Source organism: Nonomuraea sp. NPDC051191 (genome assembly GCF_044455665.1).
Taxonomy (GTDB): Bacteria; Actinomycetota; Actinomycetes; order Streptosporangiales; family Streptosporangiaceae; genus Nonomuraea.
Map to the genome: position 1 here is coordinate 1 of NZ_JBITEZ010000001.1, position 113,442 is coordinate 113,442.

The 113,442-nt window shown below is 72.2% G+C and carries 96 protein-coding genes and 3 pseudogenes (1 of these 99 only partly in view); 56 read left to right on the forward strand and 43 right to left on the reverse strand.

What is annotated here, in order from left to right; all coding sequences use genetic code 11:
- Window positions 1–242, reverse strand: a pseudogene (locus tag ACIA8R_RS00005) (hypothetical protein); the annotation flags it as partial.
- A gap of 295 nt (window positions 243–537) precedes the next feature.
- Between ACIA8R_RS00005 and ACIA8R_RS00010 the strand changes: the two are divergent.
- Window positions 538–3,624, forward strand: coding sequence for a BTAD domain-containing putative transcriptional regulator (locus tag ACIA8R_RS00010; protein ID WP_397035552.1), 3,087 nt, complete (start codon window positions 538–540; stop codon window positions 3,622–3,624).
- A gap of 94 nt (window positions 3,625–3,718) precedes the next feature.
- Window positions 3,719–4,876 (forward strand): FAD-dependent monooxygenase, encoded by a 1,158-nt coding sequence (locus ACIA8R_RS00015; protein WP_397035554.1) that lies wholly within the window; start codon window positions 3,719–3,721, stop codon window positions 4,874–4,876.
- Here the strand turns inward: ACIA8R_RS00015 and ACIA8R_RS00020 are convergent.
- The 3 genes from ACIA8R_RS00020 to ACIA8R_RS00030 all read right to left on the reverse strand — a co-directional run bounded on the left by ACIA8R_RS00020 (window position 4,870) and on the right by ACIA8R_RS00030 (window position 7,651).
- Window positions 4,870–5,688: an SAM-dependent methyltransferase gene (locus ACIA8R_RS00020; protein WP_364100040.1), complete on the reverse strand. Its 819-nt coding sequence runs from the start codon at window positions 5,686–5,688 to the stop codon at window positions 4,870–4,872. The genes ACIA8R_RS00015 and ACIA8R_RS00020 overlap by 7 nt on opposite strands.
- Window positions 5,689–5,782: 94 nt before the next feature.
- A complete protein-coding gene (locus ACIA8R_RS00025; RefSeq protein WP_397035557.1) occupies window positions 5,783–6,658 on the reverse strand; it encodes a hypothetical protein in 876 nt (291 codons plus the stop codon).
- A 33-nt stretch (window positions 6,659–6,691) separates the two neighbouring features.
- Window positions 6,692–7,651 (reverse strand): nitronate monooxygenase, encoded by a 960-nt coding sequence (locus ACIA8R_RS00030; RefSeq protein WP_357707016.1) that lies wholly within the window; start codon window positions 7,649–7,651, stop codon window positions 6,692–6,694.
- A 198-nt stretch (window positions 7,652–7,849) separates the two neighbouring features.
- On the opposite strand from ACIA8R_RS00030, the gene ACIA8R_RS00035 reads away from it, so the two are divergent.
- Window positions 7,850–8,035, forward strand: coding sequence for a hypothetical protein (locus ACIA8R_RS00035; protein WP_357707017.1), 186 nt, complete (start codon window positions 7,850–7,852; stop codon window positions 8,033–8,035).
- Between the two features lie 12 nt (window positions 8,036–8,047).
- Here the strand turns inward: ACIA8R_RS00035 and ACIA8R_RS00040 are convergent, their stop codons facing one another.
- On the reverse strand, window positions 8,048–9,148 hold the full coding sequence (locus ACIA8R_RS00040) for a serine hydrolase domain-containing protein (RefSeq protein WP_397035559.1): 1,101 nt from the start codon (window positions 9,146–9,148) through the stop codon (window positions 8,048–8,050).
- 106 nt (window positions 9,149–9,254) lie between these two features.
- Here ACIA8R_RS00040 and ACIA8R_RS00045 point away from each other — a divergent pair, with 106 nt between their 5' ends.
- Window positions 9,255–9,878: a TetR/AcrR family transcriptional regulator gene (locus ACIA8R_RS00045; RefSeq protein WP_357707019.1), complete on the forward strand. Its 624-nt coding sequence runs from the start codon at window positions 9,255–9,257 to the stop codon at window positions 9,876–9,878.
- Here the strand turns inward: ACIA8R_RS00045 and ACIA8R_RS00050 are convergent.
- Both ACIA8R_RS00050 and ACIA8R_RS00055 read right to left on the reverse strand, forming a co-directional pair.
- Window positions 9,875–10,669 (reverse strand): N-acetylmuramoyl-L-alanine amidase, encoded by a 795-nt coding sequence (locus tag ACIA8R_RS00050; protein WP_364100029.1) that lies wholly within the window; start codon window positions 10,667–10,669, stop codon window positions 9,875–9,877. The genes ACIA8R_RS00045 and ACIA8R_RS00050 overlap by 4 nt on opposite strands.
- A gap of 101 nt (window positions 10,670–10,770) precedes the next feature.
- Window positions 10,771–12,390 carry a carbamoyltransferase C-terminal domain-containing protein gene (locus tag ACIA8R_RS00055; RefSeq protein WP_364100026.1) on the reverse strand — a complete coding sequence of 540 codons (1,620 nt, stop codon included), beginning with the start codon at window positions 12,388–12,390 and terminating at the stop codon, window positions 10,771–10,773.
- Between the two features lie 251 nt (window positions 12,391–12,641).
- On the opposite strand from ACIA8R_RS00055, the gene ACIA8R_RS00060 reads away from it, so the two are divergent.
- The 4 genes from ACIA8R_RS00060 (at window position 12,642) to ACIA8R_RS00075 (ending at window position 16,231) form a co-directional block, all read left to right on the forward strand.
- The gene (locus ACIA8R_RS00060) at window positions 12,642–13,112 is read left to right on the forward strand and encodes a hypothetical protein (protein WP_364100023.1); all 471 of its coding nucleotides are present in this window, start codon (window positions 12,642–12,644) and stop codon (window positions 13,110–13,112) included.
- Between the two features lie 305 nt (window positions 13,113–13,417).
- Window positions 13,418–14,050, forward strand: coding sequence for a GPP34 family phosphoprotein (locus tag ACIA8R_RS00065; RefSeq protein WP_357707023.1), 633 nt, complete (start codon window positions 13,418–13,420; stop codon window positions 14,048–14,050).
- A gap of 91 nt (window positions 14,051–14,141) precedes the next feature.
- The gene (locus ACIA8R_RS00070; protein ID WP_364100020.1) at window positions 14,142–15,626 is read left to right on the forward strand and encodes an APC family permease; all 1,485 of its coding nucleotides are present in this window, start codon (window positions 14,142–14,144) and stop codon (window positions 15,624–15,626) included.
- Entirely contained in the window at window positions 15,623–16,231 is a 609-nt protein-coding gene (locus ACIA8R_RS00075) for a GNAT family N-acetyltransferase (RefSeq protein ID WP_364100017.1), read from the forward strand. Before ACIA8R_RS00070 ends, ACIA8R_RS00075 begins: the two co-directional genes overlap by 4 nt.
- Here ACIA8R_RS00075 and ACIA8R_RS00080 read toward each other — a convergent pair.
- Entirely contained in the window at window positions 16,221–18,191 is a 1,971-nt protein-coding gene (locus ACIA8R_RS00080) for a hypothetical protein (protein ID WP_397035564.1), read from the reverse strand. The two genes, ACIA8R_RS00075 and ACIA8R_RS00080, sit on opposite strands and share 11 nt — an antisense overlap.
- A 229-nt stretch (window positions 18,192–18,420) precedes the next feature.
- Between ACIA8R_RS00080 and ACIA8R_RS00085 the strand changes: the two genes are divergently transcribed.
- Together ACIA8R_RS00085 and ACIA8R_RS00090 are read left to right on the forward strand one after the other, a co-directional pair.
- Window positions 18,421–19,551, forward strand: a complete 1,131-nt coding sequence (locus tag ACIA8R_RS00085) for an alkaline phosphatase PhoX (protein ID WP_397035566.1) — start codon at window positions 18,421–18,423, stop codon at window positions 19,549–19,551.
- 147 nt (window positions 19,552–19,698) lie between these two features.
- A complete protein-coding gene (locus ACIA8R_RS00090; RefSeq protein WP_364100010.1) occupies window positions 19,699–20,556 on the forward strand; it encodes an SGNH/GDSL hydrolase family protein in 858 nt (285 codons plus the stop codon).
- A gap of 49 nt (window positions 20,557–20,605) precedes the next feature.
- On the opposite strand, the gene ACIA8R_RS00095 is transcribed toward ACIA8R_RS00090, so the two are convergent.
- A complete protein-coding gene (locus ACIA8R_RS00095; protein WP_397035568.1) occupies window positions 20,606–21,811 on the reverse strand; it encodes a PucR family transcriptional regulator in 1,206 nt (401 codons plus the stop codon).
- 185 nt (window positions 21,812–21,996) lie between these two features.
- Here ACIA8R_RS00095 and ACIA8R_RS00100 point away from each other — a divergent pair, with 185 nt between their 5' ends.
- The 9 genes from ACIA8R_RS00100 (at window position 21,997) to ACIA8R_RS00140 (ending at window position 33,701) form a co-directional block, all read left to right on the forward strand.
- Entirely contained in the window at window positions 21,997–24,537 is a 2,541-nt protein-coding gene (locus ACIA8R_RS00100) for a glycoside hydrolase family 9 protein (protein ID WP_397035570.1), read from the forward strand.
- Window positions 24,538–24,649: 112 nt separating this feature from the next.
- On the forward strand, window positions 24,650–24,973 hold the full coding sequence (locus tag ACIA8R_RS00105) for a PadR family transcriptional regulator (protein WP_189651648.1): 324 nt from the start codon (window positions 24,650–24,652) through the stop codon (window positions 24,971–24,973).
- Entirely contained in the window at window positions 24,970–25,872 is a 903-nt protein-coding gene (locus ACIA8R_RS00110; protein WP_397035573.1) for a hypothetical protein, read from the forward strand. The genes ACIA8R_RS00105 and ACIA8R_RS00110 overlap by 4 nt, the downstream gene beginning before the upstream one ends.
- Before the next feature lie 34 nt (window positions 25,873–25,906).
- Window positions 25,907–26,791 carry a hypothetical protein gene (locus ACIA8R_RS00115; RefSeq protein WP_397035575.1) on the forward strand — a complete coding sequence of 295 codons (885 nt, stop codon included), beginning with the start codon at window positions 25,907–25,909 and terminating at the stop codon, window positions 26,789–26,791.
- Between the two features lie 7 nt (window positions 26,792–26,798).
- Entirely contained in the window at window positions 26,799–28,508 is a 1,710-nt protein-coding gene (locus tag ACIA8R_RS00120; RefSeq protein WP_397035577.1) for a peptidoglycan-binding protein, read from the forward strand.
- Window positions 28,501–29,178 (forward strand): ABC transporter ATP-binding protein, encoded by a 678-nt coding sequence (locus ACIA8R_RS00125; protein ID WP_125641323.1) that lies wholly within the window; start codon window positions 28,501–28,503, stop codon window positions 29,176–29,178. The genes ACIA8R_RS00120 and ACIA8R_RS00125 overlap by 8 nt, the downstream gene beginning before the upstream one ends.
- A complete protein-coding gene (locus tag ACIA8R_RS00130; RefSeq protein WP_397035579.1) occupies window positions 29,178–30,356 on the forward strand; it encodes an ABC transporter permease in 1,179 nt (392 codons plus the stop codon). Before ACIA8R_RS00125 ends, ACIA8R_RS00130 begins: the two co-directional genes overlap by 1 nt.
- A 31-nt stretch (window positions 30,357–30,387) precedes the next feature.
- Window positions 30,388–31,641 (forward strand): sensor histidine kinase, encoded by a 1,254-nt coding sequence (locus ACIA8R_RS00135; RefSeq protein ID WP_397035581.1) that lies wholly within the window; start codon window positions 30,388–30,390, stop codon window positions 31,639–31,641.
- Complete coding sequence (locus ACIA8R_RS00140; protein ID WP_397035583.1) at window positions 31,638–33,701, forward strand: sensor histidine kinase; 2,064 nt, start codon at window positions 31,638–31,640, stop codon at window positions 33,699–33,701. The genes ACIA8R_RS00135 and ACIA8R_RS00140 overlap by 4 nt, the downstream gene beginning before the upstream one ends.
- Here ACIA8R_RS00140 and ACIA8R_RS00145 read toward each other — a convergent pair.
- Window positions 33,698–33,922, reverse strand: coding sequence for a hypothetical protein (locus tag ACIA8R_RS00145; protein ID WP_397035585.1), 225 nt, complete (start codon window positions 33,920–33,922; stop codon window positions 33,698–33,700). The genes ACIA8R_RS00140 and ACIA8R_RS00145 overlap by 4 nt on opposite strands.
- On the opposite strand from ACIA8R_RS00145, the gene ACIA8R_RS00150 reads away from it, so the two are divergent.
- The 6 genes from ACIA8R_RS00150 (at window position 33,921) to ACIA8R_RS00175 (ending at window position 39,554) form a co-directional block, all read left to right on the forward strand.
- Window positions 33,921–34,958, forward strand: coding sequence for a sensor histidine kinase (locus tag ACIA8R_RS00150; RefSeq protein ID WP_397035587.1), 1,038 nt, complete (start codon window positions 33,921–33,923; stop codon window positions 34,956–34,958). The two genes, ACIA8R_RS00145 and ACIA8R_RS00150, sit on opposite strands and share 2 nt — an antisense overlap.
- A 29-nt stretch (window positions 34,959–34,987) precedes the next feature.
- On the forward strand, window positions 34,988–35,644 hold the full coding sequence (locus ACIA8R_RS00155; protein ID WP_357707043.1) for a response regulator transcription factor: 657 nt from the start codon (window positions 34,988–34,990) through the stop codon (window positions 35,642–35,644).
- A 32-nt stretch (window positions 35,645–35,676) separates the two neighbouring features.
- Window positions 35,677–36,096 (forward strand): hypothetical protein, encoded by a 420-nt coding sequence (locus tag ACIA8R_RS00160; protein WP_397035589.1) that lies wholly within the window; start codon window positions 35,677–35,679, stop codon window positions 36,094–36,096.
- Window positions 36,097–36,157: 61 nt separating this feature from the next.
- The gene (locus tag ACIA8R_RS00165) at window positions 36,158–36,787 is read left to right on the forward strand and encodes a TetR/AcrR family transcriptional regulator (RefSeq protein ID WP_357707045.1); all 630 of its coding nucleotides are present in this window, start codon (window positions 36,158–36,160) and stop codon (window positions 36,785–36,787) included.
- Window positions 36,784–38,136, forward strand: a complete 1,353-nt coding sequence (locus tag ACIA8R_RS00170) for an MFS transporter (protein WP_397035592.1) — start codon at window positions 36,784–36,786, stop codon at window positions 38,134–38,136. The genes ACIA8R_RS00165 and ACIA8R_RS00170 overlap by 4 nt, the downstream gene beginning before the upstream one ends.
- Window positions 38,133–39,554 (forward strand): pyridoxal phosphate-dependent decarboxylase family protein, encoded by a 1,422-nt coding sequence (locus ACIA8R_RS00175; RefSeq protein WP_397035594.1) that lies wholly within the window; start codon window positions 38,133–38,135, stop codon window positions 39,552–39,554. The genes ACIA8R_RS00170 and ACIA8R_RS00175 overlap by 4 nt, the downstream gene beginning before the upstream one ends.
- A 5-nt stretch (window positions 39,555–39,559) precedes the next feature.
- On the opposite strand, the gene ACIA8R_RS00180 is transcribed toward ACIA8R_RS00175, so the two are convergent.
- On the reverse strand, window positions 39,560–39,796 hold the full coding sequence (locus ACIA8R_RS00180; protein ID WP_397036515.1) for a DUF397 domain-containing protein: 237 nt from the start codon (window positions 39,794–39,796) through the stop codon (window positions 39,560–39,562).
- A gap of 3 nt (window positions 39,797–39,799) precedes the next feature.
- Between ACIA8R_RS00180 and ACIA8R_RS00185 the strand changes: the two genes are divergently transcribed.
- Together ACIA8R_RS00185 and ACIA8R_RS00190 are read left to right on the forward strand one after the other, a co-directional pair.
- Window positions 39,800–40,405: a TetR/AcrR family transcriptional regulator gene (locus ACIA8R_RS00185; protein WP_357707052.1), complete on the forward strand. Its 606-nt coding sequence runs from the start codon at window positions 39,800–39,802 to the stop codon at window positions 40,403–40,405.
- A 4-nt stretch (window positions 40,406–40,409) separates the two neighbouring features.
- The gene (locus ACIA8R_RS00190) at window positions 40,410–40,898 is read left to right on the forward strand and encodes a cupin domain-containing protein (RefSeq protein ID WP_397035596.1); all 489 of its coding nucleotides are present in this window, start codon (window positions 40,410–40,412) and stop codon (window positions 40,896–40,898) included.
- Between the two features lie 3 nt (window positions 40,899–40,901).
- Here ACIA8R_RS00190 and ACIA8R_RS00195 read toward each other — a convergent pair whose 3' ends face one another.
- Window positions 40,902–42,872, reverse strand: a complete 1,971-nt coding sequence (locus ACIA8R_RS00195; RefSeq protein WP_397035598.1) for a family 10 glycosylhydrolase — start codon at window positions 42,870–42,872, stop codon at window positions 40,902–40,904.
- A gap of 227 nt (window positions 42,873–43,099) precedes the next feature.
- On the opposite strand from ACIA8R_RS00195, the gene ACIA8R_RS00200 reads away from it, so the two are divergent.
- The 7 genes from ACIA8R_RS00200 to ACIA8R_RS00230 all read left to right on the forward strand — a co-directional run bounded on the left by ACIA8R_RS00200 (window position 43,100) and on the right by ACIA8R_RS00230 (window position 50,923).
- Window positions 43,100–44,620: an N-acetylmuramoyl-L-alanine amidase gene (locus ACIA8R_RS00200; RefSeq protein ID WP_364099963.1), complete on the forward strand. Its 1,521-nt coding sequence runs from the start codon at window positions 43,100–43,102 to the stop codon at window positions 44,618–44,620.
- Between the two features lie 118 nt (window positions 44,621–44,738).
- A complete protein-coding gene (locus ACIA8R_RS00205; protein ID WP_397035601.1) occupies window positions 44,739–45,746 on the forward strand; it encodes a LacI family DNA-binding transcriptional regulator in 1,008 nt (335 codons plus the stop codon).
- Window positions 45,743–47,245, forward strand: coding sequence for a sugar ABC transporter ATP-binding protein (locus ACIA8R_RS00210; RefSeq protein WP_397035603.1), 1,503 nt, complete (start codon window positions 45,743–45,745; stop codon window positions 47,243–47,245). Before ACIA8R_RS00205 ends, ACIA8R_RS00210 begins: the two co-directional genes overlap by 4 nt.
- Window positions 47,235–48,212: an ABC transporter permease gene (locus ACIA8R_RS00215; RefSeq protein WP_352358766.1), complete on the forward strand. Its 978-nt coding sequence runs from the start codon at window positions 47,235–47,237 to the stop codon at window positions 48,210–48,212. The genes ACIA8R_RS00210 and ACIA8R_RS00215 overlap by 11 nt, the downstream gene beginning before the upstream one ends.
- Window positions 48,213–48,230: 18 nt before the next feature.
- The gene (locus tag ACIA8R_RS00220; protein WP_364099954.1) at window positions 48,231–49,175 is read left to right on the forward strand and encodes a substrate-binding domain-containing protein; all 945 of its coding nucleotides are present in this window, start codon (window positions 48,231–48,233) and stop codon (window positions 49,173–49,175) included.
- Window positions 49,172–49,561 carry a D-ribose pyranase gene (gene rbsD / locus ACIA8R_RS00225; RefSeq protein ID WP_357707062.1) on the forward strand — a complete coding sequence of 130 codons (390 nt, stop codon included), beginning with the start codon at window positions 49,172–49,174 and terminating at the stop codon, window positions 49,559–49,561. The genes ACIA8R_RS00220 and rbsD overlap by 4 nt, the downstream gene beginning before the upstream one ends.
- A 66-nt stretch (window positions 49,562–49,627) precedes the next feature.
- The gene (locus ACIA8R_RS00230; protein ID WP_397035606.1) at window positions 49,628–50,923 is read left to right on the forward strand and encodes an MFS transporter; all 1,296 of its coding nucleotides are present in this window, start codon (window positions 49,628–49,630) and stop codon (window positions 50,921–50,923) included.
- 1 nt (window position 50,924) lies between these two features.
- Here the strand turns inward: ACIA8R_RS00230 and ACIA8R_RS00235 are convergent, their stop codons facing one another.
- Genes ACIA8R_RS00235 through ACIA8R_RS00250 form a run of 4 tightly spaced genes read right to left on the reverse strand, consistent with a single transcriptional unit; the run spans window position 50,925 to window position 53,809 of the window.
- On the reverse strand, window positions 50,925–51,677 hold the full coding sequence (locus tag ACIA8R_RS00235) for an SDR family oxidoreductase (RefSeq protein ID WP_357707064.1): 753 nt from the start codon (window positions 51,675–51,677) through the stop codon (window positions 50,925–50,927).
- A 24-nt stretch (window positions 51,678–51,701) separates the two neighbouring features.
- A complete protein-coding gene (locus ACIA8R_RS00240; RefSeq protein ID WP_357707065.1) occupies window positions 51,702–52,280 on the reverse strand; it encodes a helix-turn-helix domain-containing protein in 579 nt (192 codons plus the stop codon).
- 49 nt (window positions 52,281–52,329) lie between these two features.
- Window positions 52,330–52,713 carry a hypothetical protein gene (locus tag ACIA8R_RS00245; protein ID WP_357707066.1) on the reverse strand — a complete coding sequence of 128 codons (384 nt, stop codon included), beginning with the start codon at window positions 52,711–52,713 and terminating at the stop codon, window positions 52,330–52,332.
- A gap of 4 nt (window positions 52,714–52,717) precedes the next feature.
- A complete protein-coding gene (locus tag ACIA8R_RS00250; RefSeq protein WP_397035609.1) occupies window positions 52,718–53,809 on the reverse strand; it encodes a glycosyltransferase family 9 protein in 1,092 nt (363 codons plus the stop codon).
- Between the two features lie 171 nt (window positions 53,810–53,980).
- Between ACIA8R_RS00250 and rfaE2 the strand changes: the two genes are divergently transcribed.
- Window positions 53,981–55,462: a D-glycero-beta-D-manno-heptose 1-phosphate adenylyltransferase gene (gene rfaE2, locus ACIA8R_RS00255; protein ID WP_364099941.1), complete on the forward strand. Its 1,482-nt coding sequence runs from the start codon at window positions 53,981–53,983 to the stop codon at window positions 55,460–55,462.
- Here rfaE2 and ACIA8R_RS00260 read toward each other — a convergent pair.
- From ACIA8R_RS00260 to ACIA8R_RS00270, 3 genes are read right to left on the reverse strand one after another with little or no spacing between them, the layout of a single operon-like run.
- Complete coding sequence (locus ACIA8R_RS00260) at window positions 55,434–56,213, reverse strand: hydrogenase maturation protease (RefSeq protein ID WP_357707069.1); 780 nt, start codon at window positions 56,211–56,213, stop codon at window positions 55,434–55,436. The two genes, rfaE2 and ACIA8R_RS00260, sit on opposite strands and share 29 nt — an antisense overlap.
- 1 nt (window position 56,214) lies before the next feature.
- Entirely contained in the window at window positions 56,215–57,105 is an 891-nt protein-coding gene (locus tag ACIA8R_RS00265) for a hypothetical protein (RefSeq protein WP_364099938.1), read from the reverse strand.
- Window positions 57,093–57,527 carry a hypothetical protein gene (locus ACIA8R_RS00270; protein WP_397035612.1) on the reverse strand — a complete coding sequence of 145 codons (435 nt, stop codon included), beginning with the start codon at window positions 57,525–57,527 and terminating at the stop codon, window positions 57,093–57,095. Before ACIA8R_RS00270 ends, ACIA8R_RS00265 begins: the two co-directional genes overlap by 13 nt.
- 167 nt (window positions 57,528–57,694) lie before the next feature.
- On the opposite strand from ACIA8R_RS00270, the gene ACIA8R_RS00275 reads away from it, so the two are divergent.
- The gene (locus tag ACIA8R_RS00275; protein ID WP_397035614.1) at window positions 57,695–58,198 is read left to right on the forward strand and encodes a hypothetical protein; all 504 of its coding nucleotides are present in this window, start codon (window positions 57,695–57,697) and stop codon (window positions 58,196–58,198) included.
- Window positions 58,199–58,211: 13 nt separating this feature from the next.
- On the opposite strand, the gene ACIA8R_RS00280 is transcribed toward ACIA8R_RS00275, so the two are convergent.
- The 3 genes from ACIA8R_RS00280 to ACIA8R_RS00290 are packed head-to-tail and all read right to left on the reverse strand — an operon-like array spanning window position 58,212 to window position 61,866.
- Window positions 58,212–59,321 carry an L-dopachrome tautomerase-related protein gene (locus tag ACIA8R_RS00280; protein ID WP_364099932.1) on the reverse strand — a complete coding sequence of 370 codons (1,110 nt, stop codon included), beginning with the start codon at window positions 59,319–59,321 and terminating at the stop codon, window positions 58,212–58,214.
- Window positions 59,322–59,380: 59 nt separating this feature from the next.
- Window positions 59,381–60,229 carry an alpha/beta fold hydrolase gene (locus ACIA8R_RS00285; RefSeq protein WP_397035616.1) on the reverse strand — a complete coding sequence of 283 codons (849 nt, stop codon included), beginning with the start codon at window positions 60,227–60,229 and terminating at the stop codon, window positions 59,381–59,383.
- A 53-nt stretch (window positions 60,230–60,282) separates the two neighbouring features.
- Window positions 60,283–61,866 (reverse strand): IucA/IucC family protein, encoded by a 1,584-nt coding sequence (locus tag ACIA8R_RS00290; RefSeq protein ID WP_397035618.1) that lies wholly within the window; start codon window positions 61,864–61,866, stop codon window positions 60,283–60,285.
- An 80-nt stretch (window positions 61,867–61,946) separates the two neighbouring features.
- Between ACIA8R_RS00290 and ACIA8R_RS00295 the strand changes: the two genes are divergently transcribed.
- Window positions 61,947–63,548, forward strand: coding sequence for an IucA/IucC family protein (locus ACIA8R_RS00295; protein ID WP_397035620.1), 1,602 nt, complete (start codon window positions 61,947–61,949; stop codon window positions 63,546–63,548).
- 104 nt (window positions 63,549–63,652) lie between these two features.
- Window positions 63,653–64,717 (forward strand): STAS domain-containing protein, encoded by a 1,065-nt coding sequence (locus ACIA8R_RS00300; RefSeq protein ID WP_357707078.1) that lies wholly within the window; start codon window positions 63,653–63,655, stop codon window positions 64,715–64,717.
- Here ACIA8R_RS00300 and ACIA8R_RS00305 read toward each other — a convergent pair.
- The gene (locus tag ACIA8R_RS00305) at window positions 64,703–65,467 is read right to left on the reverse strand and encodes an SDR family oxidoreductase (RefSeq protein WP_364099919.1); all 765 of its coding nucleotides are present in this window, start codon (window positions 65,465–65,467) and stop codon (window positions 64,703–64,705) included. The genes ACIA8R_RS00300 and ACIA8R_RS00305 overlap by 15 nt on opposite strands.
- A gap of 364 nt (window positions 65,468–65,831) precedes the next feature.
- On the opposite strand from ACIA8R_RS00305, the pseudogene ACIA8R_RS00310 reads away from it, so the two are divergent.
- A pseudogene (locus ACIA8R_RS00310) lies at window positions 65,832–66,107 on the forward strand (alcohol dehydrogenase catalytic domain-containing protein); the annotation flags it as partial.
- A 253-nt stretch (window positions 66,108–66,360) separates the two neighbouring features.
- Window positions 66,361–66,531: a hypothetical protein gene (locus ACIA8R_RS00315; protein WP_397036543.1), complete on the forward strand. Its 171-nt coding sequence runs from the start codon at window positions 66,361–66,363 to the stop codon at window positions 66,529–66,531.
- Window positions 66,532–66,558: 27 nt separating this feature from the next.
- Here ACIA8R_RS00315 and ACIA8R_RS00320 read toward each other — a convergent pair whose 3' ends face one another.
- Window positions 66,559–67,491, reverse strand: a complete 933-nt coding sequence (locus tag ACIA8R_RS00320; protein ID WP_397035623.1) for an endo alpha-1,4 polygalactosaminidase — start codon at window positions 67,489–67,491, stop codon at window positions 66,559–66,561.
- A gap of 157 nt (window positions 67,492–67,648) precedes the next feature.
- Between ACIA8R_RS00320 and ACIA8R_RS00325 the strand changes: the two genes are divergently transcribed.
- The 3 genes from ACIA8R_RS00325 to ACIA8R_RS00335 are packed head-to-tail and all read left to right on the forward strand — an operon-like array spanning window position 67,649 to window position 70,664.
- Entirely contained in the window at window positions 67,649–68,935 is a 1,287-nt protein-coding gene (locus tag ACIA8R_RS00325) for an ABC transporter substrate-binding protein (protein WP_397035625.1), read from the forward strand.
- Window positions 68,932–69,852 (forward strand): sugar ABC transporter permease, encoded by a 921-nt coding sequence (locus tag ACIA8R_RS00330; protein ID WP_357707085.1) that lies wholly within the window; start codon window positions 68,932–68,934, stop codon window positions 69,850–69,852. Before ACIA8R_RS00325 ends, ACIA8R_RS00330 begins: the two co-directional genes overlap by 4 nt.
- Window positions 69,849–70,664, forward strand: coding sequence for a carbohydrate ABC transporter permease (locus ACIA8R_RS00335; RefSeq protein ID WP_357707087.1), 816 nt, complete (start codon window positions 69,849–69,851; stop codon window positions 70,662–70,664). Before ACIA8R_RS00330 ends, ACIA8R_RS00335 begins: the two co-directional genes overlap by 4 nt.
- On the opposite strand, the gene ACIA8R_RS00340 is transcribed toward ACIA8R_RS00335, so the two are convergent.
- The 4 genes from ACIA8R_RS00340 to ACIA8R_RS00355 all read right to left on the reverse strand — a co-directional run bounded on the left by ACIA8R_RS00340 (window position 70,654) and on the right by ACIA8R_RS00355 (window position 75,032).
- Window positions 70,654–71,484: an SMP-30/gluconolactonase/LRE family protein gene (locus ACIA8R_RS00340; protein WP_397035627.1), complete on the reverse strand. Its 831-nt coding sequence runs from the start codon at window positions 71,482–71,484 to the stop codon at window positions 70,654–70,656. The genes ACIA8R_RS00335 and ACIA8R_RS00340 overlap by 11 nt on opposite strands.
- Before the next feature lie 134 nt (window positions 71,485–71,618).
- The gene (locus ACIA8R_RS00345; protein ID WP_357707091.1) at window positions 71,619–72,377 is read right to left on the reverse strand and encodes an IclR family transcriptional regulator; all 759 of its coding nucleotides are present in this window, start codon (window positions 72,375–72,377) and stop codon (window positions 71,619–71,621) included.
- Window positions 72,378–72,564: 187 nt separating this feature from the next.
- Window positions 72,565–73,659, reverse strand: a complete 1,095-nt coding sequence (locus tag ACIA8R_RS00350; RefSeq protein WP_397035628.1) for an exo-alpha-sialidase — start codon at window positions 73,657–73,659, stop codon at window positions 72,565–72,567.
- A complete protein-coding gene (locus ACIA8R_RS00355) occupies window positions 73,656–75,032 on the reverse strand; it encodes a hypothetical protein (protein ID WP_397035630.1) in 1,377 nt (458 codons plus the stop codon). Before ACIA8R_RS00355 ends, ACIA8R_RS00350 begins: the two co-directional genes overlap by 4 nt.
- Window positions 75,033–75,201: 169 nt before the next feature.
- Between ACIA8R_RS00355 and ACIA8R_RS00360 the strand changes: the two genes are divergently transcribed.
- Complete coding sequence (locus tag ACIA8R_RS00360; RefSeq protein WP_364099896.1) at window positions 75,202–76,608, forward strand: NAD(P)/FAD-dependent oxidoreductase; 1,407 nt, start codon at window positions 75,202–75,204, stop codon at window positions 76,606–76,608.
- Here ACIA8R_RS00360 and ACIA8R_RS00365 read toward each other — a convergent pair.
- The 4 genes from ACIA8R_RS00365 to ACIA8R_RS00380 all read right to left on the reverse strand — a co-directional run bounded on the left by ACIA8R_RS00365 (window position 76,596) and on the right by ACIA8R_RS00380 (window position 80,681).
- The gene (locus tag ACIA8R_RS00365; RefSeq protein ID WP_364099893.1) at window positions 76,596–77,003 is read right to left on the reverse strand and encodes an STAS domain-containing protein; all 408 of its coding nucleotides are present in this window, start codon (window positions 77,001–77,003) and stop codon (window positions 76,596–76,598) included. The genes ACIA8R_RS00360 and ACIA8R_RS00365 overlap by 13 nt on opposite strands.
- A 111-nt stretch (window positions 77,004–77,114) precedes the next feature.
- Window positions 77,115–78,113, reverse strand: coding sequence for a hypothetical protein (locus ACIA8R_RS00370; protein ID WP_364099890.1), 999 nt, complete (start codon window positions 78,111–78,113; stop codon window positions 77,115–77,117).
- Window positions 78,110–79,279: a hypothetical protein gene (locus ACIA8R_RS00375; RefSeq protein WP_357707102.1), complete on the reverse strand. Its 1,170-nt coding sequence runs from the start codon at window positions 79,277–79,279 to the stop codon at window positions 78,110–78,112. The genes ACIA8R_RS00370 and ACIA8R_RS00375 overlap by 4 nt, the downstream gene beginning before the upstream one ends.
- 106 nt (window positions 79,280–79,385) lie before the next feature.
- Entirely contained in the window at window positions 79,386–80,681 is a 1,296-nt protein-coding gene (locus ACIA8R_RS00380) for a cytochrome P450 (RefSeq protein WP_397035634.1), read from the reverse strand.
- A gap of 192 nt (window positions 80,682–80,873) precedes the next feature.
- Here ACIA8R_RS00380 and ACIA8R_RS00385 point away from each other — a divergent pair, with 192 nt between their 5' ends.
- The 3 genes from ACIA8R_RS00385 to ACIA8R_RS00395 all read left to right on the forward strand — a co-directional run bounded on the left by ACIA8R_RS00385 (window position 80,874) and on the right by ACIA8R_RS00395 (window position 85,567).
- Window positions 80,874–83,072 (forward strand): transglycosylase domain-containing protein, encoded by a 2,199-nt coding sequence (locus ACIA8R_RS00385; RefSeq protein WP_364099883.1) that lies wholly within the window; start codon window positions 80,874–80,876, stop codon window positions 83,070–83,072.
- Between the two features lie 229 nt (window positions 83,073–83,301).
- Entirely contained in the window at window positions 83,302–84,273 is a 972-nt protein-coding gene (locus ACIA8R_RS00390) for a LacI family DNA-binding transcriptional regulator (protein ID WP_357707108.1), read from the forward strand.
- Window positions 84,260–85,567, forward strand: a complete 1,308-nt coding sequence (locus ACIA8R_RS00395) for a serine/threonine-protein kinase (protein WP_397035637.1) — start codon at window positions 84,260–84,262, stop codon at window positions 85,565–85,567. The genes ACIA8R_RS00390 and ACIA8R_RS00395 overlap by 14 nt, the downstream gene beginning before the upstream one ends.
- A gap of 112 nt (window positions 85,568–85,679) precedes the next feature.
- Here ACIA8R_RS00395 and ACIA8R_RS00400 read toward each other — a convergent pair whose 3' ends face one another.
- Window positions 85,680–87,044, reverse strand: a complete 1,365-nt coding sequence (locus tag ACIA8R_RS00400; protein ID WP_397035639.1) for a cellulose binding domain-containing protein — start codon at window positions 87,042–87,044, stop codon at window positions 85,680–85,682.
- A gap of 270 nt (window positions 87,045–87,314) precedes the next feature.
- Here ACIA8R_RS00400 and ACIA8R_RS00405 point away from each other — a divergent pair, with 270 nt between their 5' ends.
- Window positions 87,315–88,385, forward strand: a complete 1,071-nt coding sequence (locus ACIA8R_RS00405; RefSeq protein WP_364099874.1) for a lytic polysaccharide monooxygenase — start codon at window positions 87,315–87,317, stop codon at window positions 88,383–88,385.
- Window positions 88,382–88,903: a hypothetical protein gene (locus ACIA8R_RS00410; protein ID WP_397035641.1), complete on the forward strand. Its 522-nt coding sequence runs from the start codon at window positions 88,382–88,384 to the stop codon at window positions 88,901–88,903. Before ACIA8R_RS00405 ends, ACIA8R_RS00410 begins: the two co-directional genes overlap by 4 nt.
- A 130-nt stretch (window positions 88,904–89,033) precedes the next feature.
- Here the strand turns inward: ACIA8R_RS00410 and ACIA8R_RS00415 are convergent, their stop codons facing one another.
- The 3 genes from ACIA8R_RS00415 to ACIA8R_RS00425 all read right to left on the reverse strand — a co-directional run bounded on the left by ACIA8R_RS00415 (window position 89,034) and on the right by ACIA8R_RS00425 (window position 96,362).
- A complete protein-coding gene (locus ACIA8R_RS00415; protein WP_397035643.1) occupies window positions 89,034–90,626 on the reverse strand; it encodes a cellulase family glycosylhydrolase in 1,593 nt (530 codons plus the stop codon).
- A gap of 67 nt (window positions 90,627–90,693) precedes the next feature.
- A complete protein-coding gene (locus ACIA8R_RS00420) occupies window positions 90,694–93,456 on the reverse strand; it encodes a glycoside hydrolase family 9 protein (RefSeq protein WP_397035645.1) in 2,763 nt (920 codons plus the stop codon).
- Between the two features lie 11 nt (window positions 93,457–93,467).
- Entirely contained in the window at window positions 93,468–96,362 is a 2,895-nt protein-coding gene (locus ACIA8R_RS00425; protein ID WP_397035647.1) for a glycoside hydrolase family 48 protein, read from the reverse strand.
- Window positions 96,363–96,682: 320 nt separating this feature from the next.
- Here ACIA8R_RS00425 and ACIA8R_RS00430 point away from each other — a divergent pair, with 320 nt between their 5' ends.
- Window positions 96,683–99,034 (forward strand): glycoside hydrolase family 6 protein, encoded by a 2,352-nt coding sequence (locus ACIA8R_RS00430; protein WP_397035649.1) that lies wholly within the window; start codon window positions 96,683–96,685, stop codon window positions 99,032–99,034.
- Window positions 99,035–99,161: 127 nt separating this feature from the next.
- On the opposite strand, the gene ACIA8R_RS00435 is transcribed toward ACIA8R_RS00430, so the two are convergent.
- The 5 genes from ACIA8R_RS00435 to ACIA8R_RS00455 form a co-directional block, all read right to left on the reverse strand.
- Window positions 99,162–99,560 carry a DUF1992 domain-containing protein gene (locus tag ACIA8R_RS00435; protein WP_397035651.1) on the reverse strand — a complete coding sequence of 133 codons (399 nt, stop codon included), beginning with the start codon at window positions 99,558–99,560 and terminating at the stop codon, window positions 99,162–99,164.
- Between the two features lie 14 nt (window positions 99,561–99,574).
- On the reverse strand, window positions 99,575–100,474 hold the full coding sequence (folP, locus tag ACIA8R_RS00440) for a dihydropteroate synthase (protein WP_364084198.1): 900 nt from the start codon (window positions 100,472–100,474) through the stop codon (window positions 99,575–99,577).
- 69 nt (window positions 100,475–100,543) lie between these two features.
- Window positions 100,544–101,008 carry an ATP-binding protein gene (locus ACIA8R_RS00445; protein WP_364084195.1) on the reverse strand — a complete coding sequence of 155 codons (465 nt, stop codon included), beginning with the start codon at window positions 101,006–101,008 and terminating at the stop codon, window positions 100,544–100,546.
- A 97-nt stretch (window positions 101,009–101,105) separates the two neighbouring features.
- Entirely contained in the window at window positions 101,106–102,155 is a 1,050-nt protein-coding gene (locus tag ACIA8R_RS00450) for an NAD-dependent epimerase/dehydratase family protein (protein WP_397035654.1), read from the reverse strand.
- A 41-nt stretch (window positions 102,156–102,196) separates the two neighbouring features.
- Window positions 102,197–103,378, reverse strand: coding sequence for a zinc-dependent alcohol dehydrogenase (locus tag ACIA8R_RS00455; RefSeq protein WP_357702367.1), 1,182 nt, complete (start codon window positions 103,376–103,378; stop codon window positions 102,197–102,199).
- A 162-nt stretch (window positions 103,379–103,540) separates the two neighbouring features.
- On the opposite strand from ACIA8R_RS00455, the gene ACIA8R_RS00460 reads away from it, so the two are divergent.
- Window positions 103,541–104,920 carry a carbohydrate-binding protein gene (locus tag ACIA8R_RS00460; RefSeq protein ID WP_357702366.1) on the forward strand — a complete coding sequence of 460 codons (1,380 nt, stop codon included), beginning with the start codon at window positions 103,541–103,543 and terminating at the stop codon, window positions 104,918–104,920.
- A 111-nt stretch (window positions 104,921–105,031) separates the two neighbouring features.
- On the opposite strand, the gene ispG is transcribed toward ACIA8R_RS00460, so the two are convergent.
- Window positions 105,032–106,135 carry a flavodoxin-dependent (E)-4-hydroxy-3-methylbut-2-enyl-diphosphate synthase gene (gene ispG / locus ACIA8R_RS00465; protein ID WP_364084187.1) on the reverse strand — a complete coding sequence of 368 codons (1,104 nt, stop codon included), beginning with the start codon at window positions 106,133–106,135 and terminating at the stop codon, window positions 105,032–105,034.
- Window positions 106,136–106,262: 127 nt separating this feature from the next.
- A pseudogene (locus ACIA8R_RS00470) lies at window positions 106,263–106,817 on the reverse strand (1-deoxy-D-xylulose-5-phosphate synthase N-terminal domain-containing protein); the annotation flags it as partial.
- Between the two features lie 125 nt (window positions 106,818–106,942).
- On the opposite strand from ACIA8R_RS00470, the gene ACIA8R_RS00475 reads away from it, so the two are divergent.
- The 5 genes in view from ACIA8R_RS00475 to ACIA8R_RS00495 are tightly spaced (at most 44 nt apart) and all read left to right on the forward strand, a layout consistent with a single transcriptional unit that may run on beyond the window.
- Window positions 106,943–107,992: a polyprenyl synthetase family protein gene (locus ACIA8R_RS00475; protein WP_397035657.1), complete on the forward strand. Its 1,050-nt coding sequence runs from the start codon at window positions 106,943–106,945 to the stop codon at window positions 107,990–107,992.
- An 11-nt stretch (window positions 107,993–108,003) separates the two neighbouring features.
- Window positions 108,004–108,945 (forward strand): 4-hydroxy-3-methylbut-2-enyl diphosphate reductase, encoded by a 942-nt coding sequence (locus ACIA8R_RS00480; RefSeq protein ID WP_397035659.1) that lies wholly within the window; start codon window positions 108,004–108,006, stop codon window positions 108,943–108,945.
- Window positions 108,946–108,972: 27 nt separating this feature from the next.
- Complete coding sequence (locus ACIA8R_RS00485) at window positions 108,973–110,382, forward strand: family 2B encapsulin nanocompartment shell protein (protein ID WP_357702356.1); 1,410 nt, start codon at window positions 108,973–108,975, stop codon at window positions 110,380–110,382.
- Window positions 110,383–110,426: 44 nt separating this feature from the next.
- Window positions 110,427–111,797, forward strand: a complete 1,371-nt coding sequence (locus ACIA8R_RS00490; RefSeq protein WP_397036517.1) for a family 2B encapsulin nanocompartment shell protein — start codon at window positions 110,427–110,429, stop codon at window positions 111,795–111,797.
- On the forward strand, window positions 111,797–113,442 hold the 5' portion of the coding sequence (locus ACIA8R_RS00495) for a germacradienol/geosmin synthase (protein ID WP_397035661.1). Its footprint extends 562 nt past the window's final position; the window shows 1,646 of its 2,208 coding nt (coding positions 1–1,646); it begins with the start codon at window positions 111,797–111,799; the stop codon falls past the right edge of the window. Before ACIA8R_RS00490 ends, ACIA8R_RS00495 begins: the two co-directional genes overlap by 1 nt.

Genomic DNA, 113,442 nt, shown 5'->3' on the forward strand with positions numbered 1-113,442 from the left:
ACCCTGACCCGGCTGTAGGCCTCGTCAGGGCCTCTGCTGAGGTTGTCGAGCTGGCTGGAGACCGCCTTGTCGGCGACCGCCGCGGCGAGCGAGGCGGGGTCTGCCGCCGCTCGGGCGCTGCTGGAGCCTTGTTGGGCGGGGGTGGCTCCGGGAGGGGCGGCGCTCGCGGGCGACGCCTGGAGCGTCATGGTCGCGGCCGTGGCCAGGCCGGCGACCGCCGCGAGTAAGGCTTTGCGTTTCACGCTGTGGTGCTCCTTTCGGCGGGCTCCCTCCGGCCGTTGCCGTCTTGTGGGCGTGCGCGGGCCGCCGCGCGGTCAGGGGTGTCCTGGGTCGCGGGGCGTGAGGGGGATGTGGGGGGTGATAAAGGGTGACGGATACAGCAAGCGGACCGTTTCGCCTTGTTGCCGCCAGACGCTAAGCGCTTGTTGACGGCGCGAAAATACGTATGTTCATCGGTAGGCATACCGACATTTCCGTTACCGCTGGTCACATCAGTCCACGTGCGGGAAGTACGCGCGATGCTGGACAATCGAGCACGTGCAGTTCGGCATCCTGGGCCCCTTGGAGGTGCGATCGTCCGGCGGCGACGCGATCGCCGTGGGCGGTCCGCGACCGCGTGCCCTGCTCGCCCTGCTGCTGCTGGAGGCCGGCCGCACGGTCGGCGTCGACCGGCTCATCGACGCCCAGTACGGCGAGAGCCCACCGGCGGGCGCGGCCAACGCCGTACAGGCGCAGATCTCCCGGCTGCGGCGCAACCTGCCGGCCGACCTGATCGAGTTCCACGGCGCCGGCTACCGGCTTGCGGTCCCGCCCGAGGACGTCGACGCCCACCGCTTCGAGCGCCTGGCCCGCGAGGGCCGGCGGCTGCTCGCGGCGGGCCGGCACGCGGCGGCGGCGGACACGCTCAAGGAGTGCCTGGACCTGTGGCGCGGCCCGGCGCTCGCGGACGTGCGCGAGGCCGCGTACGCGCCGGGGCAGGCCGACCGGCTGGAGGAGCTGCGCCTGGCGGCCCAGGAGGACCTGTACGAGGCCGACCTCCACCTGCCCGAGGCCGAGCCCGCGGCGGGCCTGCGCGAGCTGGTCGCCGCCCACCCCCTGCGGGAGCGCCCGCGCGCGCTGCTGATGCGCGCCCTGCACGCGGCCGGACGGCAGGCCGAGGCGCTGGCCGTCTACGACGAGGCGCGGCGGCTGCTCGCCGACGAGCTGGGGGCCGACCCGTCGCCCGAGCTGGCGGCGCTGCACCTGGCGATCCTGCGGGGCGAGCAGCGGCGGGCCCGCCCCACGCGGTCGGCGCCGCCGCCCCAGCTCACCACGTTCGTGGGCCGGGAGGAGGAGCTGGCGCGCCTGGCCGCGCTGCGCGGGGAGCGCCTGGTCACGATCACGGGCCCCGGCGGCACCGGCAAGACCCGCCTCGCCGTCGAGGCCGCCACCCGCGACCAGGGGACGCAGACGTGCTTCGCGGACCTGTCGCCCGCCGGCGGCGAAGGGCAGGTGCCGCTGCTGGTGCTGAACGCGCTCGGGTTGCGCGAGTCGGCGCTCGGCCCGAGCGTCCCCGGCCTGGCCGACCCCGCCGAACGCCTGGTCGCCGCCCTGGCCGAGCAGGACCTGCTGCTCATCCTGGACAACTGCGAGCACGTCGTCGCCGAGGCCGCCACGCTGGCCCGCCGCCTCCTGGGCGGCTGCCCCGGCGTGCGCGTCCTGGCGACCAGCAGGGAGCCGCTGGGCATCACCGGCGAGCACCTGGTCCCGCTCCCGCCGCTCGGCACCCCGCCGCCGGGCGTCCCGGCCGGGGACGCGCTCGCCTACCCGGCGGTCAGGCTGTTCGCCGACCGCGCCGCCGCCGTACGGCCGGGGCTGGAGCTCGACCTCGGCGCGACGCTGCGCATCTGCGCCGCGCTGGACGGCCTGCCGCTGGCCATCGAGCTGGCCGCGGCGCGAGTGCGCACGTTCCCCGTGGAGGAGATCGCCGCGCGGCTGGCCGAGCACGGCCGGTTCCGGCTGCTCTCGCGCGGCGACCGCACGGCCGCCGCCCGGCACCGGACGCTGCACGCCGTCGTCGAGTGGAGCTGGGACCTGCTGGACGCCGAGGAGCAGGTGCTGGCCCGGCGGTTCTCGGTGTTCTCCGGCGGCGCCCGGCTGGAGGCGGTCGAGCGGGTGTGCGGTGAGGACAGCGCCGTGCTCCTGGCCGACCTGGTGGACAAGTCGCTCGTCGAGACCGCCGGCGACCGCTACCGCATGCTGGACACCATCCGGCTGTTCTGCGCCGAACGGCTGGCCGAGGCCGGCGAGGAGGAAGGGCTGCGCGCCGCGCACGCCGCCTGGCACCTGGAGCACGCCCAGCGCGCCGAACCCCACCTCTACCGGGCCGAGCAGCTCGAATGGCTGGCCGTGCTCAGGGCCGACGACGCCGACCTGCGGGCCGCGCTGCGCTGGGGCGTCGAGCACGACCCGCCGCTCGCGCTGCGGCTCATCGCCGCCCTGGCCATGTACTGGTGGCTGAGCGGGCGCCGCGGCCAGGCCGTCCAGCCGGCCAGGAGGCTGCTCGACGCGATCGGCCACGAGCCGCCCGCGGACCTGGCCGACGAGTACGTGCTCGCCGTCCTGCACGCCGCCCTCGACGCCGGGTCACCGCACTGGACGCGGGCCCGCGCGATCATGTCGGAGACCGGCCGGCCGATGCGGCACCGGTTCGCCGCCGCGCTGTGGGGCATGACCGCAGGCCCGCCCGAGGCCGGCGCGGACGGTCCACGGCGGCGCGGGCTCGGCGAGGACCCGTGGAGCGTGGCGCTCGGCCGGCTCAGCGAGGCGCTGCTCACGCTGCTGAACGGCGGGGTCGTGGCGGCCGAACGGGAGCTGGAGGCCGTGCTGGAGGCGTTCGGTGGGCTGGGCGAGCGCTGGGGCAAGGCGCAGGGACTCGACTGGCTGGCACTGGTCGCGGGCTGGCGCGGCGAATGGGCGCGGGCCATGGAGCTGTGGGAGGAGGCGGTCCGGCTGCTCGACGAGCTCGGGGCGCTGGACGAGCTGGCCGACGTGCTGTGCCGGCGGGCCGGCGCCCGGCTGCGCGCGGACGGCCCGGCGGCGGCCAGGGCCGACTACCTGCGGGCCCGCGACATCGCCCGCGAGGTGGGCCGTCCGGAGCTGACGGTGACCGTGCACGTGGGGCTGGCCGACCTGGCCAGGATCGAGGGGAACCTCGGCGAGGCCGCCAAACGGCTGCGGGACGCGCTGGCCGCCGCCGGTCAGGGCGGCCCGACGGCCGGCGGCACCGGGTCGCAGGTGTCCACGGCGCTGGGCCGGCTGGCCCAGGCCAGAGGCGAGACGGTCGAGGCCGTGGCCCGGCACCGTGAGGCGGTGGCCGCCGCCCGGCGCTCACCGATCGGCAGCGACCTCGCCGACGCCGCCGAGGGCCTGGCCGGGGCCGTCCTGCCCGACGCGCCCGAGCGGGCCGCGCTGCTGCTCGGCGTCGGCGTGGCGCTGCGCGGCATGACGGTGACCGGCGACCCCGACGTGGCCGCCACGGCCGCCGCCGCCACGGCCGCGCTCGGCCCGGAGCACTTCGCCGCCCTCTACGCCCGCGGCGCCGCGATGACCAGGGAAGAGGCCCTGTCCACGGCCCTGCTCTGAGGCGGCACTTCCCCTGACAGTCCGCGCGGGCCGGGACGGCGGTTGTCAGCCGGTCGTCGCCGGGCTGTCAGCGCTCCCGGCGAGGCTTGCCGACATGAGAGACCAGCTGAAGAACACCAACGTCCTCGTCTCCGGCGCCAGCATCGGCGGCCCCGCGCTCGCCCACCTGCTCGCCCGCCGCGGCTGCAACGTCACCGTCGTGGAGAGGGCGCCGGCCCTGCGCGAGGGCGGCCAGGCCGTGGACTTCAAGGGCGAGACCCAGCACACCGTAATGACCCGCATGGGCATCCTGGACGACGTGCGCCGCCTCCAGACCGGCGGCACCGACCAGCACCTCGTGGACGCCTCCGGCCGCACACTCGCGGTCATGCCCGGCGAGTTCACCGGCGGCGACATCGAGATCCGTCGCGGCGACCTGGCCCGCCTGCTGTACGAGCGCACCGCCTCCTCCTGCGAGTACGTCTTCGGCGACTCCATCACCTCGCTCACCGAGACCCCGGGCGGCGTGCACGTCACCTTCGAGCGTTCGGCCCCCCGCACGTTCGACCTGGTCGTGGGCGCGGACGGCATCCACTCCAACGTCCGCAGGCTCGCCTTCGGCCCGGAGTCCGGCTACGTGGACTTCCTCGGCCACTACTACGCCCTGGTGGAGCTGGACGCCGACTTCGGCCCCCACGGCCAGATGTACAACGAGCCCGGCAGGATGGTCGCGGTCGGCGGGCCGAAGGCGCCGGCGTTCTTCGTCTTCGCCTCCGAGCGGCTCGACTACGACCGCTACGACGTCGAGCAGCAGAAGGCGATCCTGGAGCGGGCCTACACCGGCATGGGCTGGCGCACCCCGCAGGTCCTCGACGCGGTCCGCGGCGCCAAGGAGGTCTACCTCGACTCGATCAGCAGGGTGAACATCGACCGGTACGTCAACGGCCGGGTGGCGCTGCTGGGCGACGCGGCGTACGGCAACACGCTGGGCGGGTTCGGCAGCGGGCTGGCGCTGGTGGGGGCGTACGTGCTGGCCGAGGAGCTGGCCGCGGCGGGCGGCGACCACCGCGCGGCCTTCGCCGAGTACGAGCGCCAGATGCGCCGCTACTCCAAGGTCACGAGGAGCGGGAACAACGCGGGCACGTTCCTGGCGCCCGGCACCCCCGCCGGGATCCGCATGCGGAACTGGACCTTCAAGTTCGGCTTCCTGCTCGGCCTGATGATGAAGGTGACCGACAAGTTCGCCACCAACATCGCGCTGAAGGACTACTGAACGGGCACCCGGCCCACGCCGGCGTCGAGCCGGAGCCGGGGCGTGCCGTCCACCAGCGGGAGGTGGCCGTCGTCGGCGAGCCGCCAATCCTGGACGGGCACCAGGCCGGGCCCTATCAGCTCGAACCCGTCGAACAGCCGCAGCACTTCGCCGTGGCTGCGGAACACGCCCTGGGCGGGCGAGCCGGACGTGGCCAGGTGGAGCTGGGCGATGGCCTCGGGAGAGCTCTCGGCCATCGCGTGGGAGAGCACCAGATGGCTGCCGGGGGCCATGGGCTTCCTGAAGGCGGCCACGATGCCGGACGGGTCCTCGGCGTCCATGACGTAGTGCAGCACGCCGACCATCAGCACGCATACCGGCTGGTCGAAGTCGATCAGGCCGGTCACGTGCGGGTCGGCCAGGACGTCGGCCGGTCTGCGCAGGTCGGCCTGGATGCCGGCGACGCCCGGCTGGTCGGCGAGCAGCACCTGGGCGTGCAGGCGCACCATCGGATCGTGGTCCACGTAGATCACCCGGCAGGCCGGGCTCACCTCGCGGACGGCCTCGTGGATGCTGGGCGAGGTGGGGATGCCGGTGCCGAGGTCGATGAACTGGCGCACGCCCTGCCGGGCCACGTGGCGCACGGCCTCGATCTGGAAGCGGCGGTTGGCCCTGGCGACAGCGCGGGCGTCGGGCGCGACGGCCAGCAGCCTCTCGGCCACCGCGCGATCAATGGCGACGTTGTCCTTGCCGCCGAGCAAATAGTCGTACACCCGGGCGGAGCTCGGTACGGTCGGGTCGACTCCGGGGGGAACGCGTTCCAGCTCAGACACGGCGGCTCATTTCCTCGCCTACCAATGTTCGACGGCCATACTACTCGGTAACTTCTGACCCGGGCGGGAAGTTCCCGACATACCGGAACACGTTCTACTTCGCCGCGTAGCCGCAGGAGCGGGGGTCGTCGAGCTCGGGGTCCAGCTCGATCCGGCTCAGCACCGTCGCGTCGATCGGACGGCGGATCGTGCCGGCCGTGGCGCAGTCGTAGAACACGTACGCGCCGGAGTCCTGGCCGAGCACCAGCCAGCGTTCCCCCTTCGACAGGAGCCTGCCGCCGTCGTCGCGGACCTCGGCCCACTGGTTGGAGAAGCCGGTGAGCTGGAGCACGAGGTTGGCCTCGCCGCGGTCGTGCACCGCCTCGGCCCCCTGCGTCATCCAGCCCACGAGCACGAAGCCCAGGCCCACCCCCACCAGCGCGCCCGTCAGCACCCGCATCGCGGCCCGTCCCGTGGGCCTGGCCCGCAGCAGCCGGTACGGCACCAGCAGGCAGAACAGCCCGACCACCACGACCGTGATCAGCACCGGCGTGCCGGTGACGTCCAGGATGCCGAGCATCCCCCAGTACGCCACCCCCGACAGTGCCGCGCCGACCCCGGCGGCCAGCCACGGCTGCTCCCGTGCCCGGTCGAGGGCGCGTCCGGCCGCGCCGCGGGTGATCCGGTCGAGCAGCCACCAGACGCCCACGACCAGGCCGAGCAGCGGCAGCAGGGTCAGGAAGAGCAGCACCAGCGTCGCCACCAGATGGCCGAAGATGCTCGCCTGGGTGAGCCCGGCCTGCTCCGGGGTGATGCCGAAGGTGTCATAGACGCTCTCGAAGCCCAGGTAGAGCAGGGCGTACACGGCGACGGCGATCGGCACGACGACGGTGCCGATCTTCTCCATCACCTCCAGCACGCTGCCCCTGGCGGACGCGGTCTCCGGAGGCACGGTCCCGGAACGCGTCGCGGGCAACGTCTGATTCGTCATGGCACAAGAGGATGCATCAGGCGGGGACCGGCGTCATCCGTCGGGCGTGGCGAAGCGGCGCAGCAGCGTGGCCGCCTCGGCGAACCCGGCCACCACGTCGGCGGCCGTACGCTGCTCGCGCACCATCCCGACGGCCTGGCCCGCGTAGACGCAGGCGGTGTCGAAGTCGCCGTCGCGGCGGGCGGCGGCGATCCGCGCCGCGGCCTCCTCGTCGGCCGCCAGCTCCTCCTCGTGGCCGGCCCAGCGGTCGAAGAAGGCGTTGCGCAGGGCCCGGCCGCCGTACTCCACCGGCCAGTCCAGACGCTGGGCCACGTCGAAGACGCGGCCGTAGACGGTGTCGGTCTCAGCCGCGGCCAGCACGCGGGCCGCCGCCGTCCCGGACAGGGTGGTCTCCGCGCAGCCCATGAACGCCGTGCCGGCCCACGCCCCCTCGGCCCCCGCCGCCAGCACGGCGGCCAGCCCGCGCGCGGTGGCGATGCCGCCGGCCGCCAGCACCGGGATGCGGACGGCGTCCAGCACGCTCTGGAGCAGCGGCAGCGTGCCCACGTCGGCACGGCCGTGCCCGCCCGCCTCGGCCCCGCGCGCGACGACCGCGTCCACGCCGGCCTGCTCGGCGGCGCGGGCCTCGTCGGTGGTGCCCGCCTGGGTGACGACCGTGATGCCGGCCTGCCGCAGCTCCTCCACGTACCGCTCGTACGGCCCGAAGCTCACGGAGACGAGCCGGGGCCGGGCCGCGAGCACGGCCTCGAACTGGGCCGGGTTGCCGGGCAGCGCCCAGGCCATGAGCCCGATCCCGTACGGCCGCCCGCTCCCGGCGGCGACGGCGGCCTCGGCCTCGATCCAGGAGGCGGGCGCGGAGGAGGCGACCCCGATCACGCCGAGCGCGCCGGCCGCGGACACGGCGGCGGCCAGCCGGCCCGCCCCCACTCCGGCCATGGGCGCGCCCACCAGGGGCACCGTCAGCCCGAACCGCTCGGTCAACCACGTACGCACGCCGGTCCCCCTCCTCTGGCCCCTGCCGTTGCCAGTCTCGCAGCACGTCTTCCGGAGGCTGGCGGGAGGGGGACAACGCAGGATCCGTACGAAAGTAGAGCCGGATGACCGATGCGCCGGAGGCGGAGGCTGTGCATCCTGGTGGGGACGGGTCCGGCGCGCGTGGCCTGTTGTGAACCCGAGAGGAGTCGCCAGCACATGGAAAGCGCTGCAACCCGCCCTACCGTGGTCCTGGACAACGGTGTCGTCGGCCGGATCATGCTGGCCCACCGGTCGAGGCGCGATCTCGTGCTCGTGATGGGCATGGACGGCACCCTGCTGAGCTGCGACCTCGACGGCATCGCCTGCGTGGTCGGCGGCCGCCCCCTGTGCCGCGACGGCTGATCCCCGCTACGGTCAGGAGCGGGCCACCAGGGCGGCCAGTTCGCCGACGGCGGTGAAGTCGTTGGTGAGGCGGTTCTTGGTGAGGGCGACGGCGGTGCCGGTCGCGGTGTCGGCCCACGCGTAGCTGCCGCCCGCCCCGCCGATGCCGAAGGCCGTCGCACCCTGCTCCGGCGAGCCGCCGGGAAGCCCGATGGTGAACCCCAGACCCCACGTCGAGGGCATGCCGAAGACCTCGTCCGGGCCGCTGTAGGCCACCGCCGTCGCCTCGCGCAGCCGCTCCGGCGAGATCAGCCGGACGCCGTCCACCTCGCCCAGCAGGGCGGCGTACATGCGCGCGACGGCCCTGGCCGAGGTCTTGCCGCCGGCCGGGATGTCGGCGGTCAGGTAGTCGGGCCTGCTGCCGAGGGCGGCGTTCGGCATCAGCTCCATCGGCCCGGCCTTGAACATCGGCAGGTCGGCCGGCATGTCCCCGAACGCCGACGGGTCCATCGGCACGTCCTCCAGCCGGGCCAGGCGGTGCTGCTCCTCCGGCGGCATCCCGAAGTAGAGCTCGCGGGCCACGCCCAGCGGGCCGGAGACCTCTTCCAGCAGCACCTGCGAGATGCGCTTGCCGGTGGTCCTGCGGACGATCTCGCCGACGAGGAAGCCGAAGGTGTAGGCGTGGTAGCCCATCTTCGTGCCGGGCTCCCACCACAGCTCGGCGTTCTCCAGGGCGGCGACCATCTTGTCCCAGTCGCAGACGTCCTCGGGGGTCGTGTCGAGCGGCACGCCGGGCACGCCGGCCGTGTGGGTCAGCACGTGGCGGAGGGTCACGCCCTCCTTGCCGTGCCTGGCGAACTCGGGCCACAGGTCGGCGACCGGGGTGTCGTAGTCGTACAGGCCGCGCTCGGCCAGGATGTGGGCGACGGCCGAGGTGGCGCCCTTGCCGATGGAGAAGTTGTAGAACGGGGTGTCGGAGGTGACCGGCCGGCCGGTCTCGGGGTCGGCCACGCCCGCCACCACGTCGACGACCTGTGTGCCGTCCCGGTAGACGGCCACCTGCAACCCGCGCTCGACGCCCGACTCGACCAGCTTGTCGGCGGTCTCCTGCACCTGCTGCTGAAGATCGGTCATGAGGTCGTCACTCCTATCGGTTTCGGGAACTAGACGGTACAGTACTCATATCAGTACGGAACTGTCCAGTACTGTGGGAACACATGATCGAAAGATTGGTGGGTCAGTGCCGGAAGAGGACGGGCGGACCGCCCGCAAACGCAGGCAGATCCTGGACGCGGCGCACGCCGTGTTCCTGCGCAACGGCTACGTGGGCGCCAGCATGGACGAGGTCGCCTCGATCGCCGCGGTCTCGAAACAGACCGTCTACAAGCACTTCAGCGACAAGGAACAGCTCTTCGCCACGATCGTCCTCGACACCGCGAACCAGATCCAGGGCCTGGCCGAGCTGATCGCGCAGTCGCTGGAGGGCAACCAGGACCTGGAGAAGGGGCTGCGCGAGCTGGCCCACGAGTTCCTCGACGCGATCATGCAGCCCGACGTGCTGCGGCTGCGGCGGCTCATCATCGCCGAGGCCGACCGGTTCCCCGACCTCGGCCGCACCTGGTACCGGCAGGGCTTCGAACGGTCGCTGGAGGCGATGGCCACCGCCTTCGGACGCCTGGCCGGGCACGGACTGCGTCCCGTGGACGATCCGCGGCTCGCCGCCGAGCACTTCGTCGGCCTGCTGCTGTGGATCCCGGTGAACAGGGTGATGTTCTCAGGGGGCGGCGACCACCACACCGAGGCCGAGCTCGACCGGCTCGCCGACGCCGCGGTGGAGGTGTTCCTGCGCGCCTACGGCGCCTAACCGGCCAGGAACTGCTTGAGCCCGGCGGCCAGCGCGCCGGCCATCTCCTCCCGGAACTCACCGTCGGACATCTTGGCGGCGTCGCCCGGGTTGGCCATGTTGCCGCACTCGATGAACACCGCCGGGCGGGTGGACAGGTTGAGCCCGCCCAGGTCGGTGCGGGTCTGCAGGCCCTGCTCGCCGACATAGGTGGCGTACGGGATGCCGGTGCCGTCGCGGAAGGCGTTCCGGACGGCCACGCCGAGCTTCCTGGACGGCTGGATGATCGCGTCGTTGTGGCCGGGCACCAGGCCCGGCATGATCACGTGGAAGCCGCGGCCGGCCGGCGGCGCGCCGTCGGCGTGGATCGACAGGACGGCGTCCGCCCGCGCCTTGTTGCCGATGGCCGCCCGCTCGTTGATGCAGGGGCCTACGCCGGTGTCGTCCGGTCGGGTCAGCACCACCTTGGCGCCCATGTCTTCGAGGCGCGGCTTCAGGCGGCGGGCGACGTCCCAGGTGAAGGCGTGCTCGGGGTAGCCGGCGGCGGTCTGGGTGCCGGTGGTGTTGCAGGGTTTGCGCCCGGTGATGATGTCGACCGGGCGGTTGATCTCCTTGGGGTGGGAGGCGTTGCCGCCGTTGTGTCCCGGATCGAGCACGACGGTCTTCCCGGCCAGCGCGTTCCGCGTCCCCTGCGACGGCGAGGCGGAGGTCACGACCACCCCCTGGGTGGTGCGTACGGGTCCGCCGCCGCAGGCCGCCGACAGCCCGGCCAGGGCGATCAGCACCACGGGGACGGCTGGGTGAACGCGCATGCGTCCGACCGTAACTCCGGCCGGCCCGTCGACCCCGTCACCCACTCTGACCTGCGGCAACTATGACCTCGATTTGGGTTTCACCGGCATGGACGCCCAAGCTAGTCGCGGTCCCAGGTCACGCCGGGGATCGGCGGCTCCTCGCGCTTGCGGATCAGGTAGGGCGGCATGACCAGGGCGTGCAGGTTCGTCGAGAGCAGGGTGTCGATCGACTGCTCGGGCGTCTCGGTCAGCGGGTCGCCGGGGCCGTTGAGCGAGGTGTTGATCAGCACCGGGGAGCCCGTGGCCTCGTGCCACCTGGTCAGCAGGGCGTGCAGGAACGGCGTGGCCGACTCCTCCACGGTCTGGAGCCTGGCCGTGCCGTCCACGTGCGTCACGCCGGGCAGGCTCGCGCGGTGCTCGGGGCGCACGTCGGCGGAGTACTGCATGAACGGGGCCGGGCGGTCGACGCCGAACAGGCGCCCGGCGTGCTCGGCCAGCACGAGCGGGGCCAGCGGGCGGAACCATTCGCGGCCCTTGATCTCGAAGTTGACGTAGTCCTGCATGTCCGGTCTGGCCGGGTCGGCGATGATGCTGCGGTTGCCGAGGGCGCGCGGGCCCGACTCGCTGCGGCCCTGGTGCAGGCCCACGACGCGGCCGCTCTCCAGCAGCGACACCATCGCGCCGACCAGGTCGTCCGGCTGCTCGGCCACCAGGCCGTCCGGCAGGCTGCGTACGGCGGCGGTGATCTCGCTCTCGTCCGGGTCGGGGCCGAGGAAATCGTCGGTCCAGCGGAAGCGGCTCTCGACGCCGAGGCATTCGACGAGGCCGTACAGGGCGCAGCCCACGGCGGTGCCGCCGGCGTGCGGGCTCGGCGGGATGAACACCTCGCGGAACGGCGACTCGCGCACGATCCGGCCGTTGGCCGCGCAGTTGAGCGCGACGCCGCCGGCGAAGGCCAGGCTGTCCAGGCCGGTCTGCCCGTGCAACCAGGCGACCACCTGGGCGAGGGCGTTCTCGAAGACCCGCTGGCCGGCCGCGGCCAGGTCCGCCGCGCGGGAGAAGCGCTCGCCGCCGGGCTCGTAGACGTAGGCGTCGTGCTGGCCGAACGTCTCGATCCACTCCTCGGGGATGAACACCTCGTGGCCGCGTACGTCGAGGTCGGGCAGGCCGTACACGTACGCGTCGCCGAAGGGGGCCAGGCCCGTCACCTTGCCTTCGTGGCCCTCGCCCTCGGGCCACAGCAGCTTGGTCAGCAGCGCGTAGAAGCAGCCGAGGCCGGCCGGTCGCGTCCAGTCACCGTCCCAGAGCTGCTTGGCCAGGCACTCGATCTCGCCGCCGCGCTCGCAGCGGTAGAACGAGGCCACCTCCAGCATGTCGTCGCGGGTGCCCTTCGGCAGCGGGACCGCCTCGGTGAAGTCCCTGACCCGGCTGCCGTGCGCGTCGATCACCAGGCCCGCCGCCCGGTCGAACGGCGAGGGCGGGAACGCGCTGTAGAGGTGGCTGAGATGGTGGGAGACCAGGACGACCCGGGCGTCCTCCTTGAGGTTCAGCGTCTCGCGCAGCTCCTCCTCGTAGGCGTCCTTGTGCTCGATCTCGGTGTCGGAGGAGTATCCCTCGACGACGAGGTCAACGGGCTCCTTGAGCAGCGGCATCTCGGGAAGGTACAGGTCCGGCAGGTCGCCGAGACGGCCCCAGTGATGCCTGCGCCGGCTGATGCGCTCCTTCTGCAGGCTGTACATGCCCGACTCGCCCACAGCGACAGCAACAGAACCATCCTGAGCGCGATTTATGCCGACAACGATGGGAACGTCCGCCATCTCTGATGCCTCCTGGGCTGTGATCACCGGCACCAGTACCCGAGCTTCGGACAAGACCATCCCTCAACCGCGTAACGGACACGTCAGCCCGGACCCGCCCGCGAATCCGGCAGAACTTGTGGGCCGAGTGCGCAGTCAAACCCTGCATGACGACGAAGCACACAATCGCGGCCGTGACCCTCGCGGCGGGCGTCGCGCTGGCCGGGATCTCCTCGCCCGCGCTCGCCGCCCCGACCTTCGGCCCGCTCGGATACGGCGGGGTCACGCTGGGCATGACCGCAAAGGCCGCCCAGGCCACCGGGAAGATCGTCCACAAGCCCGCCCTCGACTCCGACAGCTGCTCCGGCTGGGACCTCAAGGCCCAGCGGACGGGCCGCGACGCGGTCGGCCTGTTCATCTCCAAGAAGCGGGGCGTGGCGATCATCTTCGCGCCGAAGGGCGTCAAGACGCCGCAGGGCATCGGCATCGGCTCGACGGACGCCCAGCTCAAGCGCGCGTACGCCAAGAAGCTGCGGACGGCCGAGAGCGGCTTCCCGTACGTCGCCGTGCCAGGCAACCCGAAGGCCCACTACTACTTCCTGCTCTCCAAGGGCAAGATCTACGAGATGGGCCTGGCCCTGGACAAGCAGGACTGCGCGAACTGAGCGACGACCGTCGCACAGGCGGACGAAGGGCCCGGCCGAAACCCTGGAGTGTGATCCACGTCACTCACCCTGGCCGGGCGGGGGCGGACACGGTCCGGTCGCGGCAGCCCGCCCATCAGGCGATCATCGGCTTTAGGGCCCCCGAACGGACGGCACCGGCTTCTCCGTGAAGCCGGTGCTCTTTTATTTCCCGATAAATAGGGTCTAGCCCGGAGATGTGGTTCTTGGTAGAAATTGCCGCTGGCGGCTACACGCTGCTCCCTGAACCGGTCATCCACCAATTCCTATAGTGAGCGGGCCGATTTTTGCTTGCCGATGATTTCTTCTTCGTCTGCTGGGACGCGACGGGCTCGGGCAAGCCTCGGCTCCATGTCGCCGGCGTGGCGCTCGGCCTGGCCGGGGCGCTGCTCGCGGAGCTGGTGCTGGAGCAGCGGATCACCGTCGAGGGCGTCCGGCTGCGGGTGGTCGACCAGCGCCGGGTCCCGGACGAGCTGGCCGGAAAGGTGCTGACCGAAATAGGCAATTCCCCTCAGCACACCGATGTGCGAACCTGGTTGGCCTACCTCGCACAACGCTCGGTCACCGAAGTCACCGCCCGCCTGATGGGTAACGGTCTGCTCGAACGCGAATCCCCGAGGCTGCTCAAACGTAAACAATTCCGCTATTTCTCGCACGACTTCAACCGGGCCATGTGGCCCGCCGCGCGGCTGCGGCTGGCGCTGGTGAAGTGGCAGCCGCTGACCCCGCACGACATGGCGCTGGCGGCGCTGGCCGAGGCGTGCGACCTGACCGACGTCGTCGTCGAGGACCCGGCCGACCGGCGCGGCGCCCACCAGTACCTGACCACGGTGCTGGCCGCGATGCCGCAGCCGCTGAGCGACCTGGGCCGCCAGGTGAGCGCCGCCGTCGGCGACGCCGTCCTGACCTACCGGACGTGACCCCGGACCGCCCGCCCTGCCCCCGCCTCACGGAAAACCCCAGACCGCTGTCCTGACCGCACCGCACCTGAACCCCCCAGAAAGGAACGCGATGCCCTCCGCGAGATCCGGCGCCGCGCCCGACCCGATCGCCGGCGCCCTGGCCGCCGACCGGCTCGGCGCGCCCTCGGTCGTCTATTTCGTCCTGTCGGCCGCCGCGCCGCTCACCGTCGTCGCCGGTGTGATCACCACCGGGTACGCCGTCACCGGGATCACCGGGCTGCCGATCGCGTTCCTGGTCGTGGGCGTGGTGCTGGCGGTGTTCGCGGTCGGGTACGTGGCGATGGCCCGCCACATGGCCAACGCCGGCGCGTTCTACACCTACATCAGCCGTGGGCTGGGCCGTCCGGCGGGCATCGCGGCGGCCTGGGTGGCGCTCATCGCCTACAACGCGTTGCAGGTGGGCCTGTACGGCGCCTTCGGCGCGGCGGCCACCCCGCTGCTCGAACGGTGGTTCGGCGGCGCGCCGCCCTGGTGGGCGATCTCGCTGGTGGCCTGGGCGCTGGTGGGCGTCCTGGGCCTGATGCGGGTGGACGTCAACGGGCGGCTCCTGGCCGTCCTGCTCACCGCCGAGGTGGCGGTCATCCTGCTGTTCGACCTGGCGGACCTGGTGAACCCGGCGCCGTCCGGGTTCTCGGCCGAGACGTTGTCGCCCGCGGCGCTGTTCGTGCCGGGGGTGGGGGCGCTGCTGGTCATCGCGACGCTCGGGTTCGTCGGGTTCGAGTCCTCGGTGGTGTTCTCGGAGGAGAGCCGGGATCCGCGGCGTACCGTGCCGCTGGCCACGTACTCGTCGGTGGCGATCATCGCGGGGCTGTACGCGCTGTCGTCGTGGGCGATGACGGTCGCCACGGGACCGGCGGCCATCGTGGACGCCGCGCGCCGCGACCAGGCCGAGACGATCTTCATCATCGCGAACCAGCACCTCGGCGGCGCGGTCGTGGACGTCGCCCGGGTGCTCTTCGTCACCAGCGTGTTCGCCGCCATGATCTCCTTCCACAACACCACCGCCCGGTACTTCTTCGCGCTCGGACGCGAGCGGGTGCTGCCCGCCTTCTTCGGCCGCACCCGGCCGCGCAGCGGCGCGCCGCGGTCGGGCTCGATCGCGCAGACCGTGCTCGGGCTGGTCGTCATCGTCGTCTACGCGGTCCTCGGGCTCGACCCGCTGGTGCAGCTCTTCTTCTACGGCGGCTCGTTCGGCGGGTTCGGGGTGCTGCTCCTGGTGTTCGTCACCTCGATCGCGATCGTCGTGTTCTTCGCCCGGCAGCCGAGCGGGGAGAGCCTCGCGCGGCGCTTCGCGGCCCCCGTGCCCGCCGCGCTGGCGCTGGCCGTGATGGTGTGGCTGGCGCTGGACAACTTCTCGACGCTGCTCGGGGTGCCCGAGGGCGATCCGCTCGCCTGGATCCTGCCGGTCGTGTACGCGCTGGCGGCCCTGCTCGGCGTGGGCTGGGCGCTGGTCCTGCGTACGGGACAGCCGAGCGTGTACTCGCTGGTGGGCATGGGCGCCAAGGCCGCCGCCACGCCGGAGGCCGTCCGATGACGCGCTCCCAGGAGGTGGCGGCGCACGACGTCCGCCGGGCGACGGCCGCGGACGCCGGGACGGTCGCGGAGCTGGTGGCGACGGCGTTCGCGCGGCTGCCCGCGGTGTCGTACCTGGTGCCGGAGCCGGCCGGACGGCACGAGATCATGGTGGCGGACTTCCTGATCCTCGTCTCGCACGCCATCGAGCACGGCGAGGTCGACCTCCTCGACGAGGGCCGGGCGGTCGCGGTGTGGGTGCCGCACACCGCCGACGCGCAGCCGCCCGAGCCGCCCGACTACGACCGCCGCCTGGCCGCCGCCACCGGGAAGTGGGCCGACCGGTTCCGGACCCTGGACGAGCTGTTCGAACGGCACCACCCGGAGCCGCCGTACCACCACCTGGCGTTTCTGGCCGTGCACCCCGACCACCAGGGCCGGGGCCTCGGGTCGGCGCTGCTCCGCCGCCACCACGCCCTGCTGGACGGCGCGCCCGCCTACCTGGAGGCCAGCAGCGCCCGCAGCCGCGACCTGTACGCCCGGCACGGCTACCAGGCCGAGGAGCCGTTCGCGCTGCCCGACGGCACCCTGTTCTGGCCCATGTGGCGGCCCGGCGTCACTGGGTGAGACAGGGGCCGTCGCAGACGTCGGCGACCACGCCGGTCTTGAGGAACACCGACTTCTGAAGCTGGGCGGCGGGGGTCCTGCGCGGCTTCTCGTGCGGGTCCTCGCCCTGCGTGGGCGGGGTGTTGGTGAGCGGTGGCGCGGGGGCGCCGCCGTCCCACATCACCAGGGCCGAGCCGGCGTGGGCCCGGCCGCGGATCGCGGGGATGCCCCAGAACGGCACGGCGTCCGGGCTGCGTCCCGGCGCGAGGGCCGGGGTCAGCAGCCGGGCGCCGACGGTACGGGCCTCGACCTCGGCGGTGACCGTGGCCACCTGGTGGTCGCCGAAGGCCACGTGCATGAGCACCCGGTGCCGCGGCGTCCCCGGGTAGGGGCGGTCGGTCAGGTGGGCGGCGTAGCCGTCGGCCTCGCCGCGGTCCCACAACATCTGCATGAGGGCCAGGATGAGCTGCTGGTCCAGCTTGTCGGGGTAGGCCCGGTCGAGGGCGGCCTGGAAGGGCGCGGCGTCGGCGCTGCGGTTGAACAGGGTGCTGTAGTTCATGCCGGTCACGCCGAGCACGCCGCGCTCGATGTCCTTCGACAGCGCGACCAGCGCGCCGCCCAGGATGCCGCCCTGGCTGTTGCCGTCGTACACCAGGCCCGCGCGCAGGTCGATCAGCGGGCGGCCGCGGTCGGTGCGGAAGGCGGGGTGGGCGGCGAAGCCGTCCGGGCTGGTCATGGCGCGGCCCAGGAACATGAAGTCGAGGAACCCCTGGAGGGTTCGGTCGGGGACCGTGCCGAACCTGGAGATGTCGGTGAAAACGGTGACGACGTGCGGGATGTCCTCGTCGGCCATGCCGATCCACTTGGTGGCGCAGAAGAGGAACCCGTGCTCCTGCGCCATGGTCCTCACGTTCGCCGCGCCCACCTCGGAGTGCCTGCCGAGCAGGCCGTGGCCGTACAGGGAGGGCCGGGCGGGGCGGTCGAAGGCGACGCGGGGGATCTCGCAGCGGAAGGGCGCCACCTGCTCGTTGCCGGGCAGTCGGGCCGGCAGGCCGTCGGGGCCGCGGTTGAGCGCCGAACCGGGCGGGCCGCCCGGCCGGTCGAGGTAGCTCGGCACGCGGAAGGTGCCCTCGACCCGGCGGGCGATCTGGGCGTCCTGCTCGGGGGTGAGGTCGGTGACCGAGGTGACCTCGAAGGCGGGCGCGCGGCCGCGCAGCGTGCGCAGGGCGTCGTCGCGCATGGCCAGCGCCGGGCCGGCCAGGCTGCGCGCGCTGGCGACGGTGAAGTCCCAGGCCAGATAGAGGCCGCCGGTCCTGACGCCGGCGCGGCGCAGCGCGGACAGGGCGGGCTGGAGGCGGCGCTGCCGCTCGTACAGGTCGTGGCCGGGCGGCAGGGGCGGGCCGGCGACCGCGGCGAAGGCGGGGTTCGGCGGGATCGGGCCGTCGGCGGTGTCGCGCAGGTCGCGAAGGGCGACCGCGTACCGGTGGCCCTCGCGCAGGTTGCGGGCCGGGCGGACGATCAGGGCCTGACGGTCGGCGGGCGCGTTCGCGTCGAGCTCGGCCCAGTACGGCCACCGCTCCCCCGTCACGGTGTCCAGGAGCACGACGGGCGCGTCCCGGTCCAGCGACCTGCCGATGTCGGTGATCGGCGCGATCCCCGTCCTGGCCGGGTCCAGCCCCGGCACCCTGGCCAGCAGCATCGAGCCCGGCGAGAAGCCGTCGTTCCTGTTCCACTCGGCGGGCGCGATCGGCACGCCCGCGGCCGAGACCGGCGTGGACCCGGCCGCGAAGGCCACCCTGCGGCCCGTGTCGGTGGCCCGGTCGGCGACGGTGAACCAGTCGTTCGGGAACGGCAGCAGGCAGGCCGCCGGGTCGATCGGGTCGCAGCCGGACGGGTCGGAGGCCGCCGAGGCCGGTGACGCCGGTGACGCCGGAAGCGCCACGGAGACCAGGGCGAGGGCGATGAGGAGACGGGGAAGCACGCGCACGGGCACCTCGGGAGCTGATCGAGGCCGGGGGTTCGGGCCATGGTGGATCGCGCCGGGGCCGCCGTCAATGGATTCGCGGAATGCCGTTCAGATTTGTGAGGCGTCACAGATTTGACCGTCCGGATTTACTGCCCTGTCCAGTTCACAGAAGGACGGGCAGGGCTCATCGTCATGTCTGCGAATCCAACCGACATCAGCCGACGCGAGACGACGTGGAGACAGGATGCGCCGCCGTACCTTCATCAGGACCGTCTCCGCGGCGGTCGCGTTCTCCGGGGCGATGTGGCACGACGCCGTGGCCTCCGCGGCGGGTGCGGGCGTGAGCCCGTACGGGCCGCTCGCCGCCCCGGACGCCAACGGCATGGCGCTGCCCGCCGGATTCACCAGCCGGGTGGTGGCCAGGTCGGGCCGGGTCGTCGGCGGCACGCTGTGGCACCCCGCTCCTGACGGCGGCGCGTGCTTCGCCGACGGCTCCGGCTGGATCTACGTGTCCAACTCCGAGGTGCCGCTCGTGGGCGGGACCTCGGCGATCAGGTTCAGGGCCGACGGCTCGATCGACCGGGCGTACCGCATCCTGAGCGGCACGAACCTCAACTGCGCGGGCGGCGCGACCCCGTGGGGCACCTGGCTGTCCTGCGAGGAGATCTTCCGCGGCAAGGTCTACGAGACCGACCCGTACGGCAACCGCTCCGCCCAGCAGCGCCCCGCGATGGGCAAGTTCAAGCACGAGGCCGCCGCCTGCGACCCCGACCACAAGGTCGTCTACCTGACCGAGGACGAGGGCGACGGCTGCTTCTACCGCTTCACCCCGAACACCTGGGGCGACCTGTCCAGCGGCCGGCTCGACGTGCTGTGCGGGCTCGGCGGCGACAGCGTCGAGTGGCGGCCGGTGCCCGACGCGACGCCCGGCGTCTTCGACACGCAGACCAGGAACCAGGTCTCCGCGGCCCGCCGCTTCAGCGGCGGCGAGGGCTGCCACTACGCCGCCGGGATCTGCTACTTCACCGCCAAGGGCGACCGCAAGGTCTGGGCCTACGACACCGCCAGGCAGACGGTCACCGCGATCTACGAGGGCGGCGGCACCCTCGACGGCGTCGACAACATCACCGGCCGCCCGTCCGGCGACCTGTACGTGGCCGAGGACGGCGGCAACATGGAGATCAACATCATCACGCCCGACCGCGTGGTCGCCCCCGTCATGCGCCTCGACGGCCAGGCCAAGTCGGAGATCACCGGCCCCGCGTTCTCCCCCGACGGCACCCGGCTCTACTTCTCCTCCCAGCGCGGCACCAGCGGCGAGACCGCCGGCACCGGGGGGATCACGTACGAGGTGACCGGGCCCTTCCGCCGCTGACCAGCACGGCTTCCCCCGCCGGAACCACCGAACCGGCACGACTTCCACCCCCCGCCGGAGCCACCGAACCGGCACGACTTCCACCCCCCGCCGGAGCCGCCGGACCAGTGCGGCCTCCACACCCCCACCCCGCCGAAGGAGTCCTCAATGGTCCGACGGTTGCTCGTCCTGCTCTCCGCGACCGCCCTGGCGCTCGGCGTCGCGCCGCCCGCACACGCCGCCCAGGGCGAGGTGTACGTGGCGCTCGGCGACTCCGCCGCGTCGGGTCCCCTGGTGCCCAACCAGGTCGTTCCCGACCTCGGCTGCTGGCGTTCCGACCGCAACTACGCCCACCTGACCGCCCAGGCCATCGGCGCCGCCACCTTCAGGGACGTCACCTGCTCCGGCGCCAAGACCCGTGACATGTACAACTCCCAGGGCACCGACCTGGGCAGCGTCGCACCCCAGCTCGACGCGCTCAGCGCGGACACCACCCTGGTCACGGTGCAGATCGGCGCCAACGACGTCGGCCTGACCGGCTTCATCGAGGACTGCCTGAACCTGCTGCCCCCGCCCGTCGGTGACGCCTGCAACGACGACTACATCGTCGACGGCCAGGACTCCTGGCGGGTCAAGACCGACGCGCTGCGGCCCAAGCTGACCACGCTGGTGAACGACATCCGCGCCCGCTCCCCGCGCGCCCGGATCTTCATGGTCGGCTACGCCACCTACGCGCCGCCGAACGGCTGCTACCCGACCGTCCCGATCATCAAGGCCGACGCCAACTACATCCGCGCGACGCTCCAGTACTTCAACCGGATGCTGGCCGAGCAGGCCGCCGCCGCGGGAGCGGCGTTCGTCGACCTCCAGACGCCGAGCGTGGGCCACGACCCGTGCAAGGCACCGGGCGTGCGCTGGATCGAGCCGTACGTGCCCGCCTCGCCGGCCGCCCCCTTCCACCCCAACGGTCTCGGGATGCGGAACTTCGCCACCGTGGTGACCGCCGCGGTGTCCGGGACGCTCTGAGCCGCCGATCGCGCGACGGGAGCCGTCCCTGCCGGGGGACGGCTCCCGTTCACTTGCCGTGCTGGCGCCTGGCGGCCAGCGCCGCGCCGATGCGTTGCAGGTGGGCCGGGTCCACGGGGTCGAGGCCGGTCAGGCTGACGGCCCTGCGCAGGCGGTAGTCGACCGTGTTGGGGTGCACATGCAGCAGCTCGGCCGTACGGCGGCGGTCGAGGCCGGTGTCCAGGTAGACCGTGAGCGTCCTGAGCAGGTCGGGGTTGTCGAGCAGCGGGTCGAGCAGGCCGGCGAGCACGGCGGTGGCCCGGCTCGGCCGGGTGAGCTGGTACTCCAGCAGGACGTCGGCCAGCCGGTAGGCGCCCGGCGGCTGCTCGAAGACCCGCACCACGTCCAGGACCTCCTCGGCCAGCTTGACGGCCTCCGGCACCCCGTCGGGCGGGGCGATCTCGGCCGCCGCCCACACCGGCACGCCGGCCGCCTTGGCCATCCCGGCGGCCGTCTCGCCGACCTCGTACCAGTCGGGGTCATCGCCCGTGATCGGCACGAACACCAGGCCGCCCGTCGTGTCCAGCACCGACAGCACCGGCTCGGCCGCGGCCCGCTGGAGCGCCGTCCTGATCCGGTGCAGCTTGCGGCGGCCCGCGATCGACCCGCCCGGCTCGTCGCTCTCCTCGTCGGGATGCCGGTCCACCGCGAGCGCCAGCACCAGGTAGCGCGGGGCCAGCCGCACCCCGGCCAGCGCCGCCCGGTCGCCGCCGAGCAGCGCGGACACGGCGGCGTGCAGCGCGTGCTGCTCGTGGCTGAGCATGCCCTCGCGCTCCTCCAGGTACGCGGTGCACACGGCGGCCGTCACCGACTCGGTGTAGAGCAGGATGAGACGGTTGGCCGCCAGGACGTCCTCGAAGTCGGCGGGCGTGGCCTTGGCGAACAGGTGCTCCCACACCTTGCGCGCGCCCAGGTGGTAGGCGGCCAGCAGGGCCTCCAGCGGCACGCCCTCCTGGGCGCGGCGGGCCGCCGACGAGCGCAGCGGGGCCAGCTCGGCCCTGGTGGGCGGGCGGCGGTCGCGGAACATGCGGGCGATCAGCCGCAGGTTGTGCTCGGTGATGACGGTGATCTCGCCGTCGAGCTCCTCCTTCGGCAGCCGCCGGTAGAGGGGGATCTCCTCGGCGAAGCCGCGTACGAGCTGCCTGGCCAGCTTGGCGGTCTGGCGTTCGAGCAACTCGTGCGCGGCGCACCCGGCCAGGGTGAGGGCAGGGACCACGTTCCGAACCCTCCCAGAACATGAGCCGTCAGTGAAGGGCGGCCGACAGGCTCGGTCCGGGCCGGGGCGTGAAAGTTTCAGCGTCTTCCAGCGCCGATGGCCGGCACCCGTTGACGGGGCAGCGGTGGGCAAGGAGGATCGGGGTCGCTCCATTGGGAGCGCTCCCAATCCCCCGAAGGACCTCCATGACCCGATGCCGGGCCGCGTTACTGGCCCTCCTCACCGTGGCGGCCATCATGGTCGCCCTGTCCCCCGCCACGCCCGCCCGCGCCGCCGACGAGGGACCCGAGCAGATCGTGAACGGCACCTTCGACGCCGGCACCGCCCCCTGGTGGAGCACCGGCAACACCACCCTGTCCGTGGACGGCGGCAGGCTGTGCGCCGACATCCCCGGCGGCACCGCCAACCCCTGGGACGTCATCATCGGCCAGGACGGCGTCCCGCTGGTCGCCGGCGACACCTACGCCTACCGGTTCACGGCGTCCGCCACCCCCGCCAAGGTCGGCAAGGCCCTGATCCAGCTCCCCGTGGACCCGTGGACGCAGTACCTGTCGGCCGCCCCGGCACTGGACGTCCCGGGCGACGGCTACTCCTACACCTTCACCGCCCCGGTCTCGCTGCCGAACGCCCAGGTGGCGTTCCAGCTGGGCGGCAGCGCCGAGCCCTGGAGGTTCTGCATGGACGACGTGTCGCTGAAGGGCGGCGCCGAACCCGAGGTCTACGAGCCGGACACCGGCCCGCGCGTCCGGGTGAACATGGTCGGCTACCTCCCGTCGGGCCCCAAGAAGGCCACCCTGGTCACCGAGGCCACCACGCCCCTGGACTGGGAGCTGCGCGACGCGGCCCGGAAGCGGGTGGCTGACGGCCGTACCAGCCCCAAGGGCGTGGACGCGAGCTCCGGGCAGAACGTGCACACCATCGACTTCGGCGCCTACGCCAAACCCGGCGAGGGCTACACGCTGACCGCCGACGGCGAGACGAGCAGGCCGTTCGACATCGGCGCGAGCGTGTACGACTCCCTGCCCACGGACGCGCTGAAGTTCTACTACACCCAGCGCAGCGGCATCGAGATCCTCGACAGCCTGCGTCCCGGCTACGGGCGTCCGGCCGGTCACGCGGGCGCGTCCCCGAACCAGGGCGACACGGACGTCCCCTGCCGGCCTGGCGTCTGCGACTACACCCTGAACGTCAAGGGCGGCTGGTACGACGCCGGCGACCACGGCAAGTACGTGGTCAACGGCGGCATCTCGGTCCACCAGCTCATGTCGGCCTATGAGCGCGACCGGGCCGCCTTCACCGACGGCCAGCTCCGCATCCCCGAGAGCGGCAACGGCGTGCCCGACGTGCTGGACGAGGCCCGCTGGGAGCAGGAGTTCATCCTGAGCATGCAGGTGCCGGACGGCAAGCCGTACGCGGGGATGGCCCACCACAAGGTGCACGACCAGAACTGGACCGGCCTGCCGCTGCTGCCGCACCTCGACCCGCAGAAGCGCGAGCTGCACCCGCCGTCCACGGCCGCGACGCTCAACCTGGCCGCGACGGCGGCGCAGGCGGCCCGGCTGTTCGCGCCCTACGACGCGGCGTTCGCGGCCAGGAACCTCAAGGCGGCGCGCAGGGCGTGGGCGGCAGCGAAGGCCAATCCGACCAGGTACGCCGCCCCAGACGACGGCGTGGGCGGCGGCGCCTACGACGACGCCGACGTGAGCGACGAGTTCTACTGGGCGGCGGCCGAGCTGTACCTCACCACGGGCGAGAAGGAGTTCGCGGACTTCGTGCTGGCCTCGCCGCACCACACCGGCGACATCTGGCGCGAGCGCGGCTTCGACTGGGGCAACACCGCCCAGCTCGGCCGCCTCGACCTGGCGACCGTGCCCAACGCGCTGCCGGGCCGGGACAAGGTGCGGCAGTCGGTGGTCGCGGGGGCGGACAAGTACCTGGCGGTCCAGCGGGCACACCCGTACGGGCTGCCGTACGCGCCGGCGGACTTCGACTGGGGCTCCAACAACCTGGTGCTCAACAACCTGGTCGTCCTGGCCACCGCCTACGACCTGACCGGTCAGGAGAAGTACCGGGCCGCCGTACGGGAGGGCATGGACTACCTGCTCGGCCGCAACGCGCTCAACCGCTCGTACGTCACCGGCTACGGCGAGGTCTCCGCCCAGAACCAGCACAGCCGCTGGTACGCCTACCAGCTCGACCACTCGCTGCCCCACCCGCCGCGCGGCTCGCTGGCCGGCGGCCCCAACTCCGCGATCCAGGACCCGGTCGCCCAGCGGCTGCTGCGCGGCTGCAAGCCGCAGTTCTGCTACATCGACGACATCGAGTCCTGGTCCACCAACGAGCTGACCATCAACTGGAACTCGCCGCTGGCGTGGGTGTCGGCGTTCCTGGCGGACAAGGGCGAGCAGTCGGCCTGCCGGGTCCGCTACTCGGCGCACGGCTCGTGGCCCGGCGGCTTCACCAGCCAGATCGTGATCGAGAACACCGGCAGGGAGAGCGTGGACGGCTGGACCCTGAGCTGGTCGTTCCCCGGCGGCCAGCGGATCAAGGAGGGCTGGGGGGCCGAGTTCACCCAGTCCGGCGCGGTGGTGACCGCCGGGAGCGTCGGTCACAACGACCGGATCAGGCCCGGCAGGTCCGTGATGTTCGGCTTCGTCGGCACGCACGACTCGGGGCCGAACCCCGCCCCCGAGGTCTTCCGCCTCAACGGCGACCGCTGCCGGTGAGGCGCGGCGCGCTCGGCCTGCACGTCGCGGTGAGACGCGACGCGGGCGGTCCTTCCGGTCCGGTGGCCGTCCGCGTTGCCCACACTTCGTTGAACGGAATAATGTCTCCCCCATGCCCAGGGGAACCTCAGAAGTCAGCGAGCCGATGTACTTCGTGCTCGCCGCGCTGCGTGCCGGCCCGCTGCACGGCCACGCGATCAGCAAGTCGGTCAAGGAGCTGTCCGGCGGCCGGGTCCAGCCCTCCGTCGGCACGCTCTACGGCATCCTGGAACGCCTGAACGAGCGCGGCGTCATCACCGTCGACCGCGAGGAGACGGTCAACGGGCGCAACCGGCGCTACTTCCGCATCACCGACGAAGGCCAGGCGCTGGTGGAGGCCGAGGCCAGACGTATGCAGGCGGCCGCCTCCCTCGTCCTGCGGCCGTCGGCCGGATGACGGCCCTCGGGTCGGCGCCGGCCGCGACCCCGCTCGAACGGCGCTACCGCAAGCTCATGCTCGCCTACCCCAGGCCCTACCGCGCGGCCCACGGCGACGAGCTGCTCGACGTGCTCCTCGAATCGGCCGCCCCGGGACGCCGGATCCCGGTGCCGCGCGAGGCGTGGGGGCTGCTCACGGGCGGCGTGCGCAGCCGGATCGTCCACCTGGCGAGCGGCAGCCCCTGGCGGGACGGCGTGCACCTCGCCGTCACCGCCGTCGCGGCGGCGAACCTGGCCGCGCTGCTGCCCTACGCCGGCACGCTGCCGTTGTGGACGCTGCTGTCGGCGCTCACGCTGCTGGCGACCGTACGGGGATGGCTGCGTACGGCGGCCGTGCTGACGCTCCTCACCGGGGCCAAAGCGGTGGCGCTGGCCGGCGGGTGGCAGCCGTTCGACGCGACCCTGTTGCCGGTCTATCCGACGTTCCTGCAGGACCGGCCGCTGTTCATGGACAGCGACCCCTACCTGGTCGCGGGCGGTTACGCGGTGGCGCTGGCCGGGCTGCTCGTGCTGCGGCGGGCGCCGCGCAGGAGGTCGTGGTGGTGGTGGGCGGCGGTCGTGGCGGCGGCGTGGGCGGGGCCCGAGTGGATGGAGGGCGGCGGCACGTTCCCGATCAGCCTGAGCAGGATGGCCGTGGAGGTGCTGGCGTTTGGGCTGGCGGCGGGGAGCGCCTACCTGGCCCGCGACCATCGCTGGACGCTCGCGGCGGGGATCTACATGACGATGGCGTCCGGCGGGCTGGCGCTGCACTCCGATGTGCTGACCAGGCAACACCTGGCCTACTGGGGGGTGCTCGTGCTGTTGCTCGTGGGGGCCGCGTTCGCACCCTTCCGCCAGCGGCGGCACTGCCTGGATTGACCATGCTTCGTTAAACGGAGTATGGTCTGCCGCCATGATGAGGAAGACACTCCCCGTCGCGCTGCTCGCGCTCGCCGTCCTCTGCGGCTGCGGGGGCGCCACCGAGAGCGCCGCACCCTCGGCCGGCTCGACCGCCGAGGGCAAGGAGGTTCAGCTCGAGGCGGCCAAGGCGGACTGCATGAAGCAGAAGGGCTTCAAGTACGTCGCGTACGTGACGCCGCACAAGCCGGGCACCGAGGACGACAAGAGCCGCATGCGCGGCAATTACCCGGCGATGAAGAAATATCGCGAAAAATACGGCTTCGGGGTCTTCGCCCAGCACGTCTATCCCAAGGAGATGGGAAGCACGACCAGCCTCGACAACGAGCCCAACCCCAATATGAAGATCCAGTCCGCGCTCTCCAAGGCGCAGCTGCAGGCGTACCGGAAGGCGCTGGACGCCTGCCAGGTCTCGGCGGCCAACAAGGTCCTCGGCCTGAAGCTGAAGTCGGCGGAAGACTTCTACGACGCGCAGTTCAAGGCCTCCGTCCGGGCCCGCAAGGGCAAGCTGAACACCGACCCCGAGCTGGTCGAGCTGGCCACGGCCATGGCCACCTGCCTGAAGGGCAAGGGCTACGCCGTCGGCGACACCGCGCCGGTCGCCATGGCCGAGCTGGGGCAGAAGACGTGGCTCGGCAACGAGGACAAGCTGGGCCGCGAGCAGATGGACGATGTGCCCGACGTGGCTCCCCCCGCCACGGACGACAAGGTGCCGATGTACTATACGCCGACGCTCACTCCCGAGCAGGCCAAGCCATATCTGGCCAAGGAGATCAGGGCGGCGCTCGACGACCTGGAGTGCGGCAAGGACTTCTACCCAGCCTTCCTGCCGAAGGAGCAGGCGGTCCAGGGGCAGGTCAGCGCCCAGTTCGGCATGTGACCACCTCATGAAGTCACCGCGCAAGCTCCTCGCCGGCATCGTCGCCGGAGTGGTGATCATCGCGGGCGCCGGCTGGGCCGTGGGCTCCCGGCTGCGCTCCCCCGCCGACGAGGCGGCGCGCCGCGCCGCGCCGCGGGCCTCGCTCGTCACCGCCGCCGTCGAGCGCCGCAAACTCGTCAGCACCGTCGTGGTCAGCGGCACGCTGGAGTACGGCTCGCCCCTGCCGGTCAGCCTGGCCGGGGCGGTCGGCGGCACGGCCGAGCAGCAGCGGGCCACCCGGGCGCCGCGCCAGGGCCGGCTCACGGAGGGCGCGGTCTTCCTGGAGGTAAACGGCCGCCCGGTGTTCGCGCTGCGCGGGTCCGTGCCGATGCACCGCACGATCGCCCCCGGCGGCAAGGGGGACGACGTCAAGCAGCTCCAGCGGGCGCTGCGCAGGCTGGGGTACGGCGGTCCCGTCTCCGGCGTGTTCGACCAGGCCACGATCGCCGCCGTCACCCGCATGTACACGAAGAAGGGGTACGAGGTGCAGCAGCCGACGCTGACCGACCGGCAGGCGTACGACACGCTGCGCAAGGCCGTACAGACTGCCCAGGAGACCCTCGCCGCCGAGAAGAAGGCGCTGGACCAGGGGCGCGACGTGCTGCCGCTCAAGATGAGGCTGGCCAACGCCAAGGCGGACCTGAAGACGGCGGAGCGCGCCCTCCAGGAGGCCGAGGCCCGGGTGGTGACGCCGGAGGACGAGACCAGGATGGCGACGGCGGAGGCGGCCGTGCGCGCGGCGCAGGAGAAGCTGGCCGAGGCCGAGCAGGCGCTGGCCGAGGCCAGGAAACAGCCCACGCCGGCGGCCACCGCCACCCCGCAGCCCACGGCCTCGACCGACACGAGCCTGCTGGAGCTGCGGGTCCGGAACGCCCAGGCCGATCTGGCGGCGGCTCTGGAGGCGCGCGAGCGGGTCGCGGAGGAGGCGCGGCAGGCCAGGGAGAAGAGCCTGGTGGAGCTGCGCAAGGCCGTACGGACCGCGAAGGAGGCCAAGGCCACCGCCGAGCAGGCGCTGCGCCAGGCCAGGCAGCTCTCCCCGACCAAGCTCAAGGTGACCAACGCCGGTAAGGACGTGGCGGCGGCCAAGGGGATGCTGGCGGAGTTCGTGCGTACGTACGGGACCTCCATCCCGCCCGGCGAGGTGGTGTTCCTGCCGAAGCTGCCCGCCCGGGTGCGCAAGGTCTCGGTCAAGCAGGGGCAGCAGGTCGAGAAGGAGGTCGCCACGGTGACCAGCTCGGCGCTCACGGTGACGGGGTCGGTGGAGGCGACGGAGGCCGAGCTGCTGCGCACGGGCATGGAGGCGGCCATCGAGCTCGACACGGGCAAGACGTACGAAGCGCGCCTCACCGCGGTCGGCGACCAGGCCAAGGTGCCCGGCGCCGAGGAGGCCAAGGACGGGTCGGAGCCCGTCCTGATCACGCCCGCCTCGATGAAGGGGCTCAAGCCGGGGACCGCCGTCACGGCGCGGGTGACGGTGGGGGAGACCAAGGAGCCGGTGCTGGTCGTGCCGGTGGCGGCCGTGATCACGGGGGCCGACGGGAGGGCCCGGGTGCGGGTCGAGTACGCCACGGACCAGACCAGGGACGTCGAGGTGCGTACGGGCCTGACCGCCGACGGGAACGTCCAGGTCACCGGGGCGCTCAAGGAGGGCGACCGGGTGGTGGTCAGCGGTGCCTGAGCCGGTGATCTCGCTGGCGGAGGTCAGCAGGGAGTTCGCCGCCGAACCGCCGGTCCGGGCGCTCGACCGCGTCACGCTCCGGGTGGACAGGGGCGACTACCTGGCCATCGTCGGCCCGTCGGGCTCGGGCAAGTCGACCCTCCTGAACGTGCTCGGCCTGCTCGACCGCCCCAGCTCGGGCAGCTACCGCCTCGACGGCACGGAGACCACCACCCTGCGCGACGGGGCCAGGACCAGGTTGCGCGGTGACCGGATCGGCTTCGTCTTCCAGTCCTTCCACCTGCTCTCCCACCGCAGCGTGGTCGAGAACGTCATGCTCGCCGAAACCTACGGCGGGCAGGCGCGTAAGGGCAGGCGGGAGCGGGCCCTGGCGGCGTTGGAACGAGTCGGCCTCGGCCACCGGACCGGGTTCGCGCCCGACCGGCTGTCCGGGGGCGAGCGCCAGCGTACGGCCATCGCCAGGGCCCTCATGGGCGCGCCGTCCCTGCTGCTGTGCGACGAGCCCACGGGCAACCTCGACAGCCGCAATACCGAATCGGTGCTCGGCCTGTTCGACGAGCTGCGGGGGCAGGGGATGACGCTCGTGGTCATCACCCACGAGCAGGAGGTCAGCAAGCGGGCCGGGCGCCGGGTGCGGATCACCGACGGCATCCTGGTGGAGGAGGAGTGATGCACGTACGCGACCTGTTCGGGGAGGCCATGGCCGGCATGCTCGCCCGGCCGGTGCGCTCGGCGCTCACCACGCTCGGGACCGTGCTCGGCATCACCACGCTGGTCATCACGCTCGGCGTGGCCGCCACCGCGGGCAACCAGATCGTCGGCCGCTTCGACGCGCTGGTGGCCACGGCCATCACGGTGGAGGTGCCGGAGTCGCCGAACACGCCGCTCGTGGAGTGGGACTCGATCGACCGGCTGACCAGGCTGCGCGGCGTCGAGTCCGCCGCCGCGCTGGGCGAGTCGGAGGACAGCGCGAACCTGTCCGTGCGCTCCAACGACATCGTGGACCCCACCAGGGTCACCGCGCAGTCGTTGACCGTGCTGGCGGCGACGACCGGGCTGCCCGAGGCGGCGCGCGGCAGGATGGTGCAGGGCAGGTTCTACGACCGAGGGCACATCGAGCGGCGCGACCGGGTGGCGGTGATCGGCGACCAGGCGGCCAAGCTGCTCGGCGTCGGCCGCCTCGACCGGGCGCCGGCCATCTTCATCGGCAAGCACGCGTACACGGTCATCGGCATCCTGGGCAACCTGCGCCGCGAGCGGAACCTGAGCACCGCCGTGTTCGTGCCGCCCACGGTGGGCAGGCAGTTCGGGCTGCGGAACGTCACCAGGGTGCTGGTCAACACGAGTCTGGGCGCGGCGGACCTGGTGGCCCGGCAGGCGCCCACCGCGCTCAGCCCGGGGAACGGCGACATCCTGCAGGTGATGGCCCCGCCCAGCCCCACCAGGGCGCGCGACCAGGCGCAGGACGACGTCAACGCGCTCTTCCTGATCCTCGGCCTGGTCTCGCTCGTGGTCGGCGCGGTCGGCATCGCGAACGTCACGCTCGTCACCGTGATGGAACGCGTGCCGGAGATCGGCCTGCGCCGCTCGCTCGGGGCGGCCAGGCGGCACATCGCCGCCCAGTTCCTGCTGGAGTCGACGCTGGTCGGGCTGGCGGGAGGCGTGATCGGCACGAGCCTCGGGGTGGTCACCGTCGTCGCCGTCTCGGCCGCCCGGGAGTGGACGCCGCTGCTCGACGTGCAGCTCGCGCTGGCCGCGCCGGTGGCCGGGGCGGTGGTGGGTCTGCTGGCCGGGCTCTACCCCGCGCTGCGGGCGGCGAAAATGCAGCCGGTGGACGCTCTGCGATAAGGGTCCCGCCACTTTATGATGTGCCCGACATATGGGGAAAAACGGCAGGCTGGTGCTGCTCAGGGCGGCCAGACCGCTGCTCGTCAAGGCCGCGGTCCTGTCCGGGCTGCGCGGACGCGAGCGCACGCTCGTCCTGCTCAACCGCGCCCTGGTCTACCTCGGGCTGACCGCCGTGGTCGGCGCCGTCTACTTCGGGGTCGGCGCGCTCGACGGCCTGCTCGGCTCGTGGTCCGACCTGATCGCCGCGCTGGCCGCGGGCGCGCTGTTCCAGCCCGTACGGCTGCGCCTGCAGAGCGCGGTGGACCGGCTGTTCAAGTGGGAGCGTGACCCGTACCGGCTGGCCGACCGGGTGAGCCGGAGCGTGCAGGAGGCCAGGGGGCCGGCCGAGGCCCTGGCGTCGGCGGCCCACGCGGTCCGGCTGGCCCTGGGGGCGCGCGGCGTCGGGGTCGAGGTCGTCCTGCCCGGCGGGCGGGTGCGCAGCGTCGTCGCGGGCGAGCTCGGCCCGTCCCCCTCGGTCGAACGCCTGGTCTGGCAGGGCAAGTCGATGGGCTGGCTGTCGGTCGCCGGCGAGCCGCGCGACCGGGCGCTGCTGGACATGCTGGCCAGGCAGCTCGCCGAGGTCGCCCACGCCGTACGGCTCAGCGCCGACCTGCAACGCTCGCGCGAGCGCATGATGGCCACCCGCGAGGAGGAACGCCGCGCACTCCGCCGCAACCTGCACGACGGCCTCGGCCCGACGCTGACGAACCTGGCGATCAGCGTCGACCAGGCCCGGCTCAGCCTGGCCAGTGACCCCGGCTCGGTCGAACCGCTGCTCAGCACGGCACGCAGGCGGATGACCGAGGCCATCGTGGACGTCCGCGACCTGGTCTACGGCCTGCGCCCGCCCGCCCTCGACGGCGCCGGCCTGGACGAGCTGGGCCTGGAGAGCGCCCTGCGGCTGCTCGCCGACGCCCCCGGCCCGAGGGTGGACGTGGTGGTCTCCGGCTCGCTGGCCACCCTGCCCGCGGCGGTGGAGGTGGCGGCGTACAAGATCGCGCACGAGGCGGTGGCGAACGTGCGCAGGCACGCCCGCGCCACCACCGCCCTGATCAGGGTGGAGCGGCGGGACGCGCTCTGGCTGACGGTGTCCGACGACGGGATCGGGCTGCCCGAGCAGCGCCGCCAGGGTGCCGCCCTGATGCGCGGACGGGCCGAGGAGGTGGGCGGCGTCTGCGAGCTGGACGTGCGCCCGGGCGGCGGCACCGAGGTCGTCGCGAGACTGCCGATCAGGGAGCCGCGATGACCCCCACACCCCCCAACGACCCGCCCCCCACCCCCACCGGTTCCGCGGCCTCCGGGTGGGAAGGCCGGGGTGGTCGGGCGAGGGGATGGCGGCGGGCCGTGATGGCGGCGGTGTGGGCGTCGGCGGCCGCCTCGTTGACGGCCGTGCTGGCGGCGGCGGTGCTGGCGGCGCAGGTCGAGGGGCTGGCCGAGACGCAGGGGCTCGACCCGATCGGGCTGCTGTTCCCGCTCGCCGGCGCGTTCCTGATCTCCCAGCGGCCCAGGCTGCTGTTCCCGTGGCTCATGTGGGCCACCGGCGTCGTCTGGTCGGCGTACTCGCTGCTGTTCTCGCTGACCGGCTGGATGTACTTCCACGCGCCCGGCCCGCTGCTGCCCTACGTCGCCTGGCCGGCCATCTGGTTGTGGCTGCTGGCGGTGCCCACGTTCACGGGGATCATGCCGCTGCTCTTCCCCGACGGGCGGCTGCCGTCCAGGCGCTGGCGGCCGGTGCTCTACGGCAACCTGACGCTCATGGTCGGGCACTCGCTGCTGCTCGGCCTGTCCCCCGACCCGTCGTTCGAGCTCGACGTGCCGGTGGGCAACCCGTTCGGGGTGGCGGCGCTGGGGAGGATCCCCGAGGTCGTGGAGTCGTGGATCGGGCCGCCGATGATCCTGTTATGCCTGCTCGGCGTGGTCTCGCTGCGCTACCGGTACAGGGCTGCGACGCCCGAGGTACGCCGCCAGATCACCTGGTACTTCTACGCCATGGCGATCTTCGTCGTCTACTGGATCGTCAGCGCGGGCACCCAGGACACCTTCATCCTCGCCGTACGGATCTTCCTGGCCGCGGGCATCCCCATCTCGATCATCGCCGCCGTCCTGCGCCACCAGCTCTACGGCATCCGGCTCATCCTCAACCGCACGCTGGTGTACGGCACGCTCGCGGTCGGCGCCGGTGTCACGTACTCGGTGCTCATCTGGGCGTCCAACAGCGTGGCGGGCGACTACGGCGCGGTGGCCGGGCTCGCCTCCGCCATGGTCACCGGCGCGGCCTTCCATCCCGTACGCCTGCGGCTCCAGCGCTCGGTGGACCGGCTGTTCAACGTGGAACGCGACCCGTACCGGGCGGCCGACCTGCTCAGCCGTACCGTGCAGCGGGCCGGCGACCCGGCGGGGGCGCTGGCCGAGGCCATCTCCGTCGTGCGCACGTCGCTGGGCGCCCGCGGGGTGGGCGTGGAGGTGCCGGGCGAGCCCGCGCTGTCGTTCGTGGACGGCGAGCTGGGCGCCCGCCCTCGGACCGTCGAGCTGACCTGGCACGGCGAGCCGGTCGGGCGGCTGCGGATCGCCGGGACGCGGCCGGGCCGCGAGCCGCTGGACGTCATGGCCAAGCACCTGGCCGAGCTGGCGCACGCCGTACGGCTGAGCACCGACCTGCGGGACTCGCACGAGCGGATCAGCGCGACCCGCGACGAGGAGCGGCGCCGGCTGGGCAGGGAGTTGCACGACGGCCTCGGCCCCACGCTGACCAGCGTGACGATGACCCTGGACGAGGCCCGGCGGCGGCTGGAGCGCGACCCCGAGGCGGTGGAGGAGCTGCTGGTCCGGGTGCGTGAGGAGATGACCAGCACGCTGATGTCGGTGCGCGAGCTGGTGGACGGCCTCCGGCCGCCGGTCCTGGACGAGCTGGGCCTCGCGGGCGCCCTCCGCGCCTTCGGTCAGGCCCCGGGCCCCAGCGTCGAGGTCACCGTGCCCCCGGCCGCCGACGGGTCCGAAGGGCTGCTCGACGGGTTGCCGGCGGCGGTGGAGACGGCCGCGTACCGGATCGTGCAGGAGGCGCTGACGAACGCGCGCCGCCATGCCCAGGCCACCTCGGTGCTGGTCACGCTGCGGCGGGAGGCCGGGGAGCTGCGGGTGTCGGTCGCCGACGACGGGACCGGGCTGCCCGACGAGCCGTCGCCGGGCGTGGGGCTGACGTCGATGCGGGAACGGGCTGCCGAGATCGGCGGCACCTGCGCCATCGGCCCGCGCCCAGGCGGCGGCACCGAGGTCACCGCCGTCCTGCCGTTCACACCCCCGGCCTAGTCGGTCAGGCCGGGGCGCAGCGCGAGGAGCGCGCCGAGGGTGGCGTACCCGATGACCAGGTGGAAGCCGCCGACCCAGTTCGAGACCGAGTCGCCGAACAGGATGTACGTCGGCACCGTCACCACGGCCCAGCTCTCGGCGATGAGCGGCCACCACCGCAGGGACCCGCGCCAGCGCCCGGTGAAGGCGATCTTGATGCCGATGGCCATCATGCCCAGCATGGACAGCACCTGGCTCTGGCGGGCGGTCCGCAGGCTGGTCCGCGGTTCCCGGGACGACCCGTACGCGGCGGTCTCGACGCTGGCCGAACGGCTGGAGCTGGCCACGGACCCGGACGAGCAGTTGCTCGCGGTGGCCACGACGCTGGCGGAGGCGTTCCGGCTGGCCTACGTCCGGGTGGAGATCGAGCGGCCGGGCGGCGAACGTTCCGTGGTGGAGCACGGGTCGCCGCGCGGGCCGTCGGTGTCGCTGCCCGTGGCCTACCGGGGCGAGACCGTGGGGCGGCTCGTGCTGTGCCGTACCGACCTGACGGAACGGGACCAGCGGCTGCTCGGCGACCTCGTACGCCAGGCCGCCGCCGCGGCGCGGGCCGTCGAGCTGAGCACCGATCTGCAACGCATCCGCGCCCGGCTCGTGCTGGCCCGCGAGGAGGAGCGCCGCAGGCTCCGCCGCGACCTGCACGACGGGCTCGGCCCGAGCCTGGGCGCGGTGGCGCTGCGCATCGAGGCGGCCCGTAACCTGGCCGGCAGCGCGCCCGAGCAGGCCGACCGCATCCTGGAGCAGACGGCCGCCGAGGTCGGCGGGGTGCTGGCGGACGTCCGCAGGCTGGTCCACGACCTGCGCCCGCCCGCGCTGGACGAGCTGGGCCTGCTGCGCGCGATCGAGCAGCAGGCCGGACGGTTCCGCACCGCCGCCCTGGACGTGCGCGTCACCGGCGACGGCCCGCTGGACGCGCTGCCCGCGGCGGTGGAGGTGGCGGCCTACCGTATCGTGTCCGAAGCGCTGGCCAACGCGGCCAGGCACGCGGGCGCGGCACGCTGCGACATCACGCTCACCGCTCGGGAAGGGACGCTTGAGGTGGCGGTACGTGACGACGGCGCGGGCATCGGCCCCGAGGTGGCGGCGGGGGTGGGCATGCTCTCGCTGCGCGAGCGCGCGGCCGAGCTGGGCGGCGACTGCCAGGTGACGTGCCCGCCCGGCGGCGGCACCCTGGTCCTGGCCCGGCTGCCGATGCGGGTGGAGGCCGCCGATGTCTAGCCAGGAGCCGAGACGGGTGGAGGCCGCCGATGTCTGACCAGGAGCCGATCAGGGTCCTGCTGGCCGACGACCACCCGGTCTACCGGGACGGGCTCGCGCTGCTGCTCGGCTCGATCCCCGGCATCGAGGTGGCCGGCACCGCCGCCGACGGCCCCGAGGCGGTCGAGCGCGCCGCCGACCTCCAGCCGGACGTGGTGGTGATGGACGTGCGCATGCCGGGGCTCGACGGCATCGAGGCCACCCGGCGCATCGTGGCCGACAGCCCGCACGTCGCCGTCGTCGTGCTGACCATGTCGGAGGAGGACGCCACGCTGTTCGCGGCGATGCGCGCGGGGGCACGCGGCTACCTGCTCAAGGGCGCCGGCCAGGGCGAGATCGTACGGGCGATCACCGCCGTGGCGCACGGCGAGGCGATCTTCGGCCCGGCGGTGGCGCTGCGGGTCGCCGAGTTCTTCCAGGGGGCCGCCTCGACGCCCGGCGACCCGGTCTTCCCGCAGCTCACGCCGCGCGAGCGGGAGATCCTCTCGCTGGTGGCGGCGGGCCGTTCGAACGCGCAGATCGCCTCGGCCCTGTTCCTGTCGCCGAAGACCGTACGCAACAACGTCTCCAACATCTTCGCCAAGCTGCACGTCGCCGACCGCGCCGAGGCCATCGTCCGCGCCCGCGACGCCGGCCTCGGAAGGTGAGCCGTTCGGGTCCTGGGTACGTCATAGAGGGTATGAAGATCTGGCGAATCGTACTGCTGCCCGCGCTCGCGCTGGCCGTCACGGCCTCCGCGCTGCCCGCCGAGGCGGTGACCACGCAGCGTAAGGTGCTGGTCGACCTGCGCGAGGAGGGCGGCTTCGCGGGGCTGCAGAACCGCGTGACGGTCTACACCGACGGCTGCGTGCGGCTCAGCCGCCGTACCGGGCCCGTGGTGGCCAAGTGCCTCACGGCCAAGGAGGAGCGCCAACTGCGCGGCTACCTCAAGGAACTGAAGATCGGCCGGTCCGAACGCCCGCCGCAGGGCGCGGACTTCCTCAGCTACACGCTGGCGTACAAGGGCCATCGCGCCACCCGCTACACACTGCCCCGCACCTGGAAGCCGGTCGTGGCGCACCTGGACAAGGCCCTCGTCAAGTACTGGGCGCCGGACTGACCCGAAAGCCTCTCCATCAAGCGATTGACCAATAGGCGCGGACGGAACTACGGTCGGTCGTATGAGACCTGCCGACGGCGGACAGCCGGCCGTGATCCTCAAGGCGGCCACGCAGCTGTTCGCGGCGCTCGGCTACGACGGCACCTCGACGCGCCAGATCGCCGACGCGGCGGGGATGAACATCGCCACCGTCAACTACCACGTGGGCGGCAAGCGGGAGCTGTACCTGGCCGTCATGGAACGGGCGCACCGGGCGGAGAAGGCGGCGCTGGACAAGGCGCTCGCCCGCCTGCCCGGTGGCGACCCGGTCGCCTCCATCCACGGCCTGGTGGACGACTACCTCGACTTCTGCGTGGACAACCCGGAGATCCCCGCGCTGTGGATGCACCGCTGGCTCTCCGACGCCGGCGACATCACCGAGCTGGAACGCCAGTACGTCCAGCCCCTGGTCTCCGCCGTGACCGGCGCGCTGCGCCCGGCGGTCGAGGCCGGCGTGATCGACGGCACGGTCGACCTGGAGTACGCCATGTGGACGGTCATCTGGTCGATCCACGGCTTCGCCAAGGGCGGCGTGCTCGACGCCGAGGGCTGCCGCCGGGGCGCGGGCGACCGGGCCGCGCTCCGCCGCTTCCGCGCCCACCTCCACCTCACCCTCCACCGCACCCTCGCCCTCCCCGGCGACCCGCGATGACGGCGACCGACGTCGGCCGGCTCGGGCGTGGCCGGCTGCTCGGCTACGGCGTCGGCTCGGTCGGCACCGGCGTGTTCTCCGCCGTCCCCGGCCTGCTGCTGCTCTATTACCTGACCGACATGCTCGGCGTGCCCGCCGCCGTCGCGGGCGCCGTGCTGGTCGCGCCGAAGATCTGGGACGTGCTGCTCAACCCGCTCGTCGGCGCCGCCAGCGACCGGGAAGCCGTGCGCACCGGCCGCCGGACGCGGCTGCTGGCGGTGGGCGCGGCCACGCTGCCGGTGGCGTTCGCGCTGATGTTCGCCGTGCCCGGCGGCATCTCCGGCGGCATGGCGGGGGCGGTGTGGCCGGGCGTGGCGTTCCTGCTGGCCGCGACCGCGTTCGCGTGCTTCCAGGTGCCGTACGTGGCGCTGCCTGCGGAGATGTCGGCGAGCCCGGCCGAGCGGACCCGGGTCATGTCGTGGCGGGTGGTCTGCCTGACCGTCGGCATCCTGGTCGCGGGCGGCCTGGCACCCGCCGTCGTGGACCTGGCGGGCGGCGGCCGGCCGGGGTACGCGGTCATGGGCGTCGCGATCGGCGCCGTGATGGCCGCCGCCCTCGTGGCCGCCACGCTGGGCACGCGGTGGGTGTCGTCGCGTCCCGGCCCCCGGCAGCTCGGCCCGGCGGCGGCCTTCCGCCTGGCCCGGGGTAATCGCCCGTTCTTCGCGCTGCTGGCGGCGTTCGTCACGCAGGCGCTCGGGGTGGCGGTGATGCTGGCGGGCGCGCCGTACGTGGCCTCGTACCGGCTGGGCGACTACGGGCTGACCTCGGTGATGTTCGTCTGCCTGGTGGGCCCGAGCATGCTCGCGGTGCCCGGCTGGGCCCGGCTGGCCCGCGTGTACGGGACCGTGCGCTGCTACCTGGTCGCCTCGGCCGGGTTCGCCGTCGTGGCGCTGGCCCTGGTCCCCGCCATCGCGGCAGGCAGCCTGGCCGCCACGCTCGCGCTGACGGCGCTGGCCGGGGTCTGCTACGCCGCGCTGCAACTGCTGCCGCTGTCGCTGCTGCCGGACACCGTGCACGCCGACGCCGCCCGTACCGGCCACGCGCAGGCCGGGGCGTTCACCGGGCTGTGGACGGCGGGCGAGACCGCCGGGCTCGCCCTCGGCCCCGGCCTGTTCGCGCTGGTCCTGGCCCTGTCGGGGTTCGTCTCCGCGCCCGTGGAGTCACCCGTCGCCCAGCCGTCCGGCGCGCTGACCGGGCTGCTGCTCGGCTTCACCGCGTTGCCCGCCGTACTCATGCTGATCAGCCTGCCGTTCGTCGTCCGGTACGGACGGCTCGCCCTCGCCCCCGCGCTCGCCAAGGAGACCGTGTGACCCTCCCCCTGTCCGGAAGAACCACCGAGGACCTGCTGGCCGAGGTCGCCAGGATGAAACAGCACGACCTGCCGGTGCGGGGCGGGCAGGTGACCGCGTACGTGTACGACACCGGCCGGGCGGAGGTGCACGAGGCGGCGGCCCGCGCGTACTTCGAGATGCTGGAGGTCAACTGCCTGGACCCGACGGCGTTCCCCAGCATCGTCGAGATGGAGAAGCAGGTCGTGGGCGCGGTCGCCGAGCTGCTCGGCGGCGGCCACGGCATCTTCACCAGCGGCGGCACCGAGTCCATCATGCTGGCCGTCAAGGCCGCCCGGGACGCCGCCGGACGGGCCGCCCCCAACCTCGTGCTGCCGGTGACCGCACATCCGGCCTTCCACAAGGCGGCCCACTACCTGGGCCTGCGGGTCAAGGCCGTGCAGGTGGACCTGGAGACGTACAAGGTGCGGGTGGAGGACGTCGCGGCGGCGATCGACGAGGACACGGTCCTGGTGGTGGTCTCGGCGCCGTCGTACCCGCAGGGCGTGATCGACCCGGTCGCGGAGGTCGCCGCCGTGGCGGCCGAGGCGGGCGTGGCCTGCCACGTGGACGCGTGCGTGGGCGGCTGGCTGCTGCCGTGGCTGCGGGAGGCGGGGGCCGACGTGCCGCCGTTCGACCTGTCGGTGCCGGGGGTCACGTCCCTCTCCTGCGACCTGCACAAGTTCGGCTACGCGCCGAAGGGCGCCTCGGTGGTGCTGTTCGCCGACCCGGCGACGCGGCGGAGTGCGTACTTCGCCTCGGCCGCCTGGCCCGGCTACACGATCATCAACGCCACCGTGCAGAGCTCCAGGTCGGCCGGGCCGCTCGGCGGCGCGTGGGCCACCCTTCAGGCGCTCGGCCGGGAGGGGTACGTCGAGCTCGGCCGCGCCACCCTCAAGGCGGCGGCCCGGCTGCGGGAGGGCATCGCCGCGATCCCCGGACTGCGCGTCCTGGGCGCGCCCGAGTCCTCACTGGTGGCCTTCGCCGGGGACGACCTCGACGTGTTCGTGCTGGCCGACGCGGCCCGCGAGCGCGGCTGGTTCCTGCAACCACAGCTCTCCTACGCCGGGATCCCCGCGAACCTGCACGTCACGGTCACCGGCGTGACGCTGAACGGCGTGGAGGCGATGCTCAGGGTGATCGCCGACGCGGCGGAGGCGGCCCGGCTGCGCGGCCCCGCCGTGGTGCCGGACGGCCTGGTCGAACTGATCACCGGCCTCGACCTGGACGCCCTGGACGACGCGACCTTCGCCGAACTGGCCGCCTCGGTGGGCGTGGACCTGCGTCCTGGCGCGGGCCAGCCGGGGATGGCGGTGGTCAACGCCGTCCTGGACGCCCTTCCGGCCGAGACCAGGGAAGCCCTCCTGCTCCGCTTCCTGTCGGTGATGTACGCCTCCTGACGGGCTCAGGACAGGTCGAACTCCCCCTTGGCGGCCCCGTCGAGGAAGGCGAGCCATTCGTCCCGGGTGAAGGCCAGAACCGGGCCTTCACCCTGATCCTTGGTGTCCCTGACGAGAACGCCGTTGTCCGGCCGCCGCTTGCACGGTTCTAGCGGGCGCCTCAGTGGCGCGTCATTTCGACACCTGGGTTGCGTAATGGATCTGCCTCCGGTTACGCTACTCAGGTAGCGAAAAGGAGGCAGGGCATGGTGGGACGGCCGCGCAGGAGTGACGTCGACGAGAGCGTGATCAAGGCCGCCACCGAGCTGCTGCTCACCCGCGGCTACGCCGGCCTGTCGCCCGACGAGGTCGCCGAGCGGGCCGGCATCGCCAAGACCACGCTCTACCGCCGCTGGCCGACCAAGGACCACCTGGCCCTGGCCGTCGTCAACCGACTCCAGGACCATGACGAGATCACCGACACCGGCGACATCCGGCGCGACCTGCCCGCGTACCTGGAGAAGATCGCGGCCGGGCTCAACCGGATGCGTGCGGCGGGCCGCGCGCCCGGTGACGAGGACGCGTCGGCGGGCACGGTGGCCGAGCTCGTGGCCGCCGCCGCCCGCCACCCGGACGTCGGCGAGCTGGAACGCCAGATGTACGCCCGCCGCAACACCCTGGCCCGCGCCCTGCTCGAAAAGGCCAGGGACCGCGGCCAGCTACGCGCCGACCTCGACGTCGAGGCCCTGTTCGACCAGCTCGCCGGGGCCCTGTACTACCGCGTCCTGATCACCGGCCTGCCCGTCGACCGCGCCTACGCCGAACGCCTCGTGGACACCGCCCTCCGCGGCGCCACCCCTGAGAACGGATAACACCATGTCGCTCATCGACCCCCGCACCACCGCCGTCATCCGCTCCGTCGACGCCGAGATCATCGGCGGCCCGCCCAGTACGGGCCGCATGCTCCTCGACTCCAGCGCCACCGGCGGCGCCCTGAGCACCATGCGCATCACGCTCGGCGAGGGCGCCGACGGCGCGGTCCCGCACACGCACACCACCGCCTCCGAGATGTTCTACGTCCTGGACGGCCGGGTGCAGGTGCTGTCCGGCGACGAGGTGATCACCCTGGAGCAGGGCGACGTGGCCGTCGTGCCGCCGGACGTCGCCCACGCCTTCGGCGCGGCCCCCGGCACCGAGGCGGACCTGCTGATCGTCATCACGCCGGGCGTCGAGCGGTTCGAGTACTTCCGCCTGCTGGCCCGGCTGAAGACCGGCGAGGCCACGCTCGAAGAGCTGCTGGCCTCGCAGGACCGCTTCGACAACCACTTCCTCGACAGCCCGGCGTGGACGAAGGCCCGCTCCTGAGGGTCAGACCTTGGTGATCCGGACGGCGTCGGCGATCACGTAGCCGGTCGCCGAGGTCCACCGGCTCACCCCGACCACGTTGTACGTCCCGGCCGCCAGCGTGTACGTCCCCAGCACCCGCCATGACCCGCCGCCAGTGCGCTGGTCCACGTTCACGGTCTGGTTGCCGCCCGAGGCCGCCACGATGTGCGGCGCGGAGCCGTTGTACCCCGCGTTGGCCGGATACCAGACCTCCACCCGGTAGCTGCCCGCGCTCGGGATCGCCGCCCGGAACCAGGCCGGATCGCTGGCCGCGACCGGGTCGGCGAAGCGGTAGTCGGCGCCGTGCGCCTGCGTGGAGTAGGACGAGGTGCCCCAGGACGCGGAGGCCGTGAAGCCCGCGTCGGCGTTGTCGATCACGACGCTGAAGCCGCCCGTGCCGCCCGTCGCCCGGCCCGCGCTCGGCGCGCTCTCCTGGTGGGTCCTGCTCAGCGCGGTCACGTAGTAGGTGGACGCGCCGCCGCCGGGGTCGGTGTAGGACGTCTGCCTGGTGGTGGCGATCAGGTTGCGGGCGTCGGCGAAGAAGCACGGATCGGCCGAGGGCGGCGCGCCGGCCACGCGGTAGACCGCGTACGCCGTGCCGGAGCCGGTCCAGGCGAGCTGGACGCCGTTCGAGCCCGTGGTGGCCGAGGTGATCGTGGGCGCGGCGGGCGCGGCCCCGGAGCCCCGGGCGGGGAGCAGGGCGGGCTTGGCGTAGTGGTCGGTGACGAGCTTGGTGATCGCCCCGATCCGGTCGGCCTTGACGTCCTTGGCGCTGAAGTAGACGTCACCGGCGATCTCAGGGTGTTTCCTGTTGTCGTACAGGTGGTCGCTCAGCTCGGCCGGGTCCTGCCAGGCGGCCTCCTGCCCCGAGGCGCCGGCCCGGTACGCGGCCTGCCCCACGACGAGCTGCACGCCGGTGCCGCGCACGACGTCCGACCACCACGCGGTCAGCACCTCGTAGGCGGCCGTGGAGAAGCCGATGTGCCAGTAGATCTGTGGCGCCAGGTAGTCGATCCAGCCCTGCTTGACCCATTGGCGGCTGTCGGCGTAGATCGCGTCGTACGACTGGAGACCCGACGTACGCGAGCCGAGCGGGTCGGTCGAGGAGTTGCGCCAGATCCCGAACGGGCTGATCCCGAACGACACCCACGACTTGGCGGTGTGGATGCGCTGGCCGAGCTCGCGGACGAGCAGGTTGACGTTGTCGCGCCGCCAGTCGGCGATGTTCGGGAACGCGCCGCCGTACTGGGCGTAGGCGGCCGAGTCGGGGATGGCCTGGCCGCTGACGGGATAGGGGTAGAAGTAGTCGTCGAGATGCACGCCGTCCACGTCGTAGCGGGTGACGGCGTCCATGATCGCGTCCTCGATGAAGTCGCGTACCGCCGGGATGCCGGGGTTGTAGTAGAGCTTGCCGCCGTAGGCGAAACGCCAGTCGGGGTGCTGCCGCGCGGGGTGCGTGGAGATCAGCTTGGACGGGTCGTCGTTGTTGGCCACCCGGTACGGGTTGAACCAGGCGTGGAACTCCAGGTTCCGCGCGTGGGCCTCGCTGACCATGAACGCCAGCGGGTCGTAGCCGGGGTTCGTCCCCTGGGTGCCGGTCAGCCATTGCGACCACGGCTCGTACGGGGAGGGCCAGAACGCGTCCGCCGTGGGCCTGACCTGCACGATCACGGCGTTCATGCGCTTGGCGACGGCCAGGTCGAGCCAGGCCCGGAACTCGGCCTGCTGGGCGGAGACACTGAGCCCGGTACGGCTCGGCCAGTCGATGTTGGCGACCGATGAGATCCACATGGCCCGGAGCTGCCGCTTGGGCGTCGCGGGGTCGGTCGCGCAGGCGGCTGCGGAGGCGACTGCGGAGTCGGAGGTGGGGGCTGCGGAGGCGGGGGCGGGAGCCACGGCGGCGACGACGGCGACGGTGAGCGCCGCCAGGACGGTACGCAGGAGCGCGGTCACGAAAGGAAGTTTCAGTCCCCCGACCGCAGAGCGCAATAGTTTTCAGGGGCCCAACTTTCACGCCACCTCTTGGACGGCGGGCGGAAAGTTTCACCTAACACGTCTGTAATGTCAATTATCGACATTGTGTCAGAGGTGACGTACGTTGGGCCGCATTCGGCGGCCAAACGCGGGCCGCGGCTCCGCGCCCGCGTTCCACCCGTCACCCCCCAACGAGGAGCATCCCCATGATTCTCGCCCGCACGCGATTAGCTGCCCTCGCCACCTCCGCCCTGACCGTCGCCCTGATCACCGCGGGCCAGCCCGCCGCCCAGGCCGCCCGGGAACCCGCGCTGCCGGCGGCGTTCGCCAAGGCCGCCTCGGCCAGCGACGTCCCCCGCGACCTGCTGGTCGCGCTCGCCTACGCCGAGACCCACCTCGACGACCACCAGGGCAAGCCCAGCGCCAGCGGCGGCTACGGCCTGATGCATCTGGTCAGCAACCCCACGGCGCACGCGCTGGAGAAGGCCGCCGAGCTCACCAGCCTGCCGGTCGAGAAGCTGCGCTCCGACAACGAGTCCAACATCCTCGGCGGCGCCGCCGTCCTCCGCTCCTACGCCGACGAGCTCGGCCTGGACGACGCCGCCCGCAAGGACGCCGGCCGCTGGTACCAGGCCGTCGCCAAGTACGGCAACGCCTCCTCGCCGGAGACCGCCCGCCTGTACGCCGACGCGGTCTACGAGCAGCTCGGCCTGGGCATCAAGGCCAGGGGCGTGACCGTCAAGCCCCAGGAGGTCACCGCCGACCGCGGCGAGTACGCCAACGCCCGCGACCTGAACGCCCGCTCCGACGTAGGCGTGCTCAGCACCGACTACGGCCCGGCCGCCTGGGTCGCGGCCAGCTCCAGCAACTACACCGCCTCCAGCCGGCCGTCGAGCTACGCCATCGACCGCGTGGTCATCCACGTGACGCAGGGCTCGTACGCCGGGACGATCTCCTGGTTCCAGAACTCGGCCGCGCAGGTCTCGGCGCACTACGTCGTCAAGTCCTCCAACGGCGCCATCACCCAGATGGTGCGCGAGAAGGACGTCGCCTGGCACGCCGGCAACTGGACGTACAACACCAGGTCGATCGGCATCGAGCACGAGGGCTACGTCAGCGAGGCCTCGTGGTTCACCGACGCCATGTACCGCGCGTCGGCGGCCCTGACCAAGGCCATCTGCGACAAGTACGGCATCCCGAAGGACCGCGCCCACATCATCGGGCACAACGAGGTTCCCGGCGCCGACCACACCGACCCGGGGTCGTACTGGAACTGGACCACGTACATGAACTACGTGACCGGCGGCGGCACGCCCTCGTGGTCCACCACGGTGGACAACGCCACCTCCGGCAAGTTCACCGCCAGCGCCAACTGGGGCACCTCCGCCTACTCCGCCCAGCGTTACGGCGCCGACTACCGCTTCGCCGACCCGGTCGCCTCCAGCGACCCGGCCTGGTACCAGGCCGCGATCCCCAGCGCGGGCACGTACAAGGTGGAGGTCTGGTATCCGTCCGATCCCGGTTACAACAGCTCGGCGCCGTACATCGTGGCGGCCTCGGGCGGTAACCAGACCGTCTACGTCGACCAGCGTTCCGGCGGCGGAGGCTGGCGCAGCATCGGCACCTTCTCGCTGAACGCCGGCACCTACAACGTCGTCGGCATCAGCCGGTGGACCGCCGGCACGGGCCTCGTCATCGCCGACGCGGTCCGGATCAGCAAGGTCTGACCCCCCAACCCACGAAGCCGGCTCACACCCTCTCCCCCGGGGGGTGTGAGCCATTTCACTTTGCCAATCATGTAATCGATTTCATAAGCTGCCGTGTAATCGATTACACGGAGGAACGATGGCAAGGATCAAGGATGTCGCCGCGCAGGCCGGTGTCTCCGTCGCCACGGTCTCCCGCGTGCTCAACGACAACCCCTCGGTCAACGAGGAGACCCGGCGCCGAGTTTACGACGCGATGAACGCGCTCAACTACGTGCCCAACGCCGTCGCCCGCTCCCTGCGCACGACCGCGACCAGGACGATCGGCCTGATCATCGGCGACGTCCTGAACCCGTTCTTCACCGAGCTGGCCAGAAGCGTCGAGGACGAGGCCAGGCGCGAGGGCTTCACGGTCGTCATGGGCAACGCCGACGAGCGCGCCGACCAGCAGGACCACTACGTGCGCACGCTGCTGGAGCAGCGCGTGGACGGGCTGCTGATCTGCCCGACCGCCGAGGTCACGCCGCTGGTGCAGCAGCTCGCCGAGGCTGGCCGGCCGGTGGTCTTCCTCGACCGCACGATCTCCGGGCTCGACGTGCCCTCCGTGCGCTCCGACGGCGCCGCCGCCATCGCCGAGCTGGTCCGCCACCTGCGCGAGCAGGGCCACCGCCGGATCGCCCTGGCCTCCGGCCCGGCCACCCTGTCCACCGGACGCGAGCGCACGGACGCCTTCGCCACCGCGATGGCCGCCGAGGGCCTGGAGGTGCGCCCCGAGTACGTGCGCCCCGGCGACTTCCGCGAGGGCAGCGGCCGGCGCATCACCGCCGAGCTGCTCGACCTGCCCGAGCCGCCCGAGGCCATCTTCTTCGGTGACAACCTGATGACGCTGGGCGGGCTGGAGGAGATCCAGGCCAGGGGCCTGCGCATCCCCGCCGACGTCGCCGTCGCCTCCTTCGACGACGTGACCTGGTTCAAGCACACCGCCCCGCCGATCACCGCCATCGCCCAGCCGACCGCCGAGATGGGGCGCCTGGCCGTCCGGCTCGTGATCGGCCGGATCCAGAGCGGGCAGGCGGCCGACTCGCACGTCCTGCCTGCTCACCTGGTGATTCGCCGATCTTGTGAGCGGAAAGGGATCATGGAGTGAGCGCGGAGATACTCAAGGCCGAGGGCCTGCGCAAGGTCTTCCCCGGTGTCGTGGCACTCGACGGCGTCGATCTCAGCCTGCGCGCCGGCGAGGTGCACGTCCTGCTCGGCGAGAACGGCGCGGGCAAGAGCACGCTGATCAAGATCCTGTCGGGCGCGTACCGGCCGGACGGCGGGCGCGTCACCGTCGACGGGCAGCCGGTGGACATCCGGTCGGCGGGCGACGCCCAGCGGCTCGGCATCGCCACCATCTACCAGGAGTTCAACCTGGTCCCCCAGCTCACCGTCGCGGAGAACCTGGCGCTCGGCCGCCCGCCGCGCCGCTTCGGGCTGGTGGACAAGAAGCGCATGGAACGGCAGGCCAAGGCGCTGCTCGACCGCGTCGGCGTGGACGTCGACCCGGCGACCCCGATCTCCCGGCTCGGCATCGCCCGGATGCAGATGGTGGAGATCGCCAAGGCGCTCGCGCTCGACGCCCGCGTGCTCATCATGGACGAGCCCACCGCCGTGCTCACCTCCGGCGAGGTCGCCAAGCTGTTCACGATCGTCCGCCAGCTCCGCGACGAGGGCGTGTCGATCGTGTTCATCACCCACCACCTGGAGGAGATCGCCGAGATCGGCGACCGGGTGACCGTGCTGCGCGACGGCAGGTCGGTCACCGAGATCCCGGCCGACACCCCGCAGGACGAGCTGGTCAGGCTCATGGTGGGCCGCCCGATCGACCAGCAGTTCCCGCGCCAGGCCGCCGAACGCGGCGAGGCCCTGCTCAAGGTCTCCGGCCTCGGCCGCAGGGGCGTCTTCGACGACGTGTCGTTCGAGGTGCGCGCCGGTGAGGTGGTCGGGGTCGCCGGGCTGGTGGGCGCCGGCCGCACCGAGGTCGCGCGGGCCGTCTTCGGCGCCGACCGCTACGACGCCGGCGAGGTGGTCGTGCGCGGCAGGCGCCTGGCCCCCGGCGACGTGCACGCCGCCATGGAGGCCGGGCTCGGGCTGGTCCCCGAGGACCGCAAGGGCCAGGGCCTGGTGCTCGGCGCGGACGTGGCCGAGAACCTGGGCCTGGTCACCATGCGCGCCGCCACCCGCGCCGGCTTCGTCGACCGCGCCGGCCAGCGCGAGGCCGCCGGGAAGGTGGCCGAGCAGCTCGGCATCCGGATGACCGGCCTGGACCAGGAGGTCCGCACGCTGTCCGGCGGCAACCAGCAGAAGGTCGTCATCGGCAAGTGGCTGGTCGCCGACGCGGGCGTGCTCATCCTCGACGAGCCGACCCGCGGCATCGACGTCGGGGCCAAGGTCGAGATCTACCAGCTCATCAACGCGCTCACCGCCTCCGGGCACGCCGTGCTCATGATCTCCAGCGATCTGCCGGAGGTGCTCGGCATGAGCGACCGCATTCTGGTCATGGCCCGCGGCAGGCTCGTCGGCGAGCTGCCCGCGACCGGGACCACGCAAGACGACGTCATGGCCCTCGCGGTCACGGATGTGGAGGGTCCCCGTGCCAAGTAGCACCGTTCCGAACAAGCTCACCGGCCGCCGGTCGCCCGCCGCGGCCTGGTTCGCCGAGAACGGCGCGCTCGCCGCGCTCGTCGTGCTGGTCGTGGCGCTGTCGTTGTTGTCGTCCGACTTCCTCAGCGTGACGAACCTGCTCAACGTCGGCGTCCAGGCGGCCGTCACCGCGATCCTGGCCTTCGGCGCCACGTTCGTGATCGTCACCGGCGGCATCGACCTGTCCGTCGGCTCGGTCGCCGCGCTGTCGGCGATCGTCCTGGCCTGGACGGCCACCAGCGCCGGGCTGCCGTGGCCGGTCGCCGTGGTGGTCTCGCTGGCCGTCGGCGTCGTGTGCGGCCTGGTCAACGCGGCCCTGATCGCGTACGGGAAGCTGCCGCCGTTCATCGCCACGCTGGCCATGCTCGGCATCGCCCGCGGCCTGGCCCTGGTCATCTCGCAGGGCAGCCCGATCGCGATGCCCGACTCGGTCTCGCACCTGGGCGACACCCTCGGCGACTACCTGCCGATCCCGGTGCTGGTGATGCTGGTCATGGGCGTGATCGCGGCCGTCGTGCTCAACCGCACCTACCCCGGCCGGGCCATGTACGCCATCGGCGGCAACGAGGAGGCCGCCCGGCTGTCCGGCATCAAGGTCAACCGGCAGAAGCTCATCACGTACGCGCTGTCCGGCGTCTTCGCGGCGGTGGCCGGGATCGTCCTGGCCAGCCGCCTGGCCTCGGCCCAGCCGCAGGCCGCGGCGGGCTACGAACTGGACGCGATCGCGGCCGTCGTCATCGGCGGCGCGAGCCTGTCCGGCGGCAAGGGCAGGGCGCTCGGCACCTTCGTCGGCGCGCTCATCCTCGCCGTGCTGCGCAACGGGTTGAACCTGCTGTCCGTCTCGGCGTTCTGGCAGCAGGTCGTGATCGGCGTGGTGATCGCGCTCGCGGTCCTCGTCGACACCCTGCGGCGCAGGGGAACGAACTAGGAAAAGGAAGTAAAGATCATGCGGATTCCCGCGATTGTCATGGCCGGCGCCGCGCTCACGCTCGGCCTGGCCGCCTGCGGCTCCTCCGGCGACGGCGGCTCCGGAGGCACGTCCTCGGGGGGCGGGGACATCAAGATCGGCATGTCGGTGTCGACTCTGAACAACCCCTACTTCGTGCAGCTGCGCAGCGGCGCGGAGGCGGAGGCCAAGAAGGAGGGCGTCACGCTGACCGTCACCGACGCCCAGAACGACGCCTCCCAGCAGGTGAACCAGGTCCAGAACTTCACCAGCCAGAACATGAAGGCGATCATCGTCAACCCCGTCGACTCCGACGCGGCGGCCCCGGCGGTCAAGGCGGCGGACCGGGTCAAGATCCCGGTGATCGCGGCCGACCGCGGCGTCAACGGCGCCGAGGTGGCCCAGACGGTGGCCTCCGACAACGTGGCCGGCGGCAAGCTGGCCGCCCAGGAGCTGGCCAAGCAGCTCGGCGAGAAGGGCAGCGTGGTCGTGCTGCAGGGCACGGCGGGCACGTCCGCCTCGCGCGACCGAGGCCAGGGCTTCGCCGACGGCATCGCCGCGTACCCGAACATCAAGGTCGTGGCCAAGCAGCCGGCCGACTTCGACCGCACCAAGGGCCTGGACGTCATGACCAACATGCTCCAGTCGAACCCCGGCATCACCGGCGTCTTCGCCGAGAACGACGAGATGGCGCTCGGCGCGATCAAGGCCCTGGGCGCCAAGGCGGGCCAGCAGGTCAAGGTCGTCGGCTTCGACGGCACCCCCGACGGCCTGAAGGCCGTGCAGGCGGGCACGCTGGCCGCCAGCGTCGCCCAGCAGCCGTCGCTGCTCGGCCAGCAGGCGGTGCAGGCCGCGGTCAAGGCCGCCAAGGGCGAGACCATCGAGAAGACGGTGGCCGTGCCCGTCAAGGTGGCGACCAAGGAGAACGTCGCGGACTTCCAGTGAAGCGCGCGGGGATACTGAACGCCGAGCTGGCGGGGGCCATGGCCCGGCTCGGCCACACCGACCAGGTGCTGGTCTGTGACAGCGGGATGCCCGTGCCGCCCGGCGTCCGGGTCGTCGACCTGGCGTTCCTGCCGGGCATCCCGGCCTTCGCCGACGTGCTCGACGGGCTGCTGGCCGAGCTCGTCGTCGAGGGGGCCACGGCGGCCGAGGAGGTGCGCGCGGGCAACCCGGGCTGCGCCGAGCTGCTCTCGGCCCGGCTGCCGGGGCTGGCGTACGTGCCGCACGAGGAGCTGAAGCTGCTGTCGGCGGGGGTGCGGCTGGCCGTCCGTACCGGGGAGGCCACGCCGTACTCGAACGTGATCCTGCGGTGCGGGGTGGCGTTCTAGGGACGCCTGCCCCGGGCGCTGGGAAGCGGGCGGAGGAAGATCTACTCTGGCGTCGAGGGAGGCGCCATGACCCACGAGGCAGCAGAGCCGGACCCCGCCCGACTCCGTCGCGTCGCCATGGCGAGCGCGGTCGGCACCACGATCGAGTGGTACGACTACTTCATCTACTCCACGGCCGCCGCGCTGGTCTTCGGCTCCCAGTTCTTCTCACCGCTCTCGCCCGCCTCGGGCACGCTGGCCGCGTTCGCCACGCTCGGCGTCGGGTTCCTGGCCCGGCCCGTGGGCGGCCTGGTGTGGGGCCACTTCGGCGACCGGCTCGGGCGCAAGGCGATGCTGATCGCGTCCCTGCTGCTGATGGGCGCGGCCACGGTCGGCGTCGGGCTGCTCCCCACCTACGACCAGATCGGGGTGCTGGCCCCGATCCTGCTCCTGGCCCTGCGGTTGCTCCAGGGGCTCAGCGCCGGCGGTGAGTGGGGCGGCGCGGCTCTGCTCGCCGTCGAGCACGCCCCGCCCGGCCGGCGGGGCCGCTACGGGCTGTACTCCCAGGTGGGCGTGCCCGCCGGGCTGATCCTGGCGCAACTGGTGTACGTCGCGGTGACGGCCAGGCTGTCGGAGGCGCAGTTCACGAGCTGGGGCTGGCGGCTGCCGTTCCTGTTCAGCATCGTGCTGGTCGGGGTCGGGCTGTTCATCAGGCTGCGGGTGGCCGAGACGCCGGTGTTCCGGGCGCTGGCCGCCGAGCAGGCCCGCAGCAGGCGGCCCGTCCTCGACGTCTTCCGCGAGCGGCCGCGGGCGCTGCTGATCGCCTCGGCCAGCTTCATCGCCAACACCGCGATCGGCTACGTGTTCCTCGCCTACCTCCTGTCCTACGGCACCCAGGTGCTGAAGGTCGGCAGGAACGTCATGCTGGTCGTGGTGATCATCGGCAGCCTGACCTGGCTGGCCGGGATCGTGGCCTCGGCGATCTGGTCCGACCGGATCGGCCGCAAGCCGGTCTACCTGGCCGGCTCGGTGCTCCTCGTGGTCTGGGCCGTGCCGTTCTTCCTGCTGGTGGACACCAAGGCCGCCGCGCTGATGGTGGTCGCCGTGGTGGTGCTCAACGTGGGGCTCGCCGCGACGTACGGGCCCCAGTCGGCGTTGTTCGCCGAGATGTTCGAGGCCCGCTACCGCTACAGCGGGGTCTCCTTCTCGTACGCGGTCGGCGCGCTGCTCGGCGGCGGGTTCGCCCCGCTGGTCGCGACGGCGCTGCATGAGGCGACCGGCACGTCGTTGTCGGTGTCGGCGTACATGGCCGGGGTCGGGCTGATCAGCCTGGTGGCGGTGCTGGCCATGAAGGAGACCCGTACGCCGCAGGCGGCCGGCTGAGTCAGGCCGTGGCGCCGCCGTCGATCACGTGGTCCTGGCCGACGACGAAGCTGGACTCCGGCGAGGACAGCCACAGCGCGGCCGCGGCGATCTCCTCCGGGGTGGCGACGCGGCCGATCGGCAGGGCGTCGCGCATGCGCTCGTCGCGCTCGGCGCGCGTCTCGCCGGGCCGCATGGACATGGGCGAGTCGATCGGGCCGGGGCTGACGGCGTTGACGCGGACGCCGTCGGCGATGTGGTCGCGGGCGGCGGTGCGGGTCAGGTGGCTCACCGCGGCCTTCGAGGCGGCGTAGGCGGCGGCCCCGGGCAGGCGCCAGTGGGCGCCCAGGTTGCTGGCCACGTTGACGATCGTCCCGCCGCCGTGTTCGCGCATGTACGCGATCTCGTGCTTCATCGACAGGAACACGCCCTTGAGGTTCACCGCGAGCACGGTGTCCCAGGTGTCCTCGTCGTAGTCGGCCACCGGGGCCAGCATGCCGAAGACGCCCGCGGCGTTGAGCGCCATGTCGAGCCCCCCGTAGCGGGTGACGGCGGCCTCCACCATGGCGGCGACGGAGGCCGAGTCGGTCACGTCCACGGTGAAGCCGGCGGCCCGCCCGCCCTCGGCCTCGATCTCCTTGACCACCTCGCCGAGCCGTCCGGTGTCCCGCCCGGCGGCCAGCACGGACGCGCCCTTCCTGGCGTACGCCAGCGCGGCGGCCCGTCCCACGACCCCGGTGGCCCCGGTGACCACCACGACTTTTCCTTCAAACACCAAGAACTCCTAGAACGATCGGTCTTAAATTTGGACGGCCACCATGGCCTGCTCGACCGCGTCGCGCAGGCGGCGCGGGTCGGGATCGGCGCGCCCGAGCACGCGCAGCCCCTGCAGCAGCACGAGCAGGAACCTGGCCAGCGCGTAAGGGTCCTTCGACTCCGGGATCTCCCCCTGGGCACGGGCGCGGACCAGCGCGGCGGCCAGCGCCGTCTCCAGCTCGGCCCAGCTCGCCGTCACCCGGCGCGACAGCTCGGCGTCCCGCGAGGCGAACTCCACGGCCGTGTTGACGACCATGCAGCCGCGCCGCAGCTCGTCGGCGAGGATCTCGGCCACGTACGCGTCGAGGAAGGCGCGTACGGCCGGCACCGCTGGCCCCGGCTGGGCCAGCGGCTCGACCACGTTACGCCGGGCCAGGTAGCGCTCCAGCGCCTTGACGTAGAGCTCCCGCTTGCCGCCGAAGGTGCCGTAGATGCTGGCCCGCGCCAGCCCCAGCCGCTCCACCAGGTCGGCCATCGAGGTCGCCTCGTAACCGCGCTCCCAGAACAGGTCGAGCGCCCGGTCGAGCGCGACCTCGGGATCGAACTCCTTGCTCCGTGCCACGCGGTGAAGCTACCACATTCAAGAACGAGCGGTCTAATTTGTTCGGCGTCTACGCACCCGGCTCACGGAACTCCGGGGCCTGGCCGTCGTCCGGCCGGTCCAGGTTCGGGTTGAGGGATTCGAGCGGCGTGTCGTCCGCGACGGCCCGCTCGGCGGCGGCGCTCTCCTCCACCGGCCGCTGCCGCGGGATGCTCAGCAGGCCGAGGCTGTCCTGCTCGCCCCGCCGCCTGATGACGTCGTTGATCGCCTCGGCCATCTCCTCCCTGGAGTAGCTGCCCTCGGGCAGCTCGTTGAGATGGGCCAGCATGTCGGCGGGGATGCGCACGTGCGCGGAGACCCGCGCGTACACCTCGCGGACCGCTACCCGGTCCCGCCCCTGGAACGCCTCGTCCAGGGCCTCCTGGAGCTCGTCCAGCACAGCGTGATCAGCCATTTCCTTACCCCTTCAGTAGGTCTTCGGCCTGCTCGGTCACGTCGTCCACCGAGACGTCCGCGACCCACGTCCCGTCGTGCTCGCAGCGTTCGGCCTCCACGTCCACGCCGCTCGCGCCGCAGGACGGGCACCGGGTGGTCCAGGAGACCAGCGGCCGGTGCGCGGTCCTGGTGAGCGGCCCCGCGTTGATGAGGTTGCCGCACCAGTAGACGGCGACCGTGGGGGTGCCGACGGCCGCGGCCAGGTGGCGCGGGCCGGTGTCGTTGGAGATCACCAGGTCGCAGCGCTCGTACAGGGCGGCCAGGCCGCCGAGGGTCAGCGTGCCGACGACGGGGATCACCGGGTACCCGCGCCCGCGCATGGCCGCGATCGTCGCCTCCACCAGGTCCTTCTCGGCCGAGTTCCCGGTCACCGCGACGGGCCGGCCGAGCCGGTCGGCCACCTCGGCGAAGCGTTCGGCGGGCCAGCGCCGCCGCGGGTCCGTCGCCCCCGGATGCAGCGCGATCAGCCGGGACGGCGGCTCGCCGAACGACTCGGCCAGCTCCGCCCGGTCGCGGCCGGTGACGGGTACCTGCGCTTCGAGCCGCTCGGCGAGCCCGCCGACCAGCTCGGCCACCTGGAGGAAGCGCAGCGTCTCGTGCTGGAAGTACGTGTAGGGCACCCACCGGTCCAGTTCCTCGGCGTCCGGGGAGCGCAGCCCGGCGGTCACCCGCGCCCCGAGCGACCGCAGGAACGGGTTGGTGAAGCGCCCGCCGCCGTGGATCTGCACCGCCAGGTCGAACGACCGCTCCCGCAGCTCGGCACGGGTCTCGTCGGGCACCGGGTAACCGTGCTCCGGCGTCGAGACCCCCGAGATCGGCGGCAGCGCCACCACGTCGTCCACCGGGCCCGGCCGCCCGGACAGGAACTCGGCGTGCCACGGCGTGCCGAGCAGGGTGAGCCTGGCCTCGGGGTAGGCCCGCTTGATCGCGTCGATGGCCGGCAGCGCGACCAGGTAGTCGCCGATGGCGTTGGCCCGCAGGACGGCGACGCTCCGCACGTCCCCCACCAGGCCGGGCCGGGCCGTCATCGGGTCTCCGGCATGTAGTCGTAGCATTCCGCGCTCCTGTCCACAACGGTGGTCGGCAGCCCGCAGCCCAGCTCTCCCATTGGCCGGCTGGTCCTTGGCCGGGCTACCCGGCAGGGATGGCCCATAACTTCGGTTATGGGACGAACCTATTTGAACCGATATGCGTTTGAGCTTGGCTTTCGCAGGTATTCGCCCTCCATGGGCACCCTGAGGGAAGAGACGGTCAGCGCGGTCGTCGTCGGCGACGTCATGCTCGACTCGTGGCTGCACGGCTCGGCCAAGCGGCTGGCCCAGGAGGCGCCGGTGCCCGTGCTGAACCTGGAGGCGGTCGAGGACGCGCCGGGCGGGGCCGCCAACACGGCGGCCAACCTGGTGGCGCTCGGCGCCCGCGTCCGGCTCGTCGGCGTCGTGGGCGACGACCCCTGCGGCGACCAGCTCGTCCAGGCGTTGCGGCTGCTCGGGGTGGAGACGGACCTGCTGCCGGTGCCGGGACGGCGTACCGCGCACAAGCGGCGCCTGGTGGCCGGCGGCCAGCTCGTCGCCCGCTACGACGAGGAGGACCGTGACGTCGTCCCGCCCGAGACCGAACGGGACCTGCTGGCCCGCCTCTCGGACGCCGTGACGGGCGCGGACGTCGTCGTGGCCTGCGACTACGGCGGCGGCGTGTTCACCCCGGCCGTGCGGCGGTCGCTGGCCGGGCTGCCGCTGCTCGTGGTGGACGCGCACGCGATCGCGCCCTGGGGCGAGTGCGGCCCGGCGGCGGTGCTGCCCAACTACGCCGAGGTGGTGCACCTGCTCGGCGAGGCAGCCGACACGACCGTTGCAACCGACGCCGTCGACCGGCCGGCGTACCTGATGGCGCGTTCGGAGCGCATCCTGGCCGCCACCCGGGCCCGGATCGCGGTGACCACCCTGGACGGCGAGGGCACGCTGCTGCACAGGGCCGGCCGCCCGCCGTACCGGACCTACGCCCAGCCCGCGCCGCCGCACATGGCGACCGGCGCGGGCGACACCTACACCGCGGCCTTCTCGCTCTGGCTGGCCGCCGGCGCGACGCCGGAGGAGGCCGCAGAGGCGGGCCAGGCCGCCGCCGGAGTGGTCGTCCGCCGCCCCGGCACGGCCGTCTGCACCCGCTACGAGCTGCTGCGCGCCCTGCGCCGCCAGGAGGGCACCGTGCAGGCCCCCGAGCGCCTGGCCCAGCTCCTGGACGAGCACCGGCGCAGGGGCGAGCGGATCGTGTTCACCAACGGCTGCTTCGACGTGCTGCACCGGGGGCACGTCAGCTACCTGGAACAGGCCGGGCAGCTCGGGGACGTGCTCGTGGTCGCGGTCAACAGCGACCTCAGCGTGACCCGGCTGAAGGGCCCGGGCCGCCCGGTCAACCCCTGCGAGGACCGCATGTCGGTGCTGGCCGCCCTGAACGACGTGGACTACGTGACCGAGTTCGACGAGGACACCCCGGAGCGGCTGATCAGGCTGATCAGGCCGGAGATCTACGTCAAGGGCGGCGACTACACCCCGGAGATGCTGGCCGAGGCGCCGCTGGTGCGCTCGCTCGGCGGCGAGGTGCGGGTGCTCGACTACCTGCCCGACCGCTCGACGACCGCCGTCATCGGCCGCATGCGCTCGGCGCCCGGCGAACCGGACACGGTCAGGCCCTTTCCGCCAGCACGTCCATGACCAGCGAACGCACCATCCGCAGGGCCTCCTCGACCGCCCCGCGCACCGGCTCGCTCAGCTCCACCAGCACGTCGTCGGTGACCAGCCGGGCCGGCTCGCAGCACAGCACGAGCACCCGCTCGGGCACCCGGCCGAGCTCCCGCGCCATGCGCAGCACCTTGACCGGGTCGAGGCCGTGGTTCTCGGCCCCGGCGCCGCCCGGGCAGGGCAGGTCGTGCAGGTCGGGTTCGAGCAGGGTGAGCGTGCCCGGCTGCTCGCCGCGCGGCGCGGCGTCCACGAGGATCGCGGCCTCGTAGTCGCGCTGGAGCGCGTAGGCCAGGTCGAGGCCGCGGCTGCCGAAGTCGATCACGTCGGCGGGCAGGTCGTCGTCGGCAAGGCGGCGCACGACCTCGACGCCGAAGCCGTCGTCGCCGAGGAAGACGTTCCCGATCCCGGCCACCAGGACGCGCGGACGGCAGCCGCCTCCGACGGGTTCGAGCTCCTCCGCCGAGTAGAAGAACCGGTGGCACGGCAGCCTGGACTCGCCCAGGTCGCGCAGCGGGTCGCCGGCGAGGGTGACGCCGACGTGGAAGCCGCCGTCGTCGTCCCGCTCGACGCTCTCGACCACCGCCAGGCGGCCGTTGAGCGCGAGGTCGAGGATGTCGGCGCGGCTCTTGGGGCGCAGGCGCACCCGGCTGCCCGGGGCCAGCCGCACGCCGTCGACGATCGCCTCGGCCGGGCCGAGCCGTTCGGGGTGGGACCGAGTATCCATGTCACGTCTCCCGCATGGTGCCGTGCAGGCGCATGAGCTCTTCCGGGGTGAGCGCGGCGCAGTGGTCGAGGAGCTGGTCGATCTCCGTGGCGTCGAACGTGCCGCCCTCCGGCGCGACCTTGGGATGGTCGTAGAGGATGACCGGCGCGGACAACATCGTGTGCCGGTCGCCCTCCTCGCCCACCAGCACCGGCCAGGTACCGATGTTGTGGCAGCCCGCGGCGAGCGTCCGCAGCGCGTCGGGCGGCTCCATCAGCGAGACGAACCGGCCGCCCGGCGAGCTCACCACCGTGTGCGCGGAGATCAAGGTGTGCTTCATGGCCTCCGCCCGCGAGTCGCCCTGCCACGGGCTGGTGTTCGCCACCCGGACGGTGATCCGGAACAGGCCCTCGCGCAGCCGTTCGGCGAACACCTCGGCCCGGCCGCTCAGCGCCTCCCAGCCGCGCAGCAGCACGCCCTCGCCGTCGAGCCATTCGGCCCGCTGGCCCGGCGGCACGTGGATCTCCATGCCGGCCGGGCAGCCCAGCAGGTCGGCCAGGCGCAGCCCGGTCTCGGCCACCTCGCGCTCCTTGGCCTCCTCCCTGGGCCGGTGGCGGACGCCGCCGACGGTCAGCTCGGGCACGCGGACCAGCTCGCCCTCGCGCTGCACGGCCACCTCGCAGGTGACCAGGTGCAGGAAGCGCACGTGCACGTCCACGACGTCGTCGCCGCCGGCCTCCAGCAGGCACTGGGTCTGGGTCAGCCACGGGTTGCCCTCGTGCGCCCGGCCGTAGGACTCGGGGTGCACGCCGCCGAACGTCCAGCGCCGCCGGTCGGCGGCGGAGCGGCGGCTGGGCCACAGCAGGTGGTCGCCGTAGAGGACGGCCCTGGCGACGCGCCTCACATGGTCCATCTGCCGGCCCCCACGCCGGGCTCGGACCGGACGATCTCGACCTGCTCGACCTCCGGCGCCGCGTCGCGCACGGCCCGGCGCACCGCGTCCGCCGAGCCGCCCCCGCCCCCGCCCTCGCCGTCGTCGCCGAGGCGCAGGCGTACGAGGTCGCCCTCGACGGCGACCACCTCGGCGCCGGTGCCGCGCAGCGCGTCCTCGACCCGCGTCCGCACGTCGATCGGGTGGAGGTCGTGCAGCAGCAGGAGGTGCGCGACCACGTCGTCGGCGGCCAGCCGGGCGGCCAGTTCGTCGTCGGCCGCGGCCATGATCCGTGTGAGGCCCTCGCCGTAGAGGTCGAGCAGGGCCTGGGCCAGCTCGACGGCGGGCGGTTCGGCCCGTTCGAGCAGGCTCTCGATCCTGCCGATGCGTGCGTTCAGCGACATGAACCCTCCCGGACGGTCATGCCGTCAGGAAACCTGTCGTATTTAGCGGCATTCATCGGCCTTAAGCCCCCCAAGTGGCCATTGCAGAGGTTTAGCGATGGCGTCGTTCGGTATCCGATCAGTACCTCTACGTAGCGGGCATACCGCGTCGACGAAGGCGGCAAACCATGACCCAGACCCTGCCCACGCGCCCCGAGCTGTCCGAAGAGGCTCAGCCGGAGAAGAAGGAGGAGCGCGGCCACCCGATCCTGCGCGCCATGGCCCGCGGCGCCGTCGGCTCGATGGCCATGTCGGGCCTGCGTCAGCTCACCGTCTCGCTCGGGATGGTGGACCGCACGCCGCCGGAGTCGGTCCTGCAGAAGACCGCGCCGCAGCTCTTCCGCGACGTCCCGGCGGAACGCCGCCCGGCCCTGGTGGAGGCGGTCCACTGGCTGTACGGCGCGGCCGGCGGCGCCGGGTTCGGCCTCCTGCCCCGCGCGGTGCGCGAACGGCGCTGGAGCGGCCCGCTCTACGGCGTGCTCGCCTGGGCCGCGTTCGAGGCCGGCATCGCCCCGGCGCTCGGCCTGCCGCGCAGTCGCCACACCGCCTCGGAACGCGTGGCGCTGCTGGCCGACCACCTCCTGTACGGCGCCGTCGTGGGCTCCTCGGCCCGGTCCCGCCCGCACCGCTAGCCGGACCAGCCGCCTAGACCAGCCGCACCGGCCCGGCGTCGATCGGCACCCGGAACAGCGCGTACGGGTACCGCCGCCGGTCCAGCCCGCCCTGGAACCTGGCCTGGCGGTGCAACTGGTTGGCGGTCACGTACAGGTGGCCGTCGGCCACGGACAACGTGTCGGGCCAGAGCAGGCGGGCGTCGTGGACCAGCGTGTCGATCGTGCCGTCGGGCATCCGGCACAGCACCGCGTTGTGCTCCCAGTCGGTCAGGTAGATGCGTCCGGCGTCGTCGGCCTCCAGGCCGTCGGCCGAGCCGCCCTTGTCGCCCTCGTCCCTGACGGTGGCGGCCACTTCGGCGTCGTCCAGCGTGCGGTCCACCAGGGCGTCCGTGGACACGCTGTACCAGCGGCGGGAGAGCAGGGGGCAGTACCAGAGCCGCTCGCCGCCGGCCGGGAGCGCGATGCCGTCCGAGCCCATCAGGACCGGCGACGGCGGCCCGTCCTGCGGCCGTTCCAGGAACGGCCGGCCCTCCACGACCGGCAGGAAGTCCGGCGGGCGCCCCGCCTTGGTGCTCGGGTCGTCGTGCAGCCGGCGCCAGGCCTGCCCGCTGGCCAGGTCCACCACGATGATCCCGTTGGGCCCCCTGTCGGCGGAGTCGGTGAGGTAGGCGACCCCTTTGCGCAGGTCGAACCGCACGTCGTTGAGGTAGGAGGTCTCCAGGGCGACACCGCGGTCGAACAGGATGACCTTGACCACGGTGTCGGTCTCCAGGTCCACGCAGACGAGCTTCGGACCGCCCTTCTTGGTGGGCCGGAACATCGGGCTGCCGGTGTCGAGGATCCACAGCCGGTCCATGGGATCGACGACCACGCTCTGCACCGAGACCAGCCACTTCGACGGCTCGTCGGCCTCGGTGTTCCACTCCTGGTCGGGGTACGGGACGGGCTTGCCGTCCCGCAGCTCGACCACGGTCGCCGGAACGTCGTCACCCCATTTGGGGAAGTTCACGAATATCCGGCCGGCCCGCGAGACCGTGACGCCGGTCGGCATCGGTCCCGACTCGAAGGCGTGCACGAGTTCCAGCTTCCCGATGGGCTCATCGACCGGCTGAACGCCGTCGTGGCCGCTCCCCTTCGCCATGTTCCCCCCCGTTCCCCCCCGTTCCCCCCGTTCGAGGACCCGCCGGGCAACTGCCCAGCTCAGGCGGGGAGAAACAGCACCTTCTCCAGCCAGGGACGCAGGATCGGCAGCACGTTCGCCGCCTGCATGGCCCCGGTGTGGTCGAGGCCGTCGAGCACCTCGACGTCCCAGCCCAGCGCCTCCATGGCGGCCCGGTTCCGCGCCACCGGACCCCCGATGCTGACGTGGGTGCCGCCCCACCGCTCGTCGTAGACGATCTCGTCGGCCGAGCCGGCGAAGCACAGGCGGGGGCAGGACAGGCGCACCTGGCCGTCGTCGAACCCGCGCAGCGCCCGGTACAGGGTGGCGAACTGGCGGGCCTGCCCCTCGCCGAGGGTCACCTCGGTCGACGACCAGTCTCCCGGCTCGCCCGTCCCGGTGGACGGGGGCGTGGCGGTCTTCGGCGCGACGGCCATGTCGTAGGTGGCCTCGGTGACCCGCAGCATCTCGGCGTACGGGCCGCCGAGCGCCGGATACCCGCCCATGGCCAACGCCGAGAGCCGGTCGGTGCGCAGGGCGAGCTGGAGCCCGCTCAGCGCCAGCCACGAGTAGCCGTAGTAGGCGAACCGGTCGGCCCCCACCGCGTCGGCCACCGACAGGAAGTCGGCCGCCACGTTGTCGGGCGTGAGCGTGTCCGGCTTCGGGTTCACCAGCACGTGGCCCTCGTAGTCGAAGGCCACGACGCGGAAGCCGTCGGAGAGGCCGTCGATGAGCGAGCGGCCGAGCGCGGGGTCAGCCCCCCACTTCCGCATCTCCTCGGCCTGCGGGCCCTCGATCGGCGTGGGGTTGACGGCCAGGAGCAGGACCGGGCCCGAGCCGTGGACCTCCACCTCGATGGTGCTTCCGTCGTGCAGCGTCGCTGCGGTCATGGGGGCCTCCTGAATTCGATACGCCGTAAACTGTTGCCCTCGGCGAGGATAGCTTATGGCGTAAAGAGTCGCAAAGGGCTGGGCATCGGCACGCACCGCATGTCCGCGCCGTCCGCCTCCAGCCAGCGCAGCAGCAGGTTGGCCTTGGCCGGCACGGACGAGCCGGTGAGCAGCTCGCGCAGCTCCTCCGGCCGGCCGTGGTCCTCGGCGCAGCCGTCGAACACCGACCTCGCCTCGGCCCACAACTCGGCCCGCAGCTCCGGGTGTCGATCGGCCACGGCTCCGGCGATCTCGCAGAGGTTGTTGACGACCAGGCAGTACAGCAGCCGTTCCCAGCCGTAGGCGGCGCTCACGACGGGCGTGCGGGCGCCGGGCAGGCTGTGGCGGTCCGCGGTCAGCTTGACCCCCTCATGGTCGCGGAAGATCGCCTGGCCGGGCAGGCCGCGCCCGTCCACGCCGATGACGACGTTCTGCAGGTGGCATTCGAGCACCACGCCGTGGCGGAAGTAGGCGTGCAGGACCGGCGGCACCACGTGGTCGAGGTAACGCCGCCACCACACGAGCGCGTCGCCTGCGTCGAGGCCGTCCAGCGGGTTGCCCGGGAAGCCCTCGCTGACCCCCGCGGTCAGCAGCGCCGTCAACCCCGGTCGCAGGTGCCCGCCCAGCCCGTCGCGGACGATCACCGCCAGTGCCTCGCCGCCGTCCAGCCCCAGCTCCACGCTGCGGTAACCGCGGTCGCTGAGGACGGCGGGCCGCGGCCGGTGCTCCGGCAGGTCGTCGAACGCCCCGCGCAGCAGGTCGTCGATCAGGCCCAGCCAGCGCAGGTCGTGCAGCCACAGGCGGCGGATGTCGTTGGTGATCCGCACGTCCAGGCTGAACTTGCAGAACAGGTCCGCCTCCGGCAGGTACACCGTGCGGATCGAGGCGGTCGGCACCGCCCGCGCGGGCGTGAGGCCAAGGTGGCGCAGCTCCTTCAGGCCGCCCAGCAGCTCCACCTGCCAGGGATGGGCGGGCAGCAGCGCCAGGCCGTCGGGGGCGTCCGGGCCGAGCCGGTCGAGCGCGCTCGCGTCGCCCTGCTCGACCAGCGCCTCGACGGGCACCCCGAGCAGCGGCAGCGCGAAGCTCGCGTGCACCTCGGGCGAGTAGGCCAGCCACGAGTCCGGCCCCGATCCGCCGCGCGCCTTGGGCGCCGGGTGGTAGCGGTGACCGGCGACCAGCGCCTGCTCCGAGCGCAGATACGGGTCGGCGGGTGGGGTGGCGGTGCGCCGGGCCGACAGCAGCGTGGCCATGACGTCCCTGCTGTCCATGATCTCGTCGGCCAGGGTCGGGTTGGCGTGGCCGGTGCCCGTCCGCAGCTCGTCCTCGGTCAGGGCGACCAGGCCGGCCAGCGACAGCGGGCGCGGGCCGTCCGGGGTGCCCAGGGCGGGGGCGGCGGGGTAGCGTCCGGGGCGGACGTGCAGCACGTGCCCGGTCGCGGGCAGCACCCACGAACCGCCGGTCGTGGGCTCGGCCACCTCGCGGAGCAGGCAGTTGAGGAGGGCCGTCACCGCGAGGGTCTCGGCTTCGTCCGCCGCCTGGCGGTCATGCGCCTCGGGTGCCGGCCCGGCCGGTGGGAGGAGGCCGTCGATATATGCCATGGCGACCTGTCCTACCCTTTTGTACCGATCAGTGTCCACAGGGTTGTCACCTGGGCATGTTCCTGGATACGGGGGGGTTCATGCGGCATTCGACGGGGCGGTTCGCGACGGAGCTGGCCGCCGTGCGCCCGGAGCTCTCGCCCGGCTACGCCGCCGCCCTGCCCGGCGCGCGGGCCGCCGTCATGGGCCGGCTGTGGCGGGGCCTGCTCTGCGAGCCGCTGCCCGGCCTCGCCGAGCCGGTCGCCGCGGGGGGCGGCCTGCGCGTACGGCTCTCCGACGGGCGCGACCTGACCGGGCCGGCCCGGCTGCCGTACGACCTGGCCGACGTGCCGGTGCTGCTGCTGGACGGCGTCCCGTACACGGATCCGGCCGAGCTGCTGGCCGCCCTCGGCCTGCCGGGCGCGGACGGGCTGGTCGGCGACCTGGACAACAGCGTCGCCTCCCTGGCGCTGTCCCGCGCGGGTGCGGCCTTCCCCGTCCGCGGGCCGGGTCCCGAACGGTACGAGCAGAGCGTCGTCGACGGCCATCCCTACCATCCGGGCTGCCGCAACCGGCCGGGGGTGTCGGTGGCCGAGCAACTGGCGTACATGCCGGAGCACCGGCCCGTCGTCGCGCTCGACCTGGTGGCGGTGCCCGCCGCCGAATGCCTGGTCACCGGGCCGTGGCCGGGCTCGCTCATGGACGGCGACCGGCTGCTGCTGCCCGTCCACCCCTGGCAGACCCGGCACGTGCTGGCCGGGCTGGGGGTGCGCCCGTACGCGACGGGGGCGCTGCCGTGCCATCCGCTGATGTCCGTACGGACCCTGGCCCCCCTCGACGGCGGCCCGCACCTGAAGACGGCGTTCACCACCCGCATGACCTCCGGCGTCAGGGACATCTCGCCCGCCTCGGTACGCGACTGCGTCCCCCTGTCGGACCTGCTCACCGCCCTGTCGGCACGGCTCGGCGGACGCCCGCGCATCGCCCGCTACCTGTCGGGGGCCGCGGGGACGGTGAACGGCGAGCACACCGCCGACCTGTCCGTCATGCTGCGCGATCCGACGCCCCGCGTGCCCGGCCACACCGTGCTGCCCGTGGCCGCCCTCACCTCCGGCGCCCACTGGGACGCGCCACGCGGCGAGGAGGCCGGCGAGTGGCTGGCCGCCTTCGCCGGCGTGGCGACGGCGGCGGCGCTCGGCCTGCTGGCACTCGGGGTCGCGCTGGAGGCCCACGGCCAGAATCTGCTGGCCGTGCTCGACCGGCGGGGCTTCCCGGTCGAGCTGGTCTACCGCGACCTGGCCGACGTCAGGATCAGCCCGGCCCGGCTGGCCCGCAACGGGTTCGGGACGCCGCCGGTCGCCGCCCGACTGCTCAGCGACGACCCCGGTGTCCTGCACGCCAAGCTTTTCGGCTCGCTCGTAGGCACCACGTTCGGCAGCCTCGTCGCCTCACTGGGAGAGGGTGACCGTGGCGCCGAGTCACGTCTGTGGGCCGTCGTGGCGGGGGCCACGCGGCGGGCCTTCGACGCGCTCCCCGACACCGCCGACGTGCGCGCCGACCGCCGGGCCCTGTTCGGCGAGCGGATCCCGGTGAAGGCCCACCTGTTCGCCCAGCTCGCGGGCTCTCCGCCCGGCGACAGCTGGACGTCGCTGCCCAACCCCCTCACCCAAGGAGCCTCCTGGATCCCCGCTCACGCACGGTGAGCGCCTGGCTCTTTTCCCGCAGGAGGAGGAATATGGGGCATGCAGCCGGACCCTGCGGCGCGTCGATCTCCCATCACGCAGAGTTCAGGGAAGGAGCGAATCCGATGATGCAGCTCTCAGTACGGCTCGTGCCCGTGGGCGACACCACCCTGGTGGTCGCCCTGGCGGGCGAGCTCGACTCGACGACCAGCCCCATCCTGGCCGCCTTCCTCGACCCGCTGCCGCGCTCGCGGGTGAAACACGTGATCGTGGCGGCGGGAGACCTCTGGTTCTGCGACCTCAACGGCCTCGAACAACTCGCGATCACCCACCGGGCCATGCAGGAGAAGGGCGGCCACCTGGCCGTGGCCGAGGCCCAGCCCGCGTTGTGCCGCCTCGTCGCGCTCATGACCGAGCACGGCGGCACCGCGATCCCCCTGTTCAGCACGATGCCCGACGCCCTGGCCGGGACCGGCGTCGAGATCTACGAGCAGACCGGGCCGCCCCGGCCGGTCAGCCGGCACCTGGCGTGCTTCCGCCGGGCCCGCGACCCCCGCGCCGAGCAGCACCACGGCAGCCGCCGGCTCCGCCCGCAGCGGGACGCGACGCCCATCACGCCCGACCGGCAGGAGAACCTGCCGCCGCCCGGCCGCTGGTCCACGACCGTCCAGCGGCTCCGGTCGGCCAACGCGGAGCTGGAGAGCGCGAACGAGGAGCTGAGGTCGGCCAACGCCGACCTGCGCCATGCCAACGACGCGCTCATCGCCCGCGCCGCCGAGCTGCGCCGTGCCAACGACGCGCTGGTCGCCCGCACGGCCGAGCTGGAGGAGGTCGGCCGGTTCACCGCCTCGCTGGTCCACGGGCTGGGCGACGCCGTGATGGTGCTCGACGCCGACATGCGGGTGCTCATCTGGGGGGCGGGGGCCGAGGAGCTGTGGGGGGTGCGGGCCAGGGAGGCGGTGGGCCGTCCGCTGGCCTCGCTGGGCACGGGGCTGCCGGTGGAGATGATCGTCCCGCTCGTACGCGACACGCTGGCCGGGGCCAGGAGGGTCGCGTTCGACGCGGTCAACGACCATGGGCGGCCGACGCCGCTCACCGTCGAACTGTCCCATCTGCGCACCGACGACTCCGGGCACGGCCTGATCATCGCCATGAAGGTGCCGCGTCCCGGTGACTCACATGATCGCTAGCTGTCCGCCGTCGATCACCAGCTCGGTTCCGTGGATGAAGGCGGCGTCGTCGGAGGCGAGGAAGGCGTACGCGGCGGCGACCTCCTCGGCGAGCCCGGCGCGCCCCAGCGGGATGTGCTCACGCTCGTAGGAGGAGACGAAGTCGTCGGCGAGCGCCGACGAGATCGAGGCGTTCAGCGGGGTCCGGATGTAGCCGGGGCACAGGGCGTTGACCCGGATGCCGTGGCCGCCGAGCTCGACGGCCATGGTCTTGGTCAGCAGCAGCACGCCGCCCTTGGAGGCGTTGTAGTGGGCGTAGTCGGCCTCGCCGCCGAGGCCGTTGGTCGAGGACATGTTGAGTATCACGCCGCCCGTCCCCTGTTCCACCAGGTGGCGGGCCACGGCCTGGGCCATCAGGAACATGCCGCGCAGGTTCACCGAGATGATCCGGTCCCAATGATCGGGGGTGATCTCCAGGAACGGCTCGCGCCAGGCGGTGCCGGCGTTGTTGACGAGCACGTCCACGCCGCCCAGCGTCTCGATCGCGCCGGTCACCAGCCGTGCGACGTCGTCCTCCGAGCTGACGTCGCCGGTCAGGCCGCTCACCTCGCCGAGCGGCGCGAGCTCGGCGACGGTGCGCCCGACCTCGTCGCCGTCGAGCCCGGTGAGCACCACCCGCGAGCCCTCCTCCAGGAACCTGCGGGCGGCGGCGGCCCCGATGCCGCTGCTGCCCCCGCTGATCAGCACCCGCTTGCCGGCCAGACCCCGCATGACCTCGTCCTTCCTCAACGCACCGCGCCGCGCGCCGCGACGCGCAGACCTGTGGCGACCAGCGCAGGAGTGTCGATCTCGGGGTACATGCGTGGTCCGCCCCTCTCGCAGGTCATCAGAAAATAGCATGCGTTCCGTCTTCCGCACTAGCATTCCGATACACGGAACTGATTGACTGAGTGGCGATGACAGCGCCTACCGGCGTGCCGTCAAGCGACCGGAACAGCATTCCGTATCAAGGAAAACGGGGAGCGTCCATGACGCTCGGCACCTTACGAGTCGGAGAAGGCGGCGCTGCGGCCGCGGCACGAACAGGGACCTCGCCGGGCGCCCCGGCGGGGCCGGTCGGGGCGGGGGGTGGGCGATGAGGGCGCTGGTGTTCACCGGGCCGTCCGCGGTCGAGGTGCAGGACGTGCCCGAGCCCGCCGTCGGGCCGGACGAGGTGCTGGTCCACGTGGCCGCCTCCGGCATCTGCGGCAGCGAGCTGCACGGCGTCAGGACGCCCGGGTTCCGGGTGCCGCCCCTGGTCATGGGGCACGAGTTCGCCGGGCTCACCTCCGACGGACGGTCCGTGGTGGTCAACCCCATCCTGTCGTGCGGCTCGTGCGACGTGTGCCGGCTCGGCCGGCGCAACGTGTGCCGGCGGCCGGGATCGTGGAGCCGGCGGCCAACGCCGTCCACGCCTGGTCGCCGGCCGGGGCGCCGGCCGGGGCGCGGGTGGGCGTGTTCGGGGCGGGCGCGATCGGCCTGTCCTGCCTGCTGGTGGCCCTGGCGGGCGAGGCCGCGTACGTGGAGGTGGCCGGCTGCGCCCCGGCGGCACGGCGGTCTGGCTGGGCCTGGCCGACGCGACGGCCGGCTTCGACGCGGCCGCCCTGGTACGCGGCGAGCAGCGGGTGCTCGGCTCGTTCGCCTATACGGACGAGGACTTCGCCACGGCCGTGCGGACCGTCGGCGAGTGGGACGTGAGCTGGGTGCGCACGTGCCCGCTCGCCGACGGCGCGGAGCTGTTCACGGCCCTGATGAACGGCCGCGACACCCCCGTCAAGGCCCTCCTCAGCCCGTGACGGGCAGGGGGCGGCCCCGCCGCCCCCTTACTTGCACGGCTTGTACGGCGTGTCCTTCAGCGAGTAGTCCACGGCCTTCTTGATCGCGTTGATGCCGAGCTTGGCCGCCTTGGGACAGAAGGACGCCGGCGCCGTCTCGTACTCGACCTGGAACACCGGCTTGCCCGCCTTGACGAAGACGCTCAGGTCGCCGCACTCGTCGTACTGGAAGCACTCCTCGTTGACGGCGTAGTCGAAGCTGGTCACCAGCTCGGCCGCCTGGCTGAGGTCGTTCTTGAGCGCCGCGGACAGGCCCTTGCGGTGGGCCATGTCGGCCAGCGCCCGGTTGTAGAGGAGCTGGGTGGCGGGGCTGACGGTCCAGCCGGTGACCGACTTGCCCTCCTCGTGGGCGTTGACGACGTCGAACTCGACCCCGTCGAAGCCGGCCTGGGCGCACTTGTCGACCCGGGCCTCCATCATCTTCAGCAGGAAGTCCCGCTGGCCCTGGTCGTTGTTGATGTTGGCCCAGCGCTCGTTGGGGAACTCCGCGCTGAACGGCTTGCCGAGCAGGGAGTTGCCGTGGCTCTTGTGCCAGGCGACGAACTGCTGGTAGTCGGGCCGGTACTCCTCGATCGAGCCGGCGTCGACGTAGCAGACGGCCTTCGCGCCGCGGGCGTGGATGGCCTTGACCGCCGCCGTGTTGAGCGTGGTGTTGTTCCCCACCACGTCGCCGTCGGCGTAGAGGTCGATGTCGAACACCGCCGGCTTCACGCAGGCGCCGCCCGACTGGGGGACCACGCAGATGTCGACGTTGACGCCGCCGGTGGCGGCGTACTTGGCGTTGCCCTGGAGCTGGTACTGCCAGCGGCTCTGCAGCGGCGGCTTCCACGGCCCCGCCTCCGCCGTGGCCGGCGCGGCGAGCGCCGCCAGCGGCGCGCAGCTCAGCGCCGCGACCGCGGCCAGCCGAGCTAAGAGAGTCATGGTTCGCACGTTCGCCCTCATTCCGTCTAGTGGAACTCTAGTCTGCATCGTGGATGCGTGACTATACTCGCCGCACGCAGCGGGCCGCCACGCCCGCCGTGCTCTGTGGAGGGAACCCCATGGCACGACTCATTCACCACATCCGCGAGACCGCCCGATGAGGCCCCGTACGACGACGGTCGTCGTCGCCCTGGCCCTGGCCGCGGTGAGCTGCGGCGGCGGAGGACAGGAACGGGCGAGCGGCCCGGTCGAGATCACCATCTGGCACGGCCAGGAGGACACCTCGGCGAAGTCGATCGAAAAGCTGGTCGCCCGGTTCAACCAGAGTCACCCCGACATCAAGGTCAGCACCGAGTCCGGCGGCGCGACCGCAGACGGCATGCTACCCAAGATCACCGCCGCGCTCGCCTCCGACGCCTACCCCGACATCGCCTACCTGTACGGCTCCTGGGCCCCCAACGTGGCCAGGAACCCCAAGACCGCCGACCTCACCTCCTACGTCAAGGACCCGGCCGTCGGCTGGGCCGACTTCTGGGCCAACGAGCGCGAGGCGGTCACCGTCCAGGGCAAGGTCATCGGCTTCCCCGCCGTCGTGGACAACATGGTGGTCCTCTACAACAAGAAGCTGCTGGCCAAGGCGGGCGTCAAGGCCCCCGGCCCCGACTGGACCTGGGACGAGTTCCGCGACATCGCCAGGAAGACCACCGACGCGCAGAAGGGCGTCTTCGGCACCACCTGGGCGATCAGCGGCGGCGAGGAGGCCGTCTGGGGGCTCTGGCCGCTCCTGTGGCAGGCGGGCGGCGACATCCTCACCCCCGACCACAAGAAGTCCGCGTTCAACTCGGCGGCCGGGCAGCAGGCGCTCGGGCTGGTCCGAAGCATGGCCGTGGACGACAAGTCGGTCTACCTCGACTCCAGCCCGGCCGAGAAGGGCCAGAAGCTGTTCGAGTCGGGACGGCTCGCCATGTTCCTCTCCGGCCCCTGGGTGCTGCCCGACCTCCAGGCCGCGAAGGTGGACTACGGCGTCGCGCGGCTGCCCGGCACCAACGGCAACCACGAGACCGTCTCCGGCCCGGACAACTGGGTGGTGTTCGAGCACGACGAACGCCGCGTCAAGGCGGCGACCACGTTCCTGAGCTGGCTGACGGCCGCCGGGCAGGAACTCGTGTGGATGAGCGACACGGGCTCGCTGCCCATCAGGGAGTCGATCACCAAGCTGCCCGGCTATCAGGACTATCTGACGAAATATCCGGGCATCGAGGTGGTCTCCGAGAACCTGGCCAACGCCAAGCGGGTCAGGCCGCCCACCACCAAGTACCCCCGCGTGTCGTCCTTCGTGGCCGAGGCCATCGCGCAGGCGCTGCTGGGCCGGACCGACGCCAAGACCGCCCTGGACGAGGCCGCGGCCAAGTCCGACGCGGTGCTGGCGGTGCCGGGCTCATGAGCAGCGCCGCCGTCAGCGCGCCCGCCGCCCGGCACGCCAAGCGCCCGCGCAGGCTCGGCGACCACGTCGCGGGCTGGTCGTTCGCGGGCCCGGCGACGCTGATCATCCTCGGGTTCGCGCTGGTGCCGATGGCGTGGGCGCTGGCGCTGTCGTTCACCGACTCCGACCTGATGAAGACGCCCGAGAACGTCGGCCTGGACAACTACCGGGCGCTGTTCCAGGACCCGGTCTTCTTCCAGGCGGTGCGCAACACCGGGCTGCTGCTGGTGCTCTACATCCCGGCCTCGCTGGTCTTCGGCCTGGTGGTGGCGGTGCTGCTGAACAGGAAGGTGCGCGGGATCGGGTTCTACCGGACCGCCTTCCTCGTCCCGTACGTGGCCTCGGCCACGTCGGCCGGCCTGTTGATGGGCTACATCTTCGACCGCGACTTCGGCCTGATGAACGGCGTGCTCGTGCAGCTCGGCCTGCCGATGCAGGGCTTCCTGAGCAGCCCGTCCCAGGCCATGTACGTGCTGACGCTCATCTTCTTCTGGACCAGGTTCGGCTTCGCCGTGGTCATCTACCTGGCGGCCATCCAGGAGATCGACAAGGCGGTGCTGGAGGCGGCCTCCATCGACGGCGCGGGGCGGTGGGCCACGTTCCGGCACATCATCGTCCCGTCCGTACGGCCGATCACGCTCTTCCTCGCGGTGTGGGGCGTGATCGACGCCCTGCAGTTCTTCGACCTGGTCATGACCACGACCCAGGGCGGCCCGGCCAGCGCCACCGTGACCATCGTCTACTACGTCTGGCAGCTCGCCTTCCGCTACTCGGCCGCCGGGTACGGCGCGGCCGTGGCCTACACCTTGTTCGCCGGGACGCTGCTGCTGATCGTCGTGGGCCTGGTGGTCGCGCGTCGGAGAGGAGCCGTGCGATGAGGCGACGCCTGCCGAGCAGGTGGCACCTGGTGCTCGCGCCGATGTCGGTGGTGACGCTGCTGCCGTTCGTGTGGCTGGTGCTCAGCTCGGTCATGACGCAGGCCGAGCTGAACAGGTTCCCGTCGCCGATCCTGCCGGAGGGCATCGACCTCGGCGGCTACCGCACGGTCATGGAGCGCTCCGACTTCCCCCGCTGGTTCCTCAACAGCGTGCTGGTGTCGGGCGTGATCGTGGTCGCCCAGGTCGTGCTCTGCAGCATGGCCGGGTACGCCTTCGCCCGGATCCGGTTCATCGGCTCCCGGCTGACGCTGGTCCTGATCATCGCGACCGCGCTGATCCCGTTCCAGCTCACCGTGATCCCGACGTTCCTGATGTTCAGTCAGGCCGGGCTGGTGGACACGCTGGGCGCGCTGATCATCCCGCAGCTCAGCTCGTCGGTCGGGATCTACCTGATGACCTCGTTCTTCCAGTCCTTCCCGAAGGAGCTGGAGGAGGCGGCGCGGATCGACGGGTGCTCGCGGGTCGCGCTGTTCTTCCGGGTGGTGCTGCCGGTCGCCAAGCCGGCGCTGGCGGCGCTCGCCGTGATCACGTTCATCACGGCCTGGAACGATCTCTTCTGGCCGCTGGTGGTGATCAACTCCGAGGCGAACTACACCGTGCAGGCAGGGCTGACCACGTTCCAGGGCCAGCACCGGGCCGACTGGCCCGCGATCATGGCGGGCACGGTGCTGACCACGCTTCCGGTGCTGGCGGTGTTCCTGTTCGGCCAGCGCCGCTTCGTGCAGGCGCTGACCGGCGCGGTCAAGGGGTGAGGCCCCGGTAGGGGTTCGCGGGCAGGCCGGTGTGGGAGGTGCGGCAGCGCCACAGCTCCCCGCCGGCGCTGCCGTCCCAGGCGGTGGTCACGTAGAGCACGTCGAGGTCGGGGCCGCCGAAGGCGCAGCTCGTGACGTTCGCCGCGGGGACCTCCAGGGTCAGGTCGGCCCGCCCGTCCGGCCGTAGCCGCACGACCGCGCCGCCGCCCCACAGCGCTACCCACACGTGGCCGGCGGCGTCGACCGTCAGGCCGTCGGGGCCGGGGAGGGCGGCGAACTTCCGGCGGCCGTCGAGCCGGCCGGTCGCCGGGTCGTAGTCGAAGACGTCGACCCGGTCGGTCGCGGTGTCCACGTAGTACATCAGGCGCTCGTCGGGGCTCCAGCCGAGGCCGTTCGAGATCGTGACCCCGTCCAGGACCTTGTCGCACGTACGGTCCGCGCCCAGGCAGTAGAGGGAGCCCGCGCCGGGGGTGTCGTCCTCGGCCTTGGTGCCGGCGAAGAAGCGGCCCGCGCGGTCGCAGGCGCCGTCGTTCATCCGGTTGCCCTCGGGCTCGGACGGCCGGGCGACCAGCTCGGTGCGGCCGTCCGCGTGCCGGGCGAAGCCGTCCCTGAGGGCGAGCATGAGGCCGCCGGCCGCGTCGGGCACCGCGACGCCGACCGGCTGCCCCAGCTCGATCGTCTCCCGCTCGTCGCCGGACGGGTCCAGCCTGTGCACGTGGCCCGCGGGGATGTCGACCCACAGCAGCGTGCCGGTGGCGGCGTCCCATCGGGGGCCCTCGCCGAGGGTGGCGGCGGGCACGGGGACCTTCTCCAGCTTCATGCTCTCTGCTCTCCTGATCCGTGATACGGAACGCAGTTCCGCTACCCCTCCGACCGTAATCGGCCGAGGTCCCTTTGGGGAGGGGTGGGCGTCGTACCGCACACGCCGCCGCGGCCCCGGCGTTCGGGGGTGGGTCAGGCCTCGGCGGAGATGGCGCGGCGGAGGCCGTGGCCGACCTCTTCGAGGCGGGCGACCGACATGCGGTCCTTGATCGCGGTCACGCTCACCGCCGCCACCGGCGCCGTCTTGCCCATGAAGACCGGCGCCGCCACGCACCGCACCCCCGGCTCGTTCTCCTCCAGGTCGAGCGCGTACCCGCGCTGCCTGACCTGGTCGAGGTGGGTGGCCAGCTTGGCGGGGTTCGTGATCGTGTTCCTGGTCCTGGTGGACAGCGGCCCGTAACGCTCGGCCCACGCCTTGACCGCCTCGTCCGTCGGGTACGTCCAGGCCAGCAGCGCCTTGCCCACCCCGGTGCAGTGGGCCGCGTTGCGCCCGCCGACCACCGAGGTCATGGTGATCGACCGCACCGCCTCGACCTTGTCCAGGTAGACGACCTCGCCACCGTCGAGCATCGCCATGTGCACGGTCTCGGAGAACTCCTCGCTCAGCCGCAGCAGCAGCGGCCGTACGAGCGTGCGCAGATCCATGCTCTCGTAGAACCGGAAGGCCGTGGCCAGCAGCTCGGTGCCGAGGAAGTACGGCCCGCTCGGCTCCGGCTGGGCCGCGAAGCCCCGGTGCTTCAGCGCCCCGAGCAGGCGGTGGAGCGAGCTCTTCGGCAACCCCAGCCTGGTGGCCAGCTCGTCGAGCGTCACCCCCCTGCTGTGCTTCCCGATCTCCTGCAGGATCAGCAGGGCACGATCGACGCTCCCCACAGGGGACTGGGTCTCAGCCACTGAAACTCTCCCTCGCCTATTCCGCTGATCGGAATGCTAGCGCGTATTACGGAACCTCGCCGCACACGCGGTCAACACAGTGGGTCTCTCAGCGTAGTCAGCACAACCCTGTGTCAGCACTTCCGTGAACAGGGAAACGTACGCGGCGCAGGGGCGCAACACGTACCAGGCGGCGGGGGACCGGCGGCTAGGCCCGGCGGGGGACGAGCTCGGCGACCGGGACACGACGGAAGGCGATGCTCTCGTACGGCCCGAAGTCGCCGGTCTCGAACAGCAGCCCCACCGTGTCGTCGTCCACCCTGACCAGGTCGGAGTAGGAGGCGGGCAGGCCGGAGACGGTGTGCACCGGATGCCAGGTGAGCCCGGCGTCGTCGCTCGCCCGTACCGTCATCAGGGCCCGCGCGTCGGGCGCGGCCGGGCCGGAGAACAGCAGCACGCCGGGCGGCTCGCACCACAGCAGGCTGCCCTCGACCACCGGCCCCGCCAGCCCGGCCTGCGGGCGGAAGGGCAGGTCGAGCCGCTGCCCGCCGTCGGAGGAGTAGGCGTCGGCCCGGGTGCCGGGCGCGGCGGAGTCCGTCCTGGTGTTGAGGTAGAGGCGGCCGTCGGGCAGCTCGGCCGCGGTGGTCTCGTTGACGTTGACGTAGCCGTCGGGGTTGTCGTCCACGTACCCGATCCGCCAGGTAAGGCCGCCGTCGTCGCTGAGCAGCGCGTGGCCGCCGTTGTACTTGCCCTCGGTGCCGACGTCCGAGCCGGACGGGGGCAGGGAGTGGTTGCCCGGCACCACGACGCGCCCGCTCCTGAGCCGGACGGCGTGCCCTGGGCCGGTGGCGTACCAGCGCCACTCCGGCCGCCCGACCTGGGCGGTGATCTCGCGCGGCGCCGGCCAGGTGACGCCGTCGTCCGCGCTGACCTGGACGAACACCCGCCGCCCCGCGGCCGCCGGCACCTGGCCGCGCCTGATCTTCTCCTCCGTCGCCGACGGCCCCTGCCGGACCGTGACGAGGAGGATCCGGCCGTCGTCCAGCACCACGGGCGCGGGGTTGCCGACCGTGCCGCGGTTCGGTTCCGTGGCGACCACCTGGAGCGGCCCCCACGTCAGGCCGCCGTCGGAGGACCGCCTGAGCACCAGGTCGATGTGGCCAGAGTCGCCGGCCGACCCCCGCCGCCCCTCGGCGAAGGCCAGGACCGTCCCCTCCCCCGTCACCACGGCGGCCGGGATGCGGAAGGTGTGGTAACCCTCGGACGCCGCCCGGTACACCACGGACGTGGGGTATGCAGTCATGCGGGCACGCTAGGCCCCGCAGGTGAACGTCTCCCGACCTCCGGCGGACGTCCCGATGCCAGCCCGGCGGCCAGGCAGGCCGTCGGGAGAGCGGGTACGACGTACCGCACGTCGTACCCGTTCAGGAAGGAAGGCGCCACGACCAGCACGGCGGCGGCCACGCCGGGCAGCAGCGCGTCCGGCCGCCGCCGTACGGCCGCCACCGCGAGCGTGCCCCCGAGCAGCGCCAGGAGCACCGGGTACGGCAGGTAGCCGAAGCGCTGGTAGGCCCGCAGCCAGCCCGCGTAGGGCTCGACGATCCGGGTGTCCGCCGGCCCGCCCTCGTACGCCTCGGCGATCGGCCGTACGGACGCGCGCAGCGGGCGCTCCTCGTAGGGGAACCAGTACGGATTGGTCTTCCTGCCCGACACCTTCCTGGCCGTGGTGCGCTCCCAGCGCAGCAGCCACCGCAGGTCGCGCCCGACGGCGGCCAGGTAGTCGCCGGGCTGGGCGAGGACGGCCTCGCGGGCGAAGCGGGCGGCCAGCGCGTTCCGGTCGCCGGGGACGGCGGCCAGGGTGGACCCCCACATCCAGTGCGCGGGAGAGGGCCGCCCGGCCACCGGCGTCCTCGGGCAGAGGGGGGCCAGCTCGGGCTCCGGCCTGATGACCGAGCAGTCGGCGAAGGTCGTCGTGCGGGCCCACAGGAACAGGCCGTCGGCCTTGGTCAGGCCGAAGGTGCCGCTGGTGGCCCGCATCCAGGAGGCGTACCCGAGCAGCGGCGCCGCGCCCGCCAGGACCAGGCAGAGCAGCACGCGCGGCCCGGGACGGCGCAGCAGCAGGCAGGCGGCGGCCACCACGAGGACGGCCACCCCGATCGTGCGGGTGATGGCGGCCAGGCCGAGCAGCACGCCGCCGGCGGCCGCCGTGACCGGGGTGAGCCGGCACGACAGCGCCAGGATCCCGGCCGTGACCAGCACGGTGAACAGCGCGTCCGCCATGATCATGTGTTCCAGCAGGATCAGGAACTCGTCGTACAGCAGCGGCGCGACGGCGGCCGTCGCGCCCCAGCCGGGCAGGCCGCGCCGCCGCAGCAGGGCGTAGACGGCCACGGCGAGCGCCGGCCCGAGCGCGTGCTGCACGGCGGCCACCAGCGCCAGGCTCTTCGCGGGCCCGAGCGCGGCCAGGAAGAGCGAGTACCCGAGCGGCCGGAACGTCCCGGGCACGGGGTCGCCCGCGGCCTCCAGATAGGAGAACGAGTCCGCCCAGAACCACAGCGCGGGCCGGTACCCCGCCATCGCGAGCAGCCGCAGCGCGACGGCGGGCACCAGCGCGACCAGCAGCGCCCGATGCCGCCTCCAGACGTTTCCGGGCAGCACGAACACAGGAGACGGCACCGGCACAGGGAGGCTCCTTCGCGAGAGTGCCGAACGGGCTCCCCGGACGGCGCGGGCATCTACCCGGTCTTGCCGTTGCGCCGCGAAAAGGTTCACGCCCATGGCCGTCGCGGGCATCACGGGCAGGGCATGAAAGAGTGCGAATCGAGGACGAGCATGGGGAGGCAGCGTGGCTGAGGAGTTCGACGTCATTGTGATCGGGGCCGGTCCGGCGGGCGAGAACGTCGCCGCGCGGGCGGTGCGCGGCGGGCTGAGCGCCGCGATCGTCGAGGAGCGGCTGGCCGGCGGCGAGTGCTCCTACTGGGCGTGCATCCCCAGCAAGGCGCTGCTGCGCCCGGTCGACCTGGCCGGCGAGGTGTCACGGGTGCCCGGCCTCTCGCTCGGGCCGATCGACGTGGACGCGGTGCTCGCCCGGCGCGACGAGGCGGTCTCGCGCTACGACGACTCCGGGCAGGTGAGCTGGATCGAGGGCGTGCCCGCGGAGTTCGTCCGCGGCAGGGGGCGGCTCGACGGCGAGCGGCGGGTGGTCGTCACGACCCCTGACGGCGCCGAGCGGGTGCTCACGGCCAGGCAGGCCGTCGTGCTCGCCACCGGCAGCACGGCCGCGGTCCCGCCGGTGCCGGGCCTGGCCGAGGCGAAGCCGTGGACCAGCCACGAGGTCACCGCCGCGACGAAGGTGCCCGAACGCCTGGTGGTGATCGGCGGCGGCGTGGTCGCCTGCGAGATGGCGCAGGCCATGCACGGGCTCGGCGCGCGGCAGACGACCGTGCTGGTACGCGGCGGCAAGCTGCTCGGCAGGATCGAGCCGTTCGCGGGCGAGCTGGTCGCGCGGTCGTTCGCCGAGGCGGGCATCGACGTGCGCATGCACACCGACGTGGTCAGGGTCGAGCGGCCCGAACCGGGCGGCAAGGTGACCGTGCACCTGTCGGAGGGCCCGCCGCTGGAGGCCGACGAACTGCTGGTGGCCACCGGCCGCGATGTCGCCACGCGCGGGATCGGGCTGGACACGGTCGGCCTGCCCGACGACGCGCCCGTCGAGGTCGACGACAGCATGCGAGCCACCGGCGTCCCGGGCGGCTGGCTCTACGCCGTCGGCGACGTCAACGGCCGCGCACTCCTCACCCACATCGGCAAGTACCAGGCCAGGATCTGCGGTGACGTGATCGCGGCGCGGGCGCACGGCGACGACCTGCCCGCCATGCGCGACCTGGCCGGCGGCTTCGGCGTGCCGCAGGTCGTCTTCACCGATCCGCAGGTCTGCGCGGTCGGCCGTACGGAGGCCGATGCCAGGAAGGCCGGTTTCCGGGTACGCGCGGTCGAGTACGACCTCGGCTCGGTGTCGGGCGCGTACCTGCTGGGCGACGGCTACCGGGGCCGTGCCAAGGCCGTCGTGGACGAGGACAGGAAGGTGCTGCTCGGCGTCACCTTCGCCGGTCCCGGCGTCGGCGAGCTGCTGCACGCCGCCACGATCGCGGTCACCGGCGAGGTGCCGCTCGACCGGCTCTGGCACGCCGTGCCGTCGTTCCCGACCGTGAGCGAGATCTGGCTGCGCCTGCTGGAGACCTACGGGTTGTAGGCGGCGCCCGGCGTCCCCCCGGGCCACGACCGGGGGGCGGGCGGCGTGGCGTCCACCATCAGCTCCGCCACGGTCTCCTCGACGCTGCCGCTCAGCTCGACGTGGGAGAGCAGGTCCGTCAGCCGCAGCACCGACAGCAGGTGCTCCGACGGCCGGACCACGACGATCCGGCCGCCCGGCTCCGCCTCCATCCGCTGCATCGCCGTCGCCAGCACGCCGATGACGGAGGAGTCGTAGAAGACGAGCTCGGCCAGGTCGAAGACGAGGACGGGACCGGCCGACCAGTCCCACACCGTGTGGATGTGGGCGCTGAACCGGGCCCGTCCCGCATGGTCGAGCTCGCCTGTCGCGCGCATGACCGTGCAGTGGAGATGCCGGATCGTCTCGATGCTCAAACCGTTCGCGCCCACCTTCGACAACTGCCCGCAGAGCGGCGTTATCACCGGTGATCACCATTTTCCGGAAATTTCAGGTGCTCACCGGCGGTCGCGGTACGGTGGCCGGCTCTAGTCCGAGGTGCACGACTCCAGCGTCGGCAGGACGCCCGGCAGCCGCTCGATCACCACGAGGAACGGCGAGACCGTGGGGCTCGGCAGGACGAGCTCGGTGACGTTCCCGTGGATGGTCTGCCCGAAGGGCCCCGCCACGCCGTCCCTGAGGCTGTAGACCCGCTCCACCGTGGGGGACGCCGTGCCGAGGAGCTTCCTGGTGGCGTGCCGCAGCCAGCGCAGCTCGCTGTTGACCCGCCGCCAGGTCGCCGGGATCATGCTGGCCGGCTCCGCCTTCGTGCCCAGCCGCAACGTGATCCGGCCACTGGCCCCGAACGTGTCGCGCAGCACCGGGTTGACCATGAACATGCCCGACCGCAGCACGCGGACCCCCTGCCGGTTGAGGTTGGCCAGGCCGCCGCCGCTGATCAGCGAGGACAGCTCGCAGCGGGAGCCGTCCAGGGTGTCGGGGTCGTAGTCGACGGCGGGCGGCTCCTCGAACACGATCTTGTTCAGCCGCAGCCCGGCCACCCCGTCGGCCTGGACCCGGCCGGTCAGGAACGTGCGCACCTCGTCGCAGACGCCGTCGCCCTCCATGACGTCCAGGGCCTCGACGCAGATCAGCCCGTCGTCGGGGATCTCCTCGGGGGTCAGGTCGAAGGCCACGCGGGCGTGCGGGTTCCGGCCGCGCAGCAGCACGCACTGCCGCAGGCGTCCCTGGGAACGGATCTGGACGCACCGGGGCAGCGTGAGGTCGGCGCCCGTCTTGCCGGTGTGCCAGCCGCTGACCGACCGCTCGTCCATGGACAGCGACATCTGCACCCGCAGCGGCCGTCCCTGCGCGGACACCTTGAAGCCGACCAGCCCGGAGGTCTCGAACCTGCCCACGATCTGGCTGCCCCGTTGCAGCCGGTCGATGACCTGGAGGGCGGCGAACCGCCCGCTGGTCACGTGGACGGGCGGGATCGCGGGCAGGATCACCGGGTCGAGCTCTGTGCTGGGTCCTGTTCCGGTCATCGGGCGCTCCTCGCGGGGGTCAGTGTGGTCTTGGCCAGGTCCTGGAAGTCGAATCGGGTGAGTACGGGGTCGCGGCGCTCCCACATGCGGCGCACCGCCTCGAAGAGGGGGTCACCGTCGCGCTCCACGTGCCGCAGGGCGACCGCGAGGGCACGGGGGTAGTCGGGGCCGAGCTCCCAGCGCGGCAGGACCTGGGTCGGCACGTCGGCGCCGCAGCGGCGCAGCCACGACCACAGGCGGGCGCGCTCGCGCTGCTCGGGGCCGAGGATCGTCTCGGCCTTCCCGTGCACGGCGACGGCCTCGCCGAGCCGCTCGCGCAGCTCCTCCGGCGTGCGCACGAGGTGCGTGGCCCCGCAGGCGGCGCCCTCCGACCATCCGGCCTGGATGACGGGCACGCCGAACGCGGGCAGGTCGCTGCCGCCGAACGTGACCGCGACGTCGGTCATGCTCCACAGGATGTTCGTCGACAGCAGGCCGGAGCGCAGGCGGTCGAGGAACAGCCAGTTGGCCGACTCGTCCGCCTCGGCGTACCGCTCGGTCTCCTCGAACAGCTCGGTGTCGCGGCCCGGCATGTGGCCGAACACCGTGATCGTGGGCCGGCCGGCGTCGAGGCGGAGCCTGGAGCAGCCGTAGAGGCGCAGCTGGCGGCGTTCGGTGTCCGTGCGGACCTGGTAGCCCTCCTTGGCCCGCCAGGCCGTACGCTCGGCGCTCGGCCGGATCACCTCCCTGTTGGGCCAGACCCAGCGCTCGAAGAACTCCGCGACCCGGCCGGGCAGCTCCTCGCCGAACGAACCGGGCGTCCGGCCGGGGAACAGCGCGTACGCCTGCAACCCTCCCGTACCGTGCACGTGCACGACGGGGATGTCGGTGCGGACGCCACGATCCATCCGGCTGGTGACCAGGGCGTCGGGCGGCCCCAGATCGGCGGCGGCGCCGAACGCCTCGGCCAGCGGCCGCCACCGCGGGTCGGTGAGCACCACCAGCCGGGCCGACAGCAGCCCGCACACGGCCTTGGCGACCATGACGGTACGCACCACCACCCGGACGTCCTCGTCGAACGCCTCGGCCACCACGCAACCGGTGTCGCCCGCGGTGTCCCCCCAGTACGCCCTGGCGGTCGAGACCAGATGATCGACATGCTCTTCGTCGTCCACGACACGACGCATGAAACCCTCCACCAAGGCCAGGAAGAATCGCCCTGGCAGACGTTGCCAGACCCTCGCGCGCGCACCCGCGCGACAACACGCTTCTTTGCCCGGCGCTGGCCGAATCTCAGACGGCCTCGACCTGGTCGATGACGAAACGGCTGTTGGGCACGGCCGGAGCGCGCCACGACGGCATGCGCAGGTCCTGGGCGGGCACCCCGTACGTCATCCAGCGGGTCAGCGCGGTCACCGCCTGTTTCATCAGGTCCACGGTGATCCACTCGCCGGCGCACCGGTGCCCTTCGTAGTGGTCGCCGCCTCCCTGGGGGACGAAGTCGTACTCGCCGCCGTCCCACTCGGCGAACCGCTCCGGGCGGAACTCGCCGGGACGGTCCCACAGGCGCGAGTCGTGGTCGGTGCCGTACAGGTCGAGCAGGGTCCGCCGGCCCTGCGGGAAGTGCTCGCCGTTCCAGGTGAAGGGCCTGGCCGCCTTGGCGGCGACGAACGGGAAGAACGGGTAGAACCGTCGCACCTCCTGGACGAAGTGCTCGACGAACTGCTCGTCGCCCTCGCGGACGCGCTCGTGGTACTCCGGGTGGGCGTGCAGGGCCATGGCCGCGAACGTCACGAACCTGGCCACCGCCACCGTGGGCCGCAGCACGTTGTGCAGCTCGACGGCCGCGGTCCTGGCCGGGAGCAAGGTGCCGTCGGGGTCCCGGTAACCGGCGATCAGACCGGTCACCGTGCCGGCGAAGCGTTCCGGGTGGTCGCGCGCGCAACGGATCAGGCCGGACAGCCACAGGTCACCCTTGATCCTGGCGTACCGGCCGCGCAGGTAGCGCACGCCGATCCCGCCCGCGCCCTCGATGGCCGCCTGGAACGTGGCGGTGGCGGCGGGCACCCGCGCGGGCGGCAGCGGCACGCCCGTCCAGTCGCAGACCGCCTGGCACAGCAGTTCGCTGACCTCGTCGTACAGGACGACCCGCGGCATGCGCCGCCACGCGCGGATGCGCTCGCGCCAGCGCCGTCCGGCCAGCTCCGTCAGCCGGTCGCGGCCCTGCCTGCCCATCAGCGACATGAACATGGCCTTGCGCGCCCGGTGGGTCTCGCCGTCGAGCGCCTGGACGCCGTCCCTGCCGAACAGCGTCAGCTGGAGCCTGCGGGGCGCGGCGCCCTGCCGGACGAACAGCTCGGGGTCGTAGAAGACCTCGGCGGCCTCGGCCCCGGTCATGCAGGTGACCGGCTGGAGGAGAAGCCGCGTCTCGAAGACGTCGGCGCCGAGCCGCCGCGCCCGGTCCCCGATGAAGCGGTACGGGTCGAACAGAAGGGTCAGGGTGTCGTCCAGGACCGGCCTCCGGCGGGGGGCGGCGACCGGCTCACGGACCCGCGGCTGCTCGCGTGGCAACACTCGGTGAGAAGTCATGACCTGGCCCTATCCCCGCAGACCCGCAGGAAACGAATTCACCGGGAAACACGGCGAACCAAATGCCGTGCTTCGACGTCTCACCCGGGGTAGAAGCATCCACCTCGGCCGCGCGCTTCGTCTTTTTACAGAGAGCAGGTCATGGGCGGGTTTAGGATGCACCCAAAAGCCAAGTTGAGGGGGTTTTTCCGCATGGGTTCCCGAATGTCGGGCGTCGTGCGCCTGACCGGGGCTGCTATGGCCGCGGGAGTGGTGGCCGCGGCCATCGCGTTGCCGGCGGTCGGTGGCACCGGAGCGATGTTCGTCTCGGCGTCCGAGGAACTGAACATCAAGCCGGAGGACCTCAAGGAGCCGCCGCTCGCCGAGAAGACGACGGTCCTCGACGCCAAGGGCAACCAGATCGCCCAGTTCTACGAGGAGTACCGGGAGAACGTCTCGCTCGACGAGGTGGCCGACATCATGAAGACGGCCATCATCTCCATCGAGGACTACCGCTTCTACGAGCACGGCGCGATCGACATCGAGGGCACCGTGCGCGCCCTCGCCAAGAACCTCAGCAGGGGCGGCATCGCCCAGGGTGGCTCCTCCATCACCCAGCAGTACGTCAAGCAGGTGCTGCTCAACTCGGCCACCACCGAGAAGGAGAAGAACGCGGCCCTCGAAGCCAGCTACGCCCGCAAGCTCAAGGAGCTGCGTTACGCGATGGCGGTCGAGGAGAAGTACAACAAGAACGAGATCCTCGGCAAGTACCTCAACATCGCCTATTTCGGCGCGGGCGCGTACGGGGTCGAGGCGGCGGCCAAGCGCTTCTTCGGGGTGTCGGCCTCCGAGCTGACGCTGTGGCAGGCGGCCACGCTGGCCGGCGCCGTCCAGGACCCGAACAGGACCGACCCCAACCTGGGCAAGGACTCCCGCGCGCAGCTGCTCAACCGGCGCAACGTGGTCCTCGACCGGATGCTCGAACTCAAGAAGATCACGCCTGAGCAGCACGAAGAGGCCAGGGCCAAGAAGCTCGGCTACAAGGGCACCCCGCTGCCCGGCGGCTGCGGCGCGAGCCAGTACCCGTACTTCTGCATGTACGTGCGCAACGAGATCCTGAGCAACCCGGCCTTCGGCAAGACCAAGAAGGCCCGCACCCAGTTCCTCAACCGGGGCGGCCTGGAGATCAAGACCACGATCGACCCGAAGATGCAGGAGGCCGCCGAGGAGGCCATCAAGAAGCACGTCTTCGCCTCCGACAACCCGGTGGCCTCCGAAGCGCTGGTCAAGCCGGGCACGGGCGAGATCAAGGCCATGGCCGCCAGCCGCAAGTACGGCAACTCCAAGCGCAAGCACGAGATGTCGTACAACGTGGTGGCCGACGCGGTGCACGGCGGCGGCATCGGCTTCCAGGCCGGTTCGACGTTCAAGACGTTCACGCTGCTCACCGCGCTCAAGCAGGGCATGAAGATCAACGACGGCTTCAACGTCGGCAGCGGCTACACCGCCCCCAACTACTGGGCGTTCAAGAACTGCAAGAACCAGAACGTCGGCGACCCGAGCCACACCGTCACCAACGACGAGGGCGGCGGCGGCTTCAAGTCGCTGGCCACCGGCACCTGGGGCTCGGTGAACACGTTCTTCATGACGCTGGAGCAGAAGGTCGGCCTCTGCAAGGTGGTCGAGACCGCCAAGTCGCTCGGCATCAAGCGCTCCGACGGCGGCAAGCTCCAGGAGTTCGAGACCTTCACGCTCGGCATCAACGAGATGGACCCGGTGACCGTGGCCACGGCCTACGCGGCGATCGGCGCGCGCGGCAAGTACTGCCCGCCCACGGCCATCACCCAGATCACCGACCGCAACGGCAAGGTGACCGAGTACAAGCCCAAGTGCACGCAGGCGTTCGACCCCGAGGTCGCCGACGCGGCGGCGAACATCCTGTCCGGCGTCTTCACCAAGGGCACGATGCGCGGGGTCGGCGGCATCGGCCGTCCGGCGGCGGGCAAGACCGGCACCACCGACGACCAGGCCACCGCCTGGTTCGCCGGGTTCACCCCCGACCTGGCCGGCGCGGTCAGCATCGGCGACCCGCGCGGCTCGACGACCCACAAGCTGAACAGCATCACCATCGGCGGCCGCTACTACCCCTCGGTCTTCGGCGCCTCCATCCCCGGCCCGATCTGGAACGCCACCATGAAGGCCGCGCTCAAGGGCACCCCGGCGACCGACTTCACCCCGGTCGACTCCTCCCGCTTCGGCGGCTGCGGCCAGGGCTGCGCCCCCCGTAGGCAGGAGCCCGACGACAGGGGCCAGGACCTCAACGACGTCAACCCCGACGGCGACTTCGGCCCCGGCCAGGGTTACCAGAACAACAACGGCAACGGCCACGGGCGCGGCAGGGGCCGGCGCTAGGGACGTTCGCGAAGGGGGTATCCGGCACGTCGCGGATACCCCCTATCGGCCGGAAAATATGGATTGATCCGCGCTCACCGCAAAAAGTCTGGCGGTAACCAGCGCCCCTACCTGAGCAGATTCGGAATGGGTTCGCACACCGGGACGCACCCCCTGGGAAGGCCCTATTAACAGCGGCGAAACATTGGTAACGTGGGAGCGCTCCCAGGATCTTTCCGCGAGGTGCTCCATGACCGAGCAGCCCACACTGGCACAGGTGGCGGCCGCTGCAGGGGTTTCCCCCGCGACCGCATCTCGAGTCCTCACGGGCTCGGTGCGGGTCAGTACCTCGACCCGCCGGCAAGTGTACGACGCCGTCTCCCGCATGGGCTACGTCCGCCAACGCGCGCCCAGGGGAAGCGCCGCCAAGACGCTGACCGACGGCGTCACGGCGGTGATCTGCGACCATCTCCCCCGCCTGTTCTCCGAGCCCTACTACGCCAGGCTCCTGTCCGCCGCCGGAGCGGTGATCGCCGAGCACGGCACCCACCTCATGGTCACGACCGTGACGCCCACCTCCTCGACGCTCCCGGCGCTGTCGGGCGCCGTGCTCATCGTCGGCGCGCGAGAACGCCATCCGCTGGCCATCAAGCTGTCCACCGCGGGCATCCCGGTCCGCAACATCGGCCGGCCGCCGCACGACCTCAAGCTGCCCTACGCCGACGTGGACAACCTCGACGGCGGCCGGCAGGCGGCCGAACACCTGCTGTTACAGGGCCGCAGGAACGTGGCCGCCATCGGCGGCCCGCCGTCCCTGCCCGCCGCCCGCGACCGTCTCGAAGGGCTCGTACGCACCCTTCAGGCGGCCGGCGCCCCCGACGTGCCCGTGGCGTACGGCGACTTCACCGCGGCCTCGGGCACGCACGCCATGCAATGGCTGTTACGCCACGCGCCCGGCCTCGACGCCGTCTTCGTCGCCTCCGACCTGATGGCGGCCGGCGCGATCCAGGCCCTTCGCCGGGCCGGCCGCAAGGTCCCCTCGGACGTCGCCGTGATCGGCTTCGACGACGCCCCCGTGGCCCGGCACACCGTCCCGGCACTGACCACCGTCCGCCAGCCCGTCGAGGAGCTCGCCACGGTCGCCACCCGCCTGCTCCTGACGGGGGCGACGGGGATCGACCCCGTCCTCCCCACGGAACTGGTCATCCGTGAGTCAGCTTGAGCCGGGGGACGTGCTGGCCCGGCGGTACCTGCTGCTGGACCCGCTGGCCCACGGCGGCATGTCGGTCATCTGGCGTGCCTTCGACCAGTCGTTGCAGCGGCTGGTCGCGGTCAAGGTGCTGACCGCCTCGCTGCACACCGACCACGGCGAACGCGTCCGGGTGCGCAGCGAGGCCCGTGCCGCGGCCCGGTTCATCCACCGCGACTCGATCGAGATCTACGACTACGGCGAGGCCGTCACCGCCAAGGGCGGCGTGGCCGCGTACGTGGTGATGCCCCTGCTCGACGGCACCCCGCTGGCCGAGCGCATCGCCGAGGGGCCGCTGCCGTGGACCGAGGCGGCGGCCATCGCCCAGCGGCTGGCCCGCGTGCTGATGGCCGGGCACGCCCGCGGCCTGGTCCACCGGGACGTCACCGCCGAGAACGTGCTGCTCACCGCCGACGGCCCGAAGCTGCTCGACTTCGGCATCGCCGCCTGGGCCGGCGACCCCGACGACGACCGCGGCACCCCTCCCTACGTCGCCCCCGAACGCCTCCTCGGCGCCCCCACCCACCCGGCCGTGGACGTGTACGCCCTGGGCGTGCTGCTGTTCGCCATGCTCACCGGGCGCACCCCGTACCCGGAGACCACGTGGGAGGAGATCGAGGCGGCGCGCCGGACCGATCCACCGCCCCGAGTGACCGGCGTGCCGTACGGCGTCGCCTCGCTCTGCCAGAGCTGCCTGGCGCACCTGCCCGAGGAGCGGCCCACGGCCGAGTCCATCGTCGCCTCGCTGACCTCGGCGCTCGGCACGGCCGGGATCGCCCGGCAGGTGCGGCGCGGGCTGACGGTGGCGGGGTCGGCGCTGGTGGCGCTCACCGTGCTGCTGTGGTTCCAGCGGGCCGCGCCGGAGCCGGTGCTGTCGCCGCGGATCGCGCCGACGTCCGCACCGGCCGTGACGCCGTCGGCTTCGGCGTCGGCTTCGGCGTCGGCCTCCCGGGTGGTCGAGAGCGCGCCGGCCGGGTCGGTCACCGTCGAGCAGGCGGTGGACGGCTTCCACGACTCCCTCGAAGACGGCAAGCCGTGCGACGCGACCGACGCGGACGTGGTGCTCGACCTCAAGCAGGTACTCGACTCGGTGGTGCGCAACTCGGTGGTGCGCGGCTCGGTGGTGCGCGGGCCCGAGGTCACCGGCATGGCCGAGCTGCGGCGCAAGGTCGCCGACCGGGCCAGGGAGGGCCGCCTGGCCCCCGCCTGCCGCGCGGAGCTTGAGGCCAAGCTCAAGGTGATCGACCGTGCCATGAAGCCGGACTGAGGGACACGACCGCTCCGCATTCCCGCCCGCCCGGGGCAGAGCTCATCCGCCGGGGCCAGGGGCGCGCCTTCGCCGGGGTCGGGCCAAGGCGCACCCCTCCCGCCCGCCAGGGTCAGGTGCAGGTGTAGCCCGCGGGGACCTGGGTGTCGCCGGTGGGCCTGCTGGCCTGGAAGCCGAAGGTGGTGCTCGCGTTCGGGGCCAGGGTGCCGTTGTAGGGGAGGTTCCGCACGGTCACGACACCGCCGCCGACGGAGACGTTCGCGCCCCACGACCCGGTGATCGTGTGGCCCTGCGGGAGCGTGAAGGTGACGGTCCAGCCGTTGATCGTGGCCGTGCCGCGGTTGGTGACGGTGACCGGCTGGATGACGTAGCCGTTGCTCCAGGCGTTCTGGGTGATCGCGGTCGCGGCGCAGCCGCCGCCTCCGCCGCCGTTCTGGGTGGTGACCGTGACGGCGGCGGACTCGGGCGAGAGGTTGCCCGCGCCGTCCCGGGCCCTGACGCGGTAGCGGTACGTCGTGGCGGGGGTCAGGCCGGTGTCGGTGTAGGAGGTCGTGGCGCTGGTGCCGACCTGGGTGAAGGTGTCGCCGGTGGCGCGCAGGATGTCGTACCCGGCCAGGCCGCTGCCGCCGGTGTCGGTGGAGGCGCCCCAGGTGAGCGTGGTGGCGGCGGCCGTGGTGCCGGAGGCCGTCGGGGTGCCCGGCGTGGTGGGCGGCGTGCGGTCGGTCGTGCCGCCGCCGGAGCCGAAGGAGAAGGAGTCGACGGCCAGCCCGGCGCCGCCCACCCAGGGCTCGAACCCGGCCTGGACGCTGGTCAGGTACCAGGAGCGCTGGGCGTAGCCGCGGCTGACGGCGTCGGAGTAGAAGGTGTCGACGGCGAAGTCGAGCGAGGGGGTCGCCGAGGTGCGCACGTAGGAGACGACGTTCCAGCCGATGTTGCCGTACCAGACCTGCCAGGTGCCGCCGGCCAGGGTCACCGTGCCGACCTGGGAGCCGACCGGCTGGATCGAGCCGCGCTTGTTGAGCCAGATCATCAACTCCGCGCCGGTGTTCTGGCCGTCGGTGCGCGGGGTGGGGTCGAACCAGATGTCGTAGGCGGCGTCCCAGGTGCCGGAGCCGGGGTAGGTCATGGCGACCGCCGACCTCAGCGCGCCGAAGCCCGCCGAGCCGGCCTGCACGGGCAGGCCGCTGCCGGAGGTGCAGGCGGCGTAGTGGCAGCCGGCGTAGATGGCCGGGTAGGCGGCCGGGGCGCCGTTCGTGGCCTTGTCGTGCTCGGACCGGGTGACGGTGAAGCCGCCGTTCTGGTTGACGTCGACGCACTGCGCGGTGTCGGCGCCCCAGACGTTGTTCATGACGATGTAGCGGTCGTTCTGGACGGTGGTCGAGCCCCACTTCTCGCACAGCACCGGGGCGGCCTGCGCCGGTGCCGGGAACAGGCCAGCGCCGAGTAACGCCGCGACGGCCAGGACGATGATCTGCACGCGCCTCATGGCATGTTGCTCCCGCTTCTCTGGTCGAGGGAGGTGCTGGGAGCGCTCCCAACGTTCAGGGTCCCGGCGTCGGGCCTCCTACGGCAAGCAGCCCCGCCACCGCCCGCCGCCCCGGTGCCGGGCCACCAGGGCAACCGTGACCACGATCGGCTGAAAGTTTCACACCGCGTTGTCGGGACGCCGGTCGCCGTGGTTCAATGCGCTGGCCGGGCGGGCTGATCGTGGGCAGATTCCTGTGTTCCCCTGCGCGAAGGAATCCCCATGAAACACTTCCGGACGGCGGTCCTCACCGCCGCCCTCATCCTGCTGACCACCGTACTGATCGCGCCGCAACAGGCGCAGGCCCACGGCGTGTCCATGTTCCCCGGAGCACGGACGTTCCTGTGCTGGCAGGACGGCCTGCGCGAGAACGGCCAGATCCAGTCCTACAACCCGGCCTGCGCGGCGGCCGTCGCCCAGAGCGGCCCGACCCCGCTGTACAACTGGTTCGCCGTGCTGCGTTCCGACGGCGCCGGGCGTACCAGCGGCTTCATCCCCGACGGCCAGCTCTGCAGCGGCGGCACCGGCGGCCCCTACGACTTCACCGCCTACAACGCCGTACGCTCCGACTGGCCGCAGACGCACCTGACCTCGGGCGCGAGCATCCAGATGCGGCACAGCAACTGGGCCCAGCACCCCGGCACGTTCGTCTACTACGTCACCAAGAACGGCTGGAACCCCGACGGGCCGCTCAAGTGGTCGGACCTGGAGTCGTTCGGCAGCGTCACCAACCCGCCCGCCAGCGGCGGCCCCGGCGGGCTCAACTACTACTCCTGGAACGCCCAGCTCCCCTCCGGCAAGACCGGGCGTCACATCATCTACACGCACTGGATCCGCTCCGACAGCAACGAGAACTTCTACAGCTGCTCCGACGTCGTCTTCGACGGCGGCAACGGCCAGGTCACGGGCGTCGGCCCCGGCGGCGGCACGCCTTCAGGCACCCCCACCGCCACCCCGACCGTCACCCCGACGGTTCCCCCTCCAGGCGGCTGCTCCGCCACCTGGAAGGCCACCGACACCGGCTGGGCCGGTCACTTCCAGGGCGAGGTGACGGTGAAGAACACCGGCACCGCCTCGCTGAACGGCTGGACGGTCAAGTGGACCTACGCCGGCGGCCAGGGCTTCGACGGCACCCCCTGGAACGGCGTGCTCTCCTCCCAGCCACCGAACGTGTCCATGAAGAACGCCTCCTACAACGGCCAGCTCGCGCCGAACGCGACCACCACGTTCGGCTTCAACGCCACCGGCTCGATCCCGAGCCCCGCACCCACGCTGACCTGCACGAGCCCGTGAACGCAACCCGTCGCGGGCAGATCGCGGCAGGCGTCGCCCTGGCCGGCCTGGCGCTGGCCGGGGTGACGCTGTTCGCCGTCGACCAGGGGTCGGCGCGGCTCGACCAGGAGCTCGCCGCCCAGGTGACGCTGATCCTCGAACGCGCCACGCCCGAGGAGCACCACGACCACGGGCACGGGTTCGAGTCGCAGGTGGTGTGCGCGGTGGAGCCGTTCGGCACGGACCCGCCGGACGCCGCCGGCCTGGCCGAGGTGCGCTGGGTCTACGCGCGGCACCTGTGCGCGATCGTCGGCGAGAGCCGCGACTGGGCCATGTCCGTGCGGGCGTCGGGGCCCATCGCCGTACGGCTGGGTGTGCCGCCGCAGGTCAAGGTGCCGGCGGACGGGCCGGGGTACCCGGAGCGGGTCAGGGAGCTGATCCCGGGGCGCTACCACGAGGAGGCGTTCGCCGAGTTCTCGGACGAGGCGGCCATCGACGCGGCCCGCGCACGCTTCACCCAAGCCCTCACCCCCGGCTGACCCGACGCCTCTGGCGGGTGGATCGCGTAAACGGACGCGGCCGGGAGGGGGTTCGCCGGCCGCGTCCGTCCCATCCGGGCGGGATGGTGTCGCGGGCAGGGTCAGCCGATCGGCCTCACCTCCTCCTTCTCTAGCCGGCGCAGGTGTAGCCGGACGGAACGGACGTGTCGCCGCTCGGACGCCCGGCCTGGACCCCGAAACCGGTGGCGGAGCCGGGGGCGAGCGTGCCGTTGTAGCCCAGGTTCTTCGCCGTCACGGTCCGCCCGCTGACCGTCACCGCGGCGTTCCAGAAGCCGGTCACGGTGTGGCCCGCGGGCAGCGTGAACGTCACCGTCCAGCCGTTCCTGGTGGTCGTGCCGGTGTTGGTCACCGTGACGGGTTGCAGGACGTACCCGTTGCCCCACTGGCTCTGGACGGTCCCCACGGCCGTGCAGCCGCCGTCGCCGCCACCGGCCAGGGTGGTGAAGGAGGCCGTGGGCGAGGCGGCCGACTGGTTGCCGGCGGCGTCCCTGGCCTTCACGTACACCTGGTAGGCGGTCGAGGGTGCCAGGCCGGTCAGGGAGATCGAGGTCGTGGCCGTCGCCCCGAGCGGGGTGCCGGTCGAGGTGTAGACGTCGTAGCCGGTCACGCCGACGTTGTCGGTGGCGGCCGTCCAGGTCAGGGTGGCGCCGGACGAGGTGACGTTCGAGGCCGACGGGGTGCCGGGTGCGCTCGGCGGGGTGGGGTCGGTGGTGCCGCCGCCGTAGACGGACGCCTGCCTGGCGGTCGCGGCGATGCCGTTGGCGCCGTTGAACAGCCGCCGGCCCCACGAGGTGAGCTGGCTGACGTCGAAGCCGGTGACCTGGTCCAGGTACTCGACGCCGCCGCCGTTGCCGCTCCACGACCAGCCGAGGTAGCCGAGGCCGCGGCTCACGGCCTGAGCCATGATCGTGTCCTCGTCGGGGTTGCCGTCGGAGTGGTCGAACCCGAACTCGCCGACGACCAGCGGCAGCCCGGCGGTCCGGAACGCGTCCATGTACGACGTGATCTCGGCGGCCGTGTCGTAGACGCCGTACATGTGCACGGAGAAGATCGTGTTCTTGTCGGGGTCGGCGTTGAAGACGGACGTGGCGTTGTCCCGCATGACGTTCTGCCAGTCCTGCCCCCAGGCGGGGGCGTCCACCATGAGCGCGTGGTGCAGGCCGTTGGCGCGCAGCTTCTGGATCGCGGCCTTGGTGGCGTCGGCCCAGCCGGGGGTGGTGGCGTTGTTGCCGATCGGCTCGTTGCCGATGTTGACGACGACGTAGTCCTCCTGGCCGACCAGGGCGCTCTTGACGCCGATCCAGTAGTCGGCGGCCTGGTCGAGGGTGTACGCGCCGCTCTGCTCGCCGTACCCGGTGGTGTCATGGTCCTCCAGCACGCAGATGAGCTTGTTCTGCTTGCACAGGGAGACCACGTCGGCCACGTCGGAGACGGAGTTGGCGCTCCACCGGCCGCCGCTGAGCACGACGCGCACGGTGTTGGCCTTCAGCGACTTGATGTCGGCGAACGCCTTGGTCTGGCCGGGGTACCAGGTGTGGGCGTGGCTGGTGCCGCGCATCACGAACTCCTGGCCGTTGCCTTCCAGGATCTTCGTGCCGCTCACGTGGATGCCGGTGGCGGCCTGCGCCGCGGTGCCCGGCAGGACCAACGAAGCGGCCACGAGCGCGGCGGCGAGAACCGGCGCGGTGAACAGTGATCGCATGGGCTGCCTTTCACTGAGCCGCGGAACCGCCCGCCCCGCCGTCGTCGCGGCGGGGCGGGGGTTCGGCTCAGGCGAGGGTGCAGGTGATCGGGTCGGGGGTGACGGGGGTGCCGTTGGCGATGAAGCCGAACGTGGTCGCGGCGCCGGGGGCGAGCCCGCCGTTCCACGCCTCGTTCCTGACCGACACGTTCGAGCCGGTCTGGGTGAGCCTGCCGCCCCAGAGCTGGGTGATCTGGCCGGCCGACGACCAGGCGGCCGTCCAGCCGGTGACGGCCGCGGCGCCGGTGTTCTTGACCGTCACCTCGGCCTGGTACGCGCCGTTCCAGAAGTTGGTGACCTTGAACGTGGCCGCGCAACCGCCGGTCGGCGCGTCCGCGGTGGTGAACGCCGTGCCGTCGGAGGCCGGCGAGCTGTTGCCCGCCGCGTCCCTGGCCACCACCGAGACGGTGTACGCCGTCGCGGGGCTGAGCCCGGTCAGGTCGTACGACGTGCCGGTGGCCGTGCCCGCCTTGGCGGCGCCGAGGTAGACGTCGTAACCGCTCACCCCGACGTCGTCCGTCGAGGCCGCCCAGCTCACCTTCGCACCCGAGCCGGTGATGCCCGAGACGGACGGTTTGCCGGGTTTGCTGGGCGGTGTTCTGTCCTCGCTGTTGGTGGTGGTGAACGCCGTCTCGTCCGAGGCCGCCGAGGTGTTGCCCGCCGCGTCCCTGGCCACCACGTGGGCGGCGTAGGCCGTGGCAGGGGTGAGCCCGCTCAGGTCGAAGGTGGTGCCGGTGGCCGTGCCCGCCTTGGTGGACCCCAGGTAGACGTCGTAACCGGTCACTCCCACGTTGTCCGTGGAGGCCGTCCAGGTCAGCTTCGCCGCCGTGCCCGTGATCCCGGAGACCGTGGGCTTGCCCGGCTTGCTGGGCGCTGTCGTGTCCTGCTCCTCCGGCCCCGGGGGCTCACCCCAGATCTTGGTGGCGCCGCTGTGGAGGGTGATGTTCTTCGTCAGCACCGGCGTCGCGCCCGGCGTCACCGGGATGCCCTTGTACGACCAGTCGTCGGTCGGGTCCCAGGAGCCCGTGCTGGTGATCCTGAACTGCACCTCCCTGCGGTGCTGCGACTGCCCGGCCGGGGCGATGGCCTGCCCGGAGCAGTCGATGTTCACGTAGTACACGCGCCCGCCCGCCGAGCCGAGCGTCGGGGCCTTGCACTGCGTGTACGCCGACGACACGCTGACCTGCGAGGCGGTCGTCGAGCCGTCGAGGGTGAAGTAGTAGCGGAACGAGCCGTCCGACAGGACCCGGGCGGGCCAGGCCGACTGGTTGCGGACGATGGCCTTGATCTCGGTGAAGTTCGTGCCGGAGGCGTTCACGCCGGCCTCGACGAAGATCTCCGGGCCGTCCGGGGTCTCGGCGGGCGGGAAGTTCGCCGCGGGCGCTCCCCCGTACTCCTTGTAGAGCCGGGCCACGGCGCTGGTGAAGCCCGCGTTGTAGTCGGTCGCGACCTCGTTCATGACGTAGTCGTCGCGCTTGTCGGTGTAGACGTCGTCGGGGTCGGGCGGGCCGCCGACCAGCGCGCCGTACAGGGTGTGGCGGCTGTCGACCGGGTTGGTGATCTGGTCGGTCCACGAGCCGTGCGCCGTACGGTGGTGCGGGTTCTTCGGCGGGTTCGCCCCGAATCCGATTAGGTACGAGGAGTTGCGCGGGTTGTCGCCGAGCGCGTAGTTGATCTGCCGGACCGCGAAGTCGTGGTAGCGCGCCTTGCGGTCGGGATCGGTGATCGAGTCGCTGTGCACGAGCGCGACGAACGAGGTGTTGGCCGCGTACCGCAGCGACCCCCACCGGTCCAGCACGGCCTCGCCGCCCGGCGAGTACTTGACCTTGGAGCCGTTGACGCCGACCGTCCACCAGTCGAGCCAGCGGTTGGCGTCGTCGAGGTACCTCTGCTTGCCGGTGAGCTTGTGCAGCAGCACGTACGCGCCGTACGACTTGTCGTCCCACGCGATCGTCCACTTGTACGACTTCGTCGTGGTCTGCGGCTCGTTGCCCAGGTTGTCGTAACCGGCCTCGGCCTTGGCCAGGTAGGCGGCGTCGTTCGTGGCCCGATAGAGCCAGATCGCCCCCCAGACCAGCTCGTCGTTGAAGCCGCTCCAGGAGTTGTAGTAGCCCTGGGCGTCGCTGATGCAGTCGCTGTACTTCTTCCTGACCGTGTCGGCGAAGGAGTAGAGCTGCTTGGCGTGCGTCACCAGCTTGTCGGCGTAGGCCGGATCGGTCGGGCGGAAGACGATCGACGAGGCCGCCATCGCCGCCGCCGTCTCCCCCGCCAGGTCCGAGCCGCCGCAGGACGCGTCGATCTTGTAGGCGGGCCGGTTCATCTGCATGGCCTCGGCCGGGCCCCACCAGGCGTGGTCGGTGCCGCCGTTGCCGACCTGCCCGTACAGCACGTTGGCCGACGGGTGGGCCTTGACGAAGTAGTCGTTGACGAACCTCAGGTTGTTCAGCAGGTGGGTGAGCTGGCCGGAGCCCGCGTAGGCGTCGCGGTACTCGACACCGCCCCAGGCCAGCATCGTGGCCGAGAAGGCCATCGGGAAGCCGAACTTGACGTGGTCGCCCGCGTCGTACCAGCCTCCGGTCAGGTCCAGCCCGGCGTCCTTGCCGTCGTTCATGCCCGAGTCGCCGCGCCAGGAGACGCGGTTCCAGCCGGGCAGGTCGCCCGACTGCTGGGCCTCGTAGAACCACAGCGACTTCTGCAGCGCCTCACCGTAGGCGAAGGCGGGCGCGGCCGCGTGGGCCACCGGCCCCACCCCTGCGAGCAGGGGCAGGACCAGCGACGCCGCGGCGATCATCGCCGCTTTTCTCACGGGAAGAGCCGCCCGTACTCGGCCAGGGCCACGGCCACGTCCACCTGCGCCCAGAAGCGGTGGTAGTTGAACGTGGGCGCGGGGCCCGTGCCCTGGAGGTAGGCGTTCACCTTGGGCCAGTCGGGGTCGTTCTTGTAGAAGGACCTGATCGACATGAACGTCGAGCTGGAGTTGATCGTGTCGCCGTTCGGCATCTTGCCGGTCCAGCCCGGGGGCACGTAGACCGGGTCGTTCAGCCGCTTGTAGTCGGTCTTGGTCTCCGGCACCGACACGCCCTTGGCGTCGCGGTTCTTCCACACGCCGTCCAGCAGCGCCTTGGCCATGTTCCTGGCCGCGGTGTTGTTCGCCTTGGCCGCGTAGTACATCAGCGTCTTGGCGTACGAGCCGGCCACGCCGACGTCGTTGGTGTAGTCGGCGACCGTCACGTGCAGGCCGGGGTTGGGCGGCGGCATGACGTTCGGGTCGCTGAAGTCGGCGACGGGCTGACCGGTCCACTTCAGCGTCGACGGGATCTGGTACGTGCCGTCCGCGTTGATCGTGGTGTTGGCCATCGCCCAGGAGACCCACTTGTCCAGCAGCGCCTTGGCGTCGGCGTTGCCCGAGGCGTAGTAGAGCTCGGCCACCCGCTCCATGGTCCACGCCTGGAACCCGAACCACTGGTTCGACGGCGGGTCGTGGTAGACGGGCTGCCAGTCGTAGGTCATGCCGTGGAACTTCGGCAGGCCGGCCGGCGGGGTGGCGTAGTGGCCCTCCCAGCTGTTGGTCGCGCCGCCCGCGATGGCGCCCTCGGCGGACTGGAGCCAGGTGTAGAACTGGAGCTGGCGGGTCAGGCTGGTGCTCCAGTCGGCCGCGCCGGTGCCGCTCTTGGGCTTCAGCTCGGCCACGTTCGCCAGCGCCCAGGCCGCGAGCGGGTTCTGGTAGCCGGAGTGGTTGTGGCTGGAGCCGATGCGCCAGGCCCAGCCCGCGCTGGAGTCGGTCGCGCCGCCCCAGGCGTAGTACCAGGACAGCAGGTAGTTGGAGGCGTCCTTGCCGGTGCCCGCGGCGCACGAGGTGCTGGTGCAGCCGGGCTTCTTGAAGTACTTGTCGTACATCGCGTAGCGCAGGTAGTCGCCCATCTTCGCGGCCTTGGCGACCGACGCCGAGATCTGCGACTCCTTGCCCTGCTGCTTGGCCCACGTCTGCGCCCAGTACGCGGCCTGCACGGCCCTGGCGTCGGCGTCGGGCGCGTTGGTGTACTTCCACTGCTTGGCGTACGAGCTGTCCTTGATGAACAGGTCGAGATATCCGTTCGTCCCACCGTGCTTGAAGGTGTCGCAGGACGGCTGCGGGATCGTCTCGAAGACCGACTCCTCTGGCCCGCGCTGGTAGGTGTTGATGTAGGCGGGCCTGGTGGTGCCGTCGCCGCAGCGTCCGAAGCCGTAGGTGTTGTCGACGTCGAGCAGCCAGTGCATGCCGTAGACGTCGCCGGTGCCGTACGCGCTCTTCAGCTCGTTGGCCAGCGGGTCGGAGCCCACCGAGACGCCGGAGTCGATCTGCGTCGGGTACTGCTTGATGTCGTTGTACTCGGCCGCGTACGTGGCCGGCTTCGAGGGGTTGTAGAAGGAGTTCGTCGGCTGGTCGGCGGTCGCGGGGATGATGTACTTCTCCATCGAGGCCCAGGCGTTGTTGAACTTCGCCCAGTCACCGGTCACCTGCCCGTAGGTCGCCTCCAGCCACAGGTAGTAGCTGTAGGCCTCGGACGTGGTCTCGTGCCCCTGGTCGGGCGCCTCGACCATGAACGTCTCCACCGAGTGGTACGGCACGCCCTCGGGCGAGAAGTACCCGTTGGCCGGGTCGTGCAGCTCGTTGTACATCTCCACGAAGCGCTTGACGTACTCATTGTCGCCGCCGAGGTCGTCGTCCGCCTCGCTGGCGGTGACCTTGACCGGGGTGTAGCCGGTCGCGCTCACCGTGAACTCGGCGGTGCCGCTGGTGGTGTCGGCGTCGTCCGCCGCCGCCAGGGTGACGTTCTGGGCGGTGTTCCAGTTGGCGGGCGTGAAGGTGAGCGTGCCGCCCGAGCCGACGGTCAGGTCGGCGTCACCGCTGGTGCGGGCGGTGGTGACGGACACGTTCGCGGCGGGCGCCTGCGAGAGCTTCACGCCGAAGCTCGCCGTCCCCTTCTCCGGCACGGAGATCGTGAGCGGGCTGACCACGAGGGCTGGCCCGGTGTTCTGCGAGACGGTGATCCCGACGGGGGCCGAGGTCGTGGTCGCGCCGCCGTTGTCGGTGGCCTTCGCGGTGATCGAGTAGCTGCCCGCGGCCACGTTCTGCCAGGTGTAGCCGTAGGGCGCCGAGGTGTCGGTGCCGAGCAGCGTCGAGCCCTGGTAGAAGTCGACCTTGGAGACCGTGCCGTCGGTGTCGGCGGCGTTCGCGGCGATGGCCACGGTGGCCGGGGCGGTGTACGTCTGGCCGGCGGTGGGCGAGGTCAGCCCCACCGTGGGCGGGGTGTTGGCGCCGCCGCAGGTCACGCCGTTCACCGTGAACGAGGTCGGGTTCGGGTTGCTGCCCGTCCAGGTGCCGTTGAAGCCGAGCGTCGTCGAGGCGCCGGTGGCCAGGCTGCCGTTCCACGGCATGTTGGTCGCGGTGACGTGCGTGCCCGACTGGCTCCAGTTGGCGCTCCAGCCGGTGGGCGTGTACTTCTGGCCCGCAGTCGGGAAGTCGAAGCCGAGCGTCCACGAGGTGATCGGGTCGCCGGTGTTCTTCAGCGTCAGGTTGGCGGTGAACCCGCCCTGACCTGGGCCGCTCGTCCACTGGTTGGCGGTGTACGTCACGTCGCAGGCGACGGCCGCGTGCGCGGGAAGCGCGGCGAGGGTCGTGGTCGTGCCCGCCGCGAGGACGAGCGTCGTGGCCACGGCGAGCCGCCTCGATAAGCGGGAAAGGCGGGAAGGAGGTCTGTGCTTCACGGGATCTCCATGGGAGTAGGGGTGTGGGAGCGCTCCCAAAGGGGATTGTGGATGCCCGGCGGCGTATGTCAACGGATCGGCCGTCCGGCGGCCCCCGCGTTTCCTCTCACCAGGCTGCCGATGATGAAAGTTTCATCCACCTTCCGGGGCATTCGGCGAGCATGTGGCCCGGGGACGCCCGGCGCGGAACCGCGCTCATTTACAGGGCTCTGGGGGCGTCTCACTATGGGAGCGCTCCCAGCCAACTGAGTTCCTGGAGATGATCGCTAGTGAGACTCAACAGCGGCCCGCGCCGATGGGCCGTGACCATGACCGCCGCGAGCGTCGCGGCCCTCGGCCTCGTCGTCGGCCAGACCACGGCCGCCAGCGCCGCGGTGAACTGCGACGTGACCTACTCCGCCAACTCGTGGACGAGCAGCCCCGGTCAGGGCGGTTTCACCGCGAACATCACGTTGAAGAACACCGGCGACCCGATCACCTCGTGGACGCTGGGCTTCGACTTCCCCGGCACCGGCCAGAAGTACACCCCGACGGGCTGGAGCGCCAACTGGACGCAGTCGGGCACGCACGTCACCGCGACGAACATGCCCTACAACGGCAGCCTGGCCACCGGCGCCTCCACCACCATGGGCTTCAACGGCACCTGGTCGGGCAGCAACAACCCGCCCACCTCGTTCACCGTGAACGGCGTGACCTGCGGCGGCGTCACCCCCACCACCCCCTCGGTGGTGACCTCCGCCAGCTCGGTCGCGGTCAACGAGGGCGGCACCGCCACCTTCACCGCCAAGCTGTCCTCCGCCCCCACCTCGAACGTCACCGTCACCACCCAGCGGACCAGCGGTGACACCGACCTGACCGTCAGCGCGGGCGGCTCGCTCACCTTCACCCCCGCCAACTGGAACACCGCCCAGACGGTCACCCTGGCCGCCGCCCAGGACGCCGACACCACCGCGGGCACGGCGGCCTTCTCCGTCGGCGGCACCGGCGTCACCTCGGCCACCGTCAACGCGACCGAGGTGGACGACGACGCGGTCGTGGAGCAGGCGCTGCTCGTGACGCCCACGTCGGTGACCGTGCCCGAGGGCGGGACGGCGACGTACACGGTCAAGCTGGCCGCGCAGCCGTCCGCGAACGTGACCGTCACCTCGGCGGCCGGCAGCGGCGACGCCGACCTGACCGTCTCCGGCGGCGGCAGCCTCACCTTCACGCCGGCCAACTGGAACACCGCCCAGACGGTGACCCTGGCCGCCGCGCAGGACGCCGACAGCGCCAACGGCACCCGCGCCTTCACCGTCGCCTCCACCGGCCTGACCTCCAAGACGGTCACCGCCACCGAGGCCGACGACGACGGCCAGCCGCCCACCGGCCACGTCGAGAACCCGTACGCCGGCGCCACCGGCTACGTGAACCCGCAGTGGAAGGCCAAGGCCGCGGCCGAGCCCGGCGGCGCCGCCGTCGCCAACACCTCCACCGCCGTGTGGATCGACCGCATCGCGGCCATCGCCGGCTCCTCCTCGGCCATGGGCCTCCAGGCCCACCTGGACGAGGCCGTCGCCCAGGACGCCCTCAACGGCTCGGCCCCGCTGACCGTGCAGTTCGTCATCTACGACCTGCCCAACCGCGACTGCTCGGCCCTGGCCTCCAACGGCGAACTGCTGATCGCCCAGAACGGCTTCAACCGCTACAAGGCCGAGTACATCGACGTGATCGCGAACATCCTGCGCGACCCCAAGTACGCCAACCTGCGCATCGTCACGATCGTCGAGCCCGACTCGCTGCCCAACCTGATCACCAACACCAACAACTTCCCGAAGTGCGCCGAGGCCAACCAGGCCGGCGGCTACGTGGACGGCGTCCGGTACGCGCTCGACAAGCTGCACGCGATCACCAACGTCTACACCTACGTGGACGCCGCCCACCATGCCTGGCTCGGCTGGGACTCGAACTTCGCCCCCGCCGTGAACCTCTTCTACAACATGGCCGCGGGCACCACGGCCGGCGTGGACAGCGTGGACGGCTTCATCGTCAACACCGCCAACTACTCAGCCACCAAGGAGCCGTACTTCACGATCAACACCCTGGTGAACGGCCAGACCGTCCGCCAGTCCAAGTGGATCGACTGGAACTACTACGTGGACGAGTCCACCTTCGCCGCGGCGCTGCGCACCGCGCTGGTCAACAAGGGCTTCAAGCCCGGGCTCGGCATGCTGGTCGACACCTCGCGCAACGGCTGGGGCGGCACCGCCCGTCCGGGCGGCGCGAGCACCTCGACGGACGTGAACACGTTCGTCAACCAGTCGCGCGTCGACCGCCGCATCCACGCCGGCAACTGGTGCAACCAGAGCGGCGCGGGCCTCGGCGCCCGTCCGACGGCCAGCCCCGAGCCCGGCTTCGACGCCTACGTCTGGATCAAGCCTCCGGGTGAGTCCGACGGCGCCAGCACCGACATCCCGAACGACGAGGGCAAGAAGTTCGACCGGATGTGCGACCCGACCTACACCGGCAACAACCTCAACGGCAACAACATGTCGGGCGCCCTCGGCGGCGCCCCGCTGTCGGGCCAGTGGTTCTCCGCCCAGTTCCAGGAGCTGGTCAGGAACGCCTACCCGCCCGTCAACTAGCTCACCGAGCCGGCCGGGGGCTCCGGGGCCCCCGGTCGCCGGCCGAGGGGCCCGCCTGACCCGGGCCCCTCGTCCGGCGAAGGGGCCCGGGCCGGAGCCCGGGCCCCTTCCCCATCGGCCGCGCCGCTCAGCGGCTCTCGCGCCACTCCGACACGACACGCTCGACGTCGAAGGGCATCAGGTTGAGCGGCGGCCCCGGCAGGCCCTTCCTGATCGCGTCGCGGATCTTCTCGTTGACCTCTTCGAGCAGCCGCCGCACCTCGGTCTCGGACCTGGCCCCGCGGGCCTGCCGCAGCACCTCCTCGGCCTCCTTGCGCAGCGCCAGCGTCGGGGGCAGCGGCATGGACAGCCCCTCGCTCTCCAGCTTCTGCTTGATCCACCACATCTCGTCGTGCGGCCGGTCGAGGCCGGGCAGCGGCTTGCCCGCGCCGGGCAGGTCGTCGAACTCCCCGCGCTCGGCCGCCTCGCGGATCTGCCTGTCGACCCAGCTCTCGAACGGCATGCCCACCGGCTTGCGATCGGTCAAGGACGCGGCTCCTCTCACGCCAGATTGTGGCTCGGCGCGACCGGCGTCCGCCAGCCGAGCACGGCCTCGGTCATGCGGACGGACGCGACCGTCGCGGCCACGTCGTGCACCCGCAGAATCCGGGCGCCCTTGAGGATGGAGACGACGTTCGCGGCGATCGTCCCCTCCTTGCGCTCGCCCTGCGGGCGGTCGATGGTCTCGCCGATGAAGTCCTTGTTCGACAGCGCGACCAGGGTGGGGTAGCCGATCGCGGTGATCTCCTCCAGCCGCCGCGTCAGCTCCAGGGAGTGGAAGGTGTTCTTGTTCAGGTCGTGGCCCGGGTCGATGATGATCCGGTCGGGGGCGATGCCGGCCTTGAGCGCGAAGGCGACCCGTTCGCGCAGGAAGCCGGCGACCTCGCCGACGACGTCGTCGTAGCTCGGGCGGAAGACCCTCCTGCCGGGACCGCCGAGGCTGTGGGTGACGATCACGCCGGCGCCGGTCTCGGCCGCGACCTCGGCCAGGCCGGGCTCGCGCAGGCCGTTGGTGTCGTTGATGACGTCGGCGCCGGCCGCAAGGGCCGCCCTGGCGACCTCGGGACGGTGGGTGTCGACCGAGATGACGGCGTCGGTCGCGGCCCTGACCTCGGCGATCACCGGGACCACGCGCTTGATCTCCTCCTCGACGCCGATCGCGGCCTGGGCCGCGCTGAAGGCGAACCCGCCGATGTCCACCCAGTCGGCCCCCTCCTCGACGGCCCGCACGCAGGCCGCGACCGCGCGGTCGAGCTCGTACGTGCTCCCCTGGTCGTGGAAGGAGTTGGGGGTGCGGTTGACGATGGCCATGATGGCGACCTGGCGCTGGAAATCGAACTCCCGCCGCCCGATGCGGCGGACCGGAGAGATGATCTCGGGGGGAATGTTTCCGCCGCTCACGTAGTGGCCCCTTCCGTCTCCTGCCGAGCCTACCCGGGGCCGCGGCGGGGCAGTCGGGCGCGCCCGCGCTCAGCCCTGGAAGCGCCCGGACGGCCCGCCGCCCCCGGTGACCCTGATCCGCTTCATGGTCCGCGGGAGGGCGGGCGCGTGCGGCAGGCGCATGGTGAGCCGGACCGTGGTGCCGTCCGGCCCGGTACGGAAGTCGGCCAGGTCGCACAACCGCCGGATCAGGTAGATCCCGCGGCCGGTGCAGGAGAGGTCGGACGGCCGGACGGCGCCGTCGAGGTACGCCTGCGGGATGCCCGCCCCCTGGTCCGCCGTCTCCGAGCGGATGACCCCGTCGACCGTCCACAACGTCAGATGCCCGCGTCCGTCCGCGTGCTCCACGGCGTTGACCACGCTCTCGTGCACGGCCAGGACGAAGTCCTCCAGCCGGCCGTCGCGCAGTCCGCTGCTCCCGGCCTGCTCGGCGACCGCGCGGCGCAGCTTGGTGACGTCGTGGAGAGTGAAGGGCTGGGTCAGCAGAAGGGCCATGGCACTCCTTCGTGTCGTCACGACACGCAGGCCACGCCTCTGGACCTTGCGTAGAGACCGGTCCCCTTCCCCGGTCCGGCGCCGTTACACCCCCGGATCAGGGACGGCCGCCGGCTCCCGTGGCCAGTTCCTTGGCCCGGCCCACCGGACCGCCGTCGGGCCTGAGCGGCGGGGTCTCCATGCCGGCGCCGTCGTGCAGGCCGTCCAGCAGCTCGCGCATGGCGTCCCAGGAGGAGTGCCGCGGCCGCCAGCCCAGGACGTCCCTGGCCCGGTCGGTCTTCATGACGGGGATGCGCAGGGCCAGTTCGAGCAGCCCCGGCGAGGCGGGCACCAGCCGCAGGTGCCAGCCGGCTGACATCAGCGTCCTGGCCAGCCAGGGCGTGACCGGCATCGTCCGGGTGCCGAGGAGCTTGGCCAGGTCGGCGGGGTCGAGCACGGGCTCGGCGGCCAGGTTGAAGGCCCCCGACACCGTCCTGGTCACGGCCAGCCGGTACGCCTCGGCGGCGTCGTCGGCGTGCAGGACCTGAAGCCGCAGTCCGGGCACGTCGGGCACGAACGGGATGCGGCCGGGCCGGAAGAGCCCGCGTGGCAGGAAAGGCCCGGCGAACAGGCGGCGCTGCTCGCTGGCCGCCGCCCGCTGGAAGATGAACCCCGGTCGCATCCGCACCACGCGGATCGCCGGATGGTCGTGCTCGAAGACGTCGAGCACCCGCTCGACGTACGCCTTCTCCCGGCCGTACGCGGCGCCCGGCCAGCCGTGCGTGGGCCAGCTCTCGTCCACCGGCCGGTCCTTGGGGCCCGGCGAGTACGCCCCGACCGAGGACGCGTGGACCAGCGCGGGCACCCCGGCCTCGGCCGCCGCGCGGAACACCCGCATGCTGCCCAGCACGTTCGCCCGCCAGGTGACGGCCGGGTCCCTGGTGGGCTGGAACAGCCACGCGAGGTGCACGACGGCGTCGGCGCCGTCGAAGATGCGCGAGAGGTCGCCGGTGGCGACGTCGGCCTGCCGCCACTCGGTGCGGTCGATGCGCCATCCCGGCAGGCGGCGGGCGACGCCCACGATCGACGTCACGTTGTCATCCGCCGCGAGCGCGCGTACGACGCTCGTGCCGACGTTGCCGGTAGCCCCGACCACCACGACTCTCATGCATGCACCGCTGCCCGTGCTCCGGACGGCGAAACCCCTGCTCAGGGCTGCAACAGGATCTTTATCGCACCATTCGCCTTCTTCTGGAACATCTCATACGCCTGCGGCGCCTCGTCCAGCCGCATGCGGTGGGTGGTGAGGTCCATGACGCCGAGCGGGTCGGAGTCGTCGGTGACCAGCGGCATGAGCCGGTTGATCCACCGCCGCACGTGGGCCTGGCCCATGCGCAGCGTGACGCCCTTGTCGAACATGCGCAACATCGGCATCGGGTCGGTCATGCCCCCGTAGACACCGATGACGGAGATGACGCCGCCGCGGCGGACCGTGTCGATGGCCTGGTTGAGCGCGGCCAGCCGGTCGACGCCCGCGTGGGACATCAGCGGCGCGGCCACCGCGTCCGGCAGCAGCCCGGTGAGCGTCTGGGCGATCTTGGCGGCCGGGGAGCCGTGGGCCTCCATGCCGACGGCGTCGATCACCGAGTCGGTGCCGCGGCCCGAGGTGAGCTCGCGGATCGCCCCGGGCACGTCAGAGGTCTCGCTCCCGTCCACGACCTCGATGCCGTGGCGGCGGGCCATCTCCAGGCGTTCGGTGACGCCGTCCACGCCGATCACGCGGGCGCCGAGGTGGCGGGCGATGCGGGCGCACATCTGGCCGATGGGGCCCAGGCCGAAGACGGCGACGCTGCCGCCGTCCGGGATCTGCGCGAAGTCGACGGCCTGCCAGGCGGTCGGCAGCACGTCGGACAGGAACACGAAGCGCTCGTCCGGCGGGCCCTCGGGGACCTTGATCGGGCCGAACTGGGCCTCGGGCACGCGCAGGTACTCGGCCTGGCCGCCGGGCACCTGGCCGTACAGCCTGGTGTATCCGAACAGCGCGGCGCCCATGCCCTGCTCCTTGACCTGCGTGGTCTCGCACTGCGCGTACAGTTCCAGGCCGCACATGTGGCAGTGGCCGCAGGAGATGTTGAACGGGATGACGACGCGGTCGCCGGGCCTGATGTCGGTGACGGCCGCTCCGACGGCCTCGACGACACCCATGGGCTCGTGGCCCAGGATGTCGCCCTCGGCCATGAACGGGCCGAGCACTTCGTACAGGTGGAGGTCCGAGCCGCAGATGCCGGTGCTGGTCACCCGGATCACCGCGTCGTTGGGCTCCTTGATGGCCGGGTCGGGGACCTCCTCGACCCGTACGTCGCGCTTGCCGTGCCAGGTGACGGCCTTCATGACGCCAGATGGGATTCGGACGGCATAAATGCCGCATACCCCCACATAGCGCTCCAAACGATTTCCCCCATAACACCGTGATAGGGGTCTTTTGGGACGACCACTCCTCGTATTCGGACCCGTACCGTGCAGACACCCCCCTGTACGCGAGGAGACATGCACATGCTCCCCAGGAAGACCGTGACGGCGGGCATCGCGCTCGCGGTCACCATGATCAGCGTCCCCGCCCTGGCCTTCGCCGCCAAGGGCGCCACCGCACAGGACGACACCCCCTACGCCATCGCCCAGGCCAACGCCCAGGCCGTCGCCGACCCCCCTCAGGGCCTGGTCGACGCCATGAGCCGGGACCTCGGCATCACCGGTCAGCAGGCCGAGGCCCGCCTGGTCAACGAGTCCGCGGCGGCCGGTCTCGAACCCACCCTGCGCGCCCGGTTAGGCGCCTCCTACGCCGGCTCCTGGGTGACCGGCCCCACCTCCACCCCGGTCACCGCCACCACCGACAGCTCGCAGGTGGCCGCCATCGCCGCGGCCGGCGTGCAGGCCCGCGTGGTCACCCGCTCGCTGAGCAGCCTCGACCAGGTCAAGGCCAAGCTCGACGGCGCGTCGGCCAAGGCCCCGAAGACCGCCCCCGTCTGGTACGTGGACGTCGTCAACAACACCGTCGTCGTCCTCAGCTCCAACCCCGCCAAGGCCGCCGCCTGGGTGAAGGCCAGCGGCGTGGACGCCTCCGCCGTCCAGGTCGTGCGCTCGGCCGAGAAGCCCACGCTCTTCTACGACGTCCGCGGCGGCGACGCCTACTACATCGGCTCCGGGACGCGCTGCTCCGTCGGCTTCTCGGTGACCAAGGCCGGCTCGCAGGGCGGCTTCGTCAGCGCCGGCCACTGCGGCACCGCCGGGTCCAGCACGTCCGGTTCCAACCGGGTCGCCATGGGCACCTTCCGCGGCTCGTCCTTCCCGGGCAACGACTACTCCTGGGTCGAGGTCAACGGCCAGTGGACCCCGACCGGCGTGGTGTACGGCTACAGCGCCGGCATCCTGCCCGTACGCGGCTCGACCGTGGCCCAGGTGGGCTCGGCCGTCTGCCGCGCCGGATCGACCACCGGTTACCACTGCGGCTCGGTCCAGCAGCTCAACGCCAGCGTCACCTACCAGGAGGGCACCGTCTCCGGCGTGACGCGGACCAACGTCTGCGCCGAGCCCGGCGACTCCGGCGGCTCGTTCATCTCCGGCGACCAGGCCCAGGGCGTGACCTCGGGCGGCTCGGGCAACTGCAGCTCGGGCGGCACGACCTACTTCCAGCCGGTCAACGAGATCCTGTCCGCCTACGGCCTGACCCTCGCCACCCAGGGCGGCGGCCCCGGCCCGACCAGCACGCCGACCGTCACGACCACCGTCCCGGGCGGCACGTGGGCCGCGGGCACGACGTACGCCGCCGGCGCGACGGTGACGTACGGCGGCTCGTCGTACCGCTGCCTCCAGGGGCACACCGCTCAGCCGGGCTGGGAGCCGCCGAACGTGCCGGCTCTGTGGCAGCGCGTCTGACCCTCTAGACGTCCAGGCGGAGATACCCCCTCACGACCTGGACCGCGCGGCCGGGCTATGTCCCACTCCTCCGTCAGGGACATCGCCCGGCCGATGCGTTCCCCGCGCCCGTCAGGACGCCTCTCCGGCCAGCCGCAGGGCCTCCTCGACCAGCGTCTCCACGATCCGCGACTCGGGGACGGTCCTGACCACCTCGCCCCTGACGAAGATCTGGCCCTTGCCGTTGCCCGAGGCCACGCCCAGGTCCGCCTCCCTGGCCTCGCCCGGCCCGTTGACCACGCAGCCCATCACCGCCACCCGCAGCGGGTGGGGGAAGCCGTCGAGGGCCGCGGTCACCCGTTCGGCCAGCCCGTACACGTCGACCTGGGCCCGCCCGCAGGACGGGCAGGAGACGATCTCCAGCCTCCGCCGCCGCAGCCCCAGCGACTCCAGGATCCCGATGCCGACCTTGACCTCCTCCACCGGAGGCGCGGACAGCGAGACCCGGATCGTGTCGCCGATGCCCTCGTCGAGCAGGATCCCGAACGCCACCGCCGACTTGATCGTGCCCTGCATGAGCGGCCCGGCCTCGGTGACGCCGAGGTGCAGCGGGTAGTCGCAGCTACGGGCCAGCATCCGGTAGGCCGCCGTCATCACCTGCGGGTCGTGGTGCTTGACGGAGATCTTGATGTCGCGGAAGCCGTGCTCCTCGAACAGCGAGCACTCCCACAGCGCCGACTCCACCAGCGCGGCCGGTGTGGCCTTGCCGTGCTTGGCCAGTAGCCGGGGGTCGAGCGAGCCGGCGTTGACCCCGATGCGGATGGACACCCCCGCGTCGGACGCGGCCCGCGCGATCTCACCTACCTTGTCATCAAATTTCCTGATGTTGCCGGGATTGACCCGGACGGCCGCGCACCCCGCCTCGATGGCGGCGAAGACGTAACGCGGCTGGAAGTGGATGTCGGCGACGACCGGGATCTGCGACTTGCGCGCCAGGGCCGGCAGCGCGTCGGCGTCCTCCTGCGTCGGCACGGCGACGCGGACGATCTGGCAGCCCGCCGCCGTCAGCTCGGCGATCTGCCGCAACGTGGCGTCGACGTCGGCCGTCACCGTCGTCGTCATCGACTGCACCGAGACGGGCGCGTCGCCCCCCACCGGCACGGACCCCACCATGACCTGCCTGGACGCCCTGCGCGCCCGATGACGCACCGGCAGTCCGAGATCTACAGCGGCCACCTGTCCAACTCCCTTCTGACGGTGTGCGCGATGCCCTGGCCGGTGAGCCCGGCCTCGGCGAGCAACCCGGCCCGGCTCCCGTGCGCGACGAACTCGCGCGGCAGGCCGAGGTTGACGATGTGCTGCCCGGGCCCGCACTCCTGCCGGAGCAGGCGTTGTCGTTGAGCACGACGACCGGCCGGTGGCGGGCCACGCCCAGGTTGTTGAGCGCCTCCCAGGCCATGCCGCCGGTGAGCGCGCCGTCGCCGACCACGGCGACCACCGACCGGTCCACGTCGCCGGCCAGCAGGCGCGCCTTGGCCAGGCCGTCGGCGTAGGCGAGCGCGGCGGAGGCGTGGGAGTTGTCGACGTGGTCGTGGACGGACTCCTCCCGGCTCGGGTAGCCGCTGAGGCCGCCGCGGCAGCGCAGCGCGTCGAAGGAGTCGCGCCGCCCGGTGAGGATCTTGTGGACGTACGCCTGGTGCCCGGTGTCGAAGACGATGGCGTCGCCGGGCGAGTCGAACACGCGGTGCAGGGCGATCGTGAGCTCGACGACGCCGAGGTTGGAGCCCAGGTGCCCGCCACGCGCGCTCACCTTGTCGACCAGGAAGTCGCGGATCTCGCGGGCCAGGCCGGGCAGCAGCTCGGCGGGCAGGGCGCGCAGGTCCTGGGGAGTGGAAACGTACGGCAACAGGCTCGTCATGACATCCCCTGACGGTGTTGCAGGTGAGCCAAAAAGATAGTTGAAAGGCCCAAGACACTTTACACGCTCTGTATTCAAGTAGTAACTATTGGTAGCGCGCGTCCCGACAAGAAGGAGCCGAGCGGATGCCGGTGAGCTTCACGCAGCACTACCTCGGATCGCGGATCGAGCGACGCCTCGCCGACTTCCTTGAGACGTGGCGGGCGCCCGTCTCCGATCCCGACGTGCAGACGGCCTACCGGTTGCTGACCGAGTTCATCCTCGGCGGCGGCAAGCGCATCCGTCCCCTGCTGTGCTACTGGGGCTGGCGGGGCGCGGGCGGCGCCGACTGCGACGAGATCGTCAGCGCCGCGGCGGCCCTGGAGCTGTGCCACGCCGGGCTGCTCATCCACGACGACATCATGGACGGCAGCGAGCTGCGCCGGGGCCGGGCGACGATCCACCGGAACCTCGCCGACCTCCACGACGGCCCGTCCGCGCAGGCGTTCGGGCACGCGGGCGGCATCCTGCTCGGCACGCTCAGCCTGGCCTGGTCCGACACCCTGCTGTCGTCGTGCGGCGTCGAGCCCGTACGCCTGCGCGCCGCCCACCACCTCTTCGACGCCATGCGCACCGAGGTCATCAGCGGCCAGTACCTCGACATCCTCGCCCAGCTCCGCGCCGGCGCGAGCGTGACGGAGGCCCTGACGGTGATCCGCTACAAGACGGCCAAGTACACCGTCGAGCGGCCGCTGCAGATCGGCGGCGCCCTGGCCGGCGCCTCCGCCGAGCTGCTGGAGTCCTTCTCCCGGTTCGGCGTGCCGCTCGGCGAGGCGTTCCAGCTCCGCGACGACGTGCTGGGCACGTTCGGCTCCGTGGCCGAGACCGGCAAGTCCGCGCTCGACGACCTGCGCGAGGGCAAGCACACGGTGATGATCGCGCATGCCGTGGCGCACGCCTCGCCCGCGCAGCTCGACTACCTGCGCGCCTGGCATGGCAACCCGGGCCTCACCGAGGAGCAGGCCGCCGGGCTGCGCACCATCCTCATCGACACGGGCGCGCTCGACCAGGTCGAGTCGATGATCGACGAACGCGTGGGCGAGGCCACGGCCGCCCTGGCACGGGCGCCGATCGGGCCCGAGGCCGGCAGCGCGCTGTCCGTCCTGGCCGACCAGCTCGCGCACCGTACCAAGTAGGGGGCTTTCCGATGGGACGCGTACTGCTCGCGGCCCCGCGCGGTTACTGCGCGGGCGTCGAACGGGCGATCATCTCCGTGGAGGAGGCGCTCCGGCGCTTCGGGCCACCGGTCTACGTGCGCAAGCAGATCGTGCACAACACGTTCGTGGTGGCCGATCTCAGCAGCCGCGGCGCGGTCTTCGTCGACGAGCTCGACGAGGTGCCGGACGGCGCGCTGGTGATCTTCTCCGCCCACGGCGTCTCCCCCGCGGTCCGCCGGGAGGCCGGGCGCCGCGGCCTGCGCACGATCGACGCCACCTGCCCCCTGGTCACCAAGGTGCACAAGGAGGCGGTACGGCTGGCCGAGGCCGGCCACGAGATCGTGCTCATCGGCCACGCCGAGCACGAGGAGGTCGAGGGCACGGTCGGCGAGGCGCCCGGCCGCATCCACGTCGTCGACCCGTCCAGGACCCACGAGGTCACCGCGAACGGCGCGGCGCGCATGAGCTGGCTGTCGCAGACCACCCTCTCGGTCGACGAGACCATGGGCGCCGTCGCCGAGCTGCGCGACCGGTTCCCGCACCTGGCCGACCCGCCGAGCGACGACATCTGCTACGCCAGCCAGAACCGCCAGGAGGCGATCACCCGGATCGCCCCCGAGTGCGACCTGGTCATCGTCGTCGGCTCGGCCAACTCCTCCAACTCCCAGCGGCTGGTCGAGGTCGCGCGGCACGCCGGCGCCCCCGCCGCCCACCTGGTCGACCGCGCCGCCGACGCCGATCCCCGGTGGCTCGGCGGCGTGCGGACGGTCGGGGTCAGCTCCGGCGCGTCCGTGCCGGACGTGCTGGTCGACGACCTGCTCGACTGGCTCGCCGGCCACGGCTTCACCGACGTCGAGACCGTGACCGTGACCGAGGAGACGCTCACCTTCTCCCTCCCCCTGGAACTCCGTTCCTCCCGCAACCCCGGCTAGACCCCACACCGAGATTGGCGGTGCACCATGACAGAAACCACCGACTCCAGCGCGCCCGTGAACGGCAACGGACAGCTCAGCCTCAGTACCGAGGCCGCCAAACAGCTCGCGACCACGACCAAGACGCCACCGCAGATGCAGGAGATCACCTCCAGGTGGCTGCTGCGGCTGCTGCCGTGGGTGCAGTGCTCCGGTGGCGTGTTCCGGGTCAACAGGCGCCTGACGTACACGCTCGGCGACGGGCGCATCACGTTCTCCACGACCGGCTCCGACGTGCGGGTCATCCCGGCCGAGCTGACCGAGCTGCCCATGCTGCGCGGCTTCGACGACATGGAGGTGCTGGAAGCGCTGGCCGACCGCTTCCAGCAGCGCGAGATCGAGCCGGGCGAGGCCATCGTCAGGGAGGACGACCCGGCCGACCAGCTCGTGCTGATCGCCCACGGCCGGGTCGGCAAGGTCGGGCAGGGCGCCTACGGCGACGAGCAGAACCTCGGCGTCCTGGCCGACGGCGACCACCTCGGCGAGCAGGCGCTGGTCGGCGGCGGCACGTACGACTTCACCGCCACGGCCAAGACGCACACCACCGTGCTCACTCTGTCCAGGCAGACCTTCGAGCAGCTCGCCGAGCAGTCGCCGGCGCTGCGCGAGCACCTCCAGAACTGGCGCGCCTCCGGCGACCACGCCCAGAACGCCTACGGCGAGGCCGCGATCGACATGTCCTCGGGCCACTCCGGCGAGGTCGCGCTGCCCGGCACGTTCGTGGACTACGAGCAGTCGCCCCGCGAGTACGAGCTGAGCGTCGCCCAGACCGTCCTGCGGGTGCACAGCCGGGTCTCCGACCTGTACAACCAGCCGATGAGCCAGCTCGACCAGCAGCTCCGCCTCACGATCGAGGCCCTGCGCGAGCGGCAGGAGCACGAGCTGATCAACAACCGGGAGTTCGGCCTGCTGCACAACGCCGACTTCAGCCAGCGCATCCGCACCCGTTCCGGCCCTCCCACGCCCGACGACCTCGACGACCTGCTGGCCGTGGTGTGGAAGGAGCCGGCCTTCTTCCTCGCGCACCCGCAGGCCATCGCCGCGTTCGGCAGGGAGTGCAGCAAGCGCGGCCTCTACCCGCAGGCCAGCGAGGTCAACGGCCACCGCATCCCGGCCTGGCGGGGTGTGCCGATCTTCCCGTGCAGCAAGATCCCGGTCACGGGCAAGCGCACCACGTCGTTCCTGCTCATGCGTACGGGCCAGGAGAACCAGGGGGTCGTCGGCCTGCACCAGACCGGCATCCCCGACGAGTACCAGCCCAGCCTCTCGGTGCGCTTCATGAACATCAACGAGAAGGCGATCATCTCCTACCTGGTCAGCGCCTACTACTCGGCCGCCGTCCTGGTGCCCGACGCGCTCGGCGTCCTGGAGGACGTCGAGCTCGGCAGGAACGGCTAGCAGCCCCTTTCGTCCGTCCGGTCCAAGAATTGGTGGTGGTTGAGTTGACGGAGTCGGATCAGCGGCTGAGCCTGGATACCGCCGCGGCGCGGAAGCTCGCCACGACGACCAAGACGCCTCCGCAGATGCAGGAGATCTCCTCCCGCTGGCTGCTGCGGATGCTCCCATGGGTGGACACCGCCGGCACCTACCGGGTGAACCGGCGGCTCACCTACATGGTCGGCGGTGGCCGCGTGAGCTTCTCGCGCACCGGCGCCAGGGTACGGGTGGTGCCCCCGAGCCTGACCGAGCTGCCGCCGCTCCACGGGCTCGACGACGACCGCCTGCTCGACACCCTCGCGGGGCTGTTCGAGCAGCGGGAGTACGCCCGCGGCGACACGATCGCACGGGCCGGACGGCCGGCTGACGAGATCATCCTGGTCGCCGACGGCCGGGTCACCAGGTACCAGCCGGGCGACTACGGCAACCGCCTGGTGCTCGGCACCCTCGGCGAGGGCGACCACACCGGCACCGAGCCGCCGGGCGAACGGGCCGTACGGCACGACACGCTGGAGGCCGGCACCAGGTGCACGGTGCTGGCCCTGCCGTGGGGGGAACTGCGCGCGCTGGCCGAGAGCTCGCCCACCCTGCTCGAACAGCTCGAACGCCACCGCGCCCGGCGGGCCGCCCCCCAGACCAAGCACGGTGAGGCGGCCATCGACCTGGCGGCCGGCCACCGGGGCGAGCACACCCTGCCGGGCACGTTCGTGGACTACGACCCGGGGCCGCGCGAGTACGAGCTGAACGTCTCGCAGACCGTGCTGCGCGTGCACACCCGGGTCGCGGACCTGTTCAGCGACCCGATGGACCAGGCCGAGCAGCAGCTCAGGCTCACCGTGCAGGCGGTGCGCGAGTCGCAGGAGCGCGAGCTGGTCAACAACCGCGACTTCGGCCTGCTGCACAACGTCGACCCGAGCCAGCGCATCCGCACGCTGTCCGGGCCGCCGACCCCCGATGACCTCGACGACCTGGTCAGCCGGAGGAAGAAGTCCCGGTTCTTCCTCGCCCATCCGCGGGCCATCGCGGCCTTCGGCCGGCAGTGCAGCGCCAGGGGCGTCTATCCCGACACCGCCGAGATCGAGGGTGTCCCCGTGCAGTCGTGGCGGGGGGTGCCCATCCTGCCGTGCGACAAGATCCCGATCAGCCGGGCGGGCACCACGTCGATCCTGTGCATGCGCACCGGCGAGAAGGACCAGGGCGTCGTGGGCCTGTTCCAGACCGGCGTCCCCGACGAGCGGGAGCCGGGGCTCAGCGTGAAGCTCACCGGCATCGACCGGAAGGCGGTCATGTCGTACCTGGTCAGCGCCTACTACTCGTGCGCGGTCCTGGTGCCCGACGCGCTCGGGGTGCTTGAAGACGTGGAGGTCGCGAGCTGATGGCACACCCGTTCGAGCTGCCCGAGTTCTACATGCCGTATCCGGCGCGGCTCAATCCGAACCTGGAGGAGGCCCGTACGCACGCCAAGCAGTGGGCGCGCGACATGGGCATGCTGGAGGGCTCGGGCGTCTGGGAGGAGGCCGACCTCGACGGCCACGACTACTCGCTGATGTGCGCCTACACCCATCCCGACTGCGACGGCACCGAGCTGTGCCTGATCACCGACTGGTACGTCTGGGTGTTCTTCTTCGACGACCACTTCCTCGACGTCTTCAAGCGCACCGGCGACCTCCGGGGCGGCAAGCGGCACCTCGACCGGCTGCCCGCGTTCATGCCGATGGGCGATGACCTGTCCATGCCGGAGCCGGTCAACCCGGTCGAGGCGGGGCTGGCCGACCTGTGGCGGCGTACGGTGCCGGGCATGTCGGCCGACTGGCGGCGGCGGTTCGCCGAGAGCACCCGCCACCTGCTCAACGAGTCGATCTGGGAGTTGTCCAACATCAACGAGGGCCGGATCGCCAACCCGGTCGAGTACATCGAGATGCGCCGCAAGGTGGGCGGCGCGCCCTGGTCGGCCGGGCTGGTCGAGCACGCGGTGCGGGCCGAGATCCCCGCCCGGCTGGCCGGCACCAGGCCGCTGCGGGTGCTGAAGGACAGCTTCTCCGACGCCGTGCACCTGCGCAACGACCTGTTCTCCTACGAGCGGGAGGTCAGGGACGAGGGCGAGCTGAGCAACGGCGTGCTGGTGCTGGAGACGTTCCTCGGGTGCACGACGCAGGAGGCCGCCGACGCCGTCAACGACCTGCTCACCTCGCGCATGCAGCAGTTCGAGCACACCGCGCTGGGCGAGCTGGGCCCGCTCTTCGTCGAGCACGCCGTCGACCCGTTGTCGGCGGTGGGCGTGCTGGCCTACGTCAAGGGGTTGCAGGACTGGCAGTCGGGCGGTCACGAGTGGCACCTGCGGTCGAGCCGCTACATGAACGAGGGCGCGACGACGGCCCGGCCGCTCGGCATGAAGTCGCTGATCAGCGGCACCGGGGCCAAGCGGCTGCGCAACTTCGCCCACGCCGGGCGGCAGCCGGTCGGCCCCTCGCGCATTCCCGAGCTGTACATGCCCTTCGAGCTGCGCCTCTCCCCCCACCTCGACCGGGCCCGGCGGCACGCGGCGGCCTGGTGCGCGTCCATGGGCCTGCTGGAGGCCCAGCCGGGAGTCGCGGGCTCGGCGGTCTGGGACGCCGACAAGCTGGCCGACTACGACCTGCCGCTGTGCGCCGCGGGCCTGCATCCCGACGCCACCCCCGAGGAACTGGACCTGGCCTCCGCCTGGTTGTGCTGGGGCACCTACGGCGACGACTACTTCCCCGTCGTCTTCGGCCGGTCGGGCAACCTGGCGGCGGCCAAGGTCGCGGTGTCCAGGCTCTCGGCGTTCATGCCGCTGGACGGCACGCCCGTGCCGCCGCCCATGAGCGCGCTCGAACGCGGCCTGGCCGACGTGTGGGCCCGTACGGCGGGGCCGATGCCGCCCGCCGCCCGCGCGCGGCTGCGCCGGTCGGTCGTGACGATGTGCGAAGGCTGGCTCTGGGAGCTGGGCAACGAGGCGGCCGGGCACATCCCCGACCCGGTGGACTACCTGGAGATGCGCCG

Excerpts from the sequence above, each read along its gene's own strand:
- ACIA8R_RS00190 (WP_397035596.1), top strand. The coding sequence starts at position 40,410 with ATGTCGCTCATCGACCCCCGCACCACCGCCGTCATCCGCTCCGTCGAC.
- ACIA8R_RS00480 (WP_397035659.1), top strand. The coding sequence starts at position 108,004 with ATGGGACGCGTACTGCTCGCGGCCCCGCGCGGTTACTGCGCGGGCGTC.
- ACIA8R_RS00300 (WP_357707078.1), top strand. The coding sequence starts at position 63,653 with ATGATGCAGCTCTCAGTACGGCTCGTGCCCGTGGGCGACACCACCCTG.
- ACIA8R_RS00330 (WP_357707085.1), top strand. The coding sequence starts at position 68,932 with ATGAGCAGCGCCGCCGTCAGCGCGCCCGCCGCCCGGCACGCCAAGCGC.
- ACIA8R_RS00035 (WP_357707017.1), top strand. The coding sequence starts at position 7,850 with ATGGAAAGCGCTGCAACCCGCCCTACCGTGGTCCTGGACAACGGTGTC.
- ACIA8R_RS00150 (WP_397035587.1), top strand. The coding sequence starts at position 33,921 with ATGGACAGCACCTGGCTCTGGCGGGCGGTCCGCAGGCTGGTCCGCGGT.
- ACIA8R_RS00140 (WP_397035583.1), top strand. The coding sequence starts at position 31,638 with ATGACCCCCACACCCCCCAACGACCCGCCCCCCACCCCCACCGGTTCC.
- ACIA8R_RS00445 (WP_364084195.1), bottom strand. The coding sequence starts at position 101,008 with ATGGCCCTTCTGCTGACCCAGCCCTTCACTCTCCACGACGTCACCAAG.
- ACIA8R_RS00265 (WP_364099938.1), bottom strand. The coding sequence starts at position 57,105 with ATGGACCATGTGAGGCGCGTCGCCAGGGCCGTCCTCTACGGCGACCAC.
- ACIA8R_RS00375 (WP_357707102.1), bottom strand. The coding sequence starts at position 79,279 with ATGCGTCGTGTCGTGGACGACGAAGAGCATGTCGATCATCTGGTCTCG.
- ACIA8R_RS00200 (WP_364099963.1), top strand. The coding sequence starts at position 43,100 with ATGATTCTCGCCCGCACGCGATTAGCTGCCCTCGCCACCTCCGCCCTG.
- rfaE2 (WP_364099941.1), top strand. The coding sequence starts at position 53,981 with ATGGGCACCCTGAGGGAAGAGACGGTCAGCGCGGTCGTCGTCGGCGAC.
- ACIA8R_RS00270 (WP_397035612.1), bottom strand. The coding sequence starts at position 57,527 with ATGTCGCTGAACGCACGCATCGGCAGGATCGAGAGCCTGCTCGAACGG.
- ACIA8R_RS00115 (WP_397035575.1), top strand. The coding sequence starts at position 25,907 with ATGATGAGGAAGACACTCCCCGTCGCGCTGCTCGCGCTCGCCGTCCTC.
- ACIA8R_RS00090 (WP_364100010.1), top strand. The coding sequence starts at position 19,699 with ATGGTCCGACGGTTGCTCGTCCTGCTCTCCGCGACCGCCCTGGCGCTC.
- ACIA8R_RS00295 (WP_397035620.1), top strand. The coding sequence starts at position 61,947 with ATGCGGCATTCGACGGGGCGGTTCGCGACGGAGCTGGCCGCCGTGCGC.
- ACIA8R_RS00120 (WP_397035577.1), top strand. The coding sequence starts at position 26,799 with ATGAAGTCACCGCGCAAGCTCCTCGCCGGCATCGTCGCCGGAGTGGTG.
- ACIA8R_RS00460 (WP_357702366.1), top strand. The coding sequence starts at position 103,541 with ATGCTCCCCAGGAAGACCGTGACGGCGGGCATCGCGCTCGCGGTCACC.
- ACIA8R_RS00055 (WP_364100026.1), bottom strand. The coding sequence starts at position 12,390 with ATGTACAGCCTGCAGAAGGAGCGCATCAGCCGGCGCAGGCATCACTGG.
- ACIA8R_RS00075 (WP_364100017.1), top strand. The coding sequence starts at position 15,623 with ATGACGCGCTCCCAGGAGGTGGCGGCGCACGACGTCCGCCGGGCGACG.
- ACIA8R_RS00420 (WP_397035645.1), bottom strand. The coding sequence starts at position 93,456 with ATGATCGCCGCGGCGTCGCTGGTCCTGCCCCTGCTCGCAGGGGTGGGG.
- ACIA8R_RS00155 (WP_357707043.1), top strand. The coding sequence starts at position 34,988 with ATGTCTGACCAGGAGCCGATCAGGGTCCTGCTGGCCGACGACCACCCG.
- ACIA8R_RS00040 (WP_397035559.1), bottom strand. The coding sequence starts at position 9,148 with ATGACCGATCTTCAGCAGCAGGTGCAGGAGACCGCCGACAAGCTGGTC.
- ACIA8R_RS00135 (WP_397035581.1), top strand. The coding sequence starts at position 30,388 with ATGGGGAAAAACGGCAGGCTGGTGCTGCTCAGGGCGGCCAGACCGCTG.
- ACIA8R_RS00250 (WP_397035609.1), bottom strand. The coding sequence starts at position 53,809 with ATGCTACGACTACATGCCGGAGACCCGATGACGGCCCGGCCCGGCCTG.
- ACIA8R_RS00380 (WP_397035634.1), bottom strand. The coding sequence starts at position 80,681 with ATGACTTCTCACCGAGTGTTGCCACGCGAGCAGCCGCGGGTCCGTGAG.
- ACIA8R_RS00130 (WP_397035579.1), top strand. The coding sequence starts at position 29,178 with ATGCACGTACGCGACCTGTTCGGGGAGGCCATGGCCGGCATGCTCGCC.
- ACIA8R_RS00280 (WP_364099932.1), bottom strand. The coding sequence starts at position 59,321 with ATGGCGAAGGGGAGCGGCCACGACGGCGTTCAGCCGGTCGATGAGCCC.
- ACIA8R_RS00110 (WP_397035573.1), top strand. The coding sequence starts at position 24,970 with ATGACGGCCCTCGGGTCGGCGCCGGCCGCGACCCCGCTCGAACGGCGC.
- ACIA8R_RS00455 (WP_357702367.1), bottom strand. The coding sequence starts at position 103,378 with ATGAAGGCCGTCACCTGGCACGGCAAGCGCGACGTACGGGTCGAGGAG.
- ACIA8R_RS00205 (WP_397035601.1), top strand. The coding sequence starts at position 44,739 with ATGGCAAGGATCAAGGATGTCGCCGCGCAGGCCGGTGTCTCCGTCGCC.
- ACIA8R_RS00160 (WP_397035589.1), top strand. The coding sequence starts at position 35,677 with ATGAAGATCTGGCGAATCGTACTGCTGCCCGCGCTCGCGCTGGCCGTC.
- ACIA8R_RS00230 (WP_397035606.1), top strand. The coding sequence starts at position 49,628 with ATGACCCACGAGGCAGCAGAGCCGGACCCCGCCCGACTCCGTCGCGTC.
- ACIA8R_RS00405 (WP_364099874.1), top strand. The coding sequence starts at position 87,315 with ATGAAACACTTCCGGACGGCGGTCCTCACCGCCGCCCTCATCCTGCTG.
- ACIA8R_RS00025 (WP_397035557.1), bottom strand. The coding sequence starts at position 6,658 with ATGACGAATCAGACGTTGCCCGCGACGCGTTCCGGGACCGTGCCTCCG.
- ACIA8R_RS00165 (WP_357707045.1), top strand. The coding sequence starts at position 36,158 with ATGAGACCTGCCGACGGCGGACAGCCGGCCGTGATCCTCAAGGCGGCC.
- ACIA8R_RS00340 (WP_397035627.1), bottom strand. The coding sequence starts at position 71,484 with ATGAAGCTGGAGAAGGTCCCCGTGCCCGCCGCCACCCTCGGCGAGGGC.
- ACIA8R_RS00415 (WP_397035643.1), bottom strand. The coding sequence starts at position 90,626 with ATGCGATCACTGTTCACCGCGCCGGTTCTCGCCGCCGCGCTCGTGGCC.
- ACIA8R_RS00370 (WP_364099890.1), bottom strand. The coding sequence starts at position 78,113 with ATGACCGGAACAGGACCCAGCACAGAGCTCGACCCGGTGATCCTGCCC.
- ACIA8R_RS00385 (WP_364099883.1), top strand. The coding sequence starts at position 80,874 with ATGGGTTCCCGAATGTCGGGCGTCGTGCGCCTGACCGGGGCTGCTATG.
- ACIA8R_RS00070 (WP_364100020.1), top strand. The coding sequence starts at position 14,142 with ATGCCCTCCGCGAGATCCGGCGCCGCGCCCGACCCGATCGCCGGCGCC.
- ACIA8R_RS00390 (WP_357707108.1), top strand. The coding sequence starts at position 83,302 with ATGACCGAGCAGCCCACACTGGCACAGGTGGCGGCCGCTGCAGGGGTT.
- ACIA8R_RS00100 (WP_397035570.1), top strand. The coding sequence starts at position 21,997 with ATGACCCGATGCCGGGCCGCGTTACTGGCCCTCCTCACCGTGGCGGCC.
- ACIA8R_RS00050 (WP_364100029.1), bottom strand. The coding sequence starts at position 10,669 with ATGCGCGTTCACCCAGCCGTCCCCGTGGTGCTGATCGCCCTGGCCGGG.
- ACIA8R_RS00475 (WP_397035657.1), top strand. The coding sequence starts at position 106,943 with ATGCCGGTGAGCTTCACGCAGCACTACCTCGGATCGCGGATCGAGCGA.
- ACIA8R_RS00290 (WP_397035618.1), bottom strand. The coding sequence starts at position 61,866 with ATGGCATATATCGACGGCCTCCTCCCACCGGCCGGGCCGGCACCCGAG.
- ACIA8R_RS00350 (WP_397035628.1), bottom strand. The coding sequence starts at position 73,659 with ATGACTGCATACCCCACGTCCGTGGTGTACCGGGCGGCGTCCGAGGGT.
- ACIA8R_RS00085 (WP_397035566.1), top strand. The coding sequence starts at position 18,421 with ATGCGCCGCCGTACCTTCATCAGGACCGTCTCCGCGGCGGTCGCGTTC.
- ACIA8R_RS00105 (WP_189651648.1), top strand. The coding sequence starts at position 24,650 with ATGCCCAGGGGAACCTCAGAAGTCAGCGAGCCGATGTACTTCGTGCTC.
- ACIA8R_RS00245 (WP_357707066.1), bottom strand. The coding sequence starts at position 52,713 with ATGGCTGATCACGCTGTGCTGGACGAGCTCCAGGAGGCCCTGGACGAG.
- ACIA8R_RS00170 (WP_397035592.1), top strand. The coding sequence starts at position 36,784 with ATGACGGCGACCGACGTCGGCCGGCTCGGGCGTGGCCGGCTGCTCGGC.
- ACIA8R_RS00450 (WP_397035654.1), bottom strand. The coding sequence starts at position 102,155 with ATGAGAGTCGTGGTGGTCGGGGCTACCGGCAACGTCGGCACGAGCGTC.
- ACIA8R_RS00335 (WP_357707087.1), top strand. The coding sequence starts at position 69,849 with ATGAGGCGACGCCTGCCGAGCAGGTGGCACCTGGTGCTCGCGCCGATG.
- ACIA8R_RS00145 (WP_397035585.1), bottom strand. The coding sequence starts at position 33,922 with ATGCTGGGCATGATGGCCATCGGCATCAAGATCGCCTTCACCGGGCGC.
- ACIA8R_RS00285 (WP_397035616.1), bottom strand. The coding sequence starts at position 60,229 with ATGACCGCAGCGACGCTGCACGACGGAAGCACCATCGAGGTGGAGGTC.
- ACIA8R_RS00275 (WP_397035614.1), top strand. The coding sequence starts at position 57,695 with ATGACCCAGACCCTGCCCACGCGCCCCGAGCTGTCCGAAGAGGCTCAG.
- ACIA8R_RS00485 (WP_357702356.1), top strand. The coding sequence starts at position 108,973 with ATGACAGAAACCACCGACTCCAGCGCGCCCGTGAACGGCAACGGACAG.
- ACIA8R_RS00015 (WP_397035554.1), top strand. The coding sequence starts at position 3,719 with ATGAGAGACCAGCTGAAGAACACCAACGTCCTCGTCTCCGGCGCCAGC.
- ACIA8R_RS00260 (WP_357707069.1), bottom strand. The coding sequence starts at position 56,213 with ATGGATACTCGGTCCCACCCCGAACGGCTCGGCCCGGCCGAGGCGATC.
- ACIA8R_RS00220 (WP_364099954.1), top strand. The coding sequence starts at position 48,231 with ATGCGGATTCCCGCGATTGTCATGGCCGGCGCCGCGCTCACGCTCGGC.
- ACIA8R_RS00305 (WP_364099919.1), bottom strand. The coding sequence starts at position 65,467 with ATGCGGGGTCTGGCCGGCAAGCGGGTGCTGATCAGCGGGGGCAGCAGC.
- ACIA8R_RS00320 (WP_397035623.1), bottom strand. The coding sequence starts at position 67,491 with ATGACTCTCTTAGCTCGGCTGGCCGCGGTCGCGGCGCTGAGCTGCGCG.
- ACIA8R_RS00185 (WP_357707052.1), top strand. The coding sequence starts at position 39,800 with ATGGTGGGACGGCCGCGCAGGAGTGACGTCGACGAGAGCGTGATCAAG.
- ACIA8R_RS00325 (WP_397035625.1), top strand. The coding sequence starts at position 67,649 with ATGAGGCCCCGTACGACGACGGTCGTCGTCGCCCTGGCCCTGGCCGCG.